The organism is Pseudidiomarina planktonica, from assembly GCF_900177775.1.
Classification (GTDB): Bacteria; Pseudomonadota; Gammaproteobacteria; order Enterobacterales; family Alteromonadaceae; genus Pseudidiomarina; species Pseudidiomarina planktonica.
Genome location: NZ_FXWH01000001.1, coordinates 920,699 through 1,036,041, shown reverse-complemented (window position 1 = coordinate 1,036,041; position 115,343 = coordinate 920,699). Strand labels below are relative to the sequence as shown.

112 protein-coding genes and 7 tRNA genes (2 of these 119 running past the window's edge) are annotated in these 115,343 nt (G+C 48.9%); 50 read left to right on the top strand and 69 right to left on the bottom strand.

Translation table 11 applies throughout. From position 1 onward, the window contains the following. Window positions 1-1,213: the 3' portion of a proline--tRNA ligase gene (locus tag CCE91_RS04880; protein ID WP_086434107.1), read on the top strand. Its footprint begins 494 nt before the window's first position; 1,213 of the gene's 1,707 nt are visible here — the last part of the coding sequence; its start codon lies beyond the left edge, outside the window; it ends in the stop codon at window positions 1,211-1,213. A 27-nt stretch (window positions 1,214-1,240) separates the two neighbouring features. Here CCE91_RS04880 and gpt read toward each other — a convergent pair whose 3' ends face one another. After that, complete coding sequence (gene gpt, locus CCE91_RS04875) at window positions 1,241-1,726, bottom strand: xanthine phosphoribosyltransferase (protein ID WP_086434106.1); 486 nt, start codon at window positions 1,724-1,726, stop codon at window positions 1,241-1,243. Between the two features lie 109 nt (window positions 1,727-1,835). On the opposite strand from gpt, the gene CCE91_RS04870 reads away from it, so the two are divergent. Continuing rightward, the gene (locus tag CCE91_RS04870; RefSeq protein ID WP_086434105.1) at window positions 1,836-2,156 is read left to right on the top strand and encodes a 2Fe-2S iron-sulfur cluster-binding protein; all 321 of its coding nucleotides are present in this window, start codon (window positions 1,836-1,838) and stop codon (window positions 2,154-2,156) included. Between the two features lie 24 nt (window positions 2,157-2,180). Here the strand turns inward: CCE91_RS04870 and CCE91_RS04865 are convergent, their stop codons facing one another. Genes CCE91_RS04865 through prmB form a run of 6 tightly spaced genes read right to left on the bottom strand, consistent with a single transcriptional unit; the run spans window position 2,181 to window position 8,999 of the window. Beyond that, window positions 2,181-3,311 (bottom strand): ATP-NAD kinase family protein, encoded by a 1,131-nt coding sequence (locus CCE91_RS04865; protein ID WP_086434104.1) that lies wholly within the window; start codon window positions 3,309-3,311, stop codon window positions 2,181-2,183. Then, complete coding sequence (locus CCE91_RS12285; protein WP_198677982.1) at window positions 3,312-3,461, bottom strand: hypothetical protein; 150 nt, start codon at window positions 3,459-3,461, stop codon at window positions 3,312-3,314. 50 nt (window positions 3,462-3,511) lie between these two features. Continuing rightward, the gene (locus CCE91_RS04860) at window positions 3,512-4,078 is read right to left on the bottom strand and encodes an elongation factor P hydroxylase (RefSeq protein ID WP_086434103.1); all 567 of its coding nucleotides are present in this window, start codon (window positions 4,076-4,078) and stop codon (window positions 3,512-3,514) included. 37 nt (window positions 4,079-4,115) lie between these two features. Continuing rightward, window positions 4,116-6,908, bottom strand: a complete 2,793-nt coding sequence (locus CCE91_RS04855) for a S9 family peptidase (protein ID WP_086434102.1) — start codon at window positions 6,906-6,908, stop codon at window positions 4,116-4,118. A 34-nt stretch (window positions 6,909-6,942) separates the two neighbouring features. Beyond that, the gene (gene aroC / locus CCE91_RS04850) at window positions 6,943-8,037 is read right to left on the bottom strand and encodes a chorismate synthase (RefSeq protein WP_086434101.1); all 1,095 of its coding nucleotides are present in this window, start codon (window positions 8,035-8,037) and stop codon (window positions 6,943-6,945) included. Between the two features lie 35 nt (window positions 8,038-8,072). Beyond that, window positions 8,073-8,999 carry a 50S ribosomal protein L3 N(5)-glutamine methyltransferase gene (prmB, locus tag CCE91_RS04845; RefSeq protein ID WP_268802161.1) on the bottom strand — a complete coding sequence of 309 codons (927 nt, stop codon included), beginning with the start codon at window positions 8,997-8,999 and terminating at the stop codon, window positions 8,073-8,075. Between the two features lie 101 nt (window positions 9,000-9,100). Between prmB and smrB the strand changes: the two genes are divergently transcribed. Continuing rightward, a complete protein-coding gene (gene smrB, locus CCE91_RS04840; RefSeq protein WP_086434100.1) occupies window positions 9,101-9,682 on the top strand; it encodes an endonuclease SmrB in 582 nt (193 codons plus the stop codon). A gap of 3 nt (window positions 9,683-9,685) precedes the next feature. Here the strand turns inward: smrB and sixA are convergent, their stop codons facing one another. Genes sixA through CCE91_RS04825 form a run of 3 tightly spaced genes read right to left on the bottom strand, consistent with a single transcriptional unit; the run spans window position 9,686 to window position 11,048 of the window. Then, the gene (sixA, locus tag CCE91_RS04835; protein ID WP_086434099.1) at window positions 9,686-10,183 is read right to left on the bottom strand and encodes a phosphohistidine phosphatase SixA; all 498 of its coding nucleotides are present in this window, start codon (window positions 10,181-10,183) and stop codon (window positions 9,686-9,688) included. Next, a complete protein-coding gene (locus tag CCE91_RS04830) occupies window positions 10,180-10,575 on the bottom strand; it encodes an RnfH family protein (protein WP_086434098.1) in 396 nt (131 codons plus the stop codon). Before CCE91_RS04830 ends, sixA begins: the two co-directional genes overlap by 4 nt. After that, on the bottom strand, window positions 10,575-11,048 hold the full coding sequence (locus CCE91_RS04825; RefSeq protein WP_086434097.1) for a type II toxin-antitoxin system RatA family toxin: 474 nt from the start codon (window positions 11,046-11,048) through the stop codon (window positions 10,575-10,577). The genes CCE91_RS04830 and CCE91_RS04825 overlap by 1 nt, the downstream gene beginning before the upstream one ends. A gap of 120 nt (window positions 11,049-11,168) precedes the next feature. On the opposite strand from CCE91_RS04825, the gene smpB reads away from it, so the two are divergent. Further along, window positions 11,169-11,648: an SsrA-binding protein SmpB gene (gene smpB / locus CCE91_RS04820; protein WP_086434834.1), complete on the top strand. Its 480-nt coding sequence runs from the start codon at window positions 11,169-11,171 to the stop codon at window positions 11,646-11,648. Window positions 11,649-11,738: 90 nt separating this feature from the next. Here the strand turns inward: smpB and CCE91_RS04815 are convergent, their stop codons facing one another. The 15 genes from CCE91_RS04815 to queE form a co-directional block, all read right to left on the bottom strand. Next, the gene (locus tag CCE91_RS04815; protein WP_086434096.1) at window positions 11,739-12,767 is read right to left on the bottom strand and encodes a nucleotidyl transferase AbiEii/AbiGii toxin family protein; all 1,029 of its coding nucleotides are present in this window, start codon (window positions 12,765-12,767) and stop codon (window positions 11,739-11,741) included. A gap of 11 nt (window positions 12,768-12,778) precedes the next feature. Then, on the bottom strand, window positions 12,779-13,426 hold the full coding sequence (locus CCE91_RS04810) for a DUF6088 family protein (RefSeq protein ID WP_086434095.1): 648 nt from the start codon (window positions 13,424-13,426) through the stop codon (window positions 12,779-12,781). A gap of 151 nt (window positions 13,427-13,577) precedes the next feature. Then, window positions 13,578-14,951 (bottom strand): hypothetical protein, encoded by a 1,374-nt coding sequence (locus CCE91_RS04805; protein ID WP_086434094.1) that lies wholly within the window; start codon window positions 14,949-14,951, stop codon window positions 13,578-13,580. Beyond that, entirely contained in the window at window positions 14,951-15,385 is a 435-nt protein-coding gene (locus CCE91_RS12400; RefSeq protein ID WP_198677983.1) for a tetratricopeptide repeat protein, read from the bottom strand. The genes CCE91_RS04805 and CCE91_RS12400 overlap by 1 nt, the downstream gene beginning before the upstream one ends. Then, window positions 15,309-15,743, bottom strand: coding sequence for a DUF192 domain-containing protein (locus tag CCE91_RS04795; protein ID WP_086434092.1), 435 nt, complete (start codon window positions 15,741-15,743; stop codon window positions 15,309-15,311). Before CCE91_RS04795 ends, CCE91_RS12400 begins: the two co-directional genes overlap by 77 nt. A 7-nt stretch (window positions 15,744-15,750) precedes the next feature. Then, window positions 15,751-16,530, bottom strand: a complete 780-nt coding sequence (locus CCE91_RS04790) for a type II secretion system F family protein (protein ID WP_086434091.1) — start codon at window positions 16,528-16,530, stop codon at window positions 15,751-15,753. After that, window positions 16,527-17,381, bottom strand: a complete 855-nt coding sequence (locus tag CCE91_RS04785) for a type II secretion system F family protein (RefSeq protein ID WP_086434090.1) — start codon at window positions 17,379-17,381, stop codon at window positions 16,527-16,529. The genes CCE91_RS04790 and CCE91_RS04785 overlap by 4 nt, the downstream gene beginning before the upstream one ends. After that, entirely contained in the window at window positions 17,378-18,604 is a 1,227-nt protein-coding gene (locus CCE91_RS04780; protein WP_086434089.1) for a CpaF family protein, read from the bottom strand. The genes CCE91_RS04785 and CCE91_RS04780 overlap by 4 nt, the downstream gene beginning before the upstream one ends. Further along, the gene (locus CCE91_RS04775; protein ID WP_086434088.1) at window positions 18,604-19,803 is read right to left on the bottom strand and encodes a type II and III secretion system protein family protein; all 1,200 of its coding nucleotides are present in this window, start codon (window positions 19,801-19,803) and stop codon (window positions 18,604-18,606) included. Before CCE91_RS04775 ends, CCE91_RS04780 begins: the two co-directional genes overlap by 1 nt. Further along, window positions 19,800-20,564, bottom strand: a complete 765-nt coding sequence (cpaB, locus tag CCE91_RS04770; protein WP_086434087.1) for a Flp pilus assembly protein CpaB — start codon at window positions 20,562-20,564, stop codon at window positions 19,800-19,802. Before cpaB ends, CCE91_RS04775 begins: the two co-directional genes overlap by 4 nt. A gap of 175 nt (window positions 20,565-20,739) precedes the next feature. Then, window positions 20,740-21,267 carry a hypothetical protein gene (locus CCE91_RS04765; RefSeq protein ID WP_086434086.1) on the bottom strand — a complete coding sequence of 176 codons (528 nt, stop codon included), beginning with the start codon at window positions 21,265-21,267 and terminating at the stop codon, window positions 20,740-20,742. Next, window positions 21,258-21,791 carry a hypothetical protein gene (locus CCE91_RS04760; protein WP_126797149.1) on the bottom strand — a complete coding sequence of 178 codons (534 nt, stop codon included), beginning with the start codon at window positions 21,789-21,791 and terminating at the stop codon, window positions 21,258-21,260. The genes CCE91_RS04765 and CCE91_RS04760 overlap by 10 nt, the downstream gene beginning before the upstream one ends. A 44-nt stretch (window positions 21,792-21,835) precedes the next feature. Next, complete coding sequence (locus tag CCE91_RS04755) at window positions 21,836-23,059, bottom strand: hypothetical protein (protein WP_086434084.1); 1,224 nt, start codon at window positions 23,057-23,059, stop codon at window positions 21,836-21,838. Continuing rightward, entirely contained in the window at window positions 23,059-23,382 is a 324-nt protein-coding gene (locus tag CCE91_RS04750) for a Flp family type IVb pilin (protein ID WP_407681275.1), read from the bottom strand. The genes CCE91_RS04755 and CCE91_RS04750 overlap by 1 nt, the downstream gene beginning before the upstream one ends. A 79-nt stretch (window positions 23,383-23,461) precedes the next feature. Further along, the gene (gene queE / locus CCE91_RS04745; protein WP_086434083.1) at window positions 23,462-24,133 is read right to left on the bottom strand and encodes a 7-carboxy-7-deazaguanine synthase QueE; all 672 of its coding nucleotides are present in this window, start codon (window positions 24,131-24,133) and stop codon (window positions 23,462-23,464) included. 98 nt (window positions 24,134-24,231) lie between these two features. Here queE and queC point away from each other — a divergent pair, with 98 nt between their 5' ends. Beyond that, window positions 24,232-24,888, top strand: coding sequence for a 7-cyano-7-deazaguanine synthase QueC (queC, locus tag CCE91_RS04740; protein ID WP_086434082.1), 657 nt, complete (start codon window positions 24,232-24,234; stop codon window positions 24,886-24,888). 7 nt (window positions 24,889-24,895) lie between these two features. On the opposite strand, the gene nagZ is transcribed toward queC, so the two are convergent. After that, window positions 24,896-25,909: a beta-N-acetylhexosaminidase gene (nagZ, locus tag CCE91_RS04735; RefSeq protein ID WP_086434832.1), complete on the bottom strand. Its 1,014-nt coding sequence runs from the start codon at window positions 25,907-25,909 to the stop codon at window positions 24,896-24,898. 168 nt (window positions 25,910-26,077) lie between these two features. Here nagZ and CCE91_RS04730 point away from each other — a divergent pair, with 168 nt between their 5' ends. After that, window positions 26,078-27,451, top strand: a complete 1,374-nt coding sequence (locus CCE91_RS04730; protein WP_086434081.1) for a S41 family peptidase — start codon at window positions 26,078-26,080, stop codon at window positions 27,449-27,451. Here CCE91_RS04730 and CCE91_RS04725 read toward each other — a convergent pair. The 10 genes from CCE91_RS04725 to hemA form a co-directional block, all read right to left on the bottom strand. Then, window positions 27,448-29,934, bottom strand: a complete 2,487-nt coding sequence (locus CCE91_RS04725; RefSeq protein ID WP_086434080.1) for an acyl-CoA dehydrogenase — start codon at window positions 29,932-29,934, stop codon at window positions 27,448-27,450. The genes CCE91_RS04730 and CCE91_RS04725 overlap by 4 nt on opposite strands. Window positions 29,935-29,974: 40 nt before the next feature. Next, complete coding sequence (locus CCE91_RS04720) at window positions 29,975-30,616, bottom strand: TetR/AcrR family transcriptional regulator (protein WP_086434079.1); 642 nt, start codon at window positions 30,614-30,616, stop codon at window positions 29,975-29,977. 98 nt (window positions 30,617-30,714) lie between these two features. Next, window positions 30,715-31,563 carry a 3-deoxy-8-phosphooctulonate synthase gene (gene kdsA / locus CCE91_RS04715; RefSeq protein ID WP_086434831.1) on the bottom strand — a complete coding sequence of 283 codons (849 nt, stop codon included), beginning with the start codon at window positions 31,561-31,563 and terminating at the stop codon, window positions 30,715-30,717. Between the two features lie 81 nt (window positions 31,564-31,644). Next, window positions 31,645-32,892 carry a DUF819 family protein gene (locus tag CCE91_RS04710; RefSeq protein ID WP_086434078.1) on the bottom strand — a complete coding sequence of 416 codons (1,248 nt, stop codon included), beginning with the start codon at window positions 32,890-32,892 and terminating at the stop codon, window positions 31,645-31,647. Between the two features lie 52 nt (window positions 32,893-32,944). Beyond that, window positions 32,945-33,748, bottom strand: coding sequence for a SirB1 family protein (locus CCE91_RS04705; protein WP_086434077.1), 804 nt, complete (start codon window positions 33,746-33,748; stop codon window positions 32,945-32,947). 45 nt (window positions 33,749-33,793) lie between these two features. Beyond that, window positions 33,794-34,159, bottom strand: coding sequence for a SirB2 family protein (locus CCE91_RS04700; protein WP_327078326.1), 366 nt, complete (start codon window positions 34,157-34,159; stop codon window positions 33,794-33,796). Between the two features lie 15 nt (window positions 34,160-34,174). Next, window positions 34,175-35,671: a DUF3369 domain-containing protein gene (locus CCE91_RS04695; protein ID WP_086434075.1), complete on the bottom strand. Its 1,497-nt coding sequence runs from the start codon at window positions 35,669-35,671 to the stop codon at window positions 34,175-34,177. A 91-nt stretch (window positions 35,672-35,762) separates the two neighbouring features. After that, entirely contained in the window at window positions 35,763-36,617 is an 855-nt protein-coding gene (gene prmC / locus CCE91_RS04690) for a peptide chain release factor N(5)-glutamine methyltransferase (protein WP_234996259.1), read from the bottom strand. 18 nt (window positions 36,618-36,635) lie between these two features. Continuing rightward, on the bottom strand, window positions 36,636-37,721 hold the full coding sequence (gene prfA, locus CCE91_RS04685) for a peptide chain release factor 1 (protein ID WP_086434074.1): 1,086 nt from the start codon (window positions 37,719-37,721) through the stop codon (window positions 36,636-36,638). Between the two features lie 15 nt (window positions 37,722-37,736). Further along, window positions 37,737-38,990 carry a glutamyl-tRNA reductase gene (gene hemA, locus CCE91_RS04680; RefSeq protein WP_086434073.1) on the bottom strand — a complete coding sequence of 418 codons (1,254 nt, stop codon included), beginning with the start codon at window positions 38,988-38,990 and terminating at the stop codon, window positions 37,737-37,739. Between the two features lie 171 nt (window positions 38,991-39,161). Here hemA and lolB point away from each other — a divergent pair, with 171 nt between their 5' ends. The 6 genes from lolB to ychF all read left to right on the top strand — a co-directional run bounded on the left by lolB (window position 39,162) and on the right by ychF (window position 44,224). Further along, window positions 39,162-39,791 carry a lipoprotein insertase outer membrane protein LolB gene (gene lolB, locus CCE91_RS04675; RefSeq protein WP_086434072.1) on the top strand — a complete coding sequence of 210 codons (630 nt, stop codon included), beginning with the start codon at window positions 39,162-39,164 and terminating at the stop codon, window positions 39,789-39,791. Continuing rightward, entirely contained in the window at window positions 39,773-40,660 is an 888-nt protein-coding gene (gene ispE / locus CCE91_RS04670; protein ID WP_086434071.1) for a 4-(cytidine 5'-diphospho)-2-C-methyl-D-erythritol kinase, read from the top strand. The genes lolB and ispE overlap by 19 nt, the downstream gene beginning before the upstream one ends. A 1-nt stretch (window position 40,661) precedes the next feature. Next, the gene (locus tag CCE91_RS04665) at window positions 40,662-41,609 is read left to right on the top strand and encodes a ribose-phosphate pyrophosphokinase (protein ID WP_126797151.1); all 948 of its coding nucleotides are present in this window, start codon (window positions 40,662-40,664) and stop codon (window positions 41,607-41,609) included. Window positions 41,610-41,822: 213 nt separating this feature from the next. Continuing rightward, entirely contained in the window at window positions 41,823-42,512 is a 690-nt protein-coding gene (locus CCE91_RS04660) for a 50S ribosomal protein L25/general stress protein Ctc (RefSeq protein ID WP_086434070.1), read from the top strand. Window positions 42,513-42,520: 8 nt separating this feature from the next. After that, a complete protein-coding gene (gene pth / locus CCE91_RS04655; RefSeq protein ID WP_086434069.1) occupies window positions 42,521-43,108 on the top strand; it encodes an aminoacyl-tRNA hydrolase in 588 nt (195 codons plus the stop codon). Window positions 43,109-43,132: 24 nt separating this feature from the next. Further along, complete coding sequence (gene ychF, locus CCE91_RS04650) at window positions 43,133-44,224, top strand: redox-regulated ATPase YchF (protein WP_086434068.1); 1,092 nt, start codon at window positions 43,133-43,135, stop codon at window positions 44,222-44,224. Between the two features lie 92 nt (window positions 44,225-44,316). Here ychF and CCE91_RS04645 read toward each other — a convergent pair whose 3' ends face one another. Genes CCE91_RS04645 through CCE91_RS04625 form a run of 5 tightly spaced genes read right to left on the bottom strand, consistent with a single transcriptional unit; the run spans window position 44,317 to window position 49,928 of the window. Then, entirely contained in the window at window positions 44,317-45,693 is a 1,377-nt protein-coding gene (locus CCE91_RS04645; RefSeq protein ID WP_086434067.1) for a YfcC family protein, read from the bottom strand. A gap of 5 nt (window positions 45,694-45,698) precedes the next feature. After that, window positions 45,699-46,121, bottom strand: coding sequence for a group I truncated hemoglobin (locus CCE91_RS04640; RefSeq protein WP_198677986.1), 423 nt, complete (start codon window positions 46,119-46,121; stop codon window positions 45,699-45,701). A gap of 12 nt (window positions 46,122-46,133) precedes the next feature. After that, window positions 46,134-46,988, bottom strand: a complete 855-nt coding sequence (locus tag CCE91_RS04635) for a DUF3034 family protein (RefSeq protein WP_086434066.1) — start codon at window positions 46,986-46,988, stop codon at window positions 46,134-46,136. After that, the gene (locus CCE91_RS04630; RefSeq protein ID WP_086434065.1) at window positions 46,985-49,282 is read right to left on the bottom strand and encodes a putative bifunctional diguanylate cyclase/phosphodiesterase; all 2,298 of its coding nucleotides are present in this window, start codon (window positions 49,280-49,282) and stop codon (window positions 46,985-46,987) included. The genes CCE91_RS04635 and CCE91_RS04630 overlap by 4 nt, the downstream gene beginning before the upstream one ends. Continuing rightward, window positions 49,272-49,928 carry a methylamine utilization protein gene (locus tag CCE91_RS04625; protein WP_086434064.1) on the bottom strand — a complete coding sequence of 219 codons (657 nt, stop codon included), beginning with the start codon at window positions 49,926-49,928 and terminating at the stop codon, window positions 49,272-49,274. Before CCE91_RS04625 ends, CCE91_RS04630 begins: the two co-directional genes overlap by 11 nt. 129 nt (window positions 49,929-50,057) lie before the next feature. On the opposite strand from CCE91_RS04625, the gene CCE91_RS04620 reads away from it, so the two are divergent. From CCE91_RS04620 to arfB, 8 genes are all read left to right on the top strand, one after another. Then, window positions 50,058-51,431, top strand: a complete 1,374-nt coding sequence (locus CCE91_RS04620; protein WP_086434063.1) for a class II fumarate hydratase — start codon at window positions 50,058-50,060, stop codon at window positions 51,429-51,431. A 23-nt stretch (window positions 51,432-51,454) separates the two neighbouring features. Next, complete coding sequence (locus tag CCE91_RS04615; RefSeq protein WP_086434062.1) at window positions 51,455-52,123, top strand: SDR family oxidoreductase; 669 nt, start codon at window positions 51,455-51,457, stop codon at window positions 52,121-52,123. A gap of 201 nt (window positions 52,124-52,324) precedes the next feature. Next, window positions 52,325-52,401: transfer RNA gene (locus tag CCE91_RS04610), tRNA-Met, on the top strand. A gap of 8 nt (window positions 52,402-52,409) precedes the next feature. Beyond that, window positions 52,410-52,494, top strand: a tRNA-Leu gene (locus tag CCE91_RS04605). 22 nt (window positions 52,495-52,516) lie between these two features. Further along, a tRNA-Gln gene (locus CCE91_RS04600) sits at window positions 52,517-52,591 on the top strand. Window positions 52,592-52,626: 35 nt separating this feature from the next. After that, window positions 52,627-52,701 (top strand) — tRNA-Gln (locus CCE91_RS04595). 22 nt (window positions 52,702-52,723) lie between these two features. Next, window positions 52,724-52,810: transfer RNA gene (locus tag CCE91_RS04590), tRNA-Leu, on the top strand. A 142-nt stretch (window positions 52,811-52,952) separates the two neighbouring features. Then, window positions 52,953-53,366 (top strand): alternative ribosome rescue aminoacyl-tRNA hydrolase ArfB, encoded by a 414-nt coding sequence (arfB, locus tag CCE91_RS04585; RefSeq protein ID WP_086434061.1) that lies wholly within the window; start codon window positions 52,953-52,955, stop codon window positions 53,364-53,366. 8 nt (window positions 53,367-53,374) lie between these two features. Here the strand turns inward: arfB and CCE91_RS04580 are convergent, their stop codons facing one another. After that, entirely contained in the window at window positions 53,375-54,520 is a 1,146-nt protein-coding gene (locus CCE91_RS04580; protein WP_157984134.1) for an FAD-dependent oxidoreductase, read from the bottom strand. A gap of 175 nt (window positions 54,521-54,695) precedes the next feature. Here CCE91_RS04580 and CCE91_RS04575 point away from each other — a divergent pair, with 175 nt between their 5' ends. The 23 genes from CCE91_RS04575 to CCE91_RS04465 all read left to right on the top strand — a co-directional run bounded on the left by CCE91_RS04575 (window position 54,696) and on the right by CCE91_RS04465 (window position 76,442). Beyond that, window positions 54,696-55,574 (top strand): DMT family transporter, encoded by an 879-nt coding sequence (locus tag CCE91_RS04575; protein WP_086434059.1) that lies wholly within the window; start codon window positions 54,696-54,698, stop codon window positions 55,572-55,574. A gap of 75 nt (window positions 55,575-55,649) precedes the next feature. After that, complete coding sequence (miaB, locus tag CCE91_RS04570; protein WP_086434058.1) at window positions 55,650-57,110, top strand: tRNA (N6-isopentenyl adenosine(37)-C2)-methylthiotransferase MiaB; 1,461 nt, start codon at window positions 55,650-55,652, stop codon at window positions 57,108-57,110. Then, window positions 57,107-58,102 carry a PhoH family protein gene (locus CCE91_RS04565; protein WP_086434057.1) on the top strand — a complete coding sequence of 332 codons (996 nt, stop codon included), beginning with the start codon at window positions 57,107-57,109 and terminating at the stop codon, window positions 58,100-58,102. Before miaB ends, CCE91_RS04565 begins: the two co-directional genes overlap by 4 nt. Next, window positions 58,099-58,563: an rRNA maturation RNase YbeY gene (gene ybeY / locus CCE91_RS04560; protein WP_086434056.1), complete on the top strand. Its 465-nt coding sequence runs from the start codon at window positions 58,099-58,101 to the stop codon at window positions 58,561-58,563. Before CCE91_RS04565 ends, ybeY begins: the two co-directional genes overlap by 4 nt. A gap of 33 nt (window positions 58,564-58,596) precedes the next feature. Further along, a complete protein-coding gene (corC, locus tag CCE91_RS04555; RefSeq protein ID WP_086434055.1) occupies window positions 58,597-59,475 on the top strand; it encodes a CNNM family magnesium/cobalt transport protein CorC in 879 nt (292 codons plus the stop codon). Continuing rightward, complete coding sequence (lnt, locus tag CCE91_RS04550) at window positions 59,475-61,034, top strand: apolipoprotein N-acyltransferase (RefSeq protein WP_086434054.1); 1,560 nt, start codon at window positions 59,475-59,477, stop codon at window positions 61,032-61,034. The genes corC and lnt overlap by 1 nt, the downstream gene beginning before the upstream one ends. A gap of 58 nt (window positions 61,035-61,092) precedes the next feature. Next, window positions 61,093-61,290 (top strand): hypothetical protein, encoded by a 198-nt coding sequence (locus CCE91_RS04545; protein WP_086434053.1) that lies wholly within the window; start codon window positions 61,093-61,095, stop codon window positions 61,288-61,290. A 76-nt stretch (window positions 61,291-61,366) separates the two neighbouring features. After that, window positions 61,367-63,958 (top strand): leucine--tRNA ligase, encoded by a 2,592-nt coding sequence (gene leuS, locus CCE91_RS04540; protein ID WP_086434052.1) that lies wholly within the window; start codon window positions 61,367-61,369, stop codon window positions 63,956-63,958. Next, on the top strand, window positions 63,958-64,479 hold the full coding sequence (locus CCE91_RS04535; RefSeq protein ID WP_234996258.1) for an LPS-assembly lipoprotein LptE: 522 nt from the start codon (window positions 63,958-63,960) through the stop codon (window positions 64,477-64,479). The genes leuS and CCE91_RS04535 overlap by 1 nt, the downstream gene beginning before the upstream one ends. Window positions 64,480-64,481: 2 nt before the next feature. Continuing rightward, window positions 64,482-65,507 carry a DNA polymerase III subunit delta gene (holA, locus tag CCE91_RS04530; protein ID WP_086434051.1) on the top strand — a complete coding sequence of 342 codons (1,026 nt, stop codon included), beginning with the start codon at window positions 64,482-64,484 and terminating at the stop codon, window positions 65,505-65,507. 4 nt (window positions 65,508-65,511) lie between these two features. Next, window positions 65,512-66,138, top strand: coding sequence for a nicotinate-nucleotide adenylyltransferase (nadD, locus tag CCE91_RS04525; protein ID WP_086434050.1), 627 nt, complete (start codon window positions 65,512-65,514; stop codon window positions 66,136-66,138). A gap of 88 nt (window positions 66,139-66,226) precedes the next feature. Further along, the gene (gene rsfS, locus CCE91_RS04520) at window positions 66,227-66,550 is read left to right on the top strand and encodes a ribosome silencing factor (RefSeq protein ID WP_086434049.1); all 324 of its coding nucleotides are present in this window, start codon (window positions 66,227-66,229) and stop codon (window positions 66,548-66,550) included. After that, on the top strand, window positions 66,550-67,020 hold the full coding sequence (rlmH, locus tag CCE91_RS04515; RefSeq protein WP_086434048.1) for a 23S rRNA (pseudouridine(1915)-N(3))-methyltransferase RlmH: 471 nt from the start codon (window positions 66,550-66,552) through the stop codon (window positions 67,018-67,020). The genes rsfS and rlmH overlap by 1 nt, the downstream gene beginning before the upstream one ends. A gap of 2 nt (window positions 67,021-67,022) precedes the next feature. Next, entirely contained in the window at window positions 67,023-68,903 is a 1,881-nt protein-coding gene (mrdA, locus tag CCE91_RS04510; protein ID WP_198677987.1) for a penicillin-binding protein 2, read from the top strand. A 1-nt stretch (window position 68,904) separates the two neighbouring features. Then, window positions 68,905-70,023: a rod shape-determining protein RodA gene (gene rodA, locus CCE91_RS04505; protein ID WP_086434047.1), complete on the top strand. Its 1,119-nt coding sequence runs from the start codon at window positions 68,905-68,907 to the stop codon at window positions 70,021-70,023. A 32-nt stretch (window positions 70,024-70,055) separates the two neighbouring features. Further along, on the top strand, window positions 70,056-71,072 hold the full coding sequence (gene mltB / locus CCE91_RS04500) for a lytic murein transglycosylase B (RefSeq protein ID WP_234996257.1): 1,017 nt from the start codon (window positions 70,056-70,058) through the stop codon (window positions 71,070-71,072). Further along, complete coding sequence (locus CCE91_RS04495) at window positions 71,053-71,907, top strand: septal ring lytic transglycosylase RlpA family protein (RefSeq protein ID WP_086434046.1); 855 nt, start codon at window positions 71,053-71,055, stop codon at window positions 71,905-71,907. The genes mltB and CCE91_RS04495 overlap by 20 nt, the downstream gene beginning before the upstream one ends. Window positions 71,908-72,013: 106 nt before the next feature. Continuing rightward, window positions 72,014-73,177, top strand: coding sequence for a serine hydrolase (locus CCE91_RS04490; protein WP_086434045.1), 1,164 nt, complete (start codon window positions 72,014-72,016; stop codon window positions 73,175-73,177). After that, window positions 73,178-74,041: a D-amino acid aminotransferase gene (locus tag CCE91_RS04485; protein ID WP_086434044.1), complete on the top strand. Its 864-nt coding sequence runs from the start codon at window positions 73,178-73,180 to the stop codon at window positions 74,039-74,041. A gap of 11 nt (window positions 74,042-74,052) precedes the next feature. Next, complete coding sequence (gene ybeD / locus CCE91_RS04480) at window positions 74,053-74,319, top strand: DUF493 family protein YbeD (RefSeq protein WP_086434043.1); 267 nt, start codon at window positions 74,053-74,055, stop codon at window positions 74,317-74,319. Between the two features lie 45 nt (window positions 74,320-74,364). Beyond that, window positions 74,365-75,060: a lipoyl(octanoyl) transferase LipB gene (lipB, locus tag CCE91_RS04475; RefSeq protein ID WP_086434042.1), complete on the top strand. Its 696-nt coding sequence runs from the start codon at window positions 74,365-74,367 to the stop codon at window positions 75,058-75,060. After that, window positions 75,044-76,009, top strand: a complete 966-nt coding sequence (gene lipA, locus CCE91_RS04470; RefSeq protein WP_086434041.1) for a lipoyl synthase — start codon at window positions 75,044-75,046, stop codon at window positions 76,007-76,009. Before lipB ends, lipA begins: the two co-directional genes overlap by 17 nt. A gap of 40 nt (window positions 76,010-76,049) precedes the next feature. Then, entirely contained in the window at window positions 76,050-76,442 is a 393-nt protein-coding gene (locus tag CCE91_RS04465) for an MAPEG family protein (protein ID WP_086434040.1), read from the top strand. Here the strand turns inward: CCE91_RS04465 and CCE91_RS04460 are convergent. From CCE91_RS04460 to rlmE, 17 genes are all read right to left on the bottom strand, one after another. Next, window positions 76,374-77,354: a hypothetical protein gene (locus CCE91_RS04460; protein ID WP_086434039.1), complete on the bottom strand. Its 981-nt coding sequence runs from the start codon at window positions 77,352-77,354 to the stop codon at window positions 76,374-76,376. The two genes, CCE91_RS04465 and CCE91_RS04460, sit on opposite strands and share 69 nt — an antisense overlap. 15 nt (window positions 77,355-77,369) lie before the next feature. Continuing rightward, window positions 77,370-78,248 carry a lipoprotein NlpI gene (gene nlpI / locus CCE91_RS04455; RefSeq protein ID WP_086434038.1) on the bottom strand — a complete coding sequence of 293 codons (879 nt, stop codon included), beginning with the start codon at window positions 78,246-78,248 and terminating at the stop codon, window positions 77,370-77,372. A 115-nt stretch (window positions 78,249-78,363) separates the two neighbouring features. Continuing rightward, window positions 78,364-80,514, bottom strand: a complete 2,151-nt coding sequence (pnp, locus tag CCE91_RS04450; RefSeq protein ID WP_086434037.1) for a polyribonucleotide nucleotidyltransferase — start codon at window positions 80,512-80,514, stop codon at window positions 78,364-78,366. Window positions 80,515-80,713: 199 nt separating this feature from the next. Continuing rightward, complete coding sequence (gene rpsO / locus CCE91_RS04445) at window positions 80,714-80,983, bottom strand: 30S ribosomal protein S15 (protein ID WP_086434036.1); 270 nt, start codon at window positions 80,981-80,983, stop codon at window positions 80,714-80,716. A gap of 101 nt (window positions 80,984-81,084) precedes the next feature. Next, complete coding sequence (gene truB / locus CCE91_RS04440; RefSeq protein ID WP_086434035.1) at window positions 81,085-82,059, bottom strand: tRNA pseudouridine(55) synthase TruB; 975 nt, start codon at window positions 82,057-82,059, stop codon at window positions 81,085-81,087. Between the two features lies 1 nt (window position 82,060). Then, window positions 82,061-82,438, bottom strand: a complete 378-nt coding sequence (gene rbfA / locus CCE91_RS04435; protein ID WP_086434034.1) for a 30S ribosome-binding factor RbfA — start codon at window positions 82,436-82,438, stop codon at window positions 82,061-82,063. 6 nt (window positions 82,439-82,444) lie between these two features. Next, window positions 82,445-85,114, bottom strand: coding sequence for a translation initiation factor IF-2 (gene infB / locus CCE91_RS04430; RefSeq protein ID WP_086434033.1), 2,670 nt, complete (start codon window positions 85,112-85,114; stop codon window positions 82,445-82,447). Window positions 85,115-85,138: 24 nt separating this feature from the next. Continuing rightward, window positions 85,139-86,638: a transcription termination factor NusA gene (gene nusA, locus CCE91_RS04425; RefSeq protein ID WP_086434032.1), complete on the bottom strand. Its 1,500-nt coding sequence runs from the start codon at window positions 86,636-86,638 to the stop codon at window positions 85,139-85,141. Window positions 86,639-86,668: 30 nt separating this feature from the next. Continuing rightward, entirely contained in the window at window positions 86,669-87,136 is a 468-nt protein-coding gene (gene rimP / locus CCE91_RS04420; RefSeq protein ID WP_086434824.1) for a ribosome maturation factor RimP, read from the bottom strand. Window positions 87,137-87,327: 191 nt separating this feature from the next. Then, a tRNA-Met gene (locus CCE91_RS04415) sits at window positions 87,328-87,404 on the bottom strand. A gap of 94 nt (window positions 87,405-87,498) precedes the next feature. Further along, a tRNA-Leu gene (locus CCE91_RS04410) sits at window positions 87,499-87,585 on the bottom strand. A gap of 20 nt (window positions 87,586-87,605) precedes the next feature. After that, window positions 87,606-87,932 (bottom strand): preprotein translocase subunit SecG, encoded by a 327-nt coding sequence (gene secG / locus CCE91_RS04405; RefSeq protein WP_086434031.1) that lies wholly within the window; start codon window positions 87,930-87,932, stop codon window positions 87,606-87,608. 26 nt (window positions 87,933-87,958) lie between these two features. Beyond that, window positions 87,959-88,720, bottom strand: a complete 762-nt coding sequence (gene tpiA / locus CCE91_RS04400; RefSeq protein ID WP_086434030.1) for a triose-phosphate isomerase — start codon at window positions 88,718-88,720, stop codon at window positions 87,959-87,961. Window positions 88,721-88,821: 101 nt separating this feature from the next. Further along, the gene (gene glmM / locus CCE91_RS04395; protein WP_086434029.1) at window positions 88,822-90,162 is read right to left on the bottom strand and encodes a phosphoglucosamine mutase; all 1,341 of its coding nucleotides are present in this window, start codon (window positions 90,160-90,162) and stop codon (window positions 88,822-88,824) included. Beyond that, window positions 90,159-90,974: a dihydropteroate synthase gene (gene folP / locus CCE91_RS04390; protein ID WP_086434028.1), complete on the bottom strand. Its 816-nt coding sequence runs from the start codon at window positions 90,972-90,974 to the stop codon at window positions 90,159-90,161. The genes glmM and folP overlap by 4 nt, the downstream gene beginning before the upstream one ends. A 117-nt stretch (window positions 90,975-91,091) precedes the next feature. Next, the gene (gene ftsH, locus CCE91_RS04385; RefSeq protein ID WP_086434027.1) at window positions 91,092-93,023 is read right to left on the bottom strand and encodes an ATP-dependent zinc metalloprotease FtsH; all 1,932 of its coding nucleotides are present in this window, start codon (window positions 93,021-93,023) and stop codon (window positions 91,092-91,094) included. A 57-nt stretch (window positions 93,024-93,080) separates the two neighbouring features. Continuing rightward, complete coding sequence (gene rlmE / locus CCE91_RS04380) at window positions 93,081-93,707, bottom strand: 23S rRNA (uridine(2552)-2'-O)-methyltransferase RlmE (RefSeq protein ID WP_086434026.1); 627 nt, start codon at window positions 93,705-93,707, stop codon at window positions 93,081-93,083. 80 nt (window positions 93,708-93,787) lie between these two features. Here rlmE and yhbY point away from each other — a divergent pair, with 80 nt between their 5' ends. After that, on the top strand, window positions 93,788-94,096 hold the full coding sequence (gene yhbY, locus CCE91_RS04375) for a ribosome assembly RNA-binding protein YhbY (protein WP_086434025.1): 309 nt from the start codon (window positions 93,788-93,790) through the stop codon (window positions 94,094-94,096). Here yhbY and CCE91_RS04370 read toward each other — a convergent pair. Beyond that, window positions 94,093-94,611 (bottom strand): hypothetical protein, encoded by a 519-nt coding sequence (locus CCE91_RS04370; RefSeq protein WP_086434024.1) that lies wholly within the window; start codon window positions 94,609-94,611, stop codon window positions 94,093-94,095. The two genes, yhbY and CCE91_RS04370, sit on opposite strands and share 4 nt — an antisense overlap. Window positions 94,612-94,727: 116 nt before the next feature. On the opposite strand from CCE91_RS04370, the gene CCE91_RS04365 reads away from it, so the two are divergent. Further along, window positions 94,728-94,943, top strand: a complete 216-nt coding sequence (locus CCE91_RS04365; RefSeq protein ID WP_086434023.1) for a hypothetical protein — start codon at window positions 94,728-94,730, stop codon at window positions 94,941-94,943. 21 nt (window positions 94,944-94,964) lie between these two features. Here the strand turns inward: CCE91_RS04365 and greA are convergent, their stop codons facing one another. The 9 genes from greA to grpE form a co-directional block, all read right to left on the bottom strand. Continuing rightward, window positions 94,965-95,441 (bottom strand): transcription elongation factor GreA, encoded by a 477-nt coding sequence (gene greA, locus CCE91_RS04360; protein WP_086434022.1) that lies wholly within the window; start codon window positions 95,439-95,441, stop codon window positions 94,965-94,967. Next, window positions 95,438-98,662 carry a carbamoyl-phosphate synthase large subunit gene (gene carB / locus CCE91_RS04355; protein WP_086434021.1) on the bottom strand — a complete coding sequence of 1,075 codons (3,225 nt, stop codon included), beginning with the start codon at window positions 98,660-98,662 and terminating at the stop codon, window positions 95,438-95,440. Before carB ends, greA begins: the two co-directional genes overlap by 4 nt. Window positions 98,663-98,692: 30 nt before the next feature. Further along, window positions 98,693-99,856, bottom strand: a complete 1,164-nt coding sequence (gene carA / locus CCE91_RS04350) for a glutamine-hydrolyzing carbamoyl-phosphate synthase small subunit (RefSeq protein ID WP_086434020.1) — start codon at window positions 99,854-99,856, stop codon at window positions 98,693-98,695. A gap of 265 nt (window positions 99,857-100,121) precedes the next feature. Beyond that, entirely contained in the window at window positions 100,122-100,925 is an 804-nt protein-coding gene (dapB, locus tag CCE91_RS04345) for a 4-hydroxy-tetrahydrodipicolinate reductase (RefSeq protein WP_086434019.1), read from the bottom strand. Window positions 100,926-100,978: 53 nt separating this feature from the next. Then, the gene (locus tag CCE91_RS04340; RefSeq protein ID WP_086434018.1) at window positions 100,979-102,220 is read right to left on the bottom strand and encodes a dicarboxylate/amino acid:cation symporter; all 1,242 of its coding nucleotides are present in this window, start codon (window positions 102,218-102,220) and stop codon (window positions 100,979-100,981) included. A gap of 102 nt (window positions 102,221-102,322) precedes the next feature. Further along, entirely contained in the window at window positions 102,323-103,147 is an 825-nt protein-coding gene (locus tag CCE91_RS04335; protein WP_086434017.1) for a M48 family metallopeptidase, read from the bottom strand. A gap of 76 nt (window positions 103,148-103,223) precedes the next feature. Then, a complete protein-coding gene (dnaJ, locus tag CCE91_RS04330) occupies window positions 103,224-104,372 on the bottom strand; it encodes a molecular chaperone DnaJ (protein WP_086434016.1) in 1,149 nt (382 codons plus the stop codon). A gap of 96 nt (window positions 104,373-104,468) precedes the next feature. Continuing rightward, window positions 104,469-106,403, bottom strand: coding sequence for a molecular chaperone DnaK (gene dnaK, locus CCE91_RS04325; RefSeq protein ID WP_086434015.1), 1,935 nt, complete (start codon window positions 106,401-106,403; stop codon window positions 104,469-104,471). 153 nt (window positions 106,404-106,556) lie between these two features. Continuing rightward, complete coding sequence (gene grpE, locus CCE91_RS04320; RefSeq protein ID WP_086434014.1) at window positions 106,557-107,222, bottom strand: nucleotide exchange factor GrpE; 666 nt, start codon at window positions 107,220-107,222, stop codon at window positions 106,557-106,559. A 243-nt stretch (window positions 107,223-107,465) separates the two neighbouring features. Between grpE and nadK the strand changes: the two genes are divergently transcribed. The 5 genes from nadK to CCE91_RS04295 all read left to right on the top strand — a co-directional run. After that, window positions 107,466-108,350: an NAD(+) kinase gene (gene nadK, locus CCE91_RS04315; RefSeq protein ID WP_086434013.1), complete on the top strand. Its 885-nt coding sequence runs from the start codon at window positions 107,466-107,468 to the stop codon at window positions 108,348-108,350. Between the two features lie 81 nt (window positions 108,351-108,431). Next, window positions 108,432-110,096 carry a DNA repair protein RecN gene (gene recN, locus CCE91_RS04310; protein WP_086434012.1) on the top strand — a complete coding sequence of 555 codons (1,665 nt, stop codon included), beginning with the start codon at window positions 108,432-108,434 and terminating at the stop codon, window positions 110,094-110,096. A gap of 205 nt (window positions 110,097-110,301) precedes the next feature. After that, entirely contained in the window at window positions 110,302-110,649 is a 348-nt protein-coding gene (locus CCE91_RS04305; RefSeq protein ID WP_086434011.1) for an outer membrane protein assembly factor BamE, read from the top strand. Between the two features lie 73 nt (window positions 110,650-110,722). After that, on the top strand, window positions 110,723-113,446 hold the full coding sequence (locus CCE91_RS04300) for an insulinase family protein (RefSeq protein ID WP_086434010.1): 2,724 nt from the start codon (window positions 110,723-110,725) through the stop codon (window positions 113,444-113,446). A gap of 106 nt (window positions 113,447-113,552) precedes the next feature. Continuing rightward, a protein-coding gene (locus CCE91_RS04295; protein ID WP_126797155.1) for an EAL domain-containing protein crosses the window boundary here: on the top strand, window positions 113,553-115,343 show its 5' portion. It continues 873 nt past the right edge of the window; the window shows 1,791 of its 2,664 coding nt (coding positions 1-1,791); the start codon lies at window positions 113,553-113,555; its stop codon lies beyond the right edge, outside the window.

Below are 115,343 nucleotides of genomic sequence, written 5' to 3'. Positions count from 1 at the left end.
GGATCAAGACAGCCTGCAAGAAACGTACGATCGCATGTATGCCGCTTACTGCGCCATTTTTGAACGTTTAGGTTTGGATTACCGTCCGGTTATTGCCGACACCGGCTCTATTGGTGGCAACCATTCGCATGAGTTTCATGTACTGGCAAGTTCAGGCGAAGACGACATTGCGTTTTCAGATGCCTCAGATTACGCCGCTAACGTGGAACTAGCTGAAGCCTTAGCGCCTGCGGTTGACCGCGAAGCGTCAGGCCAGGAACTTGAGCTGGTGGATACACCTAACGCGAAGACTATTGCGGCCTTGGTAAAAGAATTCCAGCTACCTGTTGAAAAGACCGTTAAAACACTGATTGTAAAAGGCGAAGAAGACACCTTAGTTGCCTTAATTATTCGTGGTGATCACGAACTGAATGAAGTGAAGGCAGCTAAGCTCAGCGCCGTTGCCTCGCCGCTTACCTTTGCCACCGAAGAAGAAATTAAGGCTGCAGTTGGCGCCGGCCCGGGGTCGCTGGGTCCGGTGAACATGCCGCTGCCGGTAATTATTGATCGCAGCGTGTTAGTGCTAAACGATTTCGCCGCAGGCGCAAACCAGGACGGCAAGCACTACTTCGGTATTAACTGGGAACGCGACTTGCCGGTGCCGGAAGTTGCTGACTTACGCAATGTGGTTGAAGGCGACCCAAGCCCTTGTGGCACAGGTACTTTGCAGATAAAACGCGGTATTGAAGTTGGGCATATTTTCCAGCTGGGCAAAAAATACTCGGATGCCATGAAGGTAGGCGTGTTAACTGAAACCGGTAAGCACGAAAGCCTGACTATGGGTTGTTATGGGATTGGTGTGTCGCGCATTGTTGCCGCCGCCATTGAACAGAACCACGACGACCACGGTATTGTGTGGCCAAGCGCCCTGGCACCCTTCCAGGTGGTTATTATTCCAATGAACATGCACAAGTCGGTGCGCGTGCAAGAAACCGCTGAGAAGCTCTATCAGGAGCTACAGCAAGCTGGCATTGAGGTGTTGTTTGACGACCGTAAAGAACGCCCAGGTGTTATGTTCGCCGATATGGAGCTGGTGGGTATTCCACATCAAATCGTGATTGGTGAGCGCAACTTAGACGAACAGGCGGTTGAATACAAACACCGTGCTGGTGGCGACAAAGAGAAAATCGCCATTGATGCCTGTATTGATTTTATTGTCGAAAAACTGCAGTAACAACTGCCGCGCAGGCGGGCAGGAATCCTAAGATTCCTGTCCGGCTAGCGGTTCTACGTAATGTAAGTGCATGTCCCACGGAAAATGAATCCAGGTTTCCTGCTCTAAATCAGCCACGTAATCGTCAACATACTCCATGCCGCTTGGCTTCGCGTACACGGTAATGAACTTAGCTTTGGGATAACGCGCACGTAAGAACTTCAGCGTATTCCCAGTATCTACCAAATCGTCAATAACCAGAAAGCCTTCGCCGTCGTCAGTGCTGTTAGAGTCTTTCAATAAGGTAATATCGTCGCGCTGCGAGTTGTGATCGTATGAGCTCACACAAACGCTGTCGACCAAGCGCACATTCAATTCACGAGACACTATGGCTGCAGGCACTAATCCGCCCCGGCTAACCGCAATAATGCCGCGCCACTGTTCAGCGGGTAGCTGACGACGGGCAAGCTCTTTAGTGGCTCGATGTAATTCTTCCCAAGACACAAAAAATTCGCGGTTGGCGTGATATCCCATAATGTATAGCTCCTTTGCAAAACACCATTCTAACGCAATTTGAAACCCCATAAAGGCTTTTTCTATGTTAGCATTTGCGCCATAAATTATGGCAAAAAGAGACCAGACTATGCCCCGTATTATTTATATTGATGCCAGTGACAACCAATTCGAAGCCGACGTAGAAGTGGGTAGTAACGTAATGGAAGGCGCTGTTGACAACATGATTGACGGTATTTTAGGTGAGTGCGGTGGCGTGATGTCCTGTGCAACCTGTCATTGCTACGTTGACGAGAACTGGCTGGGTAAGTTACCGCCAATGAGTGAACAGGAAGAAGACATGTTGGATATGGCCATAGAGCCAAAAGATAACAGCCGTCTGAGTTGCCAGATAGAAGTAACTGAAGAGCTTGATGGTTTAGTGGTTCGGATGCCGAAATCGCAGTACTAAACAAGCTCTGGCCAATGCCGCTGTTTAATCAACAGCGGCAATACTCAGCATAACCTCGTCATGATAGCCGGTAATCACTCTTATAAAACCCGCCAGTTCAGCATCTAATTCGGCGTCACCACTGTCTACCAGTAACGGCCTTCCGTTAAGCGCCTGTAACTTGGCTTTGGTAGCCACCACGTGCAAATTTTGTTTGCCAATATGGCGAATTACGGTCGGGCTCAGCTGTTGATTGCCACGCCCGAAAATGTGCCCTTGCCCGCCAATAAGCGTAACCACGAGCCGGCTTTCGTCGTATTCGTTTAGCAAAGCTTCCAACTGGCTGGCGGTAACATCAGCGGCTATCACTTCTTGCTGATACACCACATCAACGCCTAATAGCGTATTAGGCAAGCTGAGATCTTCCATAATGGCAGCAACCGTAGAGCCAGAGCCCATTACCCACAGCTCGTCTTCCATGCGCTCAATAACGTCGGCGGCGATGTCGGCCAGCACCATTTCGTCGCTTTCCTTGCCACCCATTTTAACCGCCTGAATATAGCGCAGTTCAGCGGGCACCAGCATTTCGCCATAGCGTCTGGCCCGTACTTCGCCTTTACGGAATTTGTCTTCGTCAATATCCATCACATCGGCATGCAATACCGAGGTTAAGTTACCACTTAATAGCAGTTCTACCACGCGTCCTGCGGCTTTGGGGCTAATGGCGTAAACGCCGGAGTGTATTTTTACGCCGGCAGGAATGCCTAGTACTGGTTGATCATCGGGATAACTGGCGCAAATATCGCGGGCAGTGCCATCACCACCAGCAAACAGCAGCAGGTCTATATTAGCCTTGGCCAATTGTTTGGCGGCGGCACGGGTATCTTGCGCGGATAAATCAGCCTCAGGTTCAAAGGCCACTTCATAATCAAAGCCCAGTTGCTCACACAGGTCAGCGCCCATAGCGCCGGCCACAGTCACAAACTTCAGTTGGGATTTATATTCAGTTAATAGTGCCAGTGCACTTTCCACCCGCTTACCGGCTTTTTCAGTAGCGCCTAATTCGCGAGCTCTGGCAACAGTGTCGGCACCGTCGCTACCTTTCAAACCAACACTGCCGCCAAGGCCAGCATACGGATTAATAATAAGACCAATGCGGTACAACGGCTGGGTCACTTATTCACTACCCTCTTGGTTGTCAGCACCTTCCTGAATAGCTTCATCGGCGTCTTCAATGTCTTCACCAGCACCTTCAATAGTTTGACAACCAGCAAAGGTGAAAACAACAACCAAGCTGGCAAGCCATGTCATCAGATTCTTCTTCATTGTTTATCTCCTCATATGTTCATGAACGAATGCCAATTAACTATAGCAAGTTAACCATAGCAGAGTTGTTTCTCGTTCAACGATGAAGGTAGTGCTTGCTGATAATAAGCGAGCAGCGCTTGTCTGAACGCTTCAGCACGACTCGGTAACCCGTGATTCAGGTATGCTTGTTTTTGCTTAGCCACCTGCGCTGTAAAAGCCGCGCGGTCTACTTCAATGCCCGACAGATTGTCCACGCTTACCTGAAACACAAAACCTGCGGCATCGGCAAACAACCACTCCAACGCCTGAGGTTTGCGTTCAACCTGTTCAAACTCACTTTGCTGCTGGGCATTACGGCCGTCGGGGGCATACCAGTAGCCATAATCAAACTGTTTACGGCGTTCACTGCCAGCAATGCACCAGTGCGCAATTTCATGCAGCGCTGAGGCATAAAAGCCATGGGCGAACACCACCTGATGATAGCCTGCCGCAGTGTCACCTTCCGCTAGCACCTGCCCGGCAGGAAGATAGTAAGGTTCATCCTTGCCAGCCACCAGGCGGGTGTTTTCTGACGCATAAAAGCACGCAGCAAAAATATCAATCAACTGCTGATAATCATGGCTTGGTGCGTTCATACATCGGCTCTCATCAAGTTCTTATCAGGTACTATCTTTACTCACTGGTTTCATTATAAGGCATACCTTCAGACCACCAAAGTGGTGCGTCTTCGCCTTTTAAATAATGATCGAAGAAAGCTTTCATTTTAATGGTGTAATCCACCTTGTTCGCATACTGCTGCAAATGGTGCGGCTCACCCTCGTACTGCAACATCACAATAGGTTTATTCAACCGGCGCATAGCCAGGTACATTTCAATACCCTGCTCCCATGGCACCGCGCCGTCGTCATCACCAAACTGAATCACCAATGGGGTATTAATACGGTCGGCATAAAACACTGGCGAATTTTCCAAATACAAGTTCAGCGCTTCGTCCATGCTCTTACCAATGCGGCTTTGGCCCTGTTCATACTGGAACTGACGCGCCAGGCCTGAACCCCAGCGAATACCGTTATAGGCGCTGGTCATATTCACTACCGGAGCACCCGCTACTGCCGCTGCGAAAATATCTGTTTGCGTAATCACGTGCACACTCTGATAACCAGACCAGCTGTGACCATGCAAGCCCACCGCGTCTGGATCGGCTATGCCCATATCAATTAACTTCTGCACGCCAGGAACCAGTGAATCGGTTGCGCTGCTACCTGGTTCGCCCGGGCTAAAGTGCACATCCGGCAGAAACACCACGTAGTCGTTGCTCACATAAAACGGAAAGTTCGGACGATGGTTTACTTTCATCTGATTAAATTGATTTAACCGCTGCGCGAACTTCTCGTAGTAATAAACCAGCACCGGATACTGCTTATTCGGGTCATAATCTTCTGGTTTAATCACCACCCCTTCCAACGGATCGCCGCGGGTAGAGCGCCAACTAATAAGCTCAGTAGTACCCCATTTAAAGTCATCAATTTGTGGGTTTAGCTCGGTGGCTTGTTGCGCTGTTACACTGTTGTTTGCAGACCACTGTGACGCGACGAACAAGTCCGGAAACTGCTGGAAGTTCTCGCGGGTGAGTAACCAGCTATCGGCATTCTCGGCTTGCTCAACAAAGTGGAAGCGAGTTTTATCGGCGGTTAATAACGGCTCAATGCCCTGTCCGGTTAAGCGGTAAATGCCATTGGTTTTGTTGGTTTGATCAAAACCTTCCAGCATTAAGCTTTGCTTGGCCGGAAACGCCAGTGCGTTGTCATCCGTTTGCACCAGACGATAACGAATTTCATCAGTACGACCATTGCCCGTCAAATTCACCGCACTGCCATTTAGCGACACCTTCCACACGTCATATTTGTCGTAAGCCAAGAATGCCGAGTTATCGTCTAACCAACCAGCAATACCATAACCGTCGGGTGCACTCGGGCGATCGTGTTCTTCGTCTGCCCAGCTAATCAGAATATCAGTAGCCATTTGGCGACGCTGCTCTTGCTCGGCATCATAAAGCCATAACTGACCGTTTTGGTAATAAGCCACGTAGCGACCGTTTGGTGACAGTTCAACGTCGTGGCCCCAGGACATTTTACTAGCAACCAGTTGTTGCTCGCCCGAGTCTAAATCAAGGTGATACACGTCACTAAAAAAGCCGTCCCAGGTAATAGCACGCAGGTAAGGATCGGCGTCGCGCCCCAGCACAGCATGTTTATTGTCGGTTGGTTCAACGCTCTCAACGCGCTCGTCCGCCAGTGCCACGAAACCTTCGTTTAAGTGGTATACCCCAAGGTATGTCTCTTTCTGGCGGTCGCTGTAGCTTTCTTTTTCATGCGGCTTAATGCGCTGGTCGCTGCCATGCCACACTTGCAAACCACGGTCGTTGGTTAGCCGTTCCAAATTAAATAAGTCGGCAACGTCTTCCGGCTTCTCTAGTTCATTGTTCGGCGCATCGGCCACTTGCTGATGACCAACGAACAACCTCTGGCCGTCATCACTAAAGGTTACTTTGCTGTGTTTGGTTAGCTCGTAGTCAGCCCGCTTGGCATCCAGAGTGCTGGCTTGTTGCTGACCAAACTGCCAGTGATAAACCGCAAATTTGTCGGCTTCTGCAGCAGCCACAATAGCTAACTGTTTGCCTTGCTCATGAAAGCTAAAATCGGCAACTTCGGCCACCTTATCTAATAGCTGCAGAGACGAACCATTCTCTGTATTCAGTACAGTTAGGCTCAGCAAAGCTTCTTCTTTTTCGTCAGATTCTTCATCGGACTTCTGATCAGAGTCTGCTTCTGTTTCCGCGCGCTGAGCTATAGCAACGCGAGCGCCCTGCTCTGCTACCCGGTAATCACTCACGCGCTCAAATTGGTTAGTTTGGTCAGAGCCAAGACTAACCAGCGTTAGCTTTTTAAGTTTGGTTTTTTCGTCAGCCACTGAGGCCAAAACTAAGGTTTTTCCATCGCCGGTAAAGCTTACCGCTGCAACATCATCAAACGCCTGCTGCTTGCCGGTGGAGGTGTTTACCAGCACAGCTTTCGGGTGCAGTTTCTTACGCTCTTCTTTACTGGCTTGTTCGCGTTCCAGCACTGGTACCTGCTGAATAAAGGCGGCCCAGTCGCCATTAGCGGTAATGACCGGCTTACTGCCGCGCGGCACTTCCCATTGTGGTGACGACTGGCCGTTCAGGGTTGCCTGCAATGACATCACCACGCCCATGCCGTCACCGTAGTCAGGCGCACTGGCATATGCCATCCAGTTGCCATCTTTACTTAACGCACGACCCGTGAATTCATGAAACTGCATCACATCGGTAATTTGCAGAATCTGTTTTTCGCTGTCTGTACTGCTTTGGGCAACGGCAGTTGCAGCAGTACCTAGTGCCAACGAAACCGCCACTGCGGTAGTCATAATCGAAGGAAAAAATTTCATGCGAATCCCTTTTCTAATCTTCTTTTAGTAATAATTATAAGTTAGCTATATCAGGAACTGACGACTTCACGTCGCCATTTTGGGCGCGATGGCGTAATAGGTGGTCCATAACCACCAGCGCCATCATAGCTTCGGCAATAGGAACGCCGCGAATACCTACACAAGGGTCGTGACGTCCACGGGTACTAATTTGCTGGGCCTCGCCCTGCTTATTAATCGTATCGCCCGGGGTAGTAATACTTGAGGTTGGTTTGAGCGCCAGTTCAGCAACAAACGGCTGCCCGGTACTAATACCGCCAAGCACACCGCCACAATGATTCGAGCCAAAACCAGTTGGCGTTAGTGCGTCACGATGCTCGCTGCCGCGCTGCTCTACAACGGCAAAACCATCGCCAATACTCACGGCTTTCACGGCGTTAATACTCATCAAGGCTTTGGCTAAATCCGCTTCCAGTCGGTCAAACACCGGCTCACCTAAACCTACCGGCACGTTTAAGGCTTCCACCCTAATGCGTGCGCCAATAGAGTCGCCGGCTTTTAAAAGATCGCGAATTAACTGGTCAAGATCGTCAATTATGCTGGCATCAGGGCAGAAAAAGCTATTATTGTGCACTTCGCCCCAATTCAGGTTTTGCACCGAAATGGCACCCATTTGCACCAAACCAGCGCGAATTTCTACACCAAGCTCCTGCTGAAGGTACTTGCGGGCAATACCACCGGCGGCCACACGCATCGCCGTTTCGCGGGCCGATGATCGCCCACCACCGCGATAATCGCGCACGCCATATTTATGTTCGTAGGTATAGTCGGCATGGCCGGGGCGAAACAGGTCTTTAATGTCGCTGTAGTCTTTGCTGCGCTGATCGGTGTTTTCTATCAACAAGCCAATAGGTGTTCCGGTAGTGACACCTTCAAACACGCCTGACAGAATTTTCACCTGGTCGGCTTCACGACGCGCTGTGGTGTAACGATTCGCACCCGGTCTACGGCGATCCAGATCGCCCTGCAAGTCGGCTTCGGTCAACGGCAGTCCCGGCGGGCAGCCGTCTACAATAGCCCCAATGGCCGGGCCATGACTTTCGCCAAAGGTGGTTACTTTAAATAATTCACCAAAACTATTACCGGGCATGTGCCTTCCTCAGCTCAATTAGACAGTTAGTACGCTTAAAACAGGTCGTGATGGGTTACTAAATCCTGGTAGCTCAGCAAAAATACGCCGTCGCCACCACGTTCGAATTCCAGCCAGGTAAAGGGCACTTCTGGAAAGGTTTCGGCCAGCGCCAGCATGGAGTTACCCACTTCACAAATCAGTATGCCCTGCTCGGTTAAATGCTCCGGTGCTTCCCGCAAAATGGTTCGCACCAAGTCCAGACCATCGTCACCAGCAGCTAAGCCTAGCTCAGGCTCGTGGCGGAATTCGTCGGGCAGATCAGCCATGTCTTCGGCATCTACATACGGCGGATTGGTTACAATCAGATCGTATTTTACGCCTTCAATAGTGCTGTACAGGTCTGACTGCATGGGGAATACGCGGTCTTCCAAGTCATGTTGGCTAACATTGTATTCAGCCACAGCTAACGCATCGGCGGAAATATCCAGCGCGTCTACCTCGGCATCGGGGAAGGCATAAGCACAAGCAATGGCAATACAACCGCTGCCAGTACATAAATCTAGAATGCGCTCTGGTGAGCTGTGCAGCCAAGGGGTAAATTGTTTCTCAATGAGTTCACCAATAGGCGAACGTGGCACTAGCACCCGGTCATCTACATAAAACGGCAACTGGCAGAACCAGGCCTGATTGGTTATGTAAGCCGCTGGCTTGCGGCTTTCAATGCGCTCAGCCAACAACGCCATAATGGTTTGTCGCTCACTGCGGGTGAGCCTGCTGGCACGGAAAGCTTTTAACTGCGCGTAGTCCAGCGACAGCGCATGACTCACTAACACTCGTGCTTCGTCGAGCGCGTTGTCAGTGCCGTGCCCATAGAACACTTCCGCTTGCTGTAAAGCGCTCACACAAAAGCGCAGCATGTCTTCCACACTGCGCAAATCTGCCACAGCGTCATCAAAACTGGTGGTAAGCGGTGCCGTCAATGCGGTCTCCTTTACTCTCGGTAACTTGGGTAGATAGTTGCTTGCAAACCTGTAGTTGCATAAGATACCCCAAACCCCACCGATAATCACGAATTGCACCTATGTCCTGGCGGGAAATCAAAAAGGAACTGAAATTAGCCGCAAGTTCCAAATCGCAAGCCGAACAGCCAGCGCCGGAAGTTGATGATGCAACCTTGTTTCGTCAACAAGCACAGGTGACTAAACGTATTCATAACGACACCGTACCGCCGCCCAAACCCCAGCTCAAGAAGCGTCAGACCAATTCGATAAAAGACACGGTGAATGCCAGTCGCGAAGCCGGCTTTTATTTTTCCGATACTTTTGAAGCGAATTTGCCGGTGCCATTGAAGTATGTGGCCGAAGGCGAGAACAGCTATTTAGCCAAGCAACTACGCCGTGGCGACTTTGCCCCGGAAGTATTATTGGATTTACACGGATTTACGCAACTGAATGCTAAGCGCGAACTGGCCGCTATGCTAAAAACCTGTGAACGCGAGCAAATAGACTGCTGCTGCATTATGCATGGATTTGGTGAAGGCGTATTGAAGCAGCGTATACCGCATTGGTTAGTACAGCACCCGCTGGTGCGGGCTTTTCATCAGGCACCGCGTGAATGGGGTGGCGATGCGGCTATTCTGGTATTACTGAAAGTTACGGTTTAAACCCTAAACACAGTGATCGGCAATAATCAGGTTATTCAGCTTGCCCTTGCCTGAGTGCACATCAAAGTCAATTTCAGCAATGCCTGCGGTAGGAAATATCGGCGGTTGCACGCGGTGGTCTAACTCGGCCACCAGGTAACTCACAAATGGCATGTGCGACACCACCAGCACGCGACCATCAGCCGCATCAATATCGTGATGGCTCACAATGGCTTGCAAGTAGCTAATAAATTGCTCAGGCACGCCGTCGGGCGTTACATCGTTACAGAGTTCCTGCGTATCACTTGCCAATACCGAATGCACTATGGTGGCAGTATTACGAGCACGTGCGTAAGGGCTGGAAATAACTAAATCCAACGCCTGATTCTGAACGCTTTCGGCTAACCACTTAGCATTGGTTAGCACTTCGCGTTCGCCCTCGGCGCTTAAAATTCTGTCAGCATCTTTTTGACCAGGTTGTGCCGCACTTGCATCACCGTGACGCATTATATACAGCTTCATTCCGACCTCTCATCCTGGTTACTTTCATCAGTGTCGCTGGCTTCAGCTTTGCGACGGTTACGGCCGCCGGTTACTTTGTCCGCCCGGCCTTCGTCTTTTGCCTGCTCTGCACGGCGGCGGCGAACTTCTTTCGGGTCAGCCGTTAACGGCCGATAAATCTCAATTCGGTCACCATCGCGTGGGGTTGTGTCCAGCTTACACGCCTTACTCCAAATACCAACCTTCTGCTGGTCCAGATCAATATCGGCAAAAAACTCGGTAATATTAGAGCGCACAATGCAATCATGCACAGTGGCACCGGCAGGCACTCGCACCACAATAATTTTTTGTTGCTCGGGTGTGGCATAAGCCACTTCTACCTGAATCATGCTTGGCACGGTATTAGTAGCCATTAATGAGAACTCGCATTGCCGCTGTTGTTGCCATTCGAGGCATCACCATACACCTGCTGCGCGCGCTTGGCGAAAGCATCTACCATACGCGAGGTAATTTCATGGAAAATGCGACCAAACGCCATGCTAAGTAGCCGATTGGAGAATTCAAAATCCAGTTTGAAAACAATTTTGCAGGCATTCTCACTTAGCGGCTGGAAATGCCAGCCACCAGAGAGCCGCTTAAAGGGCCCGTCTACCAGTTCCATATCAATGCGCTCGGGTGCATGCAGCGTATTGCGGGTAGTAAATGACTTCCCAATACCAGCCTTGCTGATATCCAGCTTCGCCACTTTATGCTCCGCCGACTGCTCAAGTATAGTGGCACCCACACAACCCGGCACAAACTGCGGGTAGGCTTCAATGTCATTGACCAAATCAAACATCTGCTGGCAACTGAAAGATACCAACGCACTACGTTCGATACTTGCCATGACGTCTCCTGTATTTTGTTAACGACCAACTGCCGAAAAATTCTGCGAATGATAGCGTAACTAGCGGCAATTGTTAATTCAGCAATTTTATTTTACGAATGTATGCGTATAATACGCGCCATGAGCAAAACAAAGTCAAAAGCAGCCTCCGGTACTATTGCACTCAATAAAAGAGCGCGCCACGAATACTTCCTTGAAACCAAGTTTGAAGCGGGCGTAGCCCTGCAAGGTTGGGAAGTAAAAAGTATTCGCGAAGGCAAAGTGAATATTCGCGACAGCTACGTAGTGCTGAAAAACGGCGAAGCCTTTCTTATTGGCTCGCAAATACAGCCCCTACTGTCGGCCTCAAGCCACGTGGTATGCGACCCCGACCGTACCCGCAAACTGTTATTGAAACAGCGCGAAATAGACAAACTAATAGGCGCGACCGAGCGCGAAGGCTACGCGGTAGTAGCCACAGCTATGTACTGGAAGAAGCATCTGGTGAAGCTGGAAATTTACCTTGCCAAAGGTAAGAAAACCCACGACAAGCGCGACACCGTAAAAGAACGTGACTGGCAGCGCGACAAAGCGCGGGTGATGAAGCAAAACGTCCGTTAGTAATATCGTGATTCTAATCTAGTACTTTACTGGCAATCCAGCCACTTGTAGATTTTAAATTAGCTGGACACCGCTAGGCACCTTATACCCTCAAGAATAGAAAGCATCATTAACAGATTCTTCTATTACCTTTATGCGAGCAATAAGTTCATCAAATGTGTAAGGAAGCACCGAATAAGGAAACATATCCGCCATGCTTTCCCAATCGGTACTGTAATGCTTTACCATTTTTTCTGAATTCGGGCTGAGTTTAATTGGACCCGTTCGAGCCGTATCACAGGAATCTTGATGCGTCTTATAGTTAAGATCCGAAAACTCTACATGAGATAAAAATAACTCCTTGTTCGTACACCAACTTCTGTTTTCTTCATTTAACTTAACGATGTCATAAAGGTGTCTGGCATACTTTGGCAGTAGCTTTTCCTGTGTCAGATTTGTATGTACTCCAAACATTTTCTCTAGAATTGTTCGTTCTGGTGCTAAAGCTATAACTTCAAAGTCCTGATCTGCTAGCTGAGGAATTACACTACCAAGAATATGCGTTATGGACACATTTACTACCGGAACATTCTGAGACCTTCCGCCGGTCTCAATTAAGACACGAGGTTGAACAGATTTAATTTCACTGTCATCAAATAACGAAGGATACTGGATACTAATATTTAATGGTTCACAATCTTCAATATATACTTCAATTCTTTCATCAAGCTCTTCAAGGTGTTTTTTAAGAGGCTGAAGAAGTGTTTTTTCAACAAAGATCTCTGCCGCAGCATCTATTTCTTTTGCAATTCGATGATGATAATTGCGTCCTGCAGTAACGTGGCGAGTTACCTCATTCTTATTCAATAACTTTAAAGATAATGACAAATCTATATCTTCAGACATTCGGTCGATTAGATTGAAACACTTTGAAAGCGAGGTTCCACCTTTAAAAATAAAAGGTTGTTCACAAATTCCCGATAATTTCGGAGCGACTTTAGTGTACAAAATCTCTAGCACAGCAGTTACCCAGAAATCCTTTTCTATAATGTAAGCTTGCGATTTTTGGTCATAGTTCTCTTCTGCGGCTAAAAAAGCCTCCCTGCGTTCTGAATCCTTCAGTTGCAGAAACTGATTCATTGTAGTTGTCCTTAACTTAAAACTTCCTTAGCCCAATTTAATGACGGGGGCAACGCCTCCATAAATTTTTGCTGTGTTTTTGAATCAAAACTTTGATAAAACTTTTTAACTAACTTGCTGTTGTAGTGTTCTAATGATTTTTTGTCTAAATAGGTTAAAGCGCTCCAAAACAGAAGCCCCAGCTTGTGTTTCTCTTTATCAGAGACTTTAAAACGCTTAGTGAAATATTGAAGCGTTTCTTTATATTCGAACTTGACCGCTTGGGATTTAAAATGCGACCTAGTTCTCTCCGAGATATAGTAGCTTCGAGCCATTGGTAACTGTGTATCCAAACCTAATGAGTTTAGAGCTTCCACTCCAGCGGGAACAACAGTTGCCATTTTGGTTTTCTTTATTACTTTTACAAGTTCTCCTGCTTCGAGCGGCAACATACCGAATTTACTGACCTTCGGGCGATAATATGTCCCATAGGCTGCTCGTTTTAAGCTGTTATCCTTCACCAATCGTTGCAATGCTTTTGAAGCTGTAGCTCGTTCATCATCTTTCAACATTTTACTGACTGCCAGTTGACCAATAGTAAACGGTTTACCCAACTGCTGATGTTTTACATAAGAATGAACTTTTTGAGCTACTCCTGACTTAGTCAATGTGCTCTGCATGTTTCCTCCTAACAGAAACAATTACAGCACAATACTCCCACATTATGTCCATTTCTGCCAGCCAAAAAAAGACGAGAATAGATTCTTTAGTAATACTAAAGTGACTCAGGATATAACCCAATGAAAAGACACTGATGAAGCACAACGTGCTTTAGTAAGCCTGCTTGCTTATTAAGACCGGAATTTCCCGTGTTGTTCGTTTAAGCGGGTTTAAAGTTTGAAATACGCTTATCCGGACAAGACTTTTGTATACTTCATTCCCTTCAATGTATCCGTAATATCTAATTTCACAGCGAAAGCTTCCTTGTTTATAAATGCTATTGGTCTGGGTTTCACAGTCGGATTGAGTATTTAGAGGGAGAGTCCAACTGGTTTCACAATAAAGCCGACATCCCTCAACATCCAAAGATATGATTAATCTGAAGCCCTGAGGATCGAACCCACTAATACAATTTCCGCATTTAGCACTAATCACCGGCGCAATTAAGTTCATGCAATGAAATGTCTTATACATACAGTCGTAAAGCTGATGATAAAGCGTTTCGATTCTTTGATGATTGGTATTAAGCGACGTTCCGGGAATCATATAATCCGGCGCGACTACCCTTGCTACATTCAATTTTGTTATAGAGGCGTGGTCTGCCGCTAACTGATCAATTTGCGCGATTTCAGTATCAGCAGCAATCACTTGTCCCGTATCGGCATAAGAGCTTTCTACCTGTGCTACTTGCCCGTCTAACTTTCCGCTAAATAAGTTAGTGCTGGTCAAATGGGTAGTCTGGAGATTTTCAGCGTTGACCCGCTCACTCGATAATTCTTTAGCGCGGATTAAGCCTGACGTAACCAGATCATCAGCAAGCGTCAGTTTGCCGTCAACGTTCACATCACTTGCCAAATCCAGACGACCGTAGTTCCATGCTGACTCGCTGATTTCTACCAGCCCCAAACTCAATGACTGGGCCACGCTTTCGCCTGCAGTAAGCTGGTGAATAGCAATTGAATCACTTACAACATGAGAGGCCAACAGAGTGTTGGCATCGGTTACGTCATAACCGCTAGCATTAAGTTCAACCATAAAGTTCTGGGTTCCGATTGCCGGACCTAGATGTACCCAATCACCAGCAGTCTGGTCAGGTGGTGGCGGCGTAATTATTGCTAACCCATCCGCATACTCGCGGAACAAAGGGTTGGTCAATACGATCGCTTCAACAACGTAGTCCGGCAAGCTATCAATAGTTAACTGATATCCCTCAGTTACCACTGAACCTGCTATTTCTTTTAGCAGCCCCCCTTCCGGGTTAAGCAGCCTTTGCTGCAACGGCTCAAGCGACTCAGGCCAAGCCCCCTGCTCAAGATAATATGCCGTAACATGTTGTTGCCATAACCAAAAAACTTCCTGAACTTCAGCAATCGTCGTTAGTTGCCGGTCTCTAACAAGATGCCATTGCCACACCAACATGATACCGCTAACCAGTGCTAGCAAAGTGAAGAATATAGGTAGTGCAAAACCTTTAGAGCTCCGCACTAGAAGTCTCCTGCGCTCAGTCGTTGGAGCTTTAACAGCTTCGTAAGTAATAGTTTGTCCTGACTATGGGTGTCGTACGGAGCTCCTGACAACAAAGCCTCGGTTGCTTGCCGGATACGAATGACCGCAACGTTGTGCCAAATCTCAGACTGTTCAGGTCTTAATTGAAGGCAGCGTTGATAATGCTTTAGTGCCTCCTGATAGCGTTGTTGACGAAGGCTAATATGACCCAGCACACACCATCCCTCAGTTAACGCCTGATCAACCTTGACTAATCTTCGCCAGCGCGCCTCCGCAACGGTTAAATCACCGTCTCGATAACTTTTATAGGCTGCGGCTAGTTGCAGATCAAAAACGTCACTCGGTGGTTTGCTCGTACACCCGGTTAGAACTGGAGAAATCACTAGACAAATCAGTAGAATCCCTATTTTCATAGCACTCATCCTTGTGAATAAAAATCAAAGTTTCACCAAGCCAACGCTCTAACGGCTGAAAACAGCCCGCACTAACCTCAATTAACGAGTCAGCCTGAGCTATTCGCACTACTTGATTAGGCTGCACATTCCGCGTTACCTGACAAATCTGCTGTTCGCGGTTTAACGCAATAACGTCTAAAGAAAACCGCATGCCGTAGGTATGAATACTGTGACATTTTGGAAACCAATAGGCACTATGGGCTGGTATTCCTCGATAGCAGAGCAAGCCCAGCAGGCGACTTGGATAATTTGTCAGTATTTTTGTATCAGGCCAGATAACTCGACCGTTCGCACGACATAGGGCTCCTTGTTTCATTAGCTTTTCACTCCATTGAAAATCTTAAAAAGACGGGACCTAACAGCAATATGAACGACACTGGGAAGAAACATAGAATTAACGGAAACAGCAACTTAACCGGGGCTTCCTGTGCTCGTTTCTCCATCCGCAGCAAAGCCTCTTGACGACGCTGTTGCGCCTGAAAAATTAATACCTGTGAAAGCACAGATCCAGTTCTGATAGAGTGAACTGCTGTCATTACAAAAGCGCCTATTTCAGGTAACGGAAATCTGTTACTCAGCTCCTGGAAAGCCTGTTCCAAACTAACGCCAGAGCGCAAACGATTCCGCATTCTGACCAATTCGAACGTTAACGGTGTCATCTTCGGAGCATCAGCCACACGCAATAGCGCTGCTGATAAAGAGGTTCCTGCCTGCAACAACATCGCAGTTAAATCCAGTACGGCTGGCAATTCAGATACCACCGACCGCCGCGCTCGATACAAGCTGCGCCTCAGCATCAAAACCCTCCAGATCAAAATCCCCAACAACAGTAAACTCGCGAAAGCTACTTTTGGTAACGTCAGAAGCCCGATTGCGACAACAAGCAAGCAAACTTGCTGAGCGAACCAAACCTCTTGATATCCGGAACTTTGATTCCAAAATGCTGGCTCGAGGGTATGCCACCAATGTGCTGGCATTCTTTTTCTAATGACTACCCCCAGCGAATAAGCAAAACTTTTCTGGATAAAGTGTACAAACCAAATTCCACCTAAGCACAAAGCCAGGGCCGATATCCAAATAGTAGCAATCAGCATCAAGCTCATTCGTCCCCGTCCTTTAGAATCAATCGACAAATCATATACCCGCAACACAACAACGCAGTTGAAAGTGCAAGCAGCAGATGTCCATTCTGGGTGTTTAGTAAAACGTCGGTGTGCTCTGGCTCAACAGCGTGCAACAGCATAAATATTGCCACTGGTAGTGCAGCCATAATTCGACCTTGCATACGAGCTTGTGCGGTAAGACTTTGCATTTTTTGCTGTAAATGCAGTTGCGCCTGCAGGTTTTCAGCTAACCCAATAAGCAATTGCGCTTGTTGACCACCATTTTCGTAACCAAAGCTCATTACCCGACACCCAAACTCAACGGCCTTCGTAGGAACCCGCTGAGCAAACTCATTGATCGATACAACGACACTTTGACCAAAGCGGATTTGTCGAACCAACAGTCTAAGTTCATGCTGAAGCGGGTTGTTTATCTCTTTACTAACCTGCTCCAGCGCGCTCACAAAACCAACGCCGGAACGCAATGAATTGGCCGTCGCGTGCAATGCATCAACCAGTTGACTATCAATTCGGTTAAATCGCTTTTGCTTATAATACCGATACACAACCGGAGGTAACGCGGCCCAAATGAGAATAGCTATAGCTGCTGACCACCAATGAAACCAAAGTAAAATCAATGAACTAAGTAGCAGTGCAATCACACTCCACAAAAGCCATAAGCGGGCAACAGGAATAAATAGGAATAGCTCTTCTAGTGACCGCTGAGTATTACTTTCAATCTCGCTTCGCCAACGTGGCAGGAAATAGATAGCTAACTGCTTTAATGCAAGAGCAATCAGTCCAAGCGAGACAACGAGTAAAACAGCAACTACGAGCGCCAGCATGCTCATGCAGCCGATACCTGTTTCAGTAACTGCTGCTGGTCATCAGTGCTCAAGTTTTCATAAAATTTGGGAAGCACACCCGCGTAACGCAGCCTGCCGTCTTGCCAACGAAGTAGCTCAACCATTTGAATGACCTCACCATCCATACTAACTACTTCGTGAACGCACTCTATGACTCGCCGTCCGCTGGGCTTTCGCGTAATTTGAATAACCAGATCCAGAGCACTGACCACCTGCTGGCGAACTGCGGCCAATGGCAACTCTATACCGGCCATTAACACCATAACTTCTAACCGTCGCAGTGCATCTCTGGCGCTATTGGCATGTACAGTTGTAAAGGACCCTGCATGCCCCGTATTCATTGCCTGCAACATATCAATTGCTTCAACGCCGCGACACTCCCCAACAATAATTCGGTCTGGTCGCATTCTGAGTGCATTTCTAACCAACGCGCGGATACTTACTTCACCAGTCCCCTCCTGATTCGCGGGCCGCGCTTCTAATGCAACGCAATTCGGATGATGAAGTCTCAGCTCAGCAGCATCTTCAACAGTTACAATGCGTTCTGAACCACTAACCTCCAAAGCTAGCGCATTTAACAACGTGGTTTTACCCGTACCTGTTCCGCCTGAAATAACAAGGTTCAAGCGGTTTTGTACAGCTAGTTCCAATATGAATCGCCCGACCCGGCTTAAACTACCTGAGCTTTCCAAATCTGCGAGGCTTAGCTTCTCGTTATGAAATTTCCGAATGGTTAAACAGGCACCAGCGAGAGCCAAGGGTGGAATCACGGCATTGACACGAGAGCCATCAGCAAGCCTTGCATCAACCATCGGTGAAGCGGTATCAATGCGGCGACCAAGCGGTACTACAATTCGTTCAATCACTTTATACAAAGCGCTTTCCGAACTAAATTTTGCATTTGTTCGCTCTAGCTTTCCCGCTTTTTCAACGTAAATACAGCTATGGTTGTTAACCATTATTTCGCTCACATCCGGATCTGCGAGGAATTGTTCAAGTACACCCAACCCTATGGTTTCCTGTACCACCTGGTTAACAACTGCAGCCCACTCAGCACCGGTACCACTAGAGATATCCGCCTTAAACCACTCAGTTAAATACCTATTTGCGAAACTTCGTAGCTCGTTTAAAGATAGCTTTTCTAGACTATGCTCTCGTTGGTCTAACCGCTCCCGCAGCACCGCTTGAATCTGGTTGTAATCCGGCATCACTCCATGACTCCAACACACTGAACTTGTTGATGAAAACGAATTAAGTCGTTTTGTGCATCCTTGATCTTCTGCTCAGAGGCACTGCGAGTACTGGCTAGCTGAGGTGTGACAATGACGACTAACTCGGTTTGCTGTCGCTGAAAATCATGTGATTCAAATAAACCGCCTAATATAGGAATTTCGGCCAGCCACGGGAATCGGTCCAATGAAGTACTGCTATCGTCAGTTAATAACCCAGAGATAGTTATCGCTTCTCCACTTTCGGCAACCACAATTGAGGCCGTTTTTCGAGTTAGAATTCCAGGAATGCCATTCACGGATACCGCGCCATCAATGTGGCTGACTTCTGCGCTAACGGAAGTTTTTAATAAACCGTCGCTCATCAGCACTGGTGTAATTTCAAGTCGGATTCCGTATTCCCGAAAGCTCACATCTTGTCCGCCCTGCCCAACCACCTGCGGCAATGGGATTTCTCCACCGGCCAAGAAACGAGCAGCAGACCCGCTCTGGGTGACCAATCGTGGCTCCGCCAGCAATCTCGCCCGGCCTTGCCGTTGTAAAAGTTGCAGCTGAGAATTAAGTTGTAGTGGAAATTGCAGGTTAGTACCTGCAATACGCGACACCGATGGTCCCGCCACAGCAGAATCCCAGCGTAAACCCAGTTGCTCCGCCCATTGCTTTTTCAACTCAAGTATTTTGACCGAAATTTCAATCATCGGATGTGAGGGCTCTACAGGTAGCGCGTGCACCAGAAGTTGCGGATACTTGTCCTCCAACTCTTTCAATCTTTTAAGACCTTCCACCCCAACCTCTCCCGTTACCATCACAAACTGATCAAGAGACTCTATAGTTAAGTCAGTCTCACCTAACCTAATCGCTTGAAGCTCCAGCAGGAGCCGCTCTGGAACATGAGCCCTAACATCAAAGTTCAAAGTGGTCTGAGTACCATCGGTACCTAACAGCACAATTGACGCAACACCTACGGAAACGCCGCGCACCACCAAATGTTTATCATTAATCAATTCGGTATTTATTGCGTCACCAGCACCAACCACTATCTCTTCTGCTCCACTTACGTCTATCAACGTCATGGAGTTGACCAGTAGCGACCTAGTAGTTGAGTCTTGTGCGTCTACGGTTTTACTGACGCTGAGACCCGCACCAATAATCAGCAGGCAAAACAATAGGTTTTTCATCCGCCCCCCATTCGATGCAGATTCGGGAGTGCTCTATATCTCTGGGATATCCCAATTTCGTCAGTATTGGCTGGGTGCAACCAAATTGAAAAAGGCAGTTGGCGAATGCGCTCAAAACGCTCTGCTTCTGCAACGCTCAACCGTAGTGTCAGCGTTTCAAAGAAGTTATTTTCCACGGCATCGTTCGTGGCCATTATTCGATCCAATGCCAGAACCTCGATATGACTTAAAAACGAATTGTGATTTTTACCTTCGAATTCACTGGGAACGACAATATCGACAATATCACCAGGTTCGAGCATTCCAGCCAGCACTTGCTCATGGTTAACCCTAGTGGTTACTGCGCGTTCACCAGCAGCTAAGGTTGCTCTAAGCAACGAAGTCTCGGTGTGTTTCAAGTAGGTTGTTGTTAGAGGTGCTCCTCGCGTAACAGTAATCCGTAACAACGATCCGATAATTCGAACTGCATCGTTTTCAGTCAACCAGTCTGGTTGTGCTATTCGCAGCGGAAAATCTCGTAAGCTTAAATCTTCGGCGCTAATCGCCTTTCCTTCTGGCATGTCATGATTAAAAACCAGATACGCTCCAGTTGGCTCAGCGTTCTGTTCTTGCCAAAGCTGACTTTGTTGCGCAAGGTACCGATCAATGGCCACGTAAGTTAAGGCTGTACAAAAGCTACTGGCAACCAACCAAAGCAAAACACGCTGTCGCATTTTCATCACACGACCCCCGGCAGAATGAAATGATGCTGCCAAACCCATTGGTAGAATCGTAACCACCCGTGTATAAGCTCAGTTAACTGCACCCATAAATTGTCTGCGCCGGTCATACCCGGGCTAAACCAAAGTGCCACGGTAAATAGCAGCAATAGCATTGCTTCTGTAGAGGCCTGACCCTTTTGGTTTTCTGCTTTCGTGTTACGTATTTTTGCTCTCATTACTTCACTTCCAGTACCAACATCAAGGTTTCAGACGACATGCTTTGCAACTGCAAATAACGCTCGGGCTTACGCAAGCTAATTTGTACTGATCCCTCTGAAACCTCAGCAACCCGCATCAAGTAACCGGCTTGGCGTAATCTAATTGCTGCAATAACGTGCCGCAGTGGGTGCCCAAACCGGAATGTCTGAAATCGAAAACTGTTGTCTTCATAGTCAAACATTAAGTCGCCACGTAAACCGAGAAAAACGGCTTCACCAGAGGTATTCGAAAGGTTCTTCGTTAACCACCAGGATTGCTGCTGGAAAGTAAGAGACCAGAGCGCATCGCGCGTTGCACAAAGCCAAACAAATTCCAGTTGCTGATGCTGCCGACATTCATCACTAGGTAATGCGTCTAAATTAAGAGCGTTGGTATGGGTTACCTGCCAAATTAATTGAGTGCTCGACTTCGCTACTGGGGTGAATTGCCAATCCGCTGGAAACGCCGGTAGCTGACTTGCCATTAATGCCATAGTTAACGACATGATTGGGGAGCCCCGCACAAAGCATGTTGAGGAACCACCTGGTCATTAACGTATCCCAACTGCAATTGGTCAGAAGCTAGCTCTCTTGTATTAGGTAACCATCCAGCTATATTTTGAACAGAGCGAATTCCTGCATTATTCAAATATCCGAGAGGAATTAGCTTAGCGGGTTCGGTAACCAACCCCTGAGGAACAGACGCTGACCAATCATCAAACAGTCTTACCAATAACTTGGCGTTATCGCCTGAACCAATTTTAGTGCTGTAAAGATTTTCAAAAGGTAGCTGCAGCGAGGTCAGCCGGGTTAGAGGCCGAAGCACCTGACCCACAGTTGTTGAAAGCTGATAGTTACTTGTTACGCGCAACTCATTATCAGAGTCACTACTTAGGAGAACCGGTTGCCAAAGTCTCGCGCGAGCACTGTCCATATTTAACTGATTGATGGTAAGTGCATGACTTAGAAATGGCACAGAGGCAATAAAAACAGTTAACAGGGTGCTAGTTAAGATAAGCATTTCCACCATAGCTTGACCCTGGAGCCGCGTGCGTCGGAATTGAGTACTATTCATTAGCTTCTACCCCACACGGTTAGTACGAGTTTATCTGCCGAAGTTAGAGGTTTGAGTTCTGAATACCACAAGGCGTTGAACAAATTTGGGCCTTCATAGCTATTATCTGCGCGGCTAAATACCTGAAGGGGCCGCGAGAAAGTAACTCCCGCTTTTGAAAATACCTGTTGGCTCTGTTCATTTTCGTCTGACGGAGTCTTGATACGAACCAAGATTTGAGGTACTTCAGCAGCACCCTTAAAAGATGTGAATGTGAAAGCGGGCATAGGTTGTTGCAGGCTTCTTGCCAATCTCTTGGCAGAGCGAGTTCCCGCCCGATTATACTTAGTCGAACTACCATAATGATCAGAGTTATTCAGGTAGCGTCGGTTATGAGAGAGATATCTGGCTCCGCGTGCCCACTGAGCTTCACTGGACCAAAATAGTAATCTTTGATGCAACGATGTTGTATCTAGCGCCTGCCAGCTCCATCGTCCACCGGGCTCAACATGAAGCTCTGTACCGCCTCCCTTCTTCATTTTTAAAATACCTAAATCGAGCCAGGTATAACTGCGCTGCAGAGAAAATGGATCCCGACTAGCTAAGGCCAATTCAGATAAAGTAAGTTGCCCAGGCTCAGCCGTAGAGGGATGATGAATTTTCCTCCACCATAGCCAGGGTGCTGGAACAACACCGTTGGTGTGACGGGCCTCCCAGCTTAGGTTTGGGTCGTGTTTAAAAGTAACCTCCTCGATGGTCTGCACAATCAAAGTGGTAAAAGCTACATGCGCTGCTCTTTGAGAGGCACTGATAGCCTGTACAACAACCCGCTGGCTGATTATAGCGAGCTTTATCAAACCTTCGATTATTGGCCGTGCGGAACGGATGAAATTTTGCAGCTGATGCGTAAACGTATTTAGATATGGAACTACACGACTAATCATGGCCAGACGCTTACTTCCATCCTCAAGCATTGCCATCCAACTGACGAGTCCGACTAACTGCGCAAGTGCTATTTGATTCGCAATAAGTGCCCTATTGGTTAAAGCAATAAAGTTTAATTCCCGGGCCATAACCAAAGCCCCACTGCTAGCTGCAGCATCAGCAACGTTCTGCAAATACCATTGTTGAGAAATCTGCCGCATGCTTGATGCCAACAGTAAAGTAACCACCAACAGTGCTGCCAAAGTGGTACCAAACAATAGGCTAATCTGGCCCTGAATATGTTTGTGCGAAACAATCATCAGTTGCCACTCTCAGTGCTTTCATCATAGTTGCCAAGATTCACGTCTTGTCGAGCCAGAGTTCCCGAGCGACGAGCGGCTTGTCGTGCAGTATTTAGTTGTTGGTTACTGTTTTGTCCCGAGATTTCCTGAGCAACGCCAGCAACCTGATTACGCACCGTTTTGCCAAACAGCGAGTAAACGCCGATAGCTGCCACAGCTATTAGCGCGACAATAATGATGTACTCAGTCATGCCCTGCCCGTTGATGCGCTGGCAGTTATGAGTGCGAGATTCCGTGAAGTGAGGTTTGGTTGCAGCAAGCAGCGCAAGGGATAAGCCCATTACTTTTCCACCTTAGAAAACAAGTTATGGAAAAAGTATAAGGCTCTACTGAGGCGGTGCCGGGCTTATCCGCTATCGCTTACTCGATAGCAAGGTACTTATGCAGCTGCACCGAAAGCCGCCAGTTACGGGCTATGCAGGTTTCAATGGCAAGCTCGGTGGCGCGTGGGCGCTGGCTTATGGGTTGCAGCGAAATGCTGGTTGAGGCTTTTGGCGGACAGCGTTTTAGTAGGTTGTCTAACGCGTCGATATGCTTTTGCATGGCAACCGGATGCTTTATTTCATCGGCGCGCTGCATGCAGTCGGGGCGCACTAAGTAGCCGCCTGGCATGTCCAGTTTAGGTGACACTGTTACCCAGGTGTTGGCGGTAAGTAGTAACTCGAAGGTTCCGCTGGTTTCTATTTGCAGGCGGTAGCCTGCGGCTTCCAGGGCTTCGCCTAGTGGGCGTAAGTCGTACATGGCAGGTTCGCCACCGGTTAGTACAATGTGTTTGGCGGTATAACCAGCATCTATCAGAGCCTGCACAATTTGTTCAGCGCTAAGTTCGGCCCAGGTGGGTGCGGCGGCGCCTTTGTTTATGACCTGCTTTACCGCTACTTTGTTTTGCGGTTCCAGCTCCCAGGTATGTTGGGTGTCGCACCAGGGGCAACCTACCGGGCAGCCCTGCAGGCGAATAAATATTGCCGGTGCACCGGTGAACAGGCCTTCGCCCTGAATAGTCTGGAAAATTTCATTTATAGGATAGAGCATCGAATAGCCACGCAGTTGCCGTAAAAATTAGTTAAACTATCCGCATAGCGAACCGGATAACGCTGGTTTAAGCAGCATAGTATAAAGAGGGGACCCTTGTGGCGCAAAAGGTTGTGGTTATTTATTCAGGCGGAATGGACTCATTTACGGTATTGCACCGGGCTTTGGCCGACGGCTGCGAAGTGTACGCCTTGTCGTTTGACTACGGGCAGCGCCATTCCAAAGAGCTAAAGTATGCGGCCAATGTATGCGAAAAGCAGGGAATACCGCATAAAATCGTTGATATTACCGCCATTAACCAGTTGCTAGCTGGTAGCTCGTTAACCGACAATATTGATATTCCCGAAGGCCACTACGAAGAAGACTCCATGAAATCTACCGTGGTACCAAACCGCAATATGATTTTGTTAAGTTTGGCTATTGGCTATGCGGTGTCATTGAAGGCTGATGCGGTTTATTACGGTGCACACTCGGGCGACCACGCTATATACCCCGACTGCCGCCCTGAATTTGTGCTGAAAATGAATGAAGTAAGCTTGCTGGCCAACTACGAGCTGGTAGCTGTGCACTCGCCTTACCTTGAGCAAGACAAAGCCGCCATTTTAGCCGACGGCATTGCTATGGGGCTTGATTACGCTAATACCTGGACCTGCTACAATGGCCGCGAAAAAGCCTGTGGTAAATGTGGTGCCTGCGTTGAGCGGATGGAAGCCTTTGCGGCTAACCAGCAGACCGACCCCATCCCTTATGAATAGTCCCAGCTTATTTTAACGATTCAATAATTTTCTGCGCACCATGCCAGCGCGGATGGTTACGCAAGGTAGCCAGCGGCAATGCTGCTGGCTTGGCCAGCGCACGGTAGGCTTTGTCACCACATAACTTGCCCTGCTCTACCAGCGGCTGTACAGCTTCAATTACTTCAATAGCACCCTGGCGATCATTACAGGCTAATACCATGTCGCAGCCGGCTTCTAACGCCGCATGTGCGCGGTCGCTCATGCTGCCCGCAACTTTAGCGCCTGCCATAGCTAAATCATCACTGAAAATAACACCCTGAAAACCTAATTGTTTGCGCAGCACGTCCTGTAACCAGAAACGTGAGAAGCCAGCCGGGTGCTTGCATAGCTCAGGGTAAATCACATGCGCAGGCATAATGGCGTCCAGACAGGTCGCCAGTTCGGCAAATGCAGGTATATCTACCGCGTTGATTTCGTCCCAACTGCGCTCGTCTACCGGAATATCAAAATGTGAATCAGCTACTACCGAGCCATGGCCGGGAAAGTGCTTGCCGGTGGTTTTCATGCCAGCCTGATGCATACCGCGAATAAAGGCGCGGGCAATAGGTACTATGGCAGCGGCATCGTCACCAAAGGCGCGATCACCAATAACGGCACTTACGCCTTTAATATCCAGCACCGGGGCAAAGCTAATGTCGATGTCCAGCGCCTGCACTTCGGTGGCCATTAACCAAGCTAGTTCCTGCGCCCACTGTTGCGCCTGAGCCTGATCGGCAGCCTGGTCACCAATTTTGTACATAGCTGGAATAGCCGAAAAGCCATCACGAAACCTTTGTACCCGCCCACCTTCATGATCAACCGCCAGAATCAACGGGTTACGCGCAGCGGCACGCGTTTGGCGCACCAATTCGGTCATTTGCTCCGGGTTTTCATAGTTGCGGGTAAAATAAATAACGCCACCCACCGCCGGATGCGATAACAATTCACGCTCTTCAGCATTTAGTTCTGGACCTTGCAAGTCAACCATTACTGCGGTCATAGCACGCTCTTCTTTGGCAGTTAAAAACAGTGTTCGGGAACACGAAACGGCATGCAGTTTGCCAAATTTGCGCGCGTTCGTCACCCGAGAAAAATTTGTGCTGGACTAACAATGGCTAAGTTCTGCTAGAATCATTCATTAACAGCCTGTTAACTTGTGAGATCCGCCATGCCAGTACCTGCCCTAAAACCTTTTGCACACCGCGCCAGCCGGGTGGCTGTTGTGGTTAGTAGTATTTTGCTTGCTGCCTGCGGTGGTGACGAAGTAGCTCCAACACCTGGCGGCGGTGCGGGCGTGTGCAGCGTGCAGGGGCAAAAAGAGTTACTGCTGGACTACATGTACGAAGACTATTTTTGGGCCGACGACTTGCCTGCCGACATTGATGTAGCCGACTACCCCGATGTTTATGCCATGCTGGCCAACATTCGCGTGCCTGAAGACAGATACAGTTTTTTACTGAGTGAAGCTGAATACCAGGCACGTTTTGTTGATGCTTCTTTTGCTGGCTTTGGTTTTTCCAGCGCCATAACCGACGACAACCGCGTATTCATGCGCTACGTGTACAACGACTCTCCTGCTGCCCAGGCCGGCTTGCAACGCGCCGACGAGCTAATCAGTGTTGCTGGTGAGCCGGTAAGTACTCTGATTGCAGAAAACCGCCTGAACGAGGCCTTGGGCCCCAGTACCGTGGGCACCACGGTAGCACTGGAATGGCGTAGCCCTAACGGCACCACGCAAAGCGCACAGGTAACCAAAGACAACGTAGAAACCAATACGGTGTTTGCACCCACAGTTTACTCGGTTGACGACCGCATGGTTGGCTACTTTGTGCTAGACAGCTTTATTGAGCGTACCGGCGAAGATTTGAACGAAGCTTACGACATTATGGCAGCCGCCAACGTAGACGACTTAATTATTGATGTGCGCTACAACGGCGGTGGCTTAATTAACTATGCCAATCAGTTGGCCAGCCAGGCTGCAGGTAACAACGTATTGGGTAATGTGTTTGTTACCTACAACTTCAATAGTAACAATCAGAATCGCAACCAAACCAGCTTGTTCAATCTGGTAGATGGCGTGCAGCAGCTCGATTTAGACCGGGTGTTTGTATTAACTACCGGAGCTAGCTGTTCGTCGTCTGAAATACTGATCAATTCGCTACGGCCGTTTGTAGAAGTGGTGGCTATTGGCGAAACCACCTGCGGTAAGCCGGTTGGCCAATCGGTTACCCAGTTGTGTGACAAACGCACCTTTGTGGTGAATTTTGAAACGGTAAATGCGTTGGGTCAGGGTCGTTACTACTTCGGCTTAGCACCAAATTGTCCTGTACAAGACGCCATTGTGGCAGACTGGGGTAACCCGCTGGATCCGCTGCAAGGCGCAGCAAACGAGTATATTAGTACTGGAAGTTGCCCGGCAAGTGGTAGTGCCGTAGCTGGGCTGGCAGAAAAACAGCAGCCCGCAGAGCAGGCTGACACACTTTCTGACTCGCAGACTAAGCGGCCACCTCTGCTCATTGAGAAGTGGCGCACCGAGTATTAATCGTCAGTCGATTTCTTAGTCGTTGCAGATTTGCTTGCGGTTTTCTTCGCCGCAGGCTTTTTCGCTGCCGGTTTCTTAGTGGCAGAAGAGCTTGCAGCTGACGAACTAGCAGCCGGTTTTTTAGCTGCCGAAGCTTTCGCCGCTGGCTTTTTCGCTGGTGCCGGCGGACGTACCGCATCTACTACATCAAACTCACCTTTGCTAAGCGCATCGCCTTTGAAGCTGTCTACCGCAATGGCACCCATGCGCAGTGCTTCGGTTTCGCGCAGCGCGTCAGCGGTTTTCTTATCAATCAGCTTAGCTTCCAACGCCGCATCTGCCAGCGCATCACCATGCAAGTCTGGCGCAATGTCACCACGTTTCTCAGCTTTGCGTAGGCTCTTGTACAAATCTTCGTGCTCAAGCATGGCTAAAAAGGCTTTTTCCATATGCCCGGTTGCGTCGTTGGCATCGTCTTTCCAATAGCACAGGAAAGTGTGACGATCTCGAGCCACACCAGCTACCATCATGCTGTCGCTAATAGCCTGCAGCACGTCGTCTGACGCTTTGTGAAAATGAATACCAAACGGATAAGTCACCAGACGCATGGTCCAGGCAATAAAGCGATTCGGGAAGTTAGTAAACACGCCCCTAAATGCCTCACCACACTTATGCAAATGATGTTCAATGGCATACTGCACGTAAGGTAAGTCAGCAGCCTGACGACCATCGTCTTCGTAACGCTTCAGTACCGCCGACGCCATATACAGGTGGCTCAACACATCGCCTAAGCGGGCAGAAATCATTTCCTTACGCTTCAAATCACCACCTAAGCTAAGCATTGACATATCAGCCACTAAGGCCAGGTTACGGCTTACGCGCGACAGTTGTTGATAGTAACGCGCAGTTGGACCACTTACCGGGCTCTTGTTAAAGCGTGCCCCAGTAAGCCCCATCAGTAGCGACATAAAAAAGTTACCGGCAGCAAAGCCAACATGCTTCACTAACAAGGAATCGAACTCACGCAATCCTTCTTCTTCATCAGGATTAGCCGCAGCGTCCATTTCTTTCAGAACATAGGGATGGCAACGGGTGGCGCCCTGACCAAATATCATCAGGTTACGGGTTAGAATGTTCGCGCCCTCTACCGTAATAGAAACCGGTACGCCCATGTAACCATGGCCAAGGTAGTTCTTCGGACCTAGCTGAATACCTTTACCGGCGTGAACGTCCATGGCTGCGTCCATTACGTCACGGCCCATTTCCGTCATGTGATACTTAGTCATGGCCGTTACTACCGATGGGCTTTTACCTTCGCACAAAGCGGCAACGGTAAGGCGACGCATAGACTCAATAATGTAGTTTTGACCACCAATGAAGCCCATGGCTTCCTGCACGCCCTCAAATTTACCAATTGGCAATCCGAACTGCTGACGCACATAAGCATAAGCGCCAGTCATACGTTGTGACAGGTGGCCAGTTGCCGCAGCAACCGCGGGTAATGAGATACCGCGACCGGCTGACAAACATTCAACCAGCATCCGCCAGCCTTTACCGGCGTAATCCACACCACCAATAATCCAGTCCAGCGGAATGAATACGTCTTTACCGCGGGTAGTACCGTTCATAAAGGCCTGGTTCAACGGGAAGTGACGCTCGCCAGTTTCAACACCATCATGGCTGGTAGGAATAAGCGCGCAGGTAATACCCAGCTCTTTTTTGTCACCAATTAACTGGTCCGGATCATACAGCTTAAATGCCAGACCCAGTACGGTGGCTACTGGAGCCAGCGTAATGTAACGCTTGTCCCAGTTCAGACGAATACCAACCACTTCTTTGCCTTCGTGCTTACCTTTGCAAATAACGCCTGAATCCGGAATAGCACCCGCATCAGAACCCGCTTCCGGACCTGTTAAAGCAAAACATGGAATATCAGTGCCGTCGGCCAGAGTTGGTAACCAACGGTCTTTTTGCTCTTTGGTACCATATTCAGTCAGTAATTCGCCCGGACCTAGTGAGTTCGGCACCATAACGGTTACCGCAGCACTGATAGATCGGGTGGCAATACGCGACACAATGTGCGAGTTCGCAGCGGCACTGAATTCTAAACCACCGTATTCTTTGCCAATAATCATGGCGAAGAATTTTTCTTTGCGAATGTAGTTCCACACTTCTTCCGGCAGATCGTGACGTTCCTGCACAATATCAAAATCGTCCAGCATGCCCATTAGGGTTTCTAACTGGTTATCAATAAAGTGTTGTTCTTCTTTGCTGAAGGTTGGCACCGGAACTTTATGTAAGGTTTCCCAGTCCGGACGACCACTAAATAGTTCAGCATCCCACCATACGTCGCCGGCTTGCATAGCTTCGCGCTCAGTCGTAGACATAGGCGGTAGAATACGCTTAAAAACCTTAAAGAAAGGTCGCGTTATTAGGCTGCGGCGAATATCGCCCACTGCCAGAACAACTATTACTGCAACCAGCAGTAGAATAATAATTTCCATGGTGTTCTCCAGAACCTAGTAAACCTAAGTTAAATGTAGCTTAAATTTCGTTTTCATGCGGAGCGTCTAACCCGCCCGCAATAAAAGGAATGAGTTTGTCGATGATATCTTCGGCGCTAACATCCGAATTGAAATCGGCTTTGGCTATTTCCTGCAAAGCCTGGCTGGACACTTGCGCAAACACTGTCGCTCCCAGCACGAAATGGAGCCGCCAAAATACGTCTTCGGCGGTTAATTGCGGGTTTGCCGCATGCAGCAAAGTTACCAGCCGCAAAATCACATCACCGTATTCCTGCATGGTAAAGCGGCGCAAGTGGCCTTGAATTTCTGCGTAGGCATACCCGAGCAGGCTTAAATAAATAGCCGGACCACGTTTATTGATATGAACCAACTCGCGTAATGGTTCACGAAAACAATCAAAAACTTCCCGGGTAGAAATTTGAGGATGAGACTGCAGTTGTTTCAGTTTGGCATCTAAAGCCGGCATAAACAGACTGGAATAGCGTGCTATAACCGCCTGAATTAACGCTTTTTTTGAGCCAAAATGATAGTTTACCGAAGCCAGGTTGACGTTGGCATCCGCAGTAATTTGACGCAGCGAGGTTTGCTCAAAGCCATGTTCGGCGAACAAAGCTTCCGCTGCATTTAGTATTTTGTCTTTTGTTGAGATTCTCGCGGCCATACCTAAACACCAATTTTAAACATGTGTTTAATTTATCGTATGGACGGGATTGGCGCAAGCGCTTGCGCCAGAATAAAACCGTTAGCAAAATGAATAAGTTAAGTAGCGCTGGTATCCAGTGGTTTCAGGCTCTTAATTAACTCGTCCACCGCCTTCATTTGTTCCAGATACTGTTCCAATTTTGACAGCGGCAACGCACAAGGACCGTCGCACAGCGCTTCATCAGGGTTCGGGTGCGCTTCAATAAATAAGCCCGCCAAACCTAGCGCTAAACCTGAACGAGCCAGCTCGGCGGCTTGCGCGCGGCGGCCGTCAGCTGAATCTGCACGCCCACCCGGACGCTGCAGTGCATGAGTGGCATCAAACATCACCGGCGCCATGCGCTTCATGTCGTCCATACCCAGCATATCAACCACCAGGTTGTTATAGCCAAAGCTGGAGCCGCGCTCACACAAAATGACTTTCTGGTTACCCGCTTCAGCAAACTTCTTAATGATATGACGCATTTCGTGCGGTGCCAGAAACTGGGGCTTTTTCACGTTAATAACCGCATCGGTTTTAGCCATAGCTACTACCAGATCTGTTTGCCGCGCCAGAAATGCCGGTAACTGAATAATATCTACTACTTCAGCTACAGGAGCGGCCTGATGCGGTTCGTGAACATCAGTAATAAGTGGCACTTTGAAGGTGTTTTTAATTTCTTCAAAAATGCGCAAGCCCGCTTCCATTCCCGGCCCGCGGTAAGAATTAATAGACGAGCGATTGGCTTTGTCAAAAGACGCTTTAAACACGAAAGGAATACCAAGCTTTTGGGTTACGTTGCAGTAATGCTCGGCAACCTTCATGGCAAGATCACGAGACTCCAGCACATTCATTCCACCGAACAGAGCGAATGGTAGTGCATTTCCCACTTTCACGTCGCCAACTTGAATTACTTGCGTGTTTATCACTGGTTTAATCCTTTTTACTTACGATAAGAAACCGGGCGTTTAAGCTGCACTCTTAAGCTTCATTCTTAAGCTTCATTCTTAAGCTGCAATGACGCGCAGAATCTGACCACATAAATAAGCCATGTAGGTGCCCACAGCATAACCCAGTACCGCCAACAACACACCTACAGGTGCCAGTGACGGATGGAATGCTGATGCTACCACTGGTGCAGAAGCTGCACCGCCAACGTTCGCCTGACTGGCCACCGCCATATAAAATACCGGGGCGCGCAGCAGCTTAGCTACTAACAAAATCAGACCAGCATGAACTGCCATCCAAATGGCACCAATTAAGAAGTACTTAGGTACGTCCATAATAGCGGTAACGTCCATGTGCAAGCCAATAGCTGCTACCAGAATATACACAAACAGCGAGCCAAACTTCGATGCCCCTACCCCTTCTAAGCGGCGCACCGGCGTAAAGGACAGCGCTATACCTATGGTAGTGGCAATAACAATAAGCCAGAAGAAGCTCTTATCCAGACTGAAGTTAGCCAGGCCCGGTGCATTAGCACTAATCCAGGGCACTATAACCTGCGCGCCCCAGTGACCAATAGCAGCCACGCCAAAAGCTACCGCCATAATCAGCACCACGTCGCGTAGCGAGCTTTCACGACGATGCTCAGCTTCGTAGGTTTCCATGCGCTGCTTAATATTTTCAATAGCGCTCACATCGGCACCGGTGCGGGTATCAATGCGTTTGCTGTTGGCTGCCATATACAGCAGCACGGCCATCCATAAGTTGGCCACAATAATATCTACGGTCACCATGGCCGAGAAAATTTCGCCGCCTACTTCATATACTTCTTTCATGGCGGCCTGGTTAGCACCGCCACCAATCCAGCTACCGGCAATAGTAGTCATGCCGCGCCAAACATCGTTCGGGCCAGCGTTATTTAATATTTCCGGGAAAATAGCGGAAACAATCAGTAGAGCAATGGGCCCGCCAATGACAATACCCAGCGTACCTGTTAAAAACAGAATCAGTGCTTTGGGGCCAAGCCGCAGAATAGATTTAAAATCCAGGCTTAAGGTGAGCAACACTAAACAAGCTGGTAGTAAGTAGTTCATGGCCAGCGGGTAAACGCTGGTGGCATTGCCATCGACAATACCAAAAGTGTTTAACAGTGAAGGTATGAAGTAGCAGAACAGTAGCGCCGGAACGAATTTATATACTTTTTGCCAGACTGGGTGCGAGCTATGGCTGGTGTAAAAAATCGCGCCAAGAATAACAGCAAGAAGACCAAAAATAATGCCGTCATTGGTGATGAGAGGTGTTGTTTCCACGGCTTCTACTCCATGGGCGTTTGCCCGCTTTTAGTTATTGTTGTTTTTACTATTAATGCAATACACGTTGTGGTGCTGCCCAGCCTTCAAGCTGTAGGCGCAACAATTGTGCACTGGGGTCATCGGGGCATTGTTCGACAAAATACTGGTAATCGTCAACTGCAATGTGCTGACAGTCCAGCTCTTCAAACACATAGCCACGATCACGTATTTCGTAAGGGTCATCAGGTAATACTGTCAGTAGCATTTCCACTACTATAAGCGCCTGTTCAAAATCTTCATCGTTAATAAAAGCGTGCTTCAGTTCACTTAAATAACGCACCAGCACCGCTTTTTGCGGCGTCGCTTCAACCATTTCCCACGAGAAGGTTTCACTGTCGTCGGTCATGTCTTCAAAGCGCAGCTGCAATAAGTCGTCTGCCATGACTTCACCGTTAATGGGGTCAATAAACAAACTCTGCTGGTTGTCGTCAAAACGCAATAATGGGTAGCCTGGGAAGTCCACAATATCGAGTTGTAAACCGGCATAACTGGCGGCTTCCTGAAGCAAGAATGCCAAGGTTACCGGTAAGCCGGTACGTAGTGATATAACCCGATCGATAAGAATGCGGCGACTGCCGGCAACAGGCTCCGGAGCATCGGTAAAGCCCAGTTCCAGATAAAAGGCGTCGCAAATGCTAAGCAGCCTCTCAGCCGGAGCTTGATCTTGATAACGTTCAGCCAGTTGGCCAATCATTTTATAAAAATCAGCCACATAGTGATCGCTGTCACTATGAAAAACCCGGCTGATTTCCCACATAATTTCTATGGTTGGCAGTACTTCCTGCTCAACATCTTCAAGATAGGAAAAACCCATGAAACTCCATGATTCTTTATACAAAACGGCTTTGTTTGCGGCCTGTTAACCGAATATCAGTGACTGCTTACTAAGCGCCACGTGAAACAGAAAACCCAGCCAGCCAATTGCCACTACAAAACCGGCGATTTGCCAAACTTTGGTGGTGGCTTTTAGTGCTACCAGACCCGCCAGAATATAACCAATCAAACCAATTAGCTTGTCGGTAACCCAGGGGGTTTGGAATGGATACTGGTTAATCTGCATCATCAGCATAATGGCACTAATAAGTAACAAGGTGTCATTCACATGCGGAACAACTTTCACCCATTTCTGCTGCAGCTTGGGCGAATTGCGCAAACGCCAAATAAAACGAACCACGAATAATATCACACTTATGGCAATAAAAGTGAGGTGGAGGTGTTTGAACATCATGTACATGCTTAGTTAGCCCTGTTGTTTTTTATAAGTAGTTGCCAAGTCGGCAAAGTGAGATTGAATATAGTCAAGCAACTCAGGTGCAAAGTAACGCCCCCGCTCTGAATCCAGTCGCGCGAGAATTGCGTCTTCGCCCAACTCTTGTTGCAACCAGTTCCCCAGTAATCCGGCCAACTGAATAATTTGGCTGGTCATGGCAATTTGGGCGCCTTCCTTACCGCTTGGCAAACCCATGCCGTCCCAGCGTTCAGACCGTTCACGCAAGGCCAAATAGGCCATTTGCGTAGCCGGGTGCTTACTTTCGGATAAAGCGCGCAACGAGCGGTTAATACGTTGCTGACAAATTGCGATAGTAGCCGCAGTATTTTCTTGCTGTAGCTGTTGAAACATACCCTCCGCCTGATGATACAGCCGGGTTGCCGCCATCACATGCGTAGTATCTTTATGCTTAACGCCTTCGCTCAATTGGTGTGCCAACGAAGCAACCGGATTACTAGCTCTGGCTGATTCACCACCGCTTAACTCGGTCATCCACTCGTCGGCCATGGTTGCCAGGAAGCGATCGGCGTCTTGCCAACTAATCACATTGTCGTGCGCCACTTGAACGTTTTCAGCAAACAGCTGTAATAAATGCTTGTCGTCTTCGGTAAGCGTTCTTGAAAAACCACGTAAAAACAGCAAGGCCCCCTGCGGCTGAGAATTGCTGCGGCAATAAGCCAGGGCAAAATCTTCACCATAGTAAACGCTTTGTGCCCGCACTACCTGATCCACTTCAGCCAATGCATCGCGCGGTAACACCGAGCGGATAGCCTGCCCCAATGCCTCATCGGAGTCGCGACCATAAGCCGCCTTCACTTCAAATTTGTCACTACGGCCAGTTCTGTCTGCTACCGCATAAAAAGTTTCTCGCGCACCACCTAATACCCAACTTAATTGCTGCACTAAGCCATCGACAAAGCTTTCCATGCTCTGCAATGCATACAAATTGGTTGCTGCAGCAATAACTTTTTCAAGCCCCTGCCGGCTCTGATCAATAGACATAATGTCGCGATAAGAACGTAGCGAGGACATCACCGTGGTAAAGAGCTTCTGGGCGGTTAATTCGGTTTTCGATTTATAGTCGTTAATATCGTAATTAATAATAACGGTGCGCTCGGGAGCCTGACCTGGCTGGCCGGTACGCAAAATAATACGGGGGAATCTGTTGTGTACTTCTTCACGAATGTAGCGGGCAACTTGTAAACCGGCATCATCGGTTTCCATCACCACATCTAAGAGAACAATGGCAGCATCAGGGTGTTCGTTCACTAACTCCCGCGCTTCTTCACCAGAATAAGCACTGTAAAACTTTAGCCCGCGCCCCAGAAAACTAAAGTCGCTTAAGGCAAGTTTGGTAACAGCATGCACTTCAGGTTCATCATCTACAATGAGAACTTTCCAGTAGTCTTCAGGCAGTTTTTTTGCCTGTACTGCCGGTTCATCGGCAAACATATACGGATTGTTCATGATCTCGGTACACTCCTCTACCACAATCATCGGCAACTAACCGACAGCGTTTTAAAGCGCTGTTTACCCACTCGCCGATTGGTGTAAGTGGTTAGTGCGCTGTGGAAAATCGCCCTATAGTCACACGATCAACATTAGCATAATCTGCCAGACTACTAACGTTTTTGTAACCTTTTTTGATGAAAAGATCGCGCACCGCTTCTGCCTGCTGCCAGCCATGCTCAATTGCCAGCCAGCCAGCGGGCTTTAAATAGTGCTGAGACAAGTCAATAATTGCCTGAATATCGGCCAGCCCGGACGCCTGGGCAACCAAGGCGCTATGCGGTTCGAAACGCACATCACCACGGCTTAAATGCTCATCCTCAGCGTCAATATAAGGTGGGTTCGACACAATCAAATCAAACCGTGCTTCCGCTTCCAGCGCACTAAACCAATTACTTTCCAGTACGGTAATTGGCAATTGCAGGCGGGCACTATTCTCTTTCGCCAGCGCTACCGCAGCAGCAGACTTATCAACAGCGGTTACTTGAAAGTGGTGGCGTTCAGATTTTATCGCCAGTGCAATAGCACCTGTTCCTGTGCCTAAATCCAGCACTTCGGCTTGTTCTGGAAGTTGCAAGTCAAGCGCTGCGGCCACCAAAGTTTCAGTGTCCGGCCGAGGAATGAGGGTGCTGTTGTTTACTTGCAGGGGTAACGACCAGAACTCACGTTCGCCGGTAAGATGCGCAACCGGATGACCTGCCTTGCGCTGTTCCAGCAGGTTAAAAAACTGCTCCTGCTCGTCAGCGGTTACTATTTTTTCCGGCCAGGTGCGTAACTGGGTGCGGCTTTTTTTCAGCACAAAGCCCAGTAGTACCTCGGCATCTAGCCTGGCACTTCCTGAGCTTTGTAACTGCTGGCTCGCATGCTCGAGCAACTCAGCTATGCTGATGTCATTTTCCGTCAAATACACACTCGGTTCAGATTAATTCTCAGACAGCGCTGCCAATTGGTCAGCCTGATGTTCCTGAATAATGGCTTCCAGAATGAGGTCCAGTGACCCGGCCAACACTTCGTCTAAGCGATATAAAGTTAAGTTAATGCGATGGTCACTTACCCGTGACTGCGGGTAGTTGTAAGTTCGGATTCGCTCAGAACGATCGCCGCTACCCACTAAGTTACGTCGCGTGCTTTGTTCTTCAGCTTCACGCTTGTCATCCTGCTGCTGTTGCAAACGAGCCTGCAGTACCGACATCGCCTTGGCGCGGTTTTTATGCTGTGAGCGTTCATCCTGACATTCAACAATAATGCCGCTGGGTACGTGGGTAATACGAATCGCCGAATCAGTTTTATTCACGTGCTGACCACCAGCACCCGACGCGCGATACGTATCAACACGCAAGTCAGCCGGGTTAATTTCAATAGCTTCAGCTTCCGGAACTTCAGGAAGCACAGCTACGGTACAGGCCGACGTATGTACGCGCCCTTGTGATTCAGTTTCAGGAACCCGCTGCACCCGGTGTCCGCCCGATTCAAACTTCATGCGCCCATAAGCACCCTGGCCGCTCACATGAGCAATAATTTCTTTGTAGCCGCCGTGCTCGCCATCGCTGGAGCTGACTATTTCCACGCGCCAGCCACGGTTTTCTGCATAGCGGCTATACATACGGAATAAATCACCAGCAAAAATAGCGGCTTCATCGCCACCCGCACCGGCGCGAATTTCAACATAGCAAGCGCGGTCATCGTTCGGGTCTTTGGGCAACAGTAAAATTTGTAACTGTGACGTTAGCTCTTCCTGCTCCTGTTCAGCACCAGCGAGTTCGTCTTCCGCCATAGCCCGCATTTCAGCATCGTCTTCCTGTAGCATTTCACGCGCAGCTTCGGCGTTCTCTTGCGCTTGTTGAAAGCGAGTAAAGCAGGCCGCTACCTCTTCCAATTGAGAGTATTCACGCGACAGCGCCCGGAATCTGTTTTGATCCTGAATGACGCTGGCATCACCCAACAGGTGCTGCACTTCCTGATAGCGTTCTAATAATCCTTCCAGCTTGCGTTCAATCGATGGATTCATACCGAATCTGTAACCTTATTCTGATTGTTGCTTATAAAGTTTCTGGTACGCGGCCAATGCCGCAATGTCGCCTTCCGCACCGGCTTTACGCATGGCCTGAGTTGGCTCATGCAATAGCTGTTTAGTTAGTTTAGTGGCAAATTCCCGCAATGCGTCCGCAGGCTCTTTACCAGCCTCTAATTGAGCCATGGCTTTACTGAGCTGCTCATCAATCAGGCTTTGGTTGTAGCTGCGATAATCGCGGATCATGTCCACGTTGTTCAGCGACCGTAACCAGCTCATGAAGCTTGCGGTTTGCCCGGCAATAATTTGCTCGCCCTCGGCAGCTGCTTGCTCACGGTTGCGAATATTTTCGGTAATAATTCCCTGTAAATCATCCACCGTATACAAGTAAGCGTCGTCGAGCTCATTCACTTGTTCTTCTATATCACGCGGCACGGCCAAATCAATAAATAGCATGGGCCGGTGCTTGCGCTTCTTCAATGCGGTTTCCACCAGGCCCTTACCAATAATAGGTAAAGTACTGGCAGTAGAGCTAATTACAATATCAGCCTGATAGAGCAACTCAGGCAATTCCGCCAAACCATGAGCTTCGCCGGCAAACTTCTGCGCTAAATCCTGTGCTCGTTGCAGCGTTCGGTTGGCTACCATGAGTCGTTCAATACCTTGCTCGCGCAAATGCTGAGCGGCTAGTTCAGCCGTGTCGCCGGCACCCACCAGCAGTACGTTCGCTTTGCCTAAATCGGCAAAAATGTGACGGGCCAGATTTACCGCAGCAAAAGCCACCGACACGGCGTTTTGACCAACACCGGTTTCAGTGCGAACGGTTTTGGCCACGCCAAAGGTTTTTTGAAATAAACGTTCAAGAATACCGCCCAGCGCGGCATGGCGTTTGGCAAACTGATAAGCTTGCTTCACCTGACCCAGAATTTGTGGCTCGCCCAGCACTAGTGAGTCTAGCCCACTGGCCACTTTCATTAGGTGACCAATAGCTTGCTCATCGCTCAGGGCATACACGTGCTGACGAAGCTGTTCCAGCGACAGCCGATGATAGCCGGCCATCCATCCTAAAATGAGATCTGTTGAGGCATCGCCCTGATAGTAAACCTCAGTGCGATTGCAGGTAGACACAATCACCGCCTCGTTGACACCGCCAAGCTGCTGCAGCGCCGGCAGAGCTAATTCCAGTTGCTCCGGGGTGAACGCAATGCGCTCACGCAGGTCAACAGAAGCAGTAGTATGGTTAACGCCAACGGCAAAGATAGTCATAAATGCGTGATTGAACAGCCTGTACAGACAAGAAAACGGCGCTAATTGTACGTCAAAGCTCAGGTTAAGAAAAGCATTCACGCAGTGTCAGCCGCATGCTTATTACTTCACCTCGGCCGCAACAACGGGTAGTCTATGGCGGGTCTATTACAGGGAATACGTTACTAACTCATGCTACGAATTCTACTTATAAGTGTTATTTGCGCTGTGGTTGCTGGCTGTGCCAGTGCACCACCAGATCGCAACACCACCGCCACAGCTTCGGCACAAGCGCGGGCGCACCAGGCACAACTGGCAACTTTGACCGCATGGCAGTTAGACGGGCAAATTGCGGTGTTTGAGCGCAAAATAGATGAACGCCACGCCGTATATTTGCGCTGGCAACATCAACCCAACGCAACTCAGTTACGCTTCTCGCATCCGTTAAAAGGCACGCTGGCTACCTTAACAGCTGACCCCAGCGGCGCTGTGCTGCAACGTGATGGTGAAGAACCATTGTGGGCGAGCGACATTACTACCTTGCTTGAGCAGCGGCTAAATTTACCGCTGCCGGTGAAGTTGTTGCAGCAAACCGTTATTGGCGCCTTACCTGCCAGTAGTGAACAAATTCGCTATTTAGCCGACGGGACAGTTGCTGACTTTGTGGTAGCAGCCGACCTACAACAATGGCAGGTGAAGTTTCTGACTTATGAATCGGTGCAGTTAAACGAAAAGAATGTATTGTTACCACACCAAGTAGAGCTTACTTCGAATGAATATTTAGTCAGGCTAAGGATTTCAACATGGACGCCGCTCAACTAACAGTTTCTGCGCCTGCAAAACTTAATTTATTCCTCCATATTCTGGGCCGCCGCGACAACGGTTACCACGAACTGCAAACCGTGTTTCAGTTTCTGGATTTCAGCGATACGCTGCATTTCAGCTTAACGCCTACTGTGAATGAAATCCGCTTGCTGGATAGCCCTGCCGACGTCGCCCCAACGGATAATTTAATCTATAAAGCTGCACGGGCACTGCAACAATGGCATAACCAGCCCTTACCCGGAGTGGCTATTCGATTGGAAAAACGTATTCCAATGGGTGGTGGCCTGGGCGGCGGTTCGTCTGATGCGGCTTCAACCTTGCTTGCGCTACGTCAACTGTGGCAGTTAGCTATTAGTGACGCTGAAGTGGCCGAACTGGGTTTAGCGCTTGGTGCCGACGTTCCGGTATTTTTATTTGGCCAGGCCGCTTTTGCTGAAGGTATTGGCGAGCGCTTACAGCCGGTGAACCCAGAGCCCTACTGGTATTTAGTTATTCACCCGCAAGTGCATGTAAGTACAGCGGAAGTGTTCCAACATCCACAACTGCCGCGGCAAACCAAAGCACTGCAGTTGCACGACTGGAACCTGCACAACACCCGTAATGATTGTCAGCAACTGGTCAGTAAACTTCACCCCGAAGTTGCCAAGGCTATCGCGTGGTTGCTAGAATACGCTCCGGCTCGGTTAACCGGCACAGGTGCCTGTGTGTTCGGTTGTTTCACCAGCCAAACTGAAGCCATGCAAGCCTTAACGCAACTCCCTCCAAACTGGAATGGGTTCGTTGCTCGCGGCTTAAATCAGTCTCCGGTCGGTTCTGAATTAGAACTGGCCATGCAGAGCAAACCCACAACCAGACCCGAGGTTTAGTGTGCCTGACATGAAGCTATTCGCTGGCAACGCCACGCCAGAACTTGCCCGAAAAATTGCCGACCGCCTGTATATCAAGTTAGGAGAGGCCGAAGTTGGTCGCTTCAGCGACGGCGAAATCAATGTCATGATTAACGAAAACGTACGTGGATCAGACGTTTTTATTATTCAGTCAACCTGCGCCCCTACCAATGACAACCTGATGGAACTTATTGTTATGGTTGATGCACTGCGACGCGCCTCTGCTGGCCGTATTACGGCAGTTATTCCATACTTTGGTTATGCCCGCCAGGATCGCCGGGTTCGCTCAGCACGGGTACCAATCACCTCGAAAGTAGTCGCCGACTTCTTATCAAGTGTGGGCGTTGACCGCGTACTAACCGTTGATTTGCACGCTGAACAAATTCAGGGCTTTTTCGACGTGCCAGTAGACAACGTATTCGGCAGCCCAGTATTACTTGAGCACATGCGTCAGCAGAATTATGACAACCCAGTTGTGGTATCACCAGATATTGGTGGTGTTGTGCGCGCACGCGCCATTGCCAAACTGCTGAACGACATTGATTTAGCCATTATTGATAAACGTCGTCCGCAAGCCAATGAATCACAGGTTATGCATATAATTGGTGATGTTCAGGGTCGTGACTGCATTATCGTAGATGACATGATTGATACCGGCGGCACCTTGTGTAAAGCCGCAGCAGCGCTGAAAGAACACGGTGCCAAGCGCGTTTTTGCTTACGCCACGCATCCGGTATTCTCTGGCGATGCGGTGAAAAATATTACCAATTCAGATATCGACCAAGTAGTTGTAACCGACAGCATACCACTGCACCCGGATATGAAAGCTTGTCCGAAAGTGCACCAGTTAACCTTAAGTGGCATGCTTTCTGAAGCACTACGTCGGGTTAGTAACGAAGAATCTATTTCGGCCATGTTTGAATATTAATACCTAAACTACTCAGGTATTTATGCAAACACATAAAAAGCCCGCTTGCGGGCTTTTTTGATGGCGCTGGATTTTCTTCACAACCCCGCTTATTCCATTGCCTTTACCCTACTTTAAATGCTACTATTCCGCGCCCTCGAATAACGAGGTTCATGTTCGGTATTTGGTCGCGAATAACGAACACACTATTTCACTACTTGAGAGACTATTATTATGTCTACATTCGAATACGATATTCACGCAGAACTGCGTACCGATTCAGGGAAAGGTGCGAGCCGCCGCCTGCGTCGTGCGGAAAAAGTGCCTGCGATTTTATATGGCGGTAAGAAAGAAGCGGTAGCGCTGACTTTGGATCATAACAAAGTTAACAACATGGCTGATTACGAAGGCTTCTACTCACACATCCTGACTCTGATCATTGATGGTAAGAAGCACCAGGCTATTTTGAAAGACATCCAACGTCACCCTTACAAGCCAAAACTGACTCACCTTGACTTCCAACGTGTAGAAAAAGGTCAGAAGTTACACACGCACATTCCATTGCACTTCTTAAATGAAGAAACTGCGAAAGGCGTGAAAGACGAAGGCGGTGTTGTTGTGCATCACCTGAACGACGTTGAAGTTGAGTGTTTGCCGAAAGACTTACCAGAATACCTGGAAGTTGACGTAGCTAACTTAGCGTTAGGTGAAAACCTGCACTTAACCGACCTGCAATTACCGAAAGGCGTTGAGCTGATGGAATTGCACAAAGGTGAAGACCACGACCAAGCGGTTGTGTCTATTGTTGCACCACGTCTGCAAAAAGAAGAAGACGAAACTGAAACTGACGAAGAAGTTGATGCTGGCGACGTACCTGCTGCTTCTGACAAAGGTTCAGATAAAGAAGAGAAAGACGGCGAATAAGTGTTGTTATGACAACACCTCGTTTGATCGTGGGCCTGGGAAATCCAGGCCCCGACTACGCTTCAACCCGGCACAATGCTGGCGCCTGGCTGGTTAACGAACTAGCACGGCAATACCAACTTACCCTAACCCCAGAAACCAAGTTTTATGGCCTGACGGCACGCATTCAACAAGGTGCGCTGGATGTTCGGTTACTCGTTCCTACAACCTTCATGAACAATAGCGGCAAAGCTATCGCAGCCATGGCTAATTTTTATAAAATTGAGCCGGCAGAAGTGTTAGTGGCATACGACGAACTGGATTTACCGCCAGGAACTGCCAAATTTAAACTCGGTGGTGGCGCGGGTGGTCACAATGGTATTAAGAGTACTATCGCCTGTTTGGGAACGCCTGACTTTATGCGCTTACGCATTGGTATTGGGCACCCGGGGCACAAATCAAAAGTAACAGGTTTTGTACTGGGTAAAGCACCTGCTGCCGAACAAGAATTACTCGACAGCACTATTGATGAAGCTTGCCGTAGTATTGACCTGTTATTCAAAGACGGCTTAACCGCCGCACAACAGCGCCTGCATAGCTTCAAGGCAACCACCTGACAGAACTAACAAGAGAGTAATAGTATGGGATTCAAATGTGGCATCGTAGGCTTACCCAACGTTGGCAAATCTACCCTCTTCAACGCCTTAACCAAGGCCGGTATTGAAGCGGCAAACTTTCCATTTTGCACCATTGAACCTAATACGGGTGTGGTTCCTGTTCCTGACGAACGCTTACAACAGTTAGCTGACATTGTTAACCCGCAGCGCATCGTACCAACCAGCATGGAATTTGTGGACATTGCCGGCCTGGTAAAAGGCGCCTCGAAGGGTGAAGGTCTGGGTAACCAGTTCCTGGCAAACATTCGTGAAACCGATGCTATTGGTCACGTTGTTCGTTGTTTTGAAAACGACAATATTGTGCACGTTGCCGGTAAAGTTGACCCGGCTGAAGACATTGACACTATCAATACTGAATTGGCGTTAGCCGATTTAGACAGCGTTGAGAAATCACTGCATCGCCTGGGCAAAAAAGCCAAAGGTGGTGACAAACAAGCAGCGGCTGAAATTAAAGTACTGGAAAAGCTGCAACCAGCGTTGGAAGAAGGCCACATGGCTCGCTCCGTAACGCTTACCCCGGATGAACGTGCGACTATTCGCTCGTACAACCTGCTGACCTTGAAGCCAACCATGTATATTGCCAACGTGAATGACGATGGCTTTGAAAACAATCCTTACCTGGACAAGGTTCGCGAAATAGCCTCTACCGAGAACGCTATTGTGGTACCTGTGTGTGCAGAAATCGAAGCCGAAATTGCTGAGCTTGATGACAGCGAGCGAGAAGAATTCATGGCTGACCTGGGCTTAACTGAGCCTGGCTTGAACCGCGTTATTCGCGGTGGTTATGAATTGCTGAACTTGCAAACCTACTTCACTGCTGGCGTGAAAGAAGTGCGTGCCTGGACTATTCCGGTAGGCGCTACCGCACCGCAAGCTGCTGGTAAAATTCATACGGACTTCGAAAAAGGCTTTATTCGTGCTGTGGTAGTTGCGTTTAACGACTACATTGAGTTCCGTGGTGAACAAGGCGCGAAAGACGCCGGCAAGCGCCGTGAAGAAGGTAAAGAATATATTGTTAAAGACGGCGACGTTATTCTGTTCCGCTTTAACGTATAAACTGCTTTAGTTCTAACGCAGTTACAAAAAAGCGCTCACGGGTTATCCGGTGAGCGCTTTTTTTATGCTAGTTAGTACTCAGTAAAAATGGCTTAGTAACCAATACTCACCGCAATCACCAAAGCAACCGCGCAGAATATCAATAGCTTCACCAACAAGGGCGCGACGAACTTAAACCAGCGATCGTAAGGTATACCCGCCAGCCCCAGAATACCCATTAACACTGGGTTGGTTGGTACTATCATATTCATCAGGCCATCACCCATTTGAAAGGCTAATACGGCCACCTGACGGCCAATCCCGGAAGTGTCCGCAATAGGCACCATAATCGGCATGGTTACAAACGCCTGACCACTACCCGACGGAATAAAGAAGTTCAGCAGCGACTGAATAACCAGCATCATAACGGCGCCTAAATGCGCGCCTGACGCCTCTACCGGCATCGACAAATAGTAAATAACAGTGTCCAGTACCTGACCGTCTTCCAGCAGCAAAGCAATGGAACGCGCAAAACCAATGAGTAACGCGGTTGCGGTTAATTCGGCAGCACCCTCAATAAAGGTGCGCGCGGCGTCATCAGTAGACAACCGCCCCACTATGGCCGCAAATACGCCTAACCCTAAAAACAACGCGCTGAGCTCGGTTAAATACCAGCCATACTGAGTAATACCCCACACTAACGTAATTAAAACAGCCACGAAGCCCAGCAATATAATCTTATGCTGGCCATTCAGAGCTGGATAGGTTTTCTCTTCCTCAGGCGCATTGGCGCCGCTCACGTCGTGTAACAACGAGTTTTTCGGGTTCTTCAGTACTCGCCGCGAATAGCGATACACATGATGAAAGCCAATGGCAAACATAGGTACCCACAGCATAAGGCGGTACTCGAGCCCCGATGCCGGCTGCACTTCGGCTATAGACTGGGCAATAAGTAGTGTAAACGGATTAAATAACGACAACCCGTAACCAATACCATAGCCAACAATTAAAATACCCATAGCTGCAATAGCATCAAGCTTTAAGGCTCGACACAGCGACACTAACAAAGCCACAAAGATAAGGTACTCTTCGGCTACGCCAATGAGCGCTGAAAAAATACCAAAGGTCAGCATGCCACCGAAAATAAGCCAGCCGGTTTTACCCGCAAAGTTTTCTAACAGGCGTCCGATAACCGCATCTAGCATGCCGGTTTTACGGATAATGCCCATCACCCCGCCAATCAGAAACACAAAGAAGATCACGCCCTGCGCATCGGCCAGCGCACGTGGAATAACGGTAAACAAGTTCAGCGGGTTAACCCCCGGCTGATCTTCTATGGTTGCAAAAGTGCCCTGTAGCACTACTGTTTGTCCGGCAGCATTTTCAGTTCTGTCGAAGCTACCGGCGGGAATAATCCAGGTTAGAACCAGAGCCGCCAGCATTAAGTAGGTCATTAATACCAGCGTGTGCGGGATTTTAAACTTCGCCATACTGCTTACAACCCAACCACTTCGTGATGCATGTCAGCCAATAAGCTCAACAAGCGATTCTGTGCCGTAGTGGGTATTTCTTCGCGTTCCATGGCAATAATCAAATTCTCTACCAGCGCATTAAAATCGGCGTTGGTAATATTCAACCCGGTGTGAATTTTCACCATGTCTTCACCAGTGTAAGTGCAAGGCCCGCCACTGATTTCACATACCTGCTCGGTTAGCATTTGATGCAAACGGTCAATATCGGTATCCGCAAATTGGTCGGCAATGCGGTCATCACCGGCGAGTTCGTACAGCATTTCAGCCATGACATTACTGATGCCTTCTTTGCCACCAAGCTCCTGATACAAAGAGTCATCTGCCTGCACGGATCCGGACAGCCCCATTAGCAGCATAACCGCAATTAAACGAGTTTTAAAAATCATATCTGGTTCTCCTTAAAAGGTACCTTGCAGGGACAAATAGAAGCCATCCTGGTCGTCCAACCCGGCAATAGATTGCAAGTCGGTGTAAGCCCCAACAATAGACAGTGACTTGGTTGGGAAGTAAGCAACAAAGGCATCGTACCAATCTTCTTCACGGGCAAAGCCTAAATTATCAGGCTTTTGCCGATACTCTACCCCAACCGCCAGCTTACGGTTAATAAACATGGCTACTGAAGCTTCCGCCTGAATGCTGTAATCGTCGTCTTTATCACCACCGAACCCTAATAACCCCAACTGGTTGGCTTTGGTTGCGCGGGCCGTTACATTCACCAGCCAGGTTCGGTGAAACGGGCCATCTAACCAGGCCTTGGCCGCACTAATATAAACATCGGTTCCTGAATCATCGGTGGCACCTACCGCTTGTGGTAACTCAAAAGTTCGATTGCGTTTATGCTGCAAGCCGACACTGACCTGCGGCAAATCACCGTAAATTAAGTCTCCAAAGGCGCGCACTTTCAGGCCGAAAATGTCCTGTTTAAGTTCACCGCCGATGGTTTTTAAGTCAAACACCTGATTGGCGTATGACACTTCCACCCGATTGCCATAAGTTAAACTAGCGCCTTGCACCGATAACCGAAAGTCATCCACCTGCACTTCACCAAGGGCCACAGTGGCGCCCCACTGATTTTCACTGGCATAGCTGCTCAACGTAGCCCAGGGCACAATACCGCCGCCACTGGTGCCCTCAACAGTAGATGCGGCACCAGTTGCTAACAAACGCCCGTTATCGGCGTAGGTCGGCGCTGTGGCGCCTAAGCACACAACCAAAATTCCAGTGGTTAAAGCCAGTTGCTTGGTTTTTATCATGATGAAATCACCTCTTCCTGTGTTAGCAGCCACTGAGTAAATTCAGCAACCGGCAGTGGCTTACTGAAGTAGTAGCCCTGCAGTTCGTCACAACCAAATTCTTTTAAAATAGTCCAGGCCGACTCTTCTTCAATACCTTCAGCTACCGCTTGTAGCCCAAAATCATGAGCCAGCGCCAGCGTTGAGCGTACTATCATGCGATCCTGCTCGCTTTCGGCCAGGTGCTGAATAAAGGAGCGGTCGATTTTTAACTCGTTAACCGGTAAGCGTTTTAACTGCGCCAGCGACGAATAGCCGGTGCCGTAGTCATCAATCGAGATACGCAAACCAACACTTTGCAATCGCTGCAACCGGGCAATAGCCGCTTCCGGGTCATGCATAATGGCGCTTTCGGTAACTTCCAGCGTTAGTAAATGCGGTTCAATGCCACTACTTGCCACCGCCTGACTTAAAAAGTCGGCGAGGCCGTCACTCATTAAATCTACCGCAGACAAGTTTAACGACACCGACAGTTGCTTCCCGGCTTGCTGCCAAACTAACAGTTGCTGAATAACCTGCAGGCAAACCCAACGGGTAATGCGGGTAATTTCCCCAGCTTGTTCCGCCAGTGGAATAAATTCGTCCGGGCGAACAAATCCTAAGTCAGGATGATGCCAGCGAATAAGCGCTTCTGCGCCTTTCACTTTGCCGTTTGCACAGTTCATTTTCGGCTGATAGTGCAGCTCAAGTTGGTCTTTCTCAACTGCTTCAGGCAAGCAACGCAGAATACGCAATTGGCGCATATGCACTTCGTCCATGCCGGCTTCATATATTACCAACGAAAGCTTGTCTTCTTTCGCTTTAGCACGGCTAATCTGGGCTCGTCGCACCAGGCTATCGGTTTCAGAGCCATGTTCGGGGAAGCTCACCATACCGGCACTAAACGTCAGTAAGTAGCTGGTGCCGTCTAGCGACCACGGCTGTTGCAGGAGTTCTAATAAGGCTTCAATTTCACCCACTACGGGGGCGTGGTCTGACGCAGTATTTACCAGTAAAAATTCATCACCGGCCAACCGGGCCAGAAACCAGTCGCTGCTTTTCCAGCCACGCAACCGGCGCGAAATCAACTGTAATAACTGATCGCCAATGCGCTGGCCAACACTGTCGTTTAGTTCACGGAACCGGTTGATATTCAGTAACACCAAAAAGCCACTTTGGTTGGTGTCCAACATTTTCGCCAGCGCCCGTTGAAAATAACGCCGGTTTGGTAGCTCGGTGAGTAAGTCATGATCAGCCTGAAAAGATATGCGCTGTTCACGCTCGGCTACGGCTACTTTCATTTCATTGAAAGTATTCGCTAAGTGACCAAATTCATCGCTTCGCTCTACTTTTATCGGTGAAGTGTAATCGCCACGCTGCAATTGCTCAGCCGCTTCGGTCAGGGTTTTTAACGGGGCATTAATGCGACGCGCGGTAACTACCGCCAGCAGCAGTGCTACCAGTAAAGTGGCAATAGCAATTACCAGGTATTGCTGACGTAACCGAGAAAATTCGGCGCCAGCGGCATCCAAATCGGTGCTTAGCAACACTGATAGCGACGCTTCGCCAAGATTGGCCAGACTAATTTTTTGACCGGCCAGATGCTGGTTATTTAACCATTCGCTGAGAGTTTGCTGGCGTTCACTAAGGCCGGTCTGAAATTCTTGTTGCTGCTCGGCGCTTAAACTGGACACGAACAAACTATTGGTATCGGTACTGTAGAAAGTTACATCGGCATTCGCCAGTGCTTGCAATTCAGAGGTTAGCTCTGCGTCTATGCTAAAACCCAAGGTAACCCATGCGATTAAATCGGGTGCTCGCACGGGTACGGTAATTAACTGAAATATTTGCTCGTCAACAATAGCAATGCCCTGCTCGTTACCCATAGCAATTAGTTCATTAAGTGCAGGTAACTCACTCATATCGTGGGTGGACGCTATTTCTTCCCCGGCTACGTTTTGCAGCACCATCAAATCGGTTTGAATGCGTTCGCCGTGATTTATCAGTGCCGACACTATGGTGTCTTCATCGTTGGTGGCTACCGCCTGACGGAAGCCAAAATCGTCGGCTAATACACTGGCGGCCTGCCCTAACTGTGTTGCCCGTTGTTCCACTAACTCAAGGAACACGCGTTCACTTACCGTGAGCTCTCGTTCAACGGTGCGATTCAATTGGTTATTGGTGGCAATCCACACCGCCAGCAAAGACACCAACAGCACACCGCCGGCCAGGCCGGCAAACAACACAATTAATCGCGTGCGAAAACTACTCGTCATTGCCTGTCCTGCGATTAAACCGTTCCTGCAAACGCGACGGTTTTTCTTCACTTTGTTCAGTAGCTTTCACATCTACCTGCAAACTAAGCTCGCGTTGGTCGTCTTTTACCGCCACTGTGATTTGTTCACGTTTTTGTTGCTGCAGCCACGGGTGCCAAATCAGCAACTCGGTATCGCCGTTTAAATTGACCGTCGCACGGCCAGTTGCATCGGTTACATTGCTCTGCTGATGGGGGCTGACATAAATGTAGCCACGCATTTGGTCATGAATGTTGCAACCAAGCGCAACAATCCCGGCGGTATCAAAGGAAATCGTTGGCCGGGCTTCGTTCGCATATAGCTGGGTTTCAAATGTTTTTGCTTCGGAGAATGAATAAACGTGATGACGAATATTATCGCTGTTCGGGAACAGTACCTTACTGCCCACCGGCACTGTTAACACATGCGGCCGGAACTGCACGTCAATTTGGTCCATAATCGCCTGCTCCAGCGGACGCCCGGGCTCACCCGGAACACTTATGACCGCGAATTCAAGCGGCTGGCCATTGGCATCCGTTAGCGTCACTTGCACCGGCTCGCTGTGCGCTGCGGTTGTTACCAGCGCCAACAAACCTATCAAAAAAGAGCTTCCCAGTGGTCGCATCATGATTTCTTTTCTCCTGTCATTCTGAACAGAGTAAGCTAACTTATATAGCTACGGCAACACCCGTCAGATTGATCTTTTCTGACCTGCCCCCATACAACTAGAGAAAGCCAACCAAAAGGGAGCGACAGCATGACTCGTTTTCGTACTGAAAAAGACAGCATGGGAAGCATTGATGTTCCCACTGACGCACTCTATGGCGCGCAAACTCAACGCGCTGTGAACAACTTTAAAATCAGCGGCCTGACCATGCCGAAGGCTTTCATTAAAGCACTGGCATTAGTGAAATATTGTGCCGCACAAGCCAACCAGGAGCATGCCGACCTACCCGCCGAGAAAGCCTCGGCCATTCAGCGTGCCGCATTGGAAATATACGAAGAACGTTGGCACGACCATTTTCCAGTGGACGTGTTCCAAACCGGTTCCGGCACCAGTAGCAATATGAATATGAATGAAGTTATTGCGGGCTTAGCACAACGGAATAAGATTGATATTCACCCGAATGACGATGTGAATCGCAGCCAAAGCAGCAACGATGTGGTGCCTACCGCCATTCAAATTAGCAGTGCTCTGGCGCTTGAGCAGCAATTAAAACCCGCCGTGGAAGCATTAATTCAATCCATTCGCGACAAAGCCGCTAATTTGCAGGATGTAACCAAAACCGGTCGCACGCATTTAATGGATGCAATGCCGCTAACTATGGCCCAAGAACTTGAAACTTGGGCGCATCAGTTAAGCTTGTCGTTAACTGCACTGGAAGAGTTACAACCGCGGTTGCAGCAACTACCTCAGGGCGGTACCGCTATTGGCACGGGTATTAATGCCCCGGAAGAATTCAGTCAGGCCTTTAGCAACGCATTGTCAGATTTTACTGAACTTAAATTTAGCCCCAGTGATAACTTATTTGCCGGTATTGCGGGGCAGGAATTGTCGTTACAGTTGTCGGGCACACTCACTACCCTGGCCAGCACTTTGCTGAAAATCAGTAATGACCTGCGCTGGATGAATAGTGGCCCGCTAGCAGGTTTAGGCGAGATTAGCCTGCAGGCACTGCAGCCCGGCAGTTCTATTATGCCTGGTAAAGTAAACCCGGTAATTCCGGAGGCAGTGGCTATGATTGCCGCGCAGGTTACCGGTAATCACAGCACTATTACTACCGCAGCCCAATCCGGTAATTTCCAGCTAAACGTGATGCTGCCGGTTATTGCGCTGAACTTAAGCCAGAGCCTGGAACTACTGACTAATGGTTGCCATGCCTTAGGTGAGCAAGCAATCAGCTCGTTTACGGTAAACAACGACAGATTGGAGGAAGCGCTGTCAAAAAATCCAATCCTGGTTACCGCATTAAACCCGGTTATTGGTTATAACAAAGCCGCTGACATTGCCAAGCAGGCCTATAAAGAGAAACGGCCGGTACTGGATGTTGCCAAAGAACATACCGATTTAAGTGAAGACGAATTGCGTCGCCTGTTAGATCCGAAACGACTTACCAAAGGCGGCATGTAAGCAACACCACTACAGGAGTAAGTATGAGTAAGAAGAACGTTGTAATTACCGGTGCCAACCGCGGCATCGGGCTGGCTATGGCCAAACAATTTAGTGCGCGCGGCGATCATGTGATTGCGGTATGCCGGCAGGCCTCAGCCGAGTTGCTCGAAACTGGCGCGGAAATTCTTGATAGCATTGATGTAACCCGCGAAGCTGACTTGCTAAGACTGCAAGATCAACTGAAAGACCGGAAAATAGACACCCTGATTAATAACGCGGGTTTACTGCACAATGAATCTTTAGGCGATATTGATAGCGCCACTATGCGCGCTCAATATGAAGTGAACGCTATTGCACCACTGAATGTTACTGACACCCTGCACGGCAGCCTGAAAAAAGGTAGCAAGGTCATTATGATCACCAGCCGTATGGGTTCTATTGCCGATAATGGCTCCGGTGGCCGCTACGGCTATCGCATGTCCAAAGCCGCGTTAAACGCAGCAGGCAAATCCTTAGCGCTGGATTTAAAGGATGAAGGTATTGCGGTTGCCATGATTCATCCGGGTTTTGTGCAAACCGACATGGTTAATAATGCGGGTGACATTAGTGCCGATGTGGCAGCCGAACGTATTATAAAACGCATTGATGAACTTAGCCTGAAAACCACCGGGCAATTTAAACATAGCAACGGCGAGGATTTACCCTGGTAACTAACCTTCGCAAAAATGCAGATTTGTTGTTATTTGGTAAGAACGAATAGAGTTTTGCTGAAAAAACCAGCGAATCTGTCTTTTTTTGTTCAAACAACGCAACAGAGCTGCTTTTTTGCGAAAAATAGGTTGACGCTAACCACCCTGATTTGCATAATACGCGCCGCACTCGCAGAGCGCACAATCAAGTTTTAAAGGTCAGGCTACGTAGCTCAGTTGGTTAGAGCACAGCACTCATAATGCTGGGGTCGCAGGTTCGAATCCCGCCGTAGCCACCAATATTTTCGCGGACGTGGTGGAATTGGTAGACACGCTGGATTTAGGTTCCAGTGCCTCACGGCGTGAGAGTTCAAGTCTCTCCGTCCGCACCAATATTGAATCGACATACTGGATTGGGGTATAGCCAAGCGGTAAGGCAGCGGGTTTTGATCCCGCCATTCCCAGGTTCAAATCCTGGTACCCCAGCCAATCTTGTGCTTTGTGAATGTTTTGGGTATTTATGTTGGGGTATAGCCAAGCGGTAAGGCAGCGGGTTTTGATCCCGCCATTCCCAGGTTCAAATCCTGGTACCCCAGCCATATTACCTTATTTTATTTTGTTGCGGTGGTGGCGGAATTGGTAGACGCGCTAGCTTCAGGTGCTAGTGAGCGAAAGCTCGTGGGGGTTCAAGTCCCCCCCTCCGCACCACTTTTCAATAAAGTGGTGTGGCAACAAAAATAAAGTAGTAAGCAAAAATGAACCGCCATTGGCGGTTTTTTTGTATCTGGCGTTCGTTCCCGCTAACCTAGTTTCACTCTTTCCCCTAATTGTTAAGTGTCCGAGCCCATAAATGATCCAGATTAGTCAGCGCGTGAGCATTCCTGAACAGGAAATTGAATGGCAGTTTATTCGCTCCAGCGGAGCCGGTGGCCAGAACGTAAACAAGGTTGCTACTGCTGCGCAGCTAATTTTTGATATTGCGGCGTCGTCACTGCCCGACTTTTATAAACACCGGCTGCTGAACAAAGCCGATCACCGCATTACGCAAAGTGGCAAAATCATTATTAAGTGTCAGGAAACCCGCAGTCAGGCAACCAACCGGGAACTGGCGTTGGAGCAATTTATAAAGCTGGTCGCCGGAGTTGGTTTTACCCAGAAGAAGCGAGTTGCCACCCGCCCTACACTGGCCAGCAAGAAACGCCGAATTGAAAGTAAGAAAAAACGTGGTGCGGTGAAAAAAATGCGCAAGGCACCGCCAGACTGACGCTGCAGTTATAACCCCATGGCGGCGCGCACAACCTGCCGTTTCAATGGTGGTAATTGCGCAATACCCGCGAATACCCCCCGAATTCCCCATTTAGCAATAAGATGTTTGCTGTCGAAGCCATAATGAATAGCATCCATGGCACGCATCATGCGCTGATTCAGCGCGCGACGCTCACCTTCATAGGCAGGCAATACGGTTGCTAAATCCTGAGTACTGAGCTGACTCACTAAGCTCTGCACGTCGGCAAAACCCAAATTAACGCCTTGCCCGGCTAACGGGTGAATACTATGTGCAGCATCCCCCACTAAAGCGACGCAATTGTGTGCGTGATAGCGCAGTGCCGTGTGCCGCTGTATGGGGAAGCTGGCGTAACTATTGGTTGGCTGCAATTGAAAGCTACCAATATGTGGACTGAATAAATCGGATAGTTCCGCTAAAACGGCGTCATCACCTTGCTGTTGCAGCTCACTAATAGCCTGGCTGCTCTGGTAGTTAATTAAGCACGCGCGGTGCGTATCTAATGGAAGTAAAGCGTAAGGACCACCAGCACGAAATATTTCCCAGGTTTGCGTTGGTAACGCTTGCTCGGTAATCACATTCGCCAGCATGCAGCGCTGACCGTAATCCCAACCGCGGCGCCCAATACCGGCACGTTTTGCAGTTGCCGAGTTGGCACCGTCACAACCGAGCAGCAAATCAAAGGACAACGGCTCCGCCGCAGTAGTGGTAACTGTTCGGGCTTCCCAGTCAATGCTCTCCACCGCATCAGGGCAACGCAAAGTTACTTGCTCGGCTTCTAATTGCTGCCATAACGCACGTTGCAGCGCATTATTCTCCACCATAAAACCTAGCTCAGCAAAACCTGCATCCGCAGCACTGAAGGTAAGTTTAGCGCCGTCCTGGCTCTCTACTGCAAGTTCGGTATAGCCAAACCGGCGTGTAGCCGGTACTTGCGACCACACGCCTAGCTCGGCCAGCCACTGCTGGTTTTGCTGATGAACCGAAGATATGCGTAAATCCCAATCTTTAGTCTCAGCGGAAACGGCGCCAGGCTCAACTCGCTCAATCAGCGTCACCTGGTGCCCGGCTTGTGCCAGTGCCAATGCCGCTGAGGCGCCGACCAGTCCGCCGCCAACCACTACAATGTTCATGAAAGCTCCGGGTTGTAATGCATCAACCATTGTTCAGCCTAAGTCAGGCTTGGATAATATGAAAATACGCTACCAGAATACACCAGCCGTACCAGAAAAAATTCCTTTTCAGTGATAATATAGCTGTTACCTAAGGTAAGCCCACCTCACCAAGTTTTTAGGAACACGCCGCTATATGATAGCAACGACTCAATTACCGCCACCTCGCGTTTTTCTAGCCGCCGTATTATTACTCGGTGCGGAATTTTGCTTTGCCAGTGTTAGCGCCTTAGTAAAATATTTGAGCACCGACTTGCCGGAAGAACAACTGGTGTTCTTTCGAAATATTATGGCGTTTTTGGTGTTGCTACCATGGTTGTGGCGTAAAGGTCCGGGCGCATTTAAAACCAAAGCCTGGGGATTTCATCTTTCCCGCGGTATTGCCGGCATTGCCGCCATGTACCTATTTTTCTATGCAATCGCGGCACTACCGCTGGCACAGGCTACCTTAGTGTTGCTACTCACGCCGTTTCTGATTCCAATGATTGGCCGTATTTGGTTGCACGAGCGCGTTACCCGCCAAACCTGGTTCGCTATTTTTATTGGTTTTATTGGGGTGTTTGTATTCTTAAACCCAGTCCACATGACGCTATCGCCTATGATCGCCGTAGCCTTTTGTGCGGCGGTACTCGCTGCCTTTACCAAAACTTTAATCAGGCAAATGTCGGGCACCGAATCCACCAGCAAAATCGTTTTTTATTTTGCCAGTATCTCGACGGTATTGTCCGCTATCCCATTGATTTGGTTATGGGAGTCTATTGCACAAGAACACTGGCTTGGCTTAGCAGCTATCGGCGTGTTTGCTACCGCCGGCCAACTGGGCATGACCAAGGCCTTCAGTTTAGCCCCGGCTGCAAGCGTTGGCGTATTCACTTACAGCTCGGTTATTTTCGCCGCAGGCTTTGGTTATTTCTTCTGGCAGGAACCGGTTTATTGGCACATGGCATTTGGTACTCTCATCATTATGGTGGCTGGCTATTTCGCCCTACGGAATCGCCGCCGCAGCGAGATATGAAGATTGGCCTTTAGAGCAATAACGCGATAAAATAACCGCCATAGAAATTCACGCAGTGTGGGCACAGTTACAATCATGACCAAGAAGCTATATATCAAAACCTGGGGTTGCCAGATGAACGAGTATGATTCGGCCAAAATGGCGGATCTACTGAATGCCACGCATGGCTACGAGGCTGCCGCAGAACCTGAAGATGCCGATCTGATTTTGCTGAATACTTGCTCTATTCGTGAGAAAGCGCAGGAAAAAGTATTTCATCAGTTAGGCCGCTGGAAAACGCTGAAAGACAAAAAGCCAGGCTTGGTTATTGGCGTGGGTGGCTGTGTAGCCTCACAGGAAGGTCATCACATTCGTGAACGGGCGCCATATGTGGATATTATTTTTGGTCCGCAAACGTTGCACCGCCTGCCGGAAATGGTGAAGCAAGTGCAAACCGATCATGCCCCCATGATTGATATTTCATTTCCCGAAATCGAAAAATTCGACAGCTTGCCCGAGCCTCGTGCCGAAGGTCCAAGCGCGTTCGTTTCTATTATGGAAGGTTGCAGCAAATACTGTAGCTTCTGCGTAGTGCCTTACACTCGCGGCGAAGAAGTCAGCCGTCCGGTTGACGATGTGCTGTATGAAATTGCGCAATTGGCCGATCAGGGCGTGCGTGAAGTAAACTTATTAGGTCAAAACGTAAATGCCTTCCGCGGCGAGCAGTTCGACGGTAAAGTATGCCGTTTCTCTGAGCTGTTGCATTTGATTGCGGCCATTGATGGTATTGACCGGATTCGCTACACCACCTCTCATCCGGTTGAATTTACCGACGATATTATTGAAGCCTACGCAACCATTCCAGAGCTGGTCGATCATTTACATTTGCCGGTACAAAGCGGTTCAGATCGCGTGTTAACGCAAATGAAGCGTGGCCACACCGCCATTGAATACAAGTCGCAAATCCGCAAACTGCGGAAAGTACGTCCGAATATCGCGATGTCGTCTGACTTTATCATTGGCTTCCCGGGTGAAACCGATGCCGACTTTGAAGCCACCATGGATTTAATTCAGGCGGTTGATTTCGATTTAAGCTTTAGCTTTATTTACAGTGCTCGTCCGGGCACCCCGGCGGCAGATTTGCCAGACGACGTGACCGAAGCGACCAAAAAGCAACGATTACAACTGCTGCAACAACGGATAAACCAGCAAGCACTTAATCATGCGCGCCGTATGTTAGGTACCGAACAACGTATTTTGGTCATTGGTCCATCGAAAAAAGACCCAATGGAACTAAGTGGCCGTACTGAAAACAACCGCGTGGTTAACTTCATCGGTCAGCCTGGCATGATTGGTCAGTTTGTTGATGTAAAAATTACCGATGTATTTGCCAACTCTTTACGTGGCGATGTGATTAGAACTGAAGCTGAAATGGGCTTGCGTGTTGATACCGCTCCACAGCAAATTTTAGCCAAAAAAGCAGGTTCGCAACCCGATGAGCTCGGTGTTACAACCTTTACGCCGCCAACTGGCGCAACAAATTCGAGGATACTTTGACAGCAACCTTAATTACTCTTGATTTAGCTTTAGAACCCGCAGATACACGCCGCTTAGCCGATTTATGCGGAGCTTTTGACGAGAACATTAAACATCTGGAACGCCGTTTAGGCGTTGAGATTAGTCACCGGAGCAATCAATTCCGGGTGATTGGTGAGCAACATACGGTTACTGCCACCGAAAAAATTCTGCGCGATCTATACGTTGAAACCGCCTTGGTAAAAGGTAAGGCGCAACAAATTGAACCGCAACAAGTTCATCTGGCCATTCAAGCTGCCAAGGTACTTGAACAAGCGCCTGATAAAGGCGATCCGGCTGCCGAGAAAATGGTTCACATTAAGACCAAGCGCGGCCTGATTAAACCACGTAATCACAATCAAGCGGGTTACGTGCGTGCGGTTATTACTCATGACGTGAACTTTGGTATAGGTCCTGCCGGAACCGGCAAAACCTATCTGGCTGTTGCCTGCGCCGTAGATGCGCTGGAGCGACAGGAAGTTCGACGCATATTGTTAACTCGCCCGGCCGTTGAAGCCGGCGAAAAGCTCGGTTTTTTACCTGGCGATTTAGCACAAAAAGTAGACCCTTACCTGCGCCCACTTTACGATGCTTTGTTTGAAATGCTGGGCTTTGAAAAAGTTGAAAAGCTCATTGAACGCAACGTGATAGAAGTAGCGCCACTGGCTTACATGCGCGGCCGCACGCTAAACGATGCCTTCATTATTCTGGATGAAAGCCAGAACACTACCTGTGAACAAATGAAAATGTTCCTGACCCGTATTGGCTTTAATTCCCGCGCTGTTATTACCGGCGACATTACCCAAATTGATTTACCGCGTGGCACCAAATCAGGCTTACGGCATGCTATTGAAGTATTGCACGGGGTGGAAGACATTAGCTTTACCTTCTTCCAGGCCTCCGACGTAGTGCGCCATCCAGTGGTACAACGTATTGTGCAAGCTTACGAGAGCTTTGAGCAAAAACCACAATGAAAATAATCATTGACCGCCAGGTTGCCACTAGTCACACAAACATACCCGACGCAGCTGAGTTAACTCGCTGGGTAACTGCAGCTCTGCAAGCAGACCAAACCACCGATGATTGCGAACTTACCGTGCGATTTGTTGATCCAGACGAAGGTCAGCAGTTAAATAATGAGTTCAGAGGTCGCGATTACGCCACCAATGTCTTATCCTTTCCGTTTGATGCAGACATTCCCTTACCGGTAAGATTACTGGGTGACTTGGTGGTTTGTGCGCCCGTAGTGGCTGCCGAAGCAAAAGAGCAGAATAAGACCGAACAAGCCCACTGGGCTCACATGATTGTACACGGAACCTTGCATTTGCTAGGTTATGACCATATTGAAGATGCTGACGCGGAACATATGGAAGCGCTGGAACGTAAAATTCTGGCGGAATTGGGGGTTGCAGACCCCTATCAGGAACAACCATAAACCACATGCTAACAATTGGAGCTATACCAGCTAATGAGCGATGATAATCCCCACTCTACAAACGGTTCTTCGAGTAAGTCCTGGGCATCACGTTTGCTACAGGTGTTTACCGGAGAGCCGAAAAGCCGGGAAGAATTAGTCGACTTAATTCAGGACGCCGAAGAACGTGACCTGATAGATAATGACACCAAAGAAATGATTGAGGGTGTGCTTGATGTTGCCGAACTTAAGGTTCGCGACATTATGATACCGCGCTCGCAAATGGTCACACTGGATATCAATCAGGGCGTGGAAGAATTCCTGCCAATTGTTATTGATAGTCAGCACAGCCGCTATCCGGTGGTAAGTGAAAACAAAGACCATGTAGAAGGCATTTTACTAGCAAAGGATTTACTGCCGTATGGCTTTAACATGTCTGAAGAAAGCTTCAGTCTGGCCAGTGTGATTCGTCCTGCCGTGATAGTTCCGGAAAGTAAGCGCGTTGATGTACTGCTGAAAGAGTTCCGCTCACAGCGCTACCACATGGCTATTGTAGTTGATGAATACGGTGGTGTTTCCGGTCTGGTAACCATAGAAGATATTCTGGAAGAGATTGTTGGCGAAATTGAAGACGAAACCGATCATTACGAAGACAGTAAAGCGGCCATTCGTCGAATCAATAAATCACGCTACTCAGTGAAAGCGCTTACCAATATTGAAGACTTTAACCAGTACTTCGATACTGATTTCAATGATGAAGAATACGACACTATAGGTGGCATGGTCGCGCATGGCTTTGGTCATTTACCGCAGCCTGGCGAAGAAATTACTCTGGAAAACATTGTGTTTAAAGTAACCAGTGCCGATAAGCGTCGCATTCAACAAATTCAGGTTACTTTCCCTCAACGCCACACCGCAGAAGATGATGGTTGATGAGCAATCCACATACAAATAGATGGTCGTTCGCTGGCTTAAAACTGTTAACGGCATTTATTGCGGGCGCATTGCTAACCTTTAGCTATGCGCCTTTTGACTTTTATTTTCTAACGATTCCGTTACTGGCATGGGTTATTTGGTGCGGCTGGGACACCACTCCCGGTGAAGGCTGGAAGCTTGGCTTTAGTTTTGGTTTAGGTTGGTTCACCGCCGGACTCAGCTGGATTTATGTCAGCATCGATCAATTTGGTGGCTTACCTATTATTGCCACCCTGGGCGTGCTGGCGGTCTTGTATATATATTTGGCCTTATTCCCGGCGTTGGCATTTTTCCTGTGGCGTTGGTTACACCAGTACACCCGGGCAGCTGTTTGGGCACTACCGCTATTTTGGTTAATTGCCGAATTGTTACGAGGTTGGCTGTTTACCGGTTTCCCTTGGTTACGCCTGGGCTATTCGCAAATTGACTCGAATATAGCTAACTTCGCGCCCTTGATTGGCGAAATTGGTATTAGCGTGGTGCTGGTGATTATGGCTGCAGCTATTGCTGCCGCATTTGCCGAGCGGCGTTGGCGCCTGCTGGCAGTACCGGCGGTTACTTTGGTGCTGGCCATAACGCTGGGCTGGCAACAGCAGGTACAGCGTACCGGCGAAACCGTGTCAGTCGCACTAGTGCAAGGCAATATTGCCCAGTCACTAAAGTGGGACGCCGAGCAGCAATGGCCAACAGTGCTCAAGTATCTGGATTTAAGCCGCCCTTTTTATAACAATCACGAACTCATTATTTGGCCCGAATCGGCTATTACTATTTTGGAACCCTTTGCCGGTGACGTGCTGGCAAACATAGATCAGGCCGCCCAACTTAGTAATACCGCATTGGTTACCGGAATTATTGACTATCGCCGCGGCAACGACGCTTTTTACAACAGTTTGATTGTGCTGGGCCAACAACAGCAGGCTGCACTAACGAACCCGGTTGCCACCAACTATGAGTATTTGGCACCCAACAGATACCAAAAGCATCAGTTGTTACCTATTGGCGAGTTCGTTCCGTTTGAGGAAATTTTACGACCACTAGCCCCCTTATTTAACTTACCCATGTCATCATTCTCACGGGGTAGTTTTGCGCAAGAAAATCTACAGGCGAACGGCTATTTGCTCACACCAGCAATTTGCTACGAAATAGCTTTCCCGGGCCAAGTGCGTGAAAACCTTCATAGCGACACCAATTTTTTACTAACCGTTAGCAATGACACCTGGTTTGGTCGTTCACACGGCCCCTGGCAGCACATGCAAATTGCCCGTATGCGAGCCTTAGAATTAGGCCGACCATTATTGCGAGCAACCAACAGTGGCGTTACTGGTATTATTGACGAACAAGGCCGTTGGTTGGCCGAAGGCGAGCAATTTACCGAGCAGGTTGTAAGCGCCGAAGTTCCATTGGTTACCGGTAGTACCTGGTATCACCAATTTGGTAATTTAGGTGCCTGGCTACTCGCACTTTGTTGTGCTCTGATTACCTGTTTCAGCATGGTCAAACAGCGCAAGAAACAGTAAACTATACCCAATTAGTTCGTTTATTTATCATCACCTCTCACGATTTCAGGATATTGCTATGACCAATATTATTGATGCATTGATTTTCGCCATTTTAACTGGTGCAGGCGTTATCGGCGTTAGCAGCTTACTTATGGTGTTGTTACACAGCGACCCTGAAAATACCGAAGCACAGCAACAAGCCCGCGTAGAGTATGGCTTCTTTGGCGCTGCCGGTTTAGTTGTCATGTTACTGATGTGGTACGCGCTTAGCTAAGCCAGCCATACGGCAGGTTCCCGACACAATTTTGTGATCTCCTTTTTTTCACTTCAGGCTTTGGAAGTTACTACGAATGCAAGAACAATATAATCCCGCAGCATTAGAATCGACTATTCAGCAACGTTGGGAACAGGACAAAGTTTTTAAGGCTGTTGAAGATGCCTCAAAAGACAAGTTCTATTGTCTGGCCATGTTCCCCTACCCGAGTGGCAAGCTGCATATGGGGCACGTTCGTAATTACACCTTAGCCGACGTGGTTGCACGCCATCAGCGCATGCAAGGCAAAAACGTGTTGCAACCTATGGGTTGGGACGCCTTTGGTCTACCGGCTGAAAATGCCGCTATTCAGAACAAAACAGCACCGGCCAGCTGGACCTACAAAAATATTGATTACATGCGCGAGCAGCTAAAGTCACTAGGCTTTGGCTACGACTGGTCACGCGAACTAGCTACCTGCCAGCCCGACTATTACCGTTGGGAACAATGGTTCTTCACCAAGCTATACGAGAAAGGCTTGGTGTATAAGAAAAACGCGACGGTGAACTGGGATCCGGTCGACCAGACCGTGCTGGCGAATGAGCAAGTTATAGATGGCCGCGGCTGGCGTTCAGGCGCACGTGTGGAACAAAAAGAGATTCCACAGTGGTTTATTAAAATCACCGCCTATGCCGATGAGTTACTGCAAGATCTGGATCAGCTGGAAGGCTGGCCTGAACAAGTTAAAACCATGCAGCGTAACTGGATAGGTCGCTCTGAGGGTGTTGAAATTGAATACTCGTTGCAGCAGTCCGATGAAAAACTGCGCGTGTATACCACGCGTCCAGATACTCTGTACGGGGTAACTTATATGGCGGTTGCCGCGCAACACCCATTAGCTACCCAAGCTGCGGCCAACAATCCGGAATTAGCCGAGTTTATTGAGTCGTGCAAAAACACCAAAACGGCAGAAGCCGACCTTGCCACTATTGAAAAGAAAGGCATGGATACCGGTGTTCGCGCTATCCACCCCATAACTGGTGATTTGCTGCCAGTTTATGTGGCCAACTTTGTGCTTATGCATTATGGCTCTGGTGCGGTTATGGCTGTACCTGGTCACGACCAGCGCGACTGGGAATTTGCAACTGCCTACAAGTTACCTATTAAGCAAGTGGTGAACGCCGAAACAGGTAATAACGACCTATCTGAAGGCGCCATTTCTGAGCATGGTATTGTGATGAACTCGGGCGACTACGACGGTTTAACTAGTGCCGAAGCTTTCGAGAAGATTGCCAACTGGCTGGAACAACATAACGTTGGTAAACGTCAGGTGAATTACCGCCTGCGCGACTGGGGCGTGTCACGTCAGCGTTACTGGGGTGCCCCAATTCCAATGCTGAATTTGGAAAACGGTGAGTCCGTACCAGTGCCGGAATCCGAGCTACCGGTACGTTTGCCGGAAGACGTGATTATGGATGGCAATAACTCACCACTGAAAACCAACCCACAGTGGCGTAAAACCACTTATGAGGGGCAACCGGCAGAGCACGAAACCGATACGTTCGACACCTTTATGGAGTCGTCCTGGTATTACGCCCGTTATTGCAGCGCCAATTTCAACGACGGCATGCTGAACCCGGAACAAGCCAATTACTGGCTGCCGGTTGATCAGTATATTGGTGGTATTGAGCACGCTATTTTGCATTTATTGTACGCCCGCTTCTTCCATAAGTTGCTGCGTGATACCGGTTTAGTGAACTCCGACGAACCGTTTAAACGCCTGCTTTGTCAGGGCATGGTATTGGCCGATAGCTATTATCGTGAAGACGATAAAGGCGGACGCACCTGGTACTCACCACTTGACGTAGAAGTGAAACGTAACGAAAAAGGCGAGATTGCCAGTGCCATTTTGAAACAAGATGGTAAGCCAGTGCAGGCCGATGGCATGACCAAAATGTCAAAATCCAAGAATAACGGCATCGACCCGCAAGTGATGGTAGACCTTTACGGAGCCGACACGGTACGCTTGTTTATGATGTTCGCAGCACCACCGGAAGCTACGCTGGAATGGTCAGACTCAGGTGTTGAAGGCGCGCAGCGCTTCTTACGTCGGGTTTGGCGCCTGGTGTACGAGTTGGTAAACACAGGGGATGGCAATGCACATCAAAACACTGCAACCACGCCACTGAATACCGACCAACAAGAGCTGCGTCGCGAACTGCACAAAACCATTGCTAAGGTTTCCGATGACATGGGTCGTCGGCAGAACTTCAATACCGCCATTGCGGCCATTATGGAGTTGTTGAACCGGTTGCAAAAAGCGCCACTAGACAGCGGTACCGACATCGCGTTAATGCAGGAAGCCTTAGATGCTGTAGTACTTATGCTGGCACCTATTACACCGCATTTGTCGGAAGCTCTGTGGCAAGCCTTAGGGCATGACGACGATGTTATATTTGCGGCCTGGCCGGAAGTTGACGAAAGTGCCATGATCGCGTCAGAGCAGCTTATTGTGATTCAGGTGAATGGCAAAATGCGCGGCAAAATTAACGTGCCTGTTGACGCTACCGCTGAACAAGTTGAGGCTATTGCGATGGCCGACGAAAACGTCAGCAAATTTACCGAAGGTAAAACGCTACGGAAGAAAATCTATGTTCCCGGCAAAATCTTTAACATGGTAGTTAGCTAATGCAACCAAGCTCGCGCACAGATAATAAGCAGTCACTGAAACTAATGCTGGTATTAGGCTTTAGCCTAGTGCTGGCTAGTTGTGGCTTTCAGCTGCGTGACGATTATCAACTGCCGGCGTCATTACAGCAGGCCAAACTAAGCGCTCCCCAATTTAGTGAATTTGCCAAGGTTATGCGTGAACGCTTAGTGCTAGCTGGTGTTGAACTGGTTGAAAAAGATTCACCGGTAACTATTCGAATCAACAATGATCAGCTCGACCGGCGCACACTGTCGTTGTCTGCCAGCGGCCAGGTTGCGGAATATGAACTTATTTATCGGGTCCGCTATGAATTGCTACAAGAACAACGCGAGCCGCAGCAGTTTGAACTGGAAGTGTATCGTGATTACCAGGACGACCCGAACTTTGCCTTAGCAAAAACCCGGGAACGAGAGATTCTTGTTGGTGAGATGCGCGAAGAAGCAGCCCGCAGGGTGTTACGACAACTTATTGCTGAATTAACCGAAACCCCTTCCCGCTAACTATGGTTATCAATCCTGACAATTTATCCCAGTACCTAACGCAAAACGGTTTGCCGCAGGTACTGCGCATATTCGGTGATGAACCCTTATTGCGTGATGATTGTTTGCAGATTATTCGCCGCTATGCCGTGGACAATGGTATTGATGAGCGCCAGCATCTGATGCAGGACTCCGGCTTTGACTGGAGCAGTCTGGCTGCCGGTGGCCAAAGCATGAGCTTGTTCTCCAGCAGTAAATTAGTAGAGCTGGAACTACCAGACGGCAAGCCCGGTCGCGAAGGTGCCGATAGCTTAAAGCGCTATGCCGAAGCACCACCACCCGACCAACATTTAATACTCTGTGGCCCCAAACTAAAAAAAGAACAACTGAAAGCCAAATGGTTTACCGTTTTCGACAAGCTGGGTCCGCTATTACAAGTGAGTGCACCCGACCGCTCTCGCCTGCCCGCCTTTATTCATCAACGAGCCAAACGGCACCAGCTACAACTGGATGATGCTGCGGTACAAATGCTGGCGGACTGGTATGAAGGAAACCTGCTGGCTATGGACCAGCAACTGATTAAACTGGCCCTGCAGAATTTACCCCAACCGGTTACGCTGGAGCTGGTACAAAGTCATAGCGAAGACAGCAGCCGGTTTCAGGTGTTCGCATTGCAAGAAAGCTTATTGCAAGGCAATGTCGAGCAAGCCTTGCATCGCTTGCAGCGACTACTAAGCGGTGATGTTGAGCCGGCCATTTTACTGTGGGTACTGCAACGAGAGTTCCAACATTTGTGGCAACTAAAACAAGCCCTGCAACACCAGCAAGATTTTGGTTATGCGGCACAACGGCTAGGTATTTGGCAAAGCCAGCACGGCGCTTATAAAGCCTGGCTGGAACGCTTAACCACCGCAGATCTGGCGGTTATCAGCGATTTACTGTGTCGGTTTGAACTGGCGTTTAAACGTGACTCGGGCGAACACCTACCCACGCTGGCGGTGCATTTGGTATTGGCCTTAAGTGCCAAACATAAATTGCCGCGGATATAGGCCCATGTTAAGAATCATTTTTGGCGGCACCTTTAATCCTCTTCACTGGGGTCACATTCGGCCAGCGTTGGCGTTAGCGGATGAGCTGTCAGCACAAGCCATTCACCTAATGCCAAGTGCGATTCCACCGCACCGGGACACTCCTTCGGTGAGTGCCGAGCAGCGGCTACAAATGGTTACTCTGGCCTGTGAACTGGATTCACGTTTGCAGGCTGAAGACTGGGAACTGCAACAAAATCGACATTCCTACACCGCCATAACCTTAGCTGAACTAAAGCAAAAGTATCCGCAAGATACGCTGGTGTTTGCACTGGGAATGGACGCATTCAATGCACTGGATAGCTGGCACCAATGGCAACAGTTGGTTGACCATGCGCATTTGGTAGTGATGCGCCGTGGTGACACTGAGCGACAACTAAAACCAGTGCTTAGCGCCTTTGTTGCGGCTCGCGAACTGGAACTTAGCGCCCTTCAACAACAACCAGCCGGTGGCATTTACTTTGCGCAAACGCCACTGGTTGATATTTCCGCGACCGATATTCGGCAGCGGATCAACAATAGTGACAGCTGGACCCATATGGTGCCGCCAGCAATTGCTGACTATATTAACCAACAGCAGCTATATCGTTAGCTGCTTTTCTAACCGGCTCCGTGTTAAACTATACGAGCTTATTCATTTTATTTAATACGCCCTCATGGCGTAGCGGAGATCTACTGTCTTGCAAGCTGAACAACTGCGTAATTTCGTTATCGAAAAAATTGAAGAATTAAAAGGCCGTGACATTCAAGTGCTTGATGTCCATGAAAAAACTGACATCGCCGAATTTATGGTTATCTGCTCAGGCAGCTCCAAAACTCACGTGCGTAGTATTGCCAATCATGTCGCCACCGAAGCAAAGTATTCAGGTACGCCTGCCATTGGTGTTGAAGGTAGCGAACAGTCAGAGTGGGTACTGGTTGATTTGGGCGATGTTATCGTTCACGTGATGCAGGAAACTACTCGCGACTTTTTCGAACTTGAAAAACTTTGGGGTCACCCCTAATGCGAATCCAGCTGATAGCGGTAGGCACCAAAATGCCAGACTGGGTCAGCACCGGCTTTGTAACCTATCAAAAACGTTTCCCTGCTGAATGTCAGTTACAGCTCACTGAAGTTGCGGCCGGGAAACGTGGCAAGAATGCCGACATTACTCGCATCCTCAAGGCTGAAGGGGAGGCAATGCTAGCTGCTGTCGGCAAAAGCGATCGCATCGTCAGCCTGGATGTAACAGGTAAGCCCTACTCTACTCCTGATTTAGCCGCACGTTTGCAACATTGGCAAATGGATGGGCGCGATATCAGCTTATTAGTTGGTGGGCCGGAAGGGTTAGCGCCAGAGTGTCAACAAGCTGCCAGCGAACATTGGAGTTTATCAGCATTGACCCTGCCGCACCCTTTGGTCAGAATACTGGTTGCAGAGAGTCTTTACCGGGCCTGGAGCCTGAACAGTAACCATCCTTACCATCGCGAATAACTATGTTGAAAAAGCGCGCGACTATCCGTGACCACAATGCCGAAGCCAGTTTATTCAGCCGTCGTGTGGCTGTCGCTCTGGTATTAGTGTATTCGGCTTTTGGGCTATTGCTGTACAACATGTATCAACTACAAGTGGTTCAGCACCAAGGCTTTCAAACGCGCTCTAATGACAACCGCATCAAGATTGTTCCGTTAGCACCAAACCGGGGTCTCATTTATGACCGCAATGGTATTTTGTTAGCGGAAAACCGCCCCGTATTTAGTATTGAAATTACCCCGGAAGAAGTTCGCGACCTGGACACCACCTTAGCTGAGCTTTCCCGTTTGCTGGAATTAGATGCCACAGTTATTAGCGAGTTTCATCAGCAACGCGCCCGCGAGCGGCGATTCTCTCAGGTAACCTTACTGGACAATCTGAACGAAAAGCAGCTTTCTAAATTTGCCGTTCACCAGCATAAGTTTCCCGGCGTTTCTATTGAAGCGCGGTTAATACGGTATTATCCCCATGATGAAATTCTGACTCATGCACTGGGTTATGTAGCCAAAATAAACCGCAACGATGTAAAGAAACTGGAAGAAAGCGGACAAAAAGCCAACTACGCAGCAACCCGAACTATAGGCAAACTCGGCGTGGAGCGATTCTACGAGAAAGTGCTGCACGGTACCGTTGGCTACCAGCAAATTGAAGTGAACAATCGTGGTCGTAAAGTACGTGCTCTGGAAGTTGAGCCCCCAGTGCCCGGCAGCGATATCTATCTTGAACTCGATATAAACCTGCAGCGCAAAGCGGTTGAAATCTTGGGCGATAAACGTGGTTCTATTGTGGTTATGGATACCCGTACCGGTGGTGTCCTGGCAATGGCCAGCACGCCAAGCTACGACCCCAATTGGTTTGTGAACGGTATTTCCTACGCGCGCTATCAGAGTTTACTTGCCTCTACCGAAAGTCCGTTGTTGAATCGCGCCACCCAAGGTGGTTACCCGCCAGCATCAACCATTAAGCCGCAAATTGCCTTGCTGGGCTTAAACGAAGAACTGATTACGTCGAAAACCCGCATCTGGGATCCGGGCTGGTTTGAAATTCGGGGTGTAGACCACCGCTACCGGGACTGGCTGGAATGGGGCCACGGCTGGGTAAACGTCAGTACCGCCATTACCGAAAGCTGCGATACCTTTTACTATGATTTGGCATTGAAGCTTGGCATCGACAAAATGTCGGAGTTTATGTTCCAGTTCGGGTTTGGCGAGTACACCGGTATTGATATTGCCGAAGAATCTGCCGCGCTCATGCCAACGCGGGGCTGGAAGCGGTCGCGTTTTAATCTTCCCTGGTATGCGGGTGAAACCGTTTCAGTGGGTATTGGTCAAAGTTACTGGACGGCCACACCTTTGCAGCTAGCTACGGCTACCGCGATGGTGGTAAACCGAGGCACGCACCTGGTTCCGCGTCTATTAAAAGAAACTGTGACCAATGAGGTCAGTACGCCTGCGTTGATTGAGGAAAAACCACCGGTAACGCTGAATAACCCCGAGTATTGGGATATTGTGCTGGATGCCATGGAAGACGTTGTGAGTACCGTAAAAGGTACCGCCCACACAGCGTTCAGGAATGCCCCCTACACCTCAGGCGGCAAAACCGGTACGGCGCAGGTGAAGAGTATTGGTCAGGACGAAAAATACGTTGCCGAAGATATTGAAGAGCGTTACCGCGACAATGCCATGTATGTTGGTTATGCCCCAGTTGAAGAGCCTGAGATTGTATTGGTTATAGCCATGGAAAACGCGGGTGGCGGAGGCAGTGTTGCCGCACCGGCAGCTCGCGAACTCATGGATTTTTACTTTGGTGTTGCGCCAAAGGAAGAGGAAGAGGAAGAGCAATAACATGCAAACCAATGCTGAACGTCAACGTCATCCTATTCTACAAAAGCTCCATATTGACGGGCCTTTGTTACTGGTATTGATGTGCCTGTCAGTACTCAGTTTGATTTCAGTTTATAGTGCTGCAGGACAAGATCTGGCGTTAATTCAGCGACAGGCTATCCGCATAGGTTTTGCTTTTTTCGTCATGTTTGTGGTGGCACAAATTCCGCCGCCCACCTTGCAGCGTTTCGCCCTTCCTCTGTTCACCTTCGGCGTAGCCCTGCTGCTGGCGGTATTGCTGGTTGGGGTTTCGGCAAAAGGCGCCCAGCGCTGGCTGGATATCGGCGTGACTAATATACAGCCATCCGAAATTATGAAGTTGGCCGTGCCCATGATGCTGGCTTGGTTTATTTCAGAACACGGTTTACCACCATCGTTAAAACGAGTATTTGCAGCTTTCCTGTTATTGCTGGTACCTACTTTAATGATTGCACGGCAACCCGACTTAGGTACTTCATTGCTGATTGGCTCGGCTGGTTTGTTTGTTATCTTTTTAGCCGGCATTAGCTGGCGACTGATTTTCTTTTGTATTGGCGCGGCAGCCGCATTCGCTCCGGTGTTGTGGATTTTCCTCATGCACGATTATCAGCGTCAGCGGGTACTGACGTTTCTAAATCCAGAGAGTGATCCACTAGGTGCGGGCTACCATATTATTCAGTCTAAAATTGCCATTGGCTCCGGCGGAATAGAAGGCAAAGGCTGGTTGCAAGGCACCCAATCCCAACTGGAGTTTCTGCCCGAGCGCCACACTGACTTTATTTTTTCCGTGTTCAGCGAAGAATTTGGTTTAATTGGTGTGGCTGGCTTATTGGTTTTATACGGCTTCGTTATTCTGCGGGGCTTCACTATTGCCATTCGTGCCCAAAGCGCGTTTGAAAAACTTTTGGCCGGCAGCTTAACACTTACCTTCTTTGTTTATGTTTTAGTAAATATTGGTATGGTTTCGGGACTACTGCCAGTGGTGGGTGTACCATTACCGCTAATCAGCTACGGTGGCACCTCAATGGTGACACTCCTGGCCGGCTTTGGCATGTTAATGAGTATTGCCACGCATCGGCGTCTGGTCATGCGGGGCCAATAGCGGCAACGACAACATAAGCTACGAGGTACACAATGAAAGTAATGCAACCATGGTTATGGGTAACTTTGGCGGGGCTATTGGCACACTCCTGGATTCAACCAGCTATAGCCAGCACCGACAAGATTGACCCTGCCGAGCAGCAAGCCTTCATTGATAAAATGGTCTCAGAGCACAACTTCACTGCCAGCGAAGTCGAACGCTTGTTGAGTCAGGCCAATCGAAATCAAGATATTCTTGAAGCTATTCAACGCCCTTGGGAAGCCAAGCCCTGGTATCAGTACCACCCTATTTTTCTGACCGAAAAGCGCATCGCTGGCGGGGTTAAATTCTGGGCTGAACATAAAGAAACTCTGGCTCGCGCAGAACAGGAACTCGGCGTTCCTGCCCACCTCATTGTGGCTATTATTGGGGTGGAGACTTTCTACGGCACCTATAAGGGCAAATATGAGGTACTCGATGCACTTTATACCTTAGGTTTTCACTACCCGCCCCGCCAGAAATTCTTTCGCCAGGAATTAGCTGAGTTTATGCTGCTGATGCGCGAAGAAAAACTGGAGCCAGATAATCTGATGGGCTCCTATGCCGGCGCGATGGGATTTGGTCAGTTTATTTCATCGAGCTACCGCTATTACGCCATTGATTTCGATAACGACGGCCAACGCGACTTATTTAATAATCCAGTTGACGCTATAGGTAGTGTTGCCAATTACTTCCGCAAGCACGGCTGGACTAGCGGACACCCGGTAGCATTTCCGCTCAGTGGTGAAGCGCCGGCGAAAGAACTGATTAGTGGCAAACTGAAACCAGCACAAACCGTCGGTGAACTGACCGGTGCCGGACTCAAGTTACCCGAGCAAGTGCAAGCTCAGGTTGCTGATGAGATGAACGCGAATGTACTCGAATTAGAAATAGAAGACGGCCATGAGTACTGGCTTACGCTGCCAAATTTCTATGTGATAACGCGTTACAACCACAGTCCATTGTACGCCATGGCGGTATATCAACTTAGTGAGCAGATTAAACAAGACTATGCCGATAGCCAACAGTAATAAAATCGTATTCGGGTTGCTGGTACTTGGCTTAGTACAAGCTTGTAGCAGCTCTAACGGTCGTTATCGCATGAGTCAGGATGCCGCCCCGGTGCGGCTGCCTACTACTGCCGAACTGCGCGATCCAATTCCTCGGCAAGAACCTCCCAGCCGCCAAGGGAATAAAACCTATGAGTTGTTTGGCAACACCTATCATGTGATGGGTGACGTGCGTGATTATCAACAAGAAGGTACCGCGTCCTGGTACGGGCAGAAATTTCATGGTCACCTCACCTCCAATGGTGAGTACTACGATATGTTCAGCATGAGTGCCGCACATAAAACCCTACCGTTACCAACCTATGTACGAGTTACCAATCTGGCCAACAACAAATCGGTGATAGTGAGGGTAAACGATCGGGGCCCTTTTCACGGCGACCGGTTAATAGATTTGTCGTACTCCGCTGCCTATAAAATTGGCATGCTCGCCACCGGTACCGCACGAGTGCGGGTTGAAACCGTACAAGCGCCGCTGGTAGAAGTTGCCGAATCGCCAGAGCCAGCCGCGCCGTCGGCCATAATTTCTTCGGCTCCAGCGGCATCAACAGCCACTGAAACAGCACCCGCGAACGAAACCAAGTACTTCATTCAGGTAATGGCGGGCACCAATAACGAACGTTTACAGCAAGAAGCCGACGCTTTGTCGCAACTCTATCAAGTTCCTGCAACTACCCAGGCAAATGATGGTCTATACCGCCTAGTGCTGGGCCCCTTTGCCAATGCGGAAGCAACCGATTTACTGCAACGCCTGAAAGATAACGGGCATCATGATGTTTTTCGGGTTCAACTGCCCTAAATATGGTTAAAGGCCCTCCTATAATGCTATAATTCGCAGCGCTGAATGTGCGTACGGCGCTGCTTGCATACGAATTATTTAATTTCACTAACCGACAGAGACACCCATGATGTTTAGTCACTTTCGAACAGCTTTAACAGTTCTTTTTCTTTCTACCTTTGTGATGAGTGCGGCAGCAAGTGGTGTAGTTCCGCAAGCGCCAGCAGTAAACGCCAAAGGCTATCTACTTATCGATTACACTACCGGTAAGGTATTGGCGGAAGAAAATGCCGATGAACGGTTAGCACCGGCCAGCCTGACGAAGATGATGACCAGTTACATTATCGGACGTGAAATTCAGGCGGGACGCATTCACCCAAGCGATTTGGTTACCGTGAGTGAGCGTGCCTGGGCGAAAAACTTCCCTGAGTCTTCAAAAATGTTTATTGAAGTAGGCAAACAAGTGTCTGTTGCCGACTTAAATCGCGGCATTATTATTTCTTCAGGAAATGATGCCTGCGTTGCCATGGCCGAGCATATTGCCGGTAGTGAAGAAGCGTTTGCAGATTTAATGAATGCTTATGCCAGTGATTTAGGCATGACCGGAACAAATTTCGGTAATAGCCATGGTTTGCCGCACCCGGAGCAGTACACCACTCCGCGCGACATGGCTATTCTGGCCAAAGCTCTAATTGAAGAAACACCTGAAGAATATGCGCTGTACGCCGAGAAATCTTTTACTTACAACAACATTAAGCAGTACAACCGCAACTCGTTGTTGTGGGACCGCAGCATGAATGTTGATGGTATTAAAACCGGCCACACTCAGGAAGCAGGCTATAGTCTGGTTACCTCGGCGGTTGACGGTGATACACGCTTTATCTCGGTGGTAATGGGTACCAACAGTGAGCAACAACGTAAAGTTGAAAGCAAAAAACTGTTGAACTACGGCTTCCGTTACTTTGAAACTGTAACTGCTTATGCAGCGGGTGATAGCTTTGTCAGCCATCGCATTTGGGGCGGTGATACCGACGAAGTTGAACTTGGTGTTAGCGATGACGTAGTTATTACTTTGCCTCGCGGTCAACGTAACAGCCTGCAAGCCAACTTTGAGCTGAACGAAGAGCTACAAGCCCCGCTTGAGAAAGGAACTGTAGTTGGCAGCGTATATCTGCAATTAGACGGTGAAGATATTGCCAGCTTCCCACTGGTAACATTGCACGCCGTTGAAGAAGGTGGCGTATTTAAACGCCTGACAGATTATTTGAAAAAGAAATTTGGTAGCGAATAAATGGCCGAAACGGTTTATTTAAATGGCGACTGGCTGCCTGCCGAGGCAGCCAAAGTCTCGGTGTTTGACCGCGGCTTCCTGTTCGCCGATGGAATTTATGAAGTGGTAACTGTGTATGCCGGTCAGTTATTTTTGCTCGACCGTCATTTACAGCGTCTCAACCGGTCATTGTCTGCCCTGGGCATAGCCAATCGCAGTGATTCCGAATGGCAGCAATTATTCGAGCAGGCTATTCAGAAGAATGCTATTGCGGACGGCTTTATTTATTTGCAGGTAACCCGTGGTGCTGATACCAAGCGCTCGCACTTACCAGCAACCATGCTAACGCCAACAGTGTTTATTAGCGCTACCCATATTCAGCTGCCAACCGAATTACCGGAGCCAGTACGGGTATGTGTTATGGACGACATTCGCTGGTTGCGCTGTGACATTAAGAGCATCAGCTTGTTAGGTAATATACTGTTGAAGCAGCAAGCCGTTGCCATGGGCGGTATGGAGCCACTGTTACATCGCGCTGGCCGGGTAACTGAAGGTGCGTCCTGTAATTACTTCATTGTAAAAAACGGTCGCTTAATAACGCCACCGAAAGATGAACTGATATTGCCCGGCATTACCCGCGACTGGTTAGTAGAACTGGCGCGCGACAACGGTATTGAGGTGCATGAGGAAGCCTTTGATTTAGACGCTTTGTACGCCGCCGATGAATGTTTCTTAACTAGTTCCAGCCGTGAAATTCAGCCGGTTGGGTGGTTAGATGAGCACATGGTTGCAGATGGTCGACCTGGCGCTATGACCCGCCAATTAGCGGATCTATTTCGTGCCAATGCGCCTATTGCTGCAGCAAAGCAGCAAGCCGCAGGCTGAGGAAAATGACTATGCAAAAGACAAAATTTGATGAATTGGTGGAGTTTCCCTGCCACTTTACTTTTAAAGTTATGGGCGTTGCCACACCAGAGTTACCGGATCAGGTAATAGCAGTGTTGCAGGAACATGCTCCTGGTGATTATTCACCAGCGGTAAAACCGAGCAGCAAAGGCAATTACCACTCTATTTCGGTGGCCGTAAAGGTTGAAAGTCAGCAACATATCGAAACGCTGTACCGCTGCTTAGCGGACATCGAAGACGTGCGTTACGTACTCTAGCTCAGGCCGCTAGCCGAGGCTAATTCAGGTAGGTATAATGCTCCTATGTCAGAACATTTGTCCGAACATTCAAATGCAACCGCCGAGCTGGTAATACGTCAACTAGGACGTCAGGCCTATGAGCCTGTGTGGCACGCTATGCAGGCCTTTACCGATGCCCGCGATGAACACCAACCCGATGAGCTTTGGGTGGTAGAGCATGAACCAGTGTTTACGCAGGGTCAGGCCGGTAAAGAAGAACATTTGTTGGCTCCGGGCGATATTCCGGTAGTGAAGGTGGATCGCGGTGGACAGGTAACCTACCATGGTCCCGGTCAGCTGGTGGTTTATTTTCTGTTAGATATACGCCGCCGCAAACTTGGTGTTCGCCAATTAGTGAACCAAATCGAGAACACCATCGTTTCAGTGTTGGCAGAATACAATATTGACGCAGCGGCACGCTGCGACGCCCCGGGAGTGTATGTTGGCGACGACAAAATATGCTCACTGGGGTTACGCATTCGGCGCGGCTGCTCGTTCCATGGTCTGGCCTTTAATATAGACATGGACTTAAGCCCGTTTCTTCGTATTAATCCTTGTGGTTATGCCGGATTGAAAATGATTCAGAGCAAATCACTAGGTGGGCCGCAAAGTTTTGCAGAGGCAGCCGACAAGGTTACCAGTGAATTTGCACAGCGGCTCTCATACACCACTATCACACAGCAAGCAGGACTCAATCTCGATTATGTCAAAGCCAGTTAGAGTTGAACCCGGCGTAAAAATGCGCGATGCCGACAAAATGGCATTAATTCCGGTTAAAGTGGTTCCGACCGAACGTGACGAAATGTTACGCAAGCCTTCGTGGCTAAAAGTGAAATTGCCATCTTCAACCCAGCGTATTGACGAAATTAAGCAAGCTATGCGCAAACATGGCCTGCATTCTGTCTGTGAAGAAGCCTCTTGTCCGAACTTACCCGAGTGCTTTAATCACGGTACTGCTACCTTCATGATTCTGGGCGCTATTTGTACCCGCCGCTGCCCGTTTTGTGATGTTGCTCATGGTCGCCCACTACCTCCGGATGCTGAGGAAGCGGTTAAACTGGGTGAAACCATTCGCGACATGAAAGTTAAGTATGTGGTGGTAACCTCGGTTGATCGCGATGATCTTCGCGACGGTGGCGCTCAACACTTTGCCGACTGTATTCGTGAAATTCGTGCGCACTCGCCTGGTATTCAGGTAGAAGTACTGGTACCTGACTTCCGTGGTCGCATGGACGTCGCATTGGATATTCTGACCGGCGAAGTACCTGACGTATTCAACCACAACCTGGAAACTGTGCCACGCATGTACAAAGCGGCTCGCCCAGGCGCCAACTATCAGTGGTCGTTAGACTTACTGAAACGCTTTAAAGAAGCACGCCCGGATGTGCGCACTAAGTCAGGCTTAATGGTCGGTTTAGGTGAAACTAACGAAGAAATTCTGCAGGTAATGCAGGATTTACGTGACCACGATGTCGACATGCTGACTATTGGCCAGTATTTACAGCCAAGTCGTCACCATTTACCGGTAACCCGGTACGTGCATCCTGATGACTTCGAAATGTTCCGTCAGGCTGGTGTGGATATGGGCTTTACCCATATTGCCAGTGGCCCGTTAGTGCGCTCTTCTTACCACGCCGACTTACAAGCTGCCGGTAAAGAAGTGAAATAAAAAGAAGTGACGTAAAAACTTAACCACTGGAGAAGAATAGATGAGCCTTTTGATTTGGTGTTTACTAATAGCAGGCCTGTTACCTATTGCTGCCAAAGCTCCGGTGGTGTATTTCCAAAATCGCGACAAGGGTTACGACAATCGTCATCCGCGTGCCCAGCAACAGCGCTTAACCGGCGCTGGTGCCCGGGCCGTAGCCGGCCACTACAATGCCTATGAAGCGTTCCCGTTGTATGCCGCTGCGGTACTGTTAGTGATTGCAACCGATCAAATCACGCCAGAGAACCAGTGGCTTGCCGTTGCTTTCATCGTATTACGGTTAAGCTATCACGTGCTGTATTTAGCTAACTTTGACAAGTTGCGTTCACTGGTTTGGTTTTTCGCTATTGCCTGCCCCGTGCTCATGATTGCCCAGGTTGCCACCGCTCTCTAGCGTTTCGCTCAGGTAATTCTGCATTAAATCAAGATAGAGCTGCGGCCATTTCGGCACATCAAAATGCTGCATGGCCGTAGTTTCTGCCACCGGTTTCCACGCAAATAACCCAACCTGTTCGCAGGTATCTGTCTGGAACAACCCAAACTCCTGCTCCTTGCTACTACCAAGCTTCCAGCCTTGCTCGGTTGGCTGCGCTAGTTGCTGCCAATGTGTCACCTGCTCTTTCCACGGCAATTGCTGCCATAGTTCCTGTAGTTCATTTGCACTCAGGTAGCGCCGCTCAGTTACCACCACGTTCAAACTAGGGTGATTGTAGCGCCCCTGGCAAAAATTCTGCGCCAACGGCTCGCGCATAGCGTATTCATCGGCCAAACCAGCAATGTGAGCCAGCTCATGTGCCAATAAATCAACTGAGGCATCACTGGGTAACTGGATGCTGTTCGCTTTGGCATAAGCGCGCTCTGTGGGCGCGAAATTAATGTGCCCACGCAACGAAGGTTGCAGTAGCTCACCAAAATGACCTTGAAAGCACCATCCCAAATTAGCCTGCGGATGCTCTGAAAAACCGGCAAAAAGTTCAAGTACCGAAGCCAGCTCACCTGTTTCGGGCAACTGCACTGCAACACAGTTCTGTGGTAACGGAGCTGGACCGAATAATTGGCGCGCACCGAGTTGCAAACGCGGCTGCTGAGATTCGCTAAGCAACTGCAGTCGAGCCTGTAATTGTGCACTGCTGGAAACCTTCGCGAACGCCTCACTAACAGGCAGCTGCAGTGTTGGTGAACTAGCTTGAGTTGGTTCAGGAGTAGTTGGCTGGCGGCTTAACTGATGGGCAGACCAAACGCCTGCCACCAGCGGTACACTTATGATGGTGAGTATGCCCGCTAGCGGTTTAATAGCAGCTACCATAGCGCCAACTCTGCTTTAGTTAGCAGCATTCGTTGTTGCTGTCTTCGCCATTCTAGCCAGTTCGACCGAGGCATAACGGTGTTCGACAAATTCTAATACATTGGTACTTAGCGCCAGGCGAAAGAATAGTTTGGCATCCTCATTGCGCTGTTGTCTTTGCAACATCTTGCCCAGATAAAAATAAGCTTCGCAAAGCCGTTCGGCCACGGTGTTTGGATTGTCGCTGGCGTTGTCATTGAAGTCGGAATTTAAAAACTCCCGAATGCTTTGCTCACCCAAATAAACCCCAATGATTTCCCGTGCCCATTCAGATTCCGGAATATCCGCATAGTAATCAGCTAAGTTGCGGCGCGCCTGTTCGGCATCTACTTCATGCTCGGCCAGATATAACCAAAGTACACGATAGGGATCGGTGGGATCGCGCTCAGCATAGCCACGCATATCCGTCTGCGCGTGTTCGTAGCGGCCGTGGTAATAAGCAGCAACACCGCGGTTCAGTAGTGCGTAACCATGCTCAGGTTCAAGTTCAAGGACGGAGTCAAATGCGTCATAGGCGTACTGATATTCACCTAGTACCGTGAAGTGAATACCCAGGTAATTATAGGCATTGGCAAGATCGGGGATGTATTCCAACGCATGGTTAAAATCTATTCTAGCCAGCGTGCGCAGGCCTAAAGCATCATAGAGTGCGCCACGGCGATAAAGTAACTCACCAAGCTGGTCACCGGCTATATCCTGCCGCATAAAGTCGTTTAATTTACCCAGTTCAATTTCATAGGCGAACCGCGTTTGCACCGGCTCTGCAACTGGTAGATTGTTCCGCAAGTTCGACTGGCTGGCACACCCACTCAAACTAACAGCAAGCAAAAGTAATACTAAGCGAAAACTATTCATGAATACGACCCCTTTGGTATAGCCACATTACACCACACTTATGAAGCTAAACAAAAGCTGTCAGCCAATAAAAAAGGGAGCCAACCGGCTCCCTTTTCACTTTCTTAGCTGTCGCTTATGCGTCGTCTTTTGAAGCTTCTTCAGTTGCTTCTTCTGCAGCTGCTTCCGGTTTTGCTTCCGGAGCTTTCTCAGCGGCTTCTTTCATGCTTAAACGGACGCGACCCTGACGGTCAATTTCCAGTACCTTAACTGGTACCACATCACCAACTTTCAGGTATTCGTTCACATCGTTCACGCGCTCTTCAGCGATTTGTGAAATGTGAACCAGACCGTCTTTGCCAGGTAAAATGGTAACAAAAGCACCGAAGTCTACGATACGCGCTACTTTACCTTCGTAAATAGCACCTACTTCAACGTCAGCAGTCAGTTCTTTAATACGCGCGATAGCTTTATCAGCTGATTCCTGATCGGTAGCCGCAATGCGGATGGTGCCGTCATCATTGATTTCGATGTTAGTACCAGTACTTTCCGTCAGTTCACGAATAACCGCACCACCTTTACCAATCACGTCACGGATTTTATCCGAGTTGATTTTCATGGTGTGGTAACGCGGCGCGTAGTTTGACAGTTCACTGCGGTGACCAGAAATAGCATTGTCCATTACACCAATGATGTGTAAACGCGCTGCTTTCGCCTGCGCTAATGCTTTTTCCATGATTTCACGGGTGATACCGTCAATCTTAATATCCATTTGCAGTGCAGTAATACCATCATTACTACCGGCTACTTTAAAGTCCATGTCGCCTAAGTGATCTTCGTCACCCAGAATGTCAGACAGTACGACAAAGTTATCGCCCTGCTTCACCAGACCCATGGCAATACCAGCAACTGAGGCTTTAATTGGCACACCGGCATCCATTAACGCCAGTGACGAACCACAAACTGAAGCCATTGAGCTGGAACCGTTTGATTCAGTGATTTCTGAAACCAGACGAATGGTGTACGGGAAGTCGTCATGCGACGGCATTACCGCTTGAATACCACGCTTCGCTAAACGGCCGTGACCGATTTCGCGACGCTTAGGCGAGCCAACCATACCGGTTTCACCAACACAGTACGGAGGGAAGTTATAATGCAGCATGAAGCGGCTGTTTTGCGAGCCAATGATGTCATCAATAATCTGTGCATCACGCTCAGTACCTAAGGTTGCTGTTACCAGCGCCTGAGTTTCACCACGGGTAAACAGTGATGAACCATGGGTACGCGGTAACACACCAGTAGCCACGTGAATCGCACGAACCATATCCGGGTCACGACCATCAATGCGTTTTTCACCAGCAATAATACGACCACGAACCACGTCTTTTTCAATGGAGTGGAATAAATCGCTGATTTCACGCTCATCCAGCGTTTCGTCAGTTTCTACTAACTTCGCGGTAATTTCAGTTTTAAGTGCGCTTAACTGATCACGACGTTCGGTTTTATCAGTGATCATATAAGCTTCACCAATACCCGCTTCGGCCAGTTCTTTCACTTTGCTTAACAAATCTTCGTTTACTGCCGGTGCAGTCCATTCCCACTTCGGCTTACCAGCTTCAGCAGTGAACTCGTTAATAGCAGAAATCACGGTTTGTAGTTGCTCATGGCCATACATTACCGCACCCAGCATCACGTCTTCAGACAGCAGCTGAGCTTCAGATTCAACCATTAATACGGCGCTTTCAGTACCGGCTACAACTAAATCAAGTTGTGATTCAGTCAGCTCTTCCTGACTTGGGTTTAATACGTATTCATTGTTGATAACACCAACACGTGCTGCACCAATAGGACCAGCAAATGGCACGCCGGCAATCGACAATGCCGCTGAGGTACCAATTAGGGCTACGATATCTGGTGAAATTTGCGGGTTAACCGAAATCACGGTTGCCACAACTTGTACTTCATTAGTGAAGCCGTCCGGGAATAATGGACGAATTGGGCGGTCGATTAAACGACAGGTCAATGTTTCGTTTTCTGAAGGACGGCCTTCACGTTTGAAAAAGCCGCCTGGAATTTTACCGGCTGCGTAGGTACGCTCCTGGTAGTTTACGGTCAATGGGAAAAAATCCTGACCTGGTTTTGCTTCTTTTTTTGCAACCACAGTTACCAGAACTGTCGTGTCATCCATGCTTGCTAGCACAGCACCAGTTGCTTGACGTGCCATCACGCCAGTTTCTAAAGTTACGGTATGCTGACCGTATTGGAATTTTTTAGTAATCGGATTCACGTTAATTTTTCCTTCACCTATTTCTTGCTTTTGCTTGGCCTCATGGCCCTTTCTCTTTCAGTTTCATTTTCACTTTTAAATAGTGCGTGCACAGTATAGCGGAACTATGTACGTGCGCCCAAATGAAAAGGCATAATGCGAATAAAGTAGCCGCTGAAATGAAAAAAGGGCCAAACGGCCCTTTTTTCAACGTAATAACTTAGCGACGTAGTCCTAAGCTATCAATCAACGTTGCATAACGTTGGTTGTTTTTACGCTTTAAGTAATCCAGCAATTTACGACGCTGGCTTACCATACGCAACAAACCACGACGTGAGTGGTGATCTTTCGCGTGTGCTTTAAAGTGACCCTGCAATTCGTTAATGTTTGCAGTTAATAGTGCAACCTGCACTTCAGGTGAGCCCGTGTCGTTCTCGCCCTGACCATATTTCTTAACGATTTCAGCTTTAACTTCTGCAGTTAGTGACATGTATAACTCCTAAAAATATAAGTAAATTAAGTATTGCCGATCACTAATTCAGCAATACAGTGGCCGCGAATTATACGTGCTTACTTAGCACAATACAATTGCTAATAATGGTCTTGCGTAAGCCGCTCACCAACGTTAAGTACCCGTTTCGGTGCCAGGATGAAACCACCTGCAGGTGCTGGCTCCGCTGTTGCGATACCTAAAAATAAGTTATCAGCCTGGCGTTTTATCCGGTATTCAGCGCCCTCTTGCAGGTTGTCAGGAACAGGCACCGGCATACCGTGCTGAAATTCCGCTGTGTCTGCAGTATTTAACAACACCACCGGCATCTCACTGATAATGCTGTCGCTGGCTAATAACACAGCGTCTAAGGCTAGATAGTCCTGATCATTTTCACTCTGCTCGGCCGGTACCAACTGTTCCAGTTGCTCCAGCGTCAGCATAGGTAGTTCCTGTAAGCCTGCTACCCAATGTCGGTGCAACGCCACCACATGCGCGCCAAAGCCCAGGCGCTGGCCTAAGTCATCAATCAGGGTGCGTATATAAGTGCCTTTGCTAGCCACCACATCCAGCGTGATATCACCATTTTCCATACTGACAAACTCAATACTGTAAATGGTGATAGTGCGCACTTTGCGCGGTACTTCAATACCATTGCGGGCATAGTAATAGAGCGGTCGGCCTTCGTGCTTTAACGCCGAAAACATGGAGGGTGCTTGTTCTTGTTCACCAATAAACTCAGGCAGAATTTGCTGAATTTCTTCGGCCGTTTTATCCACTACCTGCTCGGCGACCAGGTCACCTTCGGAATCGCTGGTGGTGGTACGCTGACCCAAGCGTGCGGTCACCCGGTAAGCTTTGTCGGCGTTTAATAAGTAGTGGGAGAATTTGGTCGCTTCGCCCAGACACACCGGCAACATACCTGTTGCAAGAGGATCAAGAGCACCGGTATGGCCGGCTTTTTTCGCGTTAAAAAAACGCCGCACTTGTTGAAGTGCGGCATTCGAGGTTATGCCGGTAGGCTTGTCCAGTAATACCACGCCACTGATGGGGCGTCCGGACTTACGTCGTGCCATGTCAGTCGTCCTTGTTCTTGCTCCGATCGCGCTGAATCGCTTCGTCTACCAAACGGGACATGCGAATGCCCTCATTCAGTGACGGATCATGCACAAAACGCAAGGCAGGTACGATACGAGCCCGTACCCGTTTGCCTAACAATGAGCGCACAAATCCAGCCGCATCATTCAATACTTTCAGGCTGGTTTTAACCTGTTCCTCATCGTCGTGAAAGAAGGTCACAAACACCTTGGCATAAGCCAAATCCCGTGACACTTCTACACTGGAAACAGTCACCATACTCACGCGCGGATCTTTAATTTCCTGCTGCAGTATCGTTGCGATTTCGCGTTGATACTGCTGCCCGACCCGCTCTGTACGACTGTAGTCTTTTGCCATAGCTGCTTATAAGCTCCGCTCGATCTGAACCGTTTCAAACACTTCGATTTGATCGCCAGCTTTGACATCGTTGTAGTTCTTCACACCGATACCACACTCCATGCCTTTACGAACGTCTTGTACGTCATCTTTAAAGCGGCGCAGAGATTCCAGCTCGCCTTCATAGATAACCACGTTGTCGCGCAGGACACGAATTGGTGCTGAACGTTTCACGACACCTTCGGTAACCATACAACCTGCAATGGCACCAATTTTCGGTGATTTGAACACGTCACGAACTTCAGCAAGGCCAATGATTTCCTGACGGAATTCAGGTGACAGCATGCCACTCATGGCCGCCTTCACTTCATCAATCAAGTCGTAGATAACGCTGTAGTAGCGTAAATCAACGCTTTCTTGCTCAACCAATCGTTTCGCAGCGGCTTCAGCACGTACGTTGAAACCAACCACAATAGCGTTTGAAGCACTGGCCAGAGACACGTCAGTTTCAGTAATACCACCAACGCCACTACCAATAATGTTCACTTTCACTTCGTCGGTAGACAGTTTTTGTAACGACTCAGCAATAGCTTCCAGCGAGCCCTGAACGTCAGACTTCAGTACCACGTTCAACTCAGCTACATCGCCTTCTTCCATGTTCGCAAACATGTTTTCCAGTTTCGCTTTCTGCTGACGGGCCAGTTTGACGTCACGGTATTTACCTTGACGGTAATTCGCCACTTCACGAGCTTTACGCTCATCCTTCACCACAGTGGCTTCATCGCCCGCCTGAGGAACACCAGACAAACCAAGAATCTCAACTGGTATAGAAGGACCTGCTTCTTTAATTTCACGGCCAAGCTCGTCGCGCATGGCACGAATTTTACCGTATTCAAGGCCACATAGAACAATGTCACCCTGACGAATTGTCCCTTCTTGCACCAGAATTGAGGCTACCGGTCCACGGCCACGGTCAAGGCGTGATTCAATCACGATGCCGTGTGCCATACCATCGGCAACTGCTTTCAAATCTAATACTTCAGATTGTAGCAAGATAGCTTCCAGTAACTGGTCAATACCTTGACCTGTGTGTGCAGATACCTGAATGAACTGGACATCGCCGCCCCAATCTTCTGGTACTACGTCACGCTGAGCCAGCTCGTTTTTAACGCGATCCGGGTCGGCTTCTGGCTTATCCATTTTGTTTACAGCAACTACGATAGGAACATTCGCCGCTTTCGCGTGCTGAATAGCTTCTAAGGTTTGTGGCATCACGCCATCGTCTGCTGCAACTACCAGGATAACAATGTCGGTTGCGCCGGCACCACGTGCACGCATAGAGGTAAAGGCGGCGTGACCTGGAGTATCCAGGAAAGTTACCATGCCTTGATCCGTTTCTACGTGATACGCACCAATGTGCTGCGTAATACCACCAGCTTCACCTGAGGCTACTTTCGCTTTACGAATGTAATCAAGTAATGAGGTTTTACCATGGTCAACGTGACCCATAACGGTTACTACTGGCGCACGCGGCTTCAGCTCGCCCTGCTCAGATTCACCACGGTCGGCCATCACGGCTTCTTCCAGCGCGTTATCGCTAACCAATAAGTATTTGTGGCCCATTTCTTCAACCACTAAGCTGGCCGTTTCCTGATCCAGAACCTGATTGATGGTTACCATTTCGCCCATCTTCATCATAGTCTTAATCAAGTCGCCGGCTTTTACTGCCATACGGCTGGCTAATTCGCTTACCGTAATGGTTTCACCAATGCGAACTTCACGTTCAACTGGTGCAGCTGGCTTATTAAATGCCTGTTGCAAGGTTGACGGACGACGTCCACCTTTACGACGCTTCTCGCGACGTGGTGCTTCATCTTTTTCTTCATCTTCACGACGACGCTTCTTCTTGCGACGGCTACGACGTTCTTCATCGACATCCTGCGCATCTTCCGCAGCCTGGGCGTGCGTTGACGTGGTAAAGTGAACGTCTTCTTTCTCGGCTTCTTTACGCTTGGCTTCTTCTTCCTGCCAGCGGCCTTCATTCTCTTCAGCCAGCTTACGAGCTTCAGCAGCTTGCTTTTCAGCTTCCGCTTCGGCTTTCTTACGCGCTTCTTCTTCCTGAGTTTTCTTCAGGCGCTCTTCTTCTGCTTTCGCAGCATCAGCAGCAGCACGTTCTTCCGGCGTCATCGCAGCACGCTTTTCAGCTTCAGCTTTAGCGCGAGCTTTTTCTTTTTCTTTGCGAGCTGCTTCTTGCTTGGCTTTTTCTTCGGCAGCTTTCTTATCAGCCGCAGCTTTTGCTTCAGCCGCTGCTTTTGCTTCTGCTTCTTTGCGTTTCAAATCAGCTTCAGCTTGTTCTTTTTCAACACGCTCTTGCTCTTCACGTTGCTGATCTTCCACAGCAGAACGCTTCACGTAGGTGCGCTTCTTACGCACTTCAACCTGCACTGCCTTGGCTTTAGTACCGCCACCCAGGCTTAGCGTGCTTTTGGTTTTACGTTGCAAGGTCATTTTGCTTGGCTCTGACGAACCTTTGCCACCGTGCTGACGGTTTAAAAATGCTAGTAGTTCTTGTTTTTCGCTCTCAGTGACACCGTCACCTGGCTGTTTTTTCATACCAGCTTCAGCAAATTGCTGTACTAAACGATCTACCGTCGTACCCACATCTTTGGCTAGCTTATCCAGCGTTACTTCTTCCATAGTTTGTTGTACCCCCGTCGACCGCTATTTCTCTTCACCAAACCAGCAAATGTTACGGGCTTGCATAATAAGCTCGCCTGCTTGCTGACTTGATAACTCTTCGATATCCGCAAGGTCATCAATACCCTGCTCGGCCAATTCTTCTAGTGTTGTGACACCGTGTCTTGCTAACACGAATGCTAAATGCCGGTCTAAACCTTCCAGCCCCAACAAAGTCTCATCTGGTTCAGCGCCTTCCAGCGACTCTTCGTTTGCCAGTGCTTTGGTTGTTAAAACGGCTTTCGCCCGATTTCTTAACTCTTCGACGATATCTTCGTCCATGCCTTCAATTTCAAGCAACTCTTCCATTGGCACGTAAGCAACTTCTTCTAGTGAAGAGAAACCTTCGTCAACCAACACAGAAGCGAAGTCTTCATCAACTTCTAACGCGCTGGTAAATAAATCCAACAGGCGTTGTGCTTCGGCTTCGTTCTTTTCAGTGAAGTCATCAATCGACATCACGTTTAGCTGCCAACCAGTTAACTGGCTTGCTAAGCGCACGTTCTGGCCACTCTTACCAATAGCCTGAGCCAGATTGCCTTCTTCCACAGCAATATCCATGGTGTGTGAATCTTCATCCACCACAATAGAAGCAACTTCAGCAGGTGCCATTGCGTTAATAACGAATTGGGCCGGATTATCGTCCCACAATACGATATCAACCCGCTCGCCACCAAGTTCGCTGGACACAGCCTGAACACGGGCGCCACGCATACCTACGCAAGCACCAACCGGATCGATGCGGCGATCGTTACTCTTCACGGCAATTTTAGCACGTGATCCAGGATCACGAGCGGCACCGCGAATTTCAATCATTTCTTCGCCAATTTCCGGTACTTCAATACGGAACAGTTCCACCAGGAAATCAGGGTGAGTACGGCTCACAAATAATTGCGCACCACGTGCTTCCGGACGCACATCATAAAGCAGACCACGTACGCGGTCGCCAGCGCGAACGGATTCACGCGGTAACATTTCTTCACGGTAAACAATAGCTTCGGCATTGTTACCTAAATCAAGTATAACGTGCTCACGATTAGCCCGTTTCACAGTACCGCTAACCAAATCACCTACTTGATCCTGATATTCTTCGACCACTTTCGCGCGTTCTGCTTCGCGCACTTTTTGTACAATAACCTGTTTCGCGGTTTGCGTGGTAATACGATCGAATTCAATCGATTCTATTTTCTCTTCCACGTAGTCGCCTAACTGAATTTCAGGGTTCTCGTACTGTGCCGCTTCTAAGCCGATTTCATGGTACGGATTTTCTAAACCCGTATCTGAATCATCAACCACTAACCAACGACGGAAAGTGTCAAACTCACCCGTAACGCGGTCAATGCTGATACGCACTTCAATGTCGCCGTCATACTTTTTCTTTGTCGCATGTGCCAGCGCGGACTCAAGTGCCTCGAAAATCTTCTCTTTTGGAACGGCTTTCTCGTTAGAAACCGCTTCTGCAACCATTAAAATTTCTTTTGTCATTATTGTTGCCTCGCCAACACTGTCCTTAACCTAAAACTGTGGAATTAAATGTGCTTTCTTGATGCTAGCTTCAGTTACGCTCAGGGTTTCTTCTTTCTCACCTGAACCAACAATGAACTGCACACTAGTTCCGTCAACACCGGCGATTTGCGCTTTGAATTTGCGCTTGCCTTGTTGTGGAACCGAAAGCTCTACCGCAACCTGCTCGCCAATGTAATCGGCGTACTGCTGCGCTTTAAAAAAGGGTCGTTCCATACCCGGTGACGACACTTCCAGGAAGTACTCACTGGTAATAGGGTCTTCAACGTCTAACACGGCGCTGGCCTGGCGACTTACGTCAGCACAGTCATCAACACTCACGCCATCGGCATGGTCAATATAAACTCGTAATGTTGAGTGCTTACCGGCGCGAACGTATTCAACGCCCCACAACTCAAATTCCAGCGCTGCTACGGCTGGTTCAATCAAATCAGCAATGCGATCTTCAATGCGTGCCAAGTTGCCTTCTCCCAAAAACAAAAAAAGGGCATAGCGCCCAGTGTGTTGACTGCCCGGCCGTCGAAACGGTGCAGCAGAGGTCACATAGTAAAAAGCCCCGAACTGCTGCGGGGCTTTTTGAACACTGGACCCTTTGTTTTACTTCTCGTAGCGGGATATAAATCAAATAAATCACCAGTACTTACGAGAATTGGTTGCGGGGGCAGGATTTGAACCTACGACCTTCGGGTTATGAGCCCGACGAGCTACCAGACTGCTCCACCCCGCGTCCGAAACGTGCTGCATATTATAAGGAAATTGCGCTTTAACGCAACCGCTAACTAGCGGTTTCCCATATAAAAAAGCCTATGCAGACTTTAATTTGGTGTCGAAGGCGGGACTTGAACCCGCACGCCCGTTAGAGCACTACCCCCTCAAGGTAGCGTGTCTACCAATTCCACCACTTCGACTAAATTTACACTAACTTAAGTTAGTTAGATTCAGGAACGTCGCTGTTGTTAGTCTCTTGGGCTGGCACAGTTTCGATTGGCGTTTCTAAATCACTGAAAGGCTGTGCTTCACTACCGGCATCAGAACTCAGGTTACCAAGCGTTAAGCTCAGACCAAAGAAAACGATAGCCAAAGTGGCGGTGGTGCGCGTCAGGAAGTTACCAGAACCGCCTGAACCGAACACGGTATTTGATGCGCCGGCACCAAAAGATGCGCCCATATCGGCACCTTTACCATGTTGAATTAGCACTAAACCAACTAACGCCAGGGCTACAACAAGGTAACTGATCAATAAAAATTCATACATAATTTACTATCCCCAACACGTGGTTTCTAGGCTGGTTTGGCGGCACTACAAATGGCAATAAAATCGTCTGCCACTAAGCTTGCACCACCAATTAACCCGCCATCAATATCTTGCTCGGCAAATAACGAAGCCGCATTATCCGATTTTACACTGCCGCCGTAAAGCAATGGAATCAAATCAGCGTCAGTTTTTATTAATTTCTTTAAGTTTTCGCGTATAAAAGCGTGCACATCCTGTGCTTGTTCAGGTGAGGCTGTTAGGCCAGTACCTATTGCCCATACGGGTTCATAGGCTACCACTAACTTAGTTGCCGCATTATCAGGCAAGTCAGCTAAAGCCGCGGCTAACTGTTCGCCAATAACGGCTTTGGTTTGTTCCTGCTCGCGTTGCTGGGCAGTCTCGCCTACACAAACCACCGCGGTGCATCCTGCAGCAATGATCGCCTTAGTTTTGGCGGCTACATCAGCGTCTGTTTCACCGTAGTGTTGACGACGCTCAGAATGCCCTACCAGCACGTAGCTAACCCCAAACTCCTGCAATAATGACAGGGATAACTCACCGGTGTGAGCACCACCTGCGTGTGCACTAGCGGTTTGGGCGCCGCAGGCTATGCCAGCAGTGCTGGCTTGCTCGGCCAGCGCCGGTAGCAAGGTCGCCGGCGGACAAATAACCACTTGCACCTGCTCGGTCAACGCCGACTGGTTACCCAGCGCGGAGCTCATAGCATTCACCAGCTCACGACTACCGTTCATTTTCCAGTTTGCAATAACCAATGGTTGCACGTGCATAAATACCCTTTCTTTAAAGCGGCGGGAATAGTACATAACCCACCCGGAAGTTACAAGATACCCCGTGAATTTTTGCGCGGGAGCCTACATCGATTTCGGTGTTATGACGATGCGGCTTCCACTTCACTGGCGATTTGCTGTGCGTAAGCTTTTACTATGCCAGCCTCTTTACCTTCAACCATAACTCGCAACAAAGGTTCAGTACCTGACTTACGCAACAGCACCCGGCCATTATCGCCAAGCGCGCTTTCCACTTCTTCAACCACAGCCTTCACATTGTCCGCCTGCAGCGGATCTGTGTCACCAGAGAAGCGCACGTTAATCAGTGATTGCGGAAACTTCACAAAGCCGGCTAGCATTTCGTCCAGCGATTTTTGCTCACGCTGCATACCTGCTAATACCTGCAAACCGGCAATGATACCGTCACCGGTGCTGTGATACTGGCGGTTAATGATATGACCAGAGTTTTCACCACCTAAACGCCAGTCGCGTTTCACCAGCTCTTCCATCACATAACGGTCGCCTACTTTGGCCCGCACAAAAGGAATGCTGCTATCACTGAAAAACTTTTCCAGGGCAAAATTGCTCATTAAGGTGCCTACCACGCCACCTTGCAACTGCCCGTCCTGTTGCGCCTTACGCGCCAACAGATAAATAATATCATCGCCATCAACGATACGTCCGGAGCTGGTTACCAGCATAATCCGGTCGCCGTCACCGTCTAAGGCAAAACCGAGGTCAGCTTTGGTTTCCCGCACTTTCTTTTGCAACGCATCAAGGTGTGTAGCGCCACAATCCTTATTGATATTGACCCCATTTGGCTCGGTTCCGATTTCCCAAATGGTAGCACCCAGTTCCGTCAGTACATTGGGTGCAATGTGATAAGTAGCGCCATGGGCGCAGTCGACCACAATCTTCATGCCCGTTAAGGTTAAATCACCAGGGAATACACTTTTGCAGAATTCTACATAGCGACCTGGCGCATCGTGAATGCGGCTGGCACGCCCTAGCAGCTCAGACTCTACGCACTCAATAGGCTCATCCAGCAAACGTTCAATTTCAAGCTCTACTGAATCAGGTAATTTATTCCCCTGGTCGGAGAAGAACTTAATACCGTTATCAGGATAAGGGTTGTGCGAGGCGCTAATAACGATGCCCGCAGCCGCATGGAAGTTGCGGGTTAAATAGGCAATAGCCGGCGTTGGCATGGGGCCTAAAAACTCCACGCTCACACCAGCAGCAAGTAAACCAGCCTCTAACGCCGATTCCAACATATAACCAGAAACCCGGGTATCTTTACCCATAAGAACACGGCGGTTGCCTGAAGCAGCAAATACGGTGCCGGCAGCCCAGCCTAGTTTCACCGCAAAATCGGGCGTTATTGGAAAATCACCAACCCGGCCACGAACACCGTCGGTGCCAAAATATTTCCGTTCGCTCAAAGGTTCTCTCCTGTTTGTGTCGCCATTACCACGGCCATGGCATCGACTGTTTCCCTGACATCATGAACGCGAATTATACGGGCTCCTTTAAGGGCTGCAATGGTTGCGGCAGCAATACTTGCCGGCAATCGTTCGGCCACATCACGACCCGTGACGGCGCCCAGCATAGATTTACGCGAAATGCCTATTAGCAACGGCAACTCCAACTCATGGAAGGCCTGCAATCGCTGCAACATCTGGTAATTATGCCGTACACTCTTACCAAAACCAAAACCCGGATCAAGGTACAGCCGTGAGCTGTCGATACCCGCTTCGTTGCAAGCCTGAACGCGTTTCTTTAAAAAAGCTTTTACATCACACACAACGTCATCATAACGAGGTTCATGTTGCATGGTACGAGGTTCGCCCTGCATGTGCATTAAACACACGTCAGCCTTACCTGCTGCCGCCGCTGCTAACGCCCCTTCGGCGCGTAAAGCATTCACATCGTTAATCATGTGCGCACCGGCATTTACCGCTTCGCGCATTACTGCGGCTTTACTGGTATCTACTGATATCTTCACCGCCAATTCGGCAGCCACGCGTTCAATCACCGGAATAACCCGATCCAACTCTTCCTGCTCGCTTACCGCATCGGCGCCGGGTCGGGTCGACTCGCCGCCAATATCAATGTAACTAGCACCTGCAGCTACCATTTCTCCTGCCTGTTGCATGGCCTTATCCAACTGCATAAAACGACCACCATCGGAAAATGAATCCGGGGTAACGTTCATAATTCCCATCACTTCAATATTCGGTGTTGGATAAGACATCGTTGTTCTCGCTATTCAATCGTTCAACAGCTGCGCAAACGGGCAGTTTAGTGCCATTCACCGGCAACTACGTATAGCTGTCAAAAAAAAGCCCCGCAAGCGGGGCTGGTTCATTGATTAATTTGCCGGGGCGTCGCCGGGCTTGTCAGCTTTAACCGGGCCTGATGAGGTGGTTTTACCCGACCCTCCGTCATCCGATTTACCGTCTTTATCTTTACGCCAATCGCGCGGCTCACGAACCTCACGACGATTCATTAAGTCATCAATCTGATCCGCATCAATGGTCTCATACTTCATCAGACAGTCTTTCATGGCATGCAGAATATCAACGTTCTCTTCCAGAATGGTCTTCGCCCGATCGTAGTTACGATCGATAAAGGAGCGAATTTCCTGGTCAATAGCGCGCACCGTTTCATCAGCCATACTCTTATGCTGACCTACTGAACGACCTAAGAATACTTCGTTGTCATCTTCAGCATAAAGCAGTGGCCCCATCTTTTCAGAAAGACCCCACTGAGTAACCATTTTACGGGCAATTTCTGTGGCACGTTCAATATCGTTCGACGCGCCAGTGGTTACTTTCTCATCACCGTAAATGATTTGCTCGGCTAAACGACCACCGAACAAGCTGGAAATCATGCTTTCCAAATGTTGCTTGCTGTGACTAACACGGTCCTGTTCAGGCAAGTACATAGTTACCCCCAGCGCTCGTCCACGCGGGATAATAGATACTTTATAAACCGGATCATGCTCAGGCACTAAGCGGCCAACAATAGCGTGACCAGCTTCGTGATAGGCCGTCATGGCTTTCTCGTCGTCGGTCATCACCATGGAGCGACGTTCCGCACCCATCATGATTTTGTCTTTCGCTTTGTCGAATTCTTCCATCGCCACCACACGTTTATTGCCACGTGCAGCGAACAATGCCGCTTCGTTCACCAGGTTGGCCAAATCGGCACCTGAGAAGCCTGGGGTACCACGGGCAATGACCGATGCATCAACATCGTCACCCAGTGGTACTTTACGCATGTGTACTTTCAGAATTTGTTCACGACCACGTACGTCCGGTAAACCAACCATTACCTGGCGGTCAAAACGACCCGGACGAAGTAAGGCTGGATCCAGCACGTCAGGACGGTTCGTTGCGGCAATAACGATAATACCTTCGTTGCCCTCAAAACCATCCATTTCAACCAGCATCTGGTTCAGAGTTTGTTCGCGTTCATCATGACCGCCACCTAAACCGGCGCCACGCTGACGGCCAACCGCATCAATTTCATCAATGAAGATAATGCACGGCGCTGACTTCTTCGCTTGTTCGAACATGTCACGTACCCGTGAGGCACCAACACCAACAAACATTTCCACGAAGTCTGAACCTGAAATGGAGAAGAAAGGTACGCGTGCTTCGCCAGCAATAGCTTTTGCCAGCAAGGTTTTACCGGTACCCGGAGGACCAACCATGAGCACGCCTCTCGGAATTTTACCGCCAAGGCGTTGAAAGCGAGATGGGTCTTTCAAGTAATCAACCAGTTCGCTCACTTCTTCTTTGGCTTCATCACAACCGGCTACATCAGCAAAGGTAGTTTTAACCTGATCTTCACCCATTAAGCGAGCTTTGCTTTTGCCGAAAGACATAGCACCACGGCCACCACCGCCCTGCATTTGACGCATGAAGAATATCCACACACCAATCAGCAACAGCATTGGGAACCACGAAATGAAGATTGACGCCAGAATACTTTGCTCTTCCGGAGCTTCACCGGTGAACTCAACGTCGTTCTTAATTAAGTCGTCGGTCAGCTTAGGATCGTACTGCAGCGGAATTACTGTTTTAAAATTCTCGCCGGTACGCGTAACACCGTTAATGCTGCGCAGGTCTTCACTAATATGAACCTTGCGAACATTACCGTTGTTAACCTGGGTAATGAATTCATTGTAGGCCATTTTCGGGCCGCTACTGGTACCAGGGCTAAAGCTCTGGAACACGCTCATCAACACGACGGCGATGACCAGCCACAGTATGAGATTTTTTGCCATATCGCTCAAAGCTGACTACCTCTTTTTAAAACGCTCTTTGCATGATTTACATGACTGTACAGAGTACTACAGTTTGTAACCGGTCGCTACCAGATAGACTTCCCGCGAGCGTGCCCGGGAAGAATCTGGTTTGCGTGTCCTTACGCTGGTGAATGCCGCGCGGCATTCACGCAAGAATTCTTCAAAACCTTGCCCATGAAATACTTTGACGACAAAAGTGCCGCCAGGTTTCAATACTTGTCGGCACATATCCAATGCCAGCTCCACTAAATACATGGAACGCGGCAAATCAACGTTGCCGTTACCACTCATGTTCGGTGCCATATCTGACAACACTACATCTACGGTAGCGCCGCCGATTCGGCTCAATAGTGCCGCTAAAACAGCTTCATCACGAAAGTCACCTTCCAGAAAATCAACGCCGGCAATAGGATCCATTGGCAAAATGTCACAGGCAATAACTCGCCCGTTACCTTGCAGTTGCTCAACCACGTATTGTGACCAACCGCCTGGAGCCGCGCCTAAATCTACCACCGTCATACCCGGTTTAATTAACTTATCGCGTTGCTGCAGCTCTTCTAATTTAAACACTGCGCGTGAACGTAGACCTTTTTTTTGTGCTTTTTGCACATAATGGTCAGAAAAATGTTCTTGTAACCAACGCGTGCTGCTGGCTGATCGTTTTTTACCCATGTTTGTTATGCTCTGCTGGCTTCTGCTACCTAGATGGCGGTAGAATATACGGAATTCAAGTCATTGCAGGATATTATTACATGGCAACAGCCAACAACTTAAGCAATAAACAAAAACAGTTCCTAAAAAGTCAGGCACATTCACTCAAGCCAGTGGTGTTGTTAGGCAATAATGGTCTTACTGAAGGTGTATTAGCAGAAATCGAAACTGCGTTGGCTCATCATGAGCTGATTAAAGTAAAAGTACCCGAAGAAGACCGTGAAGTGCGCGCGCAAATATATGCCACTATTGTCGCTGAAACTGGCGCTCAGCAAGTACAGGTCATTGGCAAAGTTCAGATTCTGTATCGCCCCAGCGAACTGAAAAAAATCACTCTGCCACGCGGTTAATCGCGATCCGGCTCTTGCTTCAGTGCCTTTGTCACTTGCGTTAGCGCAGTTGGTAAAGGCACAAAGCCCCGTCTGGCCGTAAAATAAGTTTCTACCAAAATAGCCCGGTTTGATTCTGTTGCTGGTAACTGATGTTCCTGCAATACGGGATCTATGCGCTCGATTGCGCGAATTACCCGCTGAGTACGTTGAGTTGAGGTATAGGTTTCCGCTACTTCCTGAATACGCGGCAATTCATCCGGCCCCGGATAGCGTAAATCCACATTGGGTGCAAAAAACCAATCCAGTGAAATACCGCGCGCTAATAACCCTTTCGCTAACGCACCATAATTCACCTGACGCCGTTTCCAGTTCGCGTAAGTGGTGTTGGATAAGCCCAGCCAGCGCAACGCTGAAACATTATGAGTCTGCCCGGAAACCGCTTTCAGCCGCTCCATACACGCATCAAGATCGGGCAAGCTAAGCTTGCTTTTGTCATTTGACTGTGTTTTATTGTGATTATTGTCGTTTGACATATACCCATCGTCATTTGAATTAAAAGTGAGTTCCATTGTGAACTCATCAGACACTATACATAATGGACACAGATCAAATCAAAAAGGAATTGTCAGCGCGGGGTTTTGACTTCAGTATGCTGGCTCAGGCGCTTGGTAAAAGCCCGTCGCTGATTTCTAAAGTGGCGGCTCGCAAAGCACGCTCACGGGTGGTCGCTGAGGCTTTAGCAAAAGCCTTGCATAAGCCGATAGAGCAGGTGTTTCCTGATATCGCCGAATACCACGGCGCGCCGTTAACCAAGGCTGAAAAACAAAAAAAGCAGCGCGAACTTGCCGCACTGCTTTCAAAGTAGTCTGTTCGTTAGCTGAACAGCTTATTTATACTCTACCTTCACTACTTCGTATTCAACTTCACCGTTTGGTGTTGCAACCACGGCGACATCGTCAACTACTTTGCCAATTAAAGCGCGTGAGATGGGCGAGTTCACCGAGATTAAGTTGGACTTAATATTGGCCTCGTCGTCGCCCACTATGCGGTAGGTCACTTCGTTATCATTGCTGGTGTTAAACAGTGTAACGGTAGAGCCAAAAATGATTTTGCCATTATTTGGTATCTTGGTTACGTCAATGATTTGCGCGTTGCTCAGCTTAGCTTCAATTTCCTGAATTCGACCTTCACAGAAACCTTGCTGTTCACGCGCCGCGTGATATTCCGCGTTCTCTTTTAGATCGCCATGCTCGCGAGCATCAGAAATTGCCTGAATAATACGTGGACGATCTTCAGTTTTAAGACGCTTTAATTCGGTGCGTAACATTTCCGCACCATGCTCCGTCATAGGTATTTGGTTCATGCTTCTCTAACCCTTTTGTGCAGCTCTTGCAGGGAATTAACCCGCGAACGATCATCAGCTGTATAAGCTTTCACTGTCGCAAAAGCTGCGTTTAATGTTGTCGTGTAAATCACTTTATTCAACAGCGCTTCGCGACGAATATAAACGGAATCTTCAATCGCCTGACGCCCTTCTACGGTATTGATAATGTAGCTGTATTCACCGTTTTTAATAGCATCCACTATATTTGGACGGCCTTCCTGCAGCTTATTCACTACCGAACACTTAATGCCTTCTTCACGTAATAGCTCAGCGGTACCGCGGGTAGCTTCCAGCGTAAAGCCAAGCGCAATAAGACCACGGGTTAAGTCAAAGATTCGGCGTTTATCGGCATCTCGCACCGAAATTAACGCTTTACCTGCTTTAGCTAAGGCTTCACCAGCGGCCAAATTGGCTTTCGCGTAAGCTTCTTCAAAGTTCTCACCAACACCCATTACCTCACCGGTAGAGCGCATTTCCGGTCCACGAATTGGGTCCACACCCTGGAACTTCGCAAACGGAATCACAACTTCTTTCACCGAGTAATAAGGTGGAATCACTTCTTTGGTATAGCCTTGCTGCTGCAGCGACTGCCCGACCATTACCCGCGCCGCAATTTTCGCCAGCGGTAAACCTGTTGCTTTCGACACAAATGGAACTGTGCGGGCCGCTCGTGGATTTACTTCAATCAGGTAAACCTCGTCGTCTTTCACTGCAAACTGAGCGTTCATCAGGCCGTTCACGTTCAATTCAAAGGCCAGCTTGCGCATTTGGTCACGCAATTCGTCCTGAATTTTTTCACTCAGTGAATACGGCGGTAGCGAACAAGCCGAATCACCAGAGTGAACCCCGGCCTGCTCAATGTGCTGCATAATGCCGCCAATAAGCACGTCTTCGCCATCACAAATGGCGTCTACGTCAACTTCAATGGCGTTATCCAGGAAACGGTCTAACAACACCGGTGCATCGTTGGAAACCTTCACAGCCTCGGTTAGGTAGCGGCGCAGGTCGGCCTCGTCATACACAATTTCCATAGCCCGGCCACCCAGAACATAAGACGGACGTACAACTAATGGATAGCCAATGCGGGCACCTTCAGCCAGTGCTTCATCAACTTGCGTTACAGTGCTGTTTTCCGGTTGCTTCAGGCCCAGGCGACGTACGGCACTTTGGAAGCGCTCGCGGTCTTCGGCACGGTCAATCGCGTCTGGCGAGGTACCAATCACAGGCACACCGTTTGCTTCCAGTTCACGCGCCAGTTTCAATGGCGTTTGGCCACCATACTGAACAATCACACCCTTCGGCTTTTCAATGCGCACAATCTCCAGCACATCTTCCAGCGTAATAGGCTCGAAGTACAGGCGATCGGAGGTGTCGTAATCGGTGGATACTGTCTCTGGGTTACAGTTCACCATAATGGTTTCGTAACCGTCTTCACGCAGCGCCAGCGCCGCGTGCACACAACAGTAATCAAACTCAATACCTTGACCGATGCGGTTTGGTCCGCCACCAATCACCATGATTTTATCACGGTCGGTAGGTGCAGCTTCACACTCTTCGTCATAGGTTGAGTACATGTAAGCGGTGCCGGAAGCAAACTCAGCAGCACAAGTATCTACCCGTTTATAAACCGGGTGAATTTTCTGCTTATAACGCTTCTTCCGAATTTCCTGTTCGCTCACATCTAATACGTCGGCAATACGCTTATCGGAAAAGCCTTTGCGCTTAAGCGTGGTCATGACGTGTGGCGTTAAGCCGGCCATGCCAAGATTCTGAATTTCCGCTTCCAGCAGTACCAGCTCTTCAATCTGAATCAGGTACCATTCGTCAATGTGCGTCAGTTCAAATACTTCGCGAACAGTCATACCTAAGCGGAAGGCGTCGGCAATGTACCAGATGCGCTCACAACCAGGTTCTTTCAGTTCACGAATGACTTTGCCGCGTGAATCCGGGTCGTTTGGATCCACCACGGGATCCAACCCCGTCGCACCAAGTTCCAGTCCGCGTAATGCTTTTTGCAGTGACTCTTGCTGGTTGCGGCCAATGGCCATCACTTCACCCACAGATTTCATCTGTGTGGTCAGGCGGTCATTACAGCCGGCAAATTTTTCGAAGTTAAAGCGTGGTATTTTAGTAACCACGTAATCCAATGTTGGTTCAAAGGATGCTGGTGTTACGCCACCGGTAATTTCGTTTTCAAGTTCATCCAGGGTGTAACCAACGGCCAGCTTGGCTGCCACTTTCGCAATCGGGAAACCGGTTGCTTTTGACGCCAGCGCCGACGAGCGTGACACCCGTGGATTCATTTCAATAATAACCATGCGACCGGTGTCAGGACACACACCAAACTGCACGTTGGAGCCACCGGTTTCCACCCCAATTTCCCGCAATACAGCCATAGCGGCATTTCGCATCAGCTGGAATTCACGGTCGGTTAAGGTTTGTGCCGGAGCTACAGTAATAGAGTCGCCGGTGTGAATACCCATAGGATCCACGTTCTCAATGGTACACACGATAATACAGTTATCGTTTTTGTCGCGTACCACTTCCATTTCGTATTCTTTCCAGCCGATCAGCGATTCATCAATCAACAACTCTTTGGTTGGCGACAAATCTAAGCCGCGGCGGCAAATCTCTTCAAACTCTTCGCGGTTATAGGCAATACCACCGCCGCTGCCGCCCATGGTAAAGCTTGGACGAATAATGCAGGGGAAACCTAACCGGGTTTGAATATCAAAAGCTTCATCTAAGCTATGCGCCATTTCAGCGTTTGGTGTTTCTAAGCCGATAGCTTTCATGGCTTTATCAAAGCGGTCACGGTCTTCCGCTTTGTCGATAGCGTCAGCGTTGGCGCCAATCATTTCAACCTTGTGCTTTTCCAGCACGCCATGACGGTCCAGATCTAGCGCACAGTTCAGTGCCGTCTGGCCACCCATGGTCGGTAGCACCGCATCAGGTTTTTCAATTTCGATTATTTTTTCCACCACTTCCCAGTGAATAGGCTCAATGTAGGTCACATCGGCCATTTCCGGGTCAGTCATGATGGTAGCTGGGTTTGAGTTCACCAGAATTACCCGGTAGCCCTCTTCACGCAAGGCTTTACAAGCCTGAGCGCCCGAATAATCGAACTCACATGCCTGCCCGATAACAATAGGGCCGGCACCAAGAATCAAAATACTTTTTATGTCTGTACGTTTCGGCATAAACTTAATTTGTCCTGTCGTTCAAAGGCTTCAGGCTTTAACGTGATCCGTCATCAGCTCGATAAAATGGTCAAATAAGGCTTCCGCGTCATTCGGTCCCGGACTAGCTTCTGGGTGTCCCTGGAAGCTGTACGCTGGCGCATCAGTGCGATGAATACCTTGCAAGGTGCCATCAAATAACGACTTATGCGTTACTTTCAGGTTATCCGGCAGCGTGCCTTCATCTACCGCAAAGCCATGGTTCTGGCTGGTAATCATTACCGTGCCGCGTTCGATATCAAGCACCGGATGGTTCGCACCGTGGTGACCAAACTTCATTTTGACCGTACGCGCACCGCTGGCCAGAGCCAGCAATTGGTGCCCCAGACAAATTCCAAATACTGGCACCTTCGCCGCAATAATTTCCTGAATCGCTTTAATAGCGTAGTCGCATGGCTCAGGGTCACCCGGGCCGTTCGACAAGAACACGCCGTCCGGGTCCATGGCTAATACGTCGGCTGCCGGTGTTTGCGCCGGCACTAAGGTCACTTTACAACCACGCGCTACCAGGTTACGCAGGATATTGCGCTTGCAACCGTAATCGTAGGCAACAACATGAAATTTCTCTTCGTTGTCTTTACAGAAGCCCTGCCCTAATCGCCAGGCACCGCCTTCCCATTGATGTGGTGTTTTAATGCTCACTTCTTTGGCTAAATCCATGCCCTGCAGGCCCGGATAGTCTTGCGCCAGTTTCAGTGCTTTCTCAACATTGAGTTCGCCGTCAATGTTGCCGGCCATAATGCAGCCACTCTGCGCACCTTTCTCACGCAGAATACGCGTCAGTTTGCGCGTGTCTATATCGGCAATACCCACGACATTGCGCTGACGTAAGTAGTCACTTAATGACTGGTCTTTACGAAAGTTACTGGCTTTGAGCGATAAATCACGAATTATCAGGCCTTTGGCCCACACGCGATTTGATTCTTCATCTTCGCTGTTAGTGCCGTAATTGCCAATGTGGGGATAAGTGAGGGTAACCATTTGTTCTGCGTAGGAGGGGTCGGTAAGAATTTCCTGATAACCGGTCATTGCGGTATTAAAAACAACTTCACCAACCGCGGCTCCACCAGCACCAATTGCGGTGCCGTGAAAGACAGTGCCATCGGCAAGTACCAAAATGGCACGACTTGCTGCATGGCTAGCTAATATACTCAAGGGTAACCTCCGTACATAAAAAAACGGGTGAATCAAGTAAGTTGACTTCCCCGTTTAATATTCTGCATTAGTGCCCAAGGCCACTTTAATGCCCGTTTTCAGCCTGCCTTCCCTGCATTGGCAACCACCAGCATAATTATTTTTTATGCTTTTCAGTTACCAAAAAAGCGACCTCGAGGGCGCTTTGTCTGCAGCTAGCAAATTGTTCCTATAATACAAAAATGCCCCTCATTCGTCCAGTTCAATTTCGTCATTGAACTGTCACCTAAGCTAATTTCGACAGTAGTTGTTGAAGGTTCAGCATATCGCGCATCTGGTAGTAGCCCGTTTCCTGCTCAACTAGCCACTGCGCAGCCTGCAATGCACCTTTGGCGAAAATATTCCGGTTACTTACCCGATGCGTTAATTCTAATCGTTCACCAGGGTGCGCCAGCAGCACTGTGTGCTCACCAATAATGTCAGCGGCACGGATACTGGCAAAGCCGATTTCGCCGTCACCACGCAACCCGTCGCCACGAATACCAGCAGAAACATCGGCCAGTTGTTGCTGCCGCCCCTGCGCTACCGCTTCACCCAGTAACAATGCGGTGCCCGATGGCGCGTCACGCTTATGTCGGTGATGCGCTTCGGTAATTTCAATGTCAGCTTGTGCCAGCACACCACTAGCCAGTTGCACCAGTTCAGCTAACAGATTTACCCCAACACTGGTATTAGCTGCGTAGAGTACGCGCTGCTGTTCACCGGCTTGCTGCAACTCTTGCTGCTGCTCGGTGCTTAAACCTGTGGTGCAAACCACTATAGCAGCACCTGCGTCGCGCGCAGCCTGCAGGTTGTCCGACAAAGCTGTCGGCAGGCTAAAGTCAATAAACACCTGTGGCCGTGCCTTAACCGCATCAGCCAGTGTGCTGTAAACCAATCCCGAACCACCAGCGACAGGCTCACCAACGGCACTCGAACTATCACGAACCACAGCCGCAGTGCATTCAACTTGTGAATTTGAGGCAATAGCAGTAATTACTTCCTGCCCCATACGCCCGCTGGCTCCAAGCACTGCAACTGTTACCGTCATTTCAACTGTTCCCTTGTTCCGGTCAGGTTCATGTTCAACCCGCTACTTGTTCGTTAAGCTGTTTGTGGTTTACCTAGTGCAGCCAGCACTTCTTCATCCACCTGCTGCTCTGAACGACCAACCACTAGCGCCACCATCATGTCACCGGTCACATTGGTCGCGGTGCGCATCATATCTATAATCCTATCTATTGCAGCAATAAAGGCAATGCCTTCCAGCGGCAAGCCTACTGCATTTAGCGTTACAGTTAACATAACCATAGCTGTACCCGGCACGCCGGCGGTACCTACTGACGCCAGGGTAGCCGTGGCTGTAATGATCATGTAATCCAGAACACTCAAGTCAATGCCGTACAATTGAGCAATGAAGATCGCGGCGATAGCCGGGTAAATACCACCACAGCCGTCCATGTTAATAGTGGCACCTAGCGGCAATACAAAGCTGGCGTAATCTTTGGAAACGCCTAACTTCTCAGTAACCACTTTATGAGCCGCTGGTAACGAGCCAAAACTGCTACAGGTGGTGTACGCAATCAGCTGAGCTTCGAATACGGTTTTGAAGAATAACCAGGGTGAAATACCACCGGCAAACTTCACAAAACTGCCGTACACAAAAATAATGTGCAGCAAGCACGCCAAATAAATAGCACCAACAAAAGACGCTAAGGGCAGTAAGCTTTCCAAGCCATAATAGCCGACTACCCAGGCCATTAAACCGAACACGCCAAGTGGCGTTAGTTCCAGCACCATTTTAGTAATTTTATACATTACTTCAGCGCCAGACTTTAAGGTTTTCTGCAATGGCGCCGCGGTACTGCCAACTTTGTTTATGGCAACACCAACCAGAGCTGCAAAAACCACGATTTGCAGAATGTTACCTTCGCTGAGCGCGCGAAATGGGTTGGTCGGTACCATGTTTAACAGAACCTGCGCCACACCAGGTACATTCTTTTGTTCGTAGTCGCCCTGACTGATGGTTGCCGTTGGGCTAATATCGAGCAAGCTACCCACCGACAAGCCAATCACGCTGGCTATAACCGCGGTCAGCAGGAACAAACCTATGGTTTTCACACCTAACCGACCCATGCGCTGGGTGTCCTGCATATCGGTAATGGCGGTAACTATGGCGCAGAAAATAAGCGGCGCCACCAGCATCATAATGGCATTAATGAATAGCGTTCCGAGCGGTTTTAGCTGCACCGCGAAATCACTGGCAAACACGCCAATCAGGGCGCCTGCAATGAAAGCTCCGAGCACACGTTGCCAAAACGGAATGGCAAACCAGCGAGAAAACATAACTTGCTCCAAATAAACGAAAGGCCTTCACTTTACGCTAAGTTCAGGCCTTTCGTTTAGTCAATTTAGCAATAGCTTATAGCGAATTCATTCTGCTACGACTTAATCTGTTGCAGGACGCTTGCAACTACCGCCTTTACCGGCTGCTACCTGACGTTCATAAATAGGCATAACCTGCGGTAAATAATCATTTATATCGTCAATACGACTGTCTGGTGATGGATGCGTCGACAGCAATTCAGGCGGCGATGATCCGCCTGATGCCACTTTCATATTGCGCCACAAGTCAGCGGCAGCTGCCGGGTTGTAACCAGCCTGCGCCATGTAATCCATACCTAACTGGTCGGATTCAGACTCGTGTGAACGTGAGAATGGCAACATAACACCAACCTGAGCACCCACTCCTAAACCAGCCATAATCATGGCCGCAGTGTTGTTATCGGTTTTCTGCGAGGCCACAATACTACCCACTTGCAAACCTAAGCCAATGAGCATGTTATTCGACATCCGCGCATTACCGTGCTCAGCAATTACATGGCCAATTTCGTGTCCCATAACTGCAGCCAACTGGTCCGGAGTTTCTGCTATTTCATGCAAACCGCGATACACACCAATGTTGCCACCAGGTAAGGCAAACGCATTAATTTGATCGCTGTCGAACACATTCACTTCCCAGCTTTTTTCGCGGTATTCAGCGGGTAATCCGGCAATCAGCTCATCCGCAAGGCATTGCACATAATCAATCAACTCTTGATCGGTGCTCAGTTTTTCCTGCTCTTTCAATTGCGCGTAACTTTCGTTCCCCATCTGTTCCAACTGACTACTGGAAAACAATTGCAACTGATTGCGACCGGTCGGTGATTTCGTGCAGGCAATTAACGTCGCTGCTGCCAATATAAGACATCCAAAATGGCGCCAATTTTTCATCAGAAACTCCCATAAAAAAACGGGCACAGGCGATATTGCCGTTGCCCGTTCGTACTCACAAGCATAGTTTATTCAACTAGTTGCGCAAGTCATCAAAAAACTGTTTCACACCATCGAAGAAACCTTTTTCTTTCGGGCGGTATTTCGCAGCTTCGTCACCTTTACCCATGGATTTATCCAAGTCACGCAATAAATCGCGCTGCGACTCAGATAAATTCACCGGTGTTTCCAGCACTACCTTACAAATTAAATCGCCGGTTGCACCCGTGCGCACTGACTTCACGCCTTTGCCACGTAACCGGAATAATTTACCGGTTTGGGTTTCAGTTGGCACCTTAAGCTTCACTTTACCTTCCAGCGTTGGCACTTCGATTTCACCGCCAAGTGCTGCATGAGTAAAGCTTAATGGTACTTCACAATAAAGGTTGTTGCCGTCGCGTTTGAAGATTGGATGCTCGCGAACATGCACCTGTACGTATAAGTCACCTGCTGGTGCGCCGTGTTCTCCAGCCTCACCCTCATTCGATAAACGAATACGATCACCGGTATCAACACCGGCCGGAATTTTCACTGACAGAGTCTTAGTTTTCTCAACCCGACCTTCGCCATGACAGCTACGACAAGGATCTTTGATAATTTTGCCACGACCGCGACAATGTGGACAGGTTTGCTGAACCGCAAAGAAACCCTGCCGCATTTGAATCTGTCCGGCACCATGACAATGACCACAAGTTTCAGCCTTGGTTCCCGCCCGGGCACCGCTGCCATCACAATCATCACAGGTACTTAGCTTCGGAATTCTCAGCTCAACTTCTTTGCCACGCACGGCATCTTCCAGTGACATTTCCAGGTTGTAGCGCAAATCAGCACCACGCTGAGCACGGCTCTGCTGACGACGGCCACCGCCACCACCAAAAATATCACCGAACACATCACCAAAGATATCACCAAAATCAGCGCCACCAGCGCCAGCACCACCGCCGAATCCACCACGGGACTGGTCAAAGGCGTCGTGACCGTATTGGTCATAGGCCTGGCGTTTCTGAGGATCCATTAACACCTCGTACGCCTGTTTGACCTCTTTAAATTTAAGTTCAAGCTCTTTATCACCCTTAGTTCGGTCCGGGTGATATTTCATGGCCAACCGTTTATAGGCTTTTTTGATGTCGCGTTCGCCGGCGTCTCTGGCAACGCCGAGCACTTCATAAAAATCGCGTTTTGACATAGTTTCCAATGTTCCGGTTGCTCTAACAAAAGCGCACGAGAGTCACCTTAGTCACGCTCGTGCACTTCGACTTAGCTTATCCGCCAGGATTCGCTGTTACTTTTTGTCTTCGTCTTTTACTTCTTCAAATTCAGCGTCGACAACGTCGTCTGCAGCATCACTTGCGGACTTGTCCGGGCCTGCTTCGGCACCGGCAGCACCACCTTCAGCCTGGGCTTTTTGCTGCGCTACTTCCATTAACTTGGCGGATGCTTCCATCAGTGCCTCAGACTTGCTTTCAATGGCTTCTTTGTCACCGTCTTTAATAGCGGTTTCAAGTTCACCAATAGCACTTTCAATGGCATCTTTGTCAGCTTGTTCAAGCTCGTCACCTACTTCTTCCAACTGCTTACGGGTGGCGTGAACCAAACCGTCAGCCTGATTGCGAACCTGAACCATTTCTTCAAACTTCTTATCTTCTTCGGCATGCGCTTCGGCATCACGAACCATTTTTTCTACTTCGTCGTCGTTCAAGCCAGAAGAAGCTTTAATGGTGATTTTCTGCTCTTTGCCGGTGTCTTTGTCTTTCGCAGACACGTGCAGGATACCGTCCGCATCAATATCGAAAGTAACTTCGATTTGCGGTACGCCGCGAGCACCCGGGCGAATACCTTCCAGATTAAACTGACCCAGTGACTTGTTGTCAGCAACACGCTTACGCTCACCTTGCACCACGTGAATGGTTACCGCTGACTGATTGTCTTCGGCAGTTGAGAACGTTTGCGACTGCTTGGTCGGAATCGTCGTATTTTTGTCAATCAGCTTGGTCATCACGCCGCCCATGGTTTCAATACCAAGTGACAACGGACATACGTCCAGCAGCAACACGTCTTTTACATCGCCCTGTAACACACCAGCTTGCACTGCAGCACCTACTGCAACAGCTTCGTCCGGATTCACGTCACGACGTGGCTCTTTACCGAAGAAGTCAGTTACCGCAGCTTGCACTTTCGGCATCCGGGTTTGACCACCAACCATGATGATGTCATTGATTTCACCAACCGATAAGTCGGCGTCTTGCAAGGCAAGTTTCAACGGCTCTAAGGTTTTCTGAATCAAATCTTCAACCAGTGATTCCAGTTTCGCCCGCGTTACTTTAATAGCTAAGTGCTTAGGACCACTGCTGTCAGCAGTAACATACGGCAAGTTCACTTCCGTTTGTTGGGCTGAAGAAAGCTCAATTTTAGCTTTTTCTGCAGCTTCTTTCAGACGCTGCATTGCCAGTGGGTCTTTGCGTAAATCAATACCCTGATCTTTCTTAAACTGCTCAACTAAGTAGTTAATCAAGCGGTTATCAAAGTCTTCACCACCTAAGTGGGTGTCACCGTTGGTAGCCAACACTTCAAAGGTGTGCTCGCCTTCAACTTCGTCAATTTCGATAATGGAGATATCGAAAGTACCACCACCTAAGTCATACACGGCGATAATGTTGTCGCCTTGCTTTTTATCCATACCATAAGCCAGCGCCGCAGCAGTTGGCTCATTAATAATACGTTTTACTTCTAAACCAGCAATGCGACCTGCGTCTTTGGTTGCCTGACGCTGAGCATCGTTAAAGTAAGCTGGAACAGTAATAACCGCTTCAGTTACTTTCTCACCCAAAAAGTCTTCTGCAGTTTTCTTCATCTTTTTCAGAATTTCAGCAGAAATTTGCGGTGGTGCTTTTTTGTCATCATCGATCTGAACCCAGGCATCGCCGTTATCAGCTTCAATGATTTTGTAAGGCATGATGCCAATATCACGCTGCACTTCTTCGTCTTTAAAGCGACGACCAATCAAACGCTTGATTGCAAACAAGGTTTTGTTTGCGTTGGTAACTGCCTGGCGTTTTGCCGGCTGCCCTACTAAGGTTTCACCGTCGTCGGTGAAAGCCACTACTGATGGCGTAGTACGGTCGCCTTCAGCGTTTTCAATAACCCGCGCTTTGCCGCCATCCAGCACTGCTACGCAGGAGTTGGTTGTACCTAAGTCAATGCCAATAATCTTACTCATAATTTTGTCTCCAACTACCTTGAGAAATCATTTTCCGTTGTACTTAATTTGGGGGCGAACCTGCCTATTTCAACACCCAAACTAAGGTTATTTTTTCTGCTGACGCTGTTATGGGGTCTGCAGAGGTAAATACAAGTGTTGCCATGCGCTGATTTAGGCTTTGGTATCTACTCCACTGTCAGAGTTGCGCGCTACCATCACCATGGCAGGTCGTAGCAGGCGTCCACTTAAGGTGTAGCCTTTTTGCATTACCGCCATCACGGTATTATTCGCGTGCTCACTGGATTCCTGCATCGCCATGGCCTGGTGCAAATCAGGATTGAAGTTATCGCCTTCAGCGCCAACAGCTTCCACCCCAAATTTCTCCAGCGTACTGACCAAACTCTTATAAGTAAGCTCGATACCTTCAATAAAGTTCTTCGCTGATTCATCGGTCTGGCCAGCCAACTGCAGCGCACGCTCTAAATTATCAACTGTGGTTAATAACTCATTAGCGAACTTCTCCAGCGCAAACTTATGTGCTTTATCTACTTCCTGAGCGGAGCGGCGACGAATATTTTCCATTTCGGCAACGGCGCGCAATGCTTTCTCGCGATGCTCATGGGCTTGCTGCTCAGCGTTGTTTAACGCCAGTTCCAGTTCAGCTACCCGTTCAGCGCTAGCGTCACCTTCAGCAGCCGTTGCTTTGGCTGCATCTGCCGAGGTCGTCTCGCTGGCCGAATCGGCATGCTCGTTCGCGGTCGCAGTTGTCGACGCCTGAGTTTCGTTTTCCTCAGCCGCGTTGGTTTCAGCATTTTTGTTTGGTTGATCGGAACTCATAATTCTCCCACTCTTGTTCACGTTCCGCTGCACCAGATGGGCACAACGGCTGTTAACTAATCACTGCGAAGTAGTATGGGGGTGGATTTTTCCGATTCAAGGCACACCAATGCTTAAAACCACGAATTGTGTGACTGGATCAGCCATAGCTGAGACTGCTATGCTGCATTTATTCAGTTTTGCCTTAACTTAGCCCGAACTATAGAGCGTTAATACCAGCACTCTCACCAGAAGCGGAAACAGATGACCACAACACCTTTTAAAACCATTGCGTTAATTGGCAAGGCCAATCATGACGGCACCCGCGATACCTTGGCAACGCTGCAGCATCATCTCAATCAACAAGGCTTTGAGGTGATTATCGAACAACGTACTGCACGCCAGTTTGAACTTGCCGATAAAACCAAAACCTGTGCGCTAGAAGAAATTGGCAAGCATGCAGACTTAGCGGTGGTGGTAGGTGGTGATGGCAATATGTTGGGGGCTGCACGCGTACTATGTGAATCAGACATCGGTGTTATTGGTGTAAACCGGGGTAATCTGGGCTTTTTAACCGAGCTGGATCCTAAGCATGCGCTGGCGCAGCTCGACCAGGTTCTGGCCGGTAATTACCTTACCGAAAATCGGTTCTTACTGACTTCCGAAGTATACAGCAAAGGTGAGTTAACAGGTTCTGGCCGGGCTATTAATGAAGTCGTGCTGCACTCGGATAAAGTCGCGCATATGGTGGAATTCGAAGTGTTCGTAGATGACCATTTTGTTTACAGCCAGCGTTCTGATGGCCTTATTGTAGCCACGCCGACAGGGTCAACAGCCTATTCTTTATCCGGTGGCGGCCCCATTCTAACCCCAGAGTTGGACGCCATTAGTATGGTGCCTATGTTTCCGCATACCTTGAGTAGCCGCCCTATTGTGGTATCGGGCGAAAGCCGCATTCGCCTGCGTGCCGCTATTGAAAATGACCAGCTACAAATCAGCTGTGATGGCCATGCCCGCATGACGGTTAATCCCGGTGACGAAGTTATTATTAAAAAGCATAAACACAAGCTGCGTTTAATCCAACCTATCAACTATAGCTATTTCAACGTGTTACGAAATAAGTTGAACTGGGGTAGCCGACTTTTCTAAAGTATTTTCAGGCGGTACTTGAAATACTGTATAAACACTGTATACACTACTGTATACATGAACAGTACTAAGAGGCTTCCTATGCTGACGCAACTTCACATTCGTAACTTCGCCGTCGTTAAAACGCTGGATATCGAATTCGAGCAAGGCATGACGGCTATTACCGGTGAAACCGGTGCCGGTAAATCTATTGCCCTGGATGCACTGGGCCTTTGTTTAGGTGACCGCGCCGATGCCGACAGCGTTCGCGCCGGTGCTGAAAAATCTGAAGTAAGCGCCTGCTTTCATGTGCAAGCTGACAGCCCTGCACAGCAATGGTTAATCGAACAGGAAGTTGCGGCGGAAGACGAATGTGTGCTGCGGCGCGTGGTAACCCGCGAAGGTCGCTCGAAAGCCTGGATTAATGGTCACCCGGTTACTGCCGCACAGTTGAAAAGTATCGGCCCCTGGTTGGTTAATATTCATGGCCAACACGAGCACCAGCTGTTAACTCGCGAAGAACATCAGCTCAAGTTACTCGACAATTACGCTCGCCATAACCAGCTAACCCAGGCTGTAGCTGCTAAATATGAACACTGGTATCAACAGCGCAAAGCGTTGCGTCAGGCTGAGCAGCAACAGGAAGAACTAGCAGCGCGCCGGGAACTTCTGCAGTATCAGGTGCAGGAGCTGGACGAATTCGCATTGGCTGAAGATGAATTTGAAACTCTGGAAGAACAGCATAAACGCCTGGCCAATAGCCAAAGCTTGCGCGAAGAATCGAGTTTCGCCCTGAATGCTTTATTTGAAGGAGAGCACAATAACGCCTTTAGCTTAATTCAAAATGCGCTGGAGCGGCTACGAGAGCAGGTTGAGCTTGATCCTCAGTTACAATCCACCGTTGATTTACTTACCGAATCCAGTGTCCAGGTGGAAGAAGTAGCGCGCGAGCTCCGCAATTATCAGGACAACATTGATAACGATCCGGAGCGTTTAGTCATCGTTGAACAGCGCATGACCCAGGCCTTGCAGTTAGCGCGCAAACACCAGGTAGAGCCGGCTAAATTAACGCAGAAACACCAAACCCTAAATGCCGAACTTAGCGCACTTGCCGATGCTCAGGAACAAAATGACGTGTTAGCTGAACAGGTTCAACAAGCCGCTGCGGCCTATCGTGAACAAGCACTGCAGTTATCAAAAAGTCGCACCAAAGCAGCGCAAGAACTAAGCGATAAAATAGCAGCGTCTATGCAGCAACTGAATATGCCCCACGGTCGCTTTGTGATTAGCGTTGAACACCGTGTCGATGCCCCTGCTACCCGTCACGGTACTGATGCCATTCAGTTCTTAGTTACTGCGAACCCGGGCCAGCCGCTGCAGCCGCTGGCTAAAATTGCGTCCGGCGGTGAACTGTCACGTATTAGTCTGGCGGTACAGGTTATTACTGCGGCCCAGCAAACCACGCCAACCTTAATGTTTGATGAGGTAGACGTGGGTGTAAGCGGTCCCACCGCAGCAACAGTTGGCAAACTATTGCGCCAACTAGGCAGTACGGCACAAGTTATTTGCGTAACTCACCTGCCACAAGTAGCAGCCAAAGCACATCAGCAGATGATGGTAGCTAAACAAACCGATGGCAGTGAAACCACCACCACTATGACACCATTAACCAACTCCGATCGCGTTATTGAGTTGGCACGTCTGTTGGGTGGCGATAAGGTAACGGACACTACCAAAGCTAACGCCGAAGAACTCTTAGCTGGCTAAGAGCCGGAACTTACGCTATCGAATTATGTCCACTAAATCGCGTTTGGATGTTTTACGGTAGCCTTTCCGGAGTGCTTTGTTTATCATTCAGCAACCATATATCGCTGCCTGTTACGCAACCATGAACGAAATCATGCTCTGCAGAGTCCAGTTTGTTGGATTACGGCACTAAATTTTTTCTAATTACCAACCACAGCAGGAATTTATGAAAGCAGTCATCTTGGGCGCCGCATTACTTGTGTTAAGTGGATGCTCGGTTTTTGATAATCTGGTTTATCGTATTAATGTGCCGCAGGGCAATTACCTGGAACAACGTGATGTCGATAAATTACGTATTGGAATGAGCAAAGAACAAGTTCAATACGTATTAGGTACACCAGTTGCCAAAAATGTCTTTGTTGAAGATACTTGGCATTACCTTTACCACATGAACCCAGGTAAAGGCGACATCGTAAGACGTGAGTTGATTATTGAGTTTGCCGACGGCCAGTTAGCAACCTTAAGCGGTGATTATGATACACCTGAGAACTTCGATGTGCCTTTAGATCAATAAGGTTTTGATACTAGTGTGCCGGGCTTGTATAAGCGCACCTTAGCTGGTCATTCATGATTAATTGAGGAAGTTTATGCAACTACCGGCACTTATAAAAAGTCCGACCGATGAGCGCGACTACCGCTTAATCCAGCTTAACAACAAACTGGAAGTGCTATGTATTCATGAGGCTGATGCCGATCAGGCAGCGGCTGCAATGTCCATTCATGCCGGCCATTTTGATGATCCTCAAGAAAGCCAGGGCCTAGCCCACTTCCTGGAACACATGCTTTTTTTAGGTACCGAGGGGTATCCCGACCCCGAAGCCTACCAAAACTTTATCAGTACCTACGGCGGCCATCACAACGCCTGGACTGGCACCGAATACACCAGCTTTTACTTCTCTATTCAACACGACCAGCTTGATGCAGCTTTGGATCGTTTTGCCCGATTTTTCTACCAGCCTTTGCTAGCCCAGGAGTGGGTTGAAAAAGAACGTCAGGCGGTTGAATCAGAGTACCGGTTAAAGCTCAACGATGAGCTAAGACGTTTGTATCAGGTGCACAAAGCAACCGCTAATCCGGCTCATCCATTTAGTAAGTTCTCGGTTGGTAACTTAACCACCTTGCGTGATCAAAAAAACTTGCCGTTGGTACAACAACTGCGGGCGTTCTTTGCTGAGCACTATCGCTCCCAGCGTATGCGGCTGGTGTTAGCCGGACCACAAAGTCTGGATCAATTAGCACAGCTGGCGGCAGCCCATTTTGAACCTATTCAACGCGAAGACTCGCCCAAGCAGAAGTTGTCGGAGCCGCTGTATCTACCCGAACAATTGGGTGTTGAAATGCACGTGCAGCCGGTAAAAGATGCGCGCCGCTTAATACTGTCGTTCCCACTGCCCGCCATCGATAATGACTATGCCTATAAAACTACCAGTTTTATTGCGCACATTATTGGTTACGAAGGGCCGGCCAGTTTGTATTCGGCACTTCGTCAACGCGACTGGGTTAATAGCCTATCTGCCGGTGGTGGTATCAGCGGCTCTAACTTTAAAGATTTCAATATCAATTTGCAGCTCACTGAAGAAGGTTTACAGCACATTGATGAAATTGTGCGGTGGGTATTTGCTTACATTCGACTCATTGCTGCAACCGGTATTGACGACTGGCGTTATCAAGAACGTAAACAGTTAGTGGAACTGAATTTCCGCTATCACGAACCAGTGCGCACGGTTGAATTGGCTAGCCAGCTAGCGGTAAATGCTCAGCATTATAAAGCGGAAGATGTGATTTACGGCGACTACCGCATGGACGGCCTGAACAAACACAAAGCTCGTGAATTTTTAGAGTTGCTGCAACCGGAACGCTTGCGCATGACGATTATCCATCGGGCGTTACCCACTGACAAGGTCACTGAGCTTTACCACACGCCATACAGTATTAAGCCTTTCAGCCGTTCCCGGCTGCAACTGTTTAAGCAAGAGCCGGCAGATTTTAGTGCCAGTTTACCAAGCAAAAATGAGTTTATTAGCGGCCAGTTAGACGCGCATCCACTCGAGGATAGCTCCTCTACAAGCACGAACCCGAAGTTGTTTACTATAAATAAAGCGCTTCGCATCTGGCACTTGCAAGACCCCGACTTTCGCCAGCCCAAAGGGCATATCTATGCTGGCTTTTTGTTGCCCGAAGTTGCTCAGAGTGCGAAGAATTTTGCCAACGCCAGACTCTGGTGCGAGTTAATTCTGGATGAACTTAATGAGCGCTGTTACGACGCCGAAATTGCCGGTTTGCATTTTAATTTATATCCACAGCAACGCGGCGTAACTTTGCATATTGCTGGGTTTTCGCCGGCGCAGGTGAAGTTACTGGAGCAAGTGGTGGAATGCATGCGTAGCCTGCTACCCGACCCTAAACGCTGGCAGGCACTACGCCAAAAGCTGATTAGCAATTGGCGCAGTGCGCACACTCATAAACCAATGAATAAGTTATTTGCAGAGTTAAACTTCTATCTGCAACCCGGTAGCTTCCGAATGGATGAGTTGGCGGTGGAACTAAAGCAAACAGATTTTAATAGCTTTGAAGATATTACGGGTCAGTTCTTCGAACAGTTAAATGTTGATCTGTTATGCCATGGCGATGTGCCGGCAACCGCAGTAGATAACATTGCGCAAGTGCTAACCGATACCTTCCGGCTAGCCGAGCAAGCCCCGTTGAACGCTGCAATACCGCCGCGCATGCTCACCCGCGGGGTTTGTGAACAACGCGCGGCAACCAGTTCCCATAGTGACAGTGCTTTGCTTTGGTTCGTACAAGGCGGCAACGCCGACATTCATGAGCAAGCTGGTTTTATGTTGTTAAACCAGTTTATTAGTCCGGAAATATTCAATCAGCTACGCACCGAACAGCAACTGGGCTATCTGGTAGGTAGTAATTACTTACCTATGCAACAAGTGCCGGGCATTTTAATGTACGTGCAGTCTCCCACAGCCTCGGTGAGTAAACTACGCAGCTGTCTGGCCAGCTTCGCCGAGTCGTTTTTAACGGAACTGCCCGACTTTTTAGCCGAAGGCTGGACTGCAGCTCAGCAAAGTTTAGTTCGTCAATTGCGTGATCAGGATCCGAACCTACGCATCCGTAGTCAGCGGCTATGGAGCTCCATTACTCAGTTTGATCATGATTTTTCACGGCTCGAGCAATTAGCACAAGCGGTTATTGATTGGCAGCCGAAACAAATGCTCGATTTTGCGCGCCAGAATTTGCGCGATAATAGCGCAGAAATCTGGTTGCACACCGAAGCTAAGCCAACTGAACGAAATTAACCGCAGCCAAGGCCACACGGCCTTTGACAGCTTGGCTTTAATCCGCTAATTTACTAGTTCTTAACAAACTATAAGAGCTGTAGAAACAGCCTGTCGAGGATGTTGCGTGCGGGAATCCCCAAATCAAACAGGGCGAGCATGGTTTATACCATGGCGAACGGCTACTCATTTGCTGGTAATCGTTTGTGCCTTAATGATTCCTGTGCACTCTGCCACGGCACTGCCGATGGTGATGCAAACCAGCGCGGCAGACAGCTCGGCAGTTGCGTTAATAGCTGTCCGACAAGGGAATGAGCCGGTTGCCGTTGAACAGCTCGATGAGCGCAATAGCGTTCCCCTTTACGATGCAACGCAATTATTTGTTCCAGCAACCAATAATCCCATAAGTTTTGAATTTACTACGCTTAATCCAACTCCGAGTAATGCCCTGCTTAGTTACAGATACCGCTTACTCGGTTTCAACGACAGTTGGGTTTATACCGATGCAGATAGCCCCAGAGCCACTTATACCAATCTCAGCTTCGGCGAGTATAACTTGCAACTGCAAGCAGCGAGCGACGGTACCAATTGGGGTGCCTTACGTGAACTGAAGCTGGTAGTAGAAACACCGTGGTGGTTAACGGTATGGGCTATCAGTGCCTATGTACTAGCTGCACTAGCCTTGTTATTTATACTAGTAAATAACTTACGTGGCCGCCGCCAGGCCTCTAGTCAACTCAGAGCCAGTGAAGAACGCTTGAAGCTCAGCCTATGGGGTAGTGGCGACCAGTTGTGGGATTGGGACATTGTTACTGGTGCGGTATACCGGCACAACATCTGGACTCACTTTGCCGACTTCCCCTTAGATGGAAAGCGAGCGGGTCATAAAGATGCAATGAGTAACATTCATCCCCATGACCTTAATAAAGTCCGCACCGCACTACAATCTCACCTGGATGAGCAAACTCCGCACTTTGAAATTACCTACCGGGTACGGGTGCAGGACGACTGGTTGTGGTTATTGGACCGCGGCAAAGTAGTTGAGCGAAACGAGCAAGGACAGCCGTTGCGCATGACCGGCACCATGAAGGACGTTAGCAGTATTGTTGCTGCTGAAGAACGACTAAAAATGCTGGCCGCTTCTATCACCAACATATCCGATGGTGTTTGCATTTACGATAATCGTTTTCGGGTGATTGAAACCAATAGGTCGTTCCAGCGTATTACCGGCTATAGCCGCGAGTCTATGCTGGGTAAACCCTTGCGCTTTAAGTTATACAATCAAGAATACATTGAACAAATAAAACGTCAGTTAGCCCAACACGGCAGCTGGCATGGTGAAATTGAAGATCTGCGCAAAGACGAACAAACTTATCAAATGGAACTGACCATAGATGCCGTGCGCGACGACACCGGTCACACCTCGCACTATGTTGCCAGTTTTTCAGATATCACTGACCGTAAGCAGTCCGAACGTGAATTACGCCGTTTGGCCAATACCGATACCTTAACTGGCCTGCCCAACCGCTCGTATTTCCAAGTGAGCCATTCGAATCTGGTTCGTAAGCGCATTCAGCATGCGCTGCTGGTTTTTGATTTAGATAACTTTAAAAAGATTAATGATTCACTCGGTCACGAAGTTGGTGACCAGTTGTTGTGTCAGGTTGCTGAACGACTGGCTGAAGTCGGCCGCCCGCAAGATACACTTTATCGCCTCGGTGGTGACGAATTCAGCTTGATACTGGAAGACACCTCCGACTTAAACATCATTACCTCCATTGCTAAGCGTGTGAACGACAGCCTGGCCCAGCCGTTTGCCTTAAGTGACGGTGATTTGGTAGTCAGTAGTTCGGTCGGTATTGTGGCGTATCCGAATGACGGTAACTCGTCGCAGGAATTACTACAGAACGCAGATACC

Excerpts from the sequence above, each read along its gene's own strand:
- CCE91_RS04335 (WP_086434017.1), bottom strand. The coding sequence starts at position 103,147 with ATGAAAAATTGGCGCCATTTTGGATGTCTTATATTGGCAGCAGCGACG.
- CCE91_RS04755 (WP_086434084.1), bottom strand. The coding sequence starts at position 23,059 with ATGATTGTTTCGCACAAACATATTCAGGGCCAGATTAGCCTATTGTTT.
- CCE91_RS04860 (WP_086434103.1), bottom strand. The coding sequence starts at position 4,078 with ATGAACGCACCAAGCCATGATTATCAGCAGTTGATTGATATTTTTGCT.
- CCE91_RS04630 (WP_086434065.1), bottom strand. The coding sequence starts at position 49,282 with ATGACGAGTAGTTTTCGCACGCGATTAATTGTGTTGTTTGCCGGCCTG.
- CCE91_RS04305 (WP_086434011.1), top strand. The coding sequence starts at position 110,302 with ATGAAAGCAGTCATCTTGGGCGCCGCATTACTTGTGTTAAGTGGATGC.
- corC (WP_086434055.1), top strand. The coding sequence starts at position 58,597 with ATGAGCGATGATAATCCCCACTCTACAAACGGTTCTTCGAGTAAGTCC.
- CCE91_RS04370 (WP_086434024.1), bottom strand. The coding sequence starts at position 94,611 with ATGTCAAACGACAATAATCACAATAAAACACAGTCAAATGACAAAAGC.
- CCE91_RS04660 (WP_086434070.1), top strand. The coding sequence starts at position 41,823 with ATGTCTACATTCGAATACGATATTCACGCAGAACTGCGTACCGATTCA.
- nadK (WP_086434013.1), top strand. The coding sequence starts at position 107,466 with ATGACCACAACACCTTTTAAAACCATTGCGTTAATTGGCAAGGCCAAT.
- lipB (WP_086434042.1), top strand. The coding sequence starts at position 74,365 with ATGTCAGAACATTTGTCCGAACATTCAAATGCAACCGCCGAGCTGGTA.
- yhbY (WP_086434025.1), top strand. The coding sequence starts at position 93,788 with ATGGCAACAGCCAACAACTTAAGCAATAAACAAAAACAGTTCCTAAAA.
- CCE91_RS04460 (WP_086434039.1), bottom strand. The coding sequence starts at position 77,354 with ATGGTAGCTGCTATTAAACCGCTAGCGGGCATACTCACCATCATAAGT.
- CCE91_RS04810 (WP_086434095.1), bottom strand. The coding sequence starts at position 13,426 with ATGCAGAGCACATTGACTAAGTCAGGAGTAGCTCAAAAAGTTCATTCT.
- CCE91_RS04575 (WP_086434059.1), top strand. The coding sequence starts at position 54,696 with ATGATAGCAACGACTCAATTACCGCCACCTCGCGTTTTTCTAGCCGCC.
- CCE91_RS04495 (WP_086434046.1), top strand. The coding sequence starts at position 71,053 with ATGCCGATAGCCAACAGTAATAAAATCGTATTCGGGTTGCTGGTACTT.
- pth (WP_086434069.1), top strand. The coding sequence starts at position 42,521 with ATGACAACACCTCGTTTGATCGTGGGCCTGGGAAATCCAGGCCCCGAC.
- CCE91_RS04795 (WP_086434092.1), bottom strand. The coding sequence starts at position 15,743 with ATGAAACAAGGAGCCCTATGTCGTGCGAACGGTCGAGTTATCTGGCCT.
- leuS (WP_086434052.1), top strand. The coding sequence starts at position 61,367 with ATGCAAGAACAATATAATCCCGCAGCATTAGAATCGACTATTCAGCAA.
- CCE91_RS04790 (WP_086434091.1), bottom strand. The coding sequence starts at position 16,530 with ATGAGCTTGATGCTGATTGCTACTATTTGGATATCGGCCCTGGCTTTG.
- rlmH (WP_086434048.1), top strand. The coding sequence starts at position 66,550 with ATGCGAATCCAGCTGATAGCGGTAGGCACCAAAATGCCAGACTGGGTC.
- arfB (WP_086434061.1), top strand. The coding sequence starts at position 52,953 with ATGATCCAGATTAGTCAGCGCGTGAGCATTCCTGAACAGGAAATTGAA.
- CCE91_RS04870 (WP_086434105.1), top strand. The coding sequence starts at position 1,836 with ATGCCCCGTATTATTTATATTGATGCCAGTGACAACCAATTCGAAGCC.
- lnt (WP_086434054.1), top strand. The coding sequence starts at position 59,475 with ATGAGCAATCCACATACAAATAGATGGTCGTTCGCTGGCTTAAAACTG.
- recN (WP_086434012.1), top strand. The coding sequence starts at position 108,432 with ATGCTGACGCAACTTCACATTCGTAACTTCGCCGTCGTTAAAACGCTG.
- CCE91_RS04580 (WP_157984134.1), bottom strand. The coding sequence starts at position 54,520 with ATGAACATTGTAGTGGTTGGCGGCGGACTGGTCGGCGCCTCAGCGGCA.
- tpiA (WP_086434030.1), bottom strand. The coding sequence starts at position 88,720 with ATGCACGTGCAACCATTGGTTATTGCAAACTGGAAAATGAACGGTAGT.
- CCE91_RS12400 (WP_198677983.1), bottom strand. The coding sequence starts at position 15,385 with ATGAAAATAGGGATTCTACTGATTTGTCTAGTGATTTCTCCAGTTCTA.
- gpt (WP_086434106.1), bottom strand. The coding sequence starts at position 1,726 with ATGGGATATCACGCCAACCGCGAATTTTTTGTGTCTTGGGAAGAATTA.
- CCE91_RS04615 (WP_086434062.1), top strand. The coding sequence starts at position 51,455 with ATGAGTAAGAAGAACGTTGTAATTACCGGTGCCAACCGCGGCATCGGG.
- queE (WP_086434083.1), bottom strand. The coding sequence starts at position 24,133 with ATGCTCTATCCTATAAATGAAATTTTCCAGACTATTCAGGGCGAAGGC.
- grpE (WP_086434014.1), bottom strand. The coding sequence starts at position 107,222 with ATGAGTTCCGATCAACCAAACAAAAATGCTGAAACCAACGCGGCTGAG.
- prfA (WP_086434074.1), bottom strand. The coding sequence starts at position 37,721 with ATGAATCCATCGATTGAACGCAAGCTGGAAGGATTATTAGAACGCTAT.
- truB (WP_086434035.1), bottom strand. The coding sequence starts at position 82,059 with ATGGCACGACGTAAGTCCGGACGCCCCATCAGTGGCGTGGTATTACTG.
- ychF (WP_086434068.1), top strand. The coding sequence starts at position 43,133 with ATGGGATTCAAATGTGGCATCGTAGGCTTACCCAACGTTGGCAAATCT.
- CCE91_RS04700 (WP_327078326.1), bottom strand. The coding sequence starts at position 34,159 with ATGTTCAAACACCTCCACCTCACTTTTATTGCCATAAGTGTGATATTA.
- CCE91_RS04645 (WP_086434067.1), bottom strand. The coding sequence starts at position 45,693 with ATGGCGAAGTTTAAAATCCCGCACACGCTGGTATTAATGACCTACTTA.
- nagZ (WP_086434832.1), bottom strand. The coding sequence starts at position 25,909 with ATGACCGCAGTAATGGTTGACTTGCAAGGTCCAGAACTAAATGCTGAA.
- lipA (WP_086434041.1), top strand. The coding sequence starts at position 75,044 with ATGTCAAAGCCAGTTAGAGTTGAACCCGGCGTAAAAATGCGCGATGCC.
- CCE91_RS04300 (WP_086434010.1), top strand. The coding sequence starts at position 110,723 with ATGCAACTACCGGCACTTATAAAAAGTCCGACCGATGAGCGCGACTAC.
- CCE91_RS04640 (WP_198677986.1), bottom strand. The coding sequence starts at position 46,121 with ATGATTTTTAAAACTCGTTTAATTGCGGTTATGCTGCTAATGGGGCTG.
- smrB (WP_086434100.1), top strand. The coding sequence starts at position 9,101 with ATGTCCTGGCGGGAAATCAAAAAGGAACTGAAATTAGCCGCAAGTTCC.
- rlmE (WP_086434026.1), bottom strand. The coding sequence starts at position 93,707 with ATGGGTAAAAAACGATCAGCCAGCAGCACGCGTTGGTTACAAGAACAT.
- CCE91_RS04340 (WP_086434018.1), bottom strand. The coding sequence starts at position 102,220 with ATGTTTTCTCGCTGGTTTGCCATTCCGTTTTGGCAACGTGTGCTCGGA.
- mrdA (WP_198677987.1), top strand. The coding sequence starts at position 67,023 with ATGTTGAAAAAGCGCGCGACTATCCGTGACCACAATGCCGAAGCCAGT.
- cpaB (WP_086434087.1), bottom strand. The coding sequence starts at position 20,564 with ATGGGTTTGGCAGCATCATTTCATTCTGCCGGGGGTCGTGTGATGAAA.
- rbfA (WP_086434034.1), bottom strand. The coding sequence starts at position 82,438 with ATGGCAAAAGACTACAGTCGTACAGAGCGGGTCGGGCAGCAGTATCAA.
- CCE91_RS04830 (WP_086434098.1), bottom strand. The coding sequence starts at position 10,575 with ATGGCTACTAATACCGTGCCAAGCATGATTCAGGTAGAAGTGGCTTAT.
- CCE91_RS04625 (WP_086434064.1), bottom strand. The coding sequence starts at position 49,928 with ATGATGCGACCACTGGGAAGCTCTTTTTTGATAGGTTTGTTGGCGCTG.
- ybeY (WP_086434056.1), top strand. The coding sequence starts at position 58,099 with ATGAAAATAATCATTGACCGCCAGGTTGCCACTAGTCACACAAACATA.
- dnaJ (WP_086434016.1), bottom strand. The coding sequence starts at position 104,372 with ATGTCAAAACGCGATTTTTATGAAGTGCTCGGCGTTGCCAGAGACGCC.
- carB (WP_086434021.1), bottom strand. The coding sequence starts at position 98,662 with ATGCCGAAACGTACAGACATAAAAAGTATTTTGATTCTTGGTGCCGGC.
- CCE91_RS04775 (WP_086434088.1), bottom strand. The coding sequence starts at position 19,803 with ATGAAAAACCTATTGTTTTGCCTGCTGATTATTGGTGCGGGTCTCAGC.
- CCE91_RS04695 (WP_086434075.1), bottom strand. The coding sequence starts at position 35,671 with ATGAACAATCCGTATATGTTTGCCGATGAACCGGCAGTACAGGCAAAA.
- ybeD (WP_086434043.1), top strand. The coding sequence starts at position 74,053 with ATGCAAAAGACAAAATTTGATGAATTGGTGGAGTTTCCCTGCCACTTT.
- CCE91_RS04760 (WP_126797149.1), bottom strand. The coding sequence starts at position 21,791 with ATGGTGGAAATGCTTATCTTAACTAGCACCCTGTTAACTGTTTTTATT.
- CCE91_RS04365 (WP_086434023.1), top strand. The coding sequence starts at position 94,728 with ATGCTGGCTCAGGCGCTTGGTAAAAGCCCGTCGCTGATTTCTAAAGTG.
- hemA (WP_086434073.1), bottom strand. The coding sequence starts at position 38,990 with ATGACTATCTTTGCCGTTGGCGTTAACCATACTACTGCTTCTGTTGAC.
- nlpI (WP_086434038.1), bottom strand. The coding sequence starts at position 78,248 with ATGAATAGTTTTCGCTTAGTATTACTTTTGCTTGCTGTTAGTTTGAGT.
- secG (WP_086434031.1), bottom strand. The coding sequence starts at position 87,932 with ATGTATGAATTTTTATTGATCAGTTACCTTGTTGTAGCCCTGGCGTTA.
- CCE91_RS04725 (WP_086434080.1), bottom strand. The coding sequence starts at position 29,934 with ATGGAAATTATTATTCTACTGCTGGTTGCAGTAATAGTTGTTCTGGCA.
- CCE91_RS04765 (WP_086434086.1), bottom strand. The coding sequence starts at position 21,267 with ATGTCGTTAACTATGGCATTAATGGCAAGTCAGCTACCGGCGTTTCCA.
- ispE (WP_086434071.1), top strand. The coding sequence starts at position 39,773 with ATGGACGCCGCTCAACTAACAGTTTCTGCGCCTGCAAAACTTAATTTA.
- CCE91_RS04785 (WP_086434090.1), bottom strand. The coding sequence starts at position 17,381 with ATGAGCATGCTGGCGCTCGTAGTTGCTGTTTTACTCGTTGTCTCGCTT.
- CCE91_RS04815 (WP_086434096.1), bottom strand. The coding sequence starts at position 12,767 with ATGAATCAGTTTCTGCAACTGAAGGATTCAGAACGCAGGGAGGCTTTT.
- smpB (WP_086434834.1), top strand. The coding sequence starts at position 11,169 with ATGAGCAAAACAAAGTCAAAAGCAGCCTCCGGTACTATTGCACTCAAT.
- CCE91_RS04855 (WP_086434102.1), bottom strand. The coding sequence starts at position 6,908 with ATGAAATTTTTTCCTTCGATTATGACTACCGCAGTGGCGGTTTCGTTG.
- aroC (WP_086434101.1), bottom strand. The coding sequence starts at position 8,037 with ATGCCCGGTAATAGTTTTGGTGAATTATTTAAAGTAACCACCTTTGGC.
- greA (WP_086434022.1), bottom strand. The coding sequence starts at position 95,441 with ATGAACCAAATACCTATGACGGAGCATGGTGCGGAAATGTTACGCACC.
- CCE91_RS04490 (WP_086434045.1), top strand. The coding sequence starts at position 72,014 with ATGATGTTTAGTCACTTTCGAACAGCTTTAACAGTTCTTTTTCTTTCT.
- dnaK (WP_086434015.1), bottom strand. The coding sequence starts at position 106,403 with ATGAGTAAGATTATTGGCATTGACTTAGGTACAACCAACTCCTGCGTA.
- miaB (WP_086434058.1), top strand. The coding sequence starts at position 55,650 with ATGACCAAGAAGCTATATATCAAAACCTGGGGTTGCCAGATGAACGAG.
- mltB (WP_234996257.1), top strand. The coding sequence starts at position 70,056 with ATGAAAGTAATGCAACCATGGTTATGGGTAACTTTGGCGGGGCTATTG.
- infB (WP_086434033.1), bottom strand. The coding sequence starts at position 85,114 with ATGGAAGAAGTAACGCTGGATAAGCTAGCCAAAGATGTGGGTACGACG.
- holA (WP_086434051.1), top strand. The coding sequence starts at position 64,482 with ATGGTTATCAATCCTGACAATTTATCCCAGTACCTAACGCAAAACGGT.
- lolB (WP_086434072.1), top strand. The coding sequence starts at position 39,162 with ATGCTACGAATTCTACTTATAAGTGTTATTTGCGCTGTGGTTGCTGGC.
- CCE91_RS04705 (WP_086434077.1), bottom strand. The coding sequence starts at position 33,748 with ATGGGTTTTTCCTATCTTGAAGATGTTGAGCAGGAAGTACTGCCAACC.
- CCE91_RS04535 (WP_234996258.1), top strand. The coding sequence starts at position 63,958 with ATGCAACCAAGCTCGCGCACAGATAATAAGCAGTCACTGAAACTAATG.
- CCE91_RS12285 (WP_198677982.1), bottom strand. The coding sequence starts at position 3,461 with ATGAAGAAGAATCTGATGACATGGCTTGCCAGCTTGGTTGTTGTTTTC.
- CCE91_RS04750 (WP_407681275.1), bottom strand. The coding sequence starts at position 23,382 with ATGGGCTTATCCCTTGCGCTGCTTGCTGCAACCAAACCTCACTTCACG.
- CCE91_RS04465 (WP_086434040.1), top strand. The coding sequence starts at position 76,050 with ATGAGCCTTTTGATTTGGTGTTTACTAATAGCAGGCCTGTTACCTATT.
- CCE91_RS04720 (WP_086434079.1), bottom strand. The coding sequence starts at position 30,616 with ATGGCCGCGAGAATCTCAACAAAAGACAAAATACTAAATGCAGCGGAA.
- CCE91_RS04485 (WP_086434044.1), top strand. The coding sequence starts at position 73,178 with ATGGCCGAAACGGTTTATTTAAATGGCGACTGGCTGCCTGCCGAGGCA.
- CCE91_RS04545 (WP_086434053.1), top strand. The coding sequence starts at position 61,093 with ATGACCAATATTATTGATGCATTGATTTTCGCCATTTTAACTGGTGCA.
- dapB (WP_086434019.1), bottom strand. The coding sequence starts at position 100,925 with ATGACGGTAACAGTTGCAGTGCTTGGAGCCAGCGGGCGTATGGGGCAG.
- CCE91_RS04635 (WP_086434066.1), bottom strand. The coding sequence starts at position 46,988 with ATGATAAAAACCAAGCAACTGGCTTTAACCACTGGAATTTTGGTTGTG.
- sixA (WP_086434099.1), bottom strand. The coding sequence starts at position 10,183 with ATGAAGCTGTATATAATGCGTCACGGTGATGCAAGTGCGGCACAACCT.
- folP (WP_086434028.1), bottom strand. The coding sequence starts at position 90,974 with ATGTCTTATCCAACACCGAATATTGAAGTGATGGGAATTATGAACGTT.
- CCE91_RS04730 (WP_086434081.1), top strand. The coding sequence starts at position 26,078 with ATGCCAGTACCTGCCCTAAAACCTTTTGCACACCGCGCCAGCCGGGTG.
- nadD (WP_086434050.1), top strand. The coding sequence starts at position 65,512 with ATGTTAAGAATCATTTTTGGCGGCACCTTTAATCCTCTTCACTGGGGT.
- rpsO (WP_086434036.1), bottom strand. The coding sequence starts at position 80,983 with ATGTCACTAACTGCAGAAGTTAAAGCTGAAATCGTTAAGAAATATGGT.
- nusA (WP_086434032.1), bottom strand. The coding sequence starts at position 86,638 with ATGACAAAAGAAATTTTAATGGTTGCAGAAGCGGTTTCTAACGAGAAA.
- CCE91_RS04780 (WP_086434089.1), bottom strand. The coding sequence starts at position 18,604 with ATGCCGGATTACAACCAGATTCAAGCGGTGCTGCGGGAGCGGTTAGAC.
- CCE91_RS04825 (WP_086434097.1), bottom strand. The coding sequence starts at position 11,048 with ATGGCAAGTATCGAACGTAGTGCGTTGGTATCTTTCAGTTGCCAGCAG.
- CCE91_RS04620 (WP_086434063.1), top strand. The coding sequence starts at position 50,058 with ATGACTCGTTTTCGTACTGAAAAAGACAGCATGGGAAGCATTGATGTT.
- rodA (WP_086434047.1), top strand. The coding sequence starts at position 68,905 with ATGCAAACCAATGCTGAACGTCAACGTCATCCTATTCTACAAAAGCTC.